This is a genomic window from Flagellimonas amoyensis (genome assembly GCF_003058265.1).
GTDB lineage: Bacteria > Bacteroidota > Bacteroidia > Flavobacteriales > Flavobacteriaceae > Flagellimonas > Flagellimonas amoyensis.
Map to the genome: position 1 here is coordinate 57672 of NZ_QBUK01000008.1, position 115343 is coordinate 173014.

Below are 115343 nucleotides of genomic sequence, written 5' to 3' on the forward strand. Positions count from 1 at the left end.
GAAGTACTGACATCCAAAGTAGAGGCATCCGATGCCCAGTCCACCAAAAATTCACCCAGAGGAACCTCAAATGGCGCCCCTTCTTTTATCAAGTTGTGACCCATCTCGGAGAGGTCGCCAAAAACCAAAGGAACCCCATTGAACCTGAAATCGGGATGTATGTTATGCCAAATCGGAATCTCCATCGGTCAGTGCTGCAAATTCTTCCTTGCTCAACACGCTTCCAAAAAGCCGGTCCTTCCAGTTTTTCCATTTGTATACTTTGGAGAAAATGAACAGCAATATCGGGAACACAACAAATACGGGCATGATGGCATCCCAGCCCAATGCAGGCTCCGAAACATCCTTGTAAATGGAATTGGTCTGAAATGCGGTCCAATCGGCGGTGACCAGAAGCGCTGTGATGAGATTATTGGCGGCATGAAACCCAAGGGCCAGTTCCAAACCTTCGTCCATAAGGGTCAAAATACCCAAAAAGAATCCCGTTCCAATATAGTAGATGAGTAGGCTGTACCCCAATTTCTCCACTTCCGGATTGGCAATGTGCATCAATCCAAACAAGGTAGATGTGACCACCAAGGGCAACCATCGGTTCCTGACCGCCAGTCCCAATCCTTGCATCATATGTCCACGAAACAAGTATTCCTCAAAACTGGTCTGCAACGGAATCAAAAGGATGGCAATGATGGCCAAAGGGATGAATTTCATCAAATCGAAATTCAATACATAATCCTCGGGAGAAGAATAGATATCGATTCCTGTGAGTACAATCGTGATGACGCCCCAAAGTCCAAAAGCGAAAAAAATCCGCTTCCAATCAATTCGTTTTCTAGAGGTCGTCAATGCCGTTATCGGCTGCTGATGGACCAGTAACGTCCATCCCAAAACCACAAAAAAACCGACCACCAAAGGTGCCAATAGAAAAATCAATACCAGATTTGAACCAAATTGGTCAATGATCTGCTGCATCATCGCCTCAATATCAACGTTCGAATTGACGGTGACAATATAATTGTACACCATAAAACCAATAAAGCCCACCGGAAGCACCAAGTACTTCCAAAGTCCATCATTCCCCTTATATCCTTGTTCTATGTACATATTTCTTTGATTAAATCCATATTCCATTCCTTGGAGGTACCATACACCAATTTTCCGCCAGTCACCTGCAACGGGCTTTCGATATTGTTGGTGTACAAACTCCCCGTTCCCAATCCTTGGGGCATGTTGTTGTTTTGGGTGAATGTCCATTGAGCAATGGCGTTCAGGCCTATGTTGCTTTCCAGTGCACTGGTGATCCACCAATCTATTTGTTGCTTTTCTGCCAATTGTATCCATTGCTGGCTCCCGGAAAAACCGCCCACCAAACTGGGCTTCAATATAATATATTGTGGCTGTATGGTTTGTAGCAATTTTTGCTTTTGTGTTACAGAAAAAATACCGATCAATTCTTCATCCAAAGCGATGGGCAAAGGTGTTTTCTGGCAAAGTTCTGCCATGGCATCCCACTGTCCTTGCCGTATGGGTTGTTCAATAGAATGAATATCGAATACCGACAATTGCTGCAACTTTTCCATGGCTTCTTCCACCGAAAAAGCGCCATTGGCATCTACCCGGAGTTCAATTTCATCTGGAGAAAAGTTGTTTCGGATGGATTTCAGGATGGAAACTTCCTTCTCAAACTCAAGGGCCCCGATCTTCATTTTGATGCAACGGAAACCATCCTTGAGCTTCTGTTCCAGTTGTTGGAGCATATATGTCTCATCACCCATCCAAATGAGTCCATTTATGGAAATAGGTGTCTGTTTTTGGGTGAAATCTGATGGAAAAAGTTCAAAAGGGTCATTGGCCGCCACCGAAAGAAAAGCCTGCTCCAGACCAAATTGGATGGAAGGATATTCCGTCAATGCGTCCAGCAATGGTTCCAGGCCCAAATGGATGTTCTTGCAGGTCCATGCCAGTTTTTGCTCGTAATCGGGCACATCATCAATACTGAGTCCCCTCAAAATACCGCACTCCCCTATGCCAAAGCGACCATCATCCCAGAGCACCAAAAACCAGGTTTCCTTCTGGGTCAGTACCCCACGCGAGGTTCCACTGGGGACTTTAAAATCAAGGGTGTACTTCGTGTAGCTTGCTTCCATGGAATGGTACCAAATGTAACCATATTTTGAATTTTGGCTACCATCATCGGACCCGTTAATCGCCGGAAAACAAAAAGAATTTAACTGAAATGGAACCAGAAACGAACTCCTTCGCTATCCCGATCAATGTTCAGTTTGGACTGGAGCTGGTTCACCAAGCGGTTCATCAAACGGATTCCCATGGAAGAATGTGCGCGCTCCTCTGCATCTTCGGGAAGTCCCACCCCATTATCCGTATATTCAAAATAGCCTTGGTCGCCATTCTTACGCAAATGGATGTAAATCTTTCCATTGTCGTCGTTTTCCGGGAAAGCATACTTGAAGGAATTGGAAACGAGCTCGTTCAAGATCAGTCCAAAAGGAATGGCTCGGTCAATATCCAACTCGGTCCCCTCCGCATCAATGGTGATGGTGATGTTGTGCCCTCCTTTTTTGTAAACGGACTGCACACTGTTGATCAAACTTTCGATGTACCCTTGCATTTCTATCACTGAAAGGTCATCGTTCTGATATAGTTTTTGATGGATCAATGCCATGGCCTTGACCCTGCTCTTCCCTTCTTCCAAGGCCTCTATGGCCGCCTTGCTACGCGTGTTCTTGGTCTGTAGGCTCAACAGACTGGACACCATTTGCAGGTTGTTCTTCACCCTATGGTGTATTTCTTTCAACAAGGAATCCTTCTCTATCAGTGCATTCTCAATGATATGCTTTTGCTCGGAGATCAGACGTTGGTTCTTGATACTTTTCAGATAGGCATAGACCAGTCCAACGAATCCCAATAAGGTGAATATCAATGAAACGAACACGAGGTTGTTCCGCTCGTCCTTGGCCTTCATATCGCTGCGCACCTGTTCGTTGATCCGCTTCTGCTCATCAATGAGACGTTGGGAATTCTGAAGGTCTTCATTGGCCACGATGGTGACCAGTTGCTGTTTGATGAGTGCCGATTGCTTTTGCGCCAAGGAATCCTTTATCCGCTCGTTGCGCTTATAGTAAATGGTGGCATTCTTGAAGTTCTCCACTCTATCATAAAAAGCGGCCAACAAGCTGTTTCGCTCAATGGTCTGTAGGATGTTGATGTCCTCAAAGTCAATGTCCAGGTATTTTTTTGCTGCATTGAAACGCTCCAGTTGCAGATTGGCTTGGGCCAAGCACAAGGTGTTGTCAATGATTTCGCTTTTGTGGCTGTTTTTGGAAGATGCTTCCAAGGCCTCTATACTTTCTTCAAGAAGGGGAATGGCAGTTTCGTACTCTCCCATCATCACGTGGCACTTGGCAATGTTCCCTTCGATTTCAGCTTTGAGGAGTTCGCTCTCAAAAATATCCTGCTCACTTTTTTGGGTAGAAATGTCATTGAGGTACACCTCCAAATAAGCCTTTGCTTTTTTCAGCTCGCTCAAGGCGGTCGGGGCCGAATCGTCCAATCGCAAATAGTTGCCCACTTTGCTGTGGTATTGGGCCAGTTTGTAGGTTTCGTTGTCCGCAATGGTGGGCTTTACCTCCATGATGTACTGGTCCCTTGCCTTACGGTAGAGGCCCAGATTGCTGTAGATATCATAGAAAGATACGTTCTCGGTGATGCCCAATTCCCGCTTTTCTTTACGGATTTCTATCTGTTTGTCGTACATCTGGAGATGGGCGTAGTTGTTGTCCAGCACATCCAGGACTATTTTGTGGAGGTCCATCTCCAAGGAATCCTTGTCCTCGTGCAGTTCCTTTGCCAGTGCAATACTCTTGTCATATTCGCCCAGATCATTGTACAACTGGGCCTCCATCACTTTGTAGAGCCTTGTGGCAACAGAATCGTTGGTCTTTTGGGAATTGGCCAGATATACTTTGACGGTATCCAGCCAATCGTAGGCCGAATTCACATTGTATCTGTTGACCGAATTGAAGAAAACCTCGAACCTTTGTGAAGGGCTGCCAACAGCTTCAAATTCCTTCAACGCACTCTGCTCACCACCGCTTAGGTTTTGAGCCGATATGCTGGAAAGAAAAACAAAATATATCGCGGTGAATAAAAATCTTACGTAACGTCCCATTAATTTAACTGATACGGAAGCCCAAGGACAATCCCCCGGCTCCATAAATTTGTGCCCTTTTTATATCTCTTTTCCCCCTAAAAACCTATGGTATTTCAGCAATGCACTGGGCACGACCGAAAACTAGTATGGGGTATATAGAGAACGTCAGTTTAGCTTCAAAATTAAATCCAAACCAAAAGACTTGTCCAGTATTGTTGTGAAATAGGCATTTTCTGTTGTGAAAAGACATATCGTGTATGTGAAGTGGTAGTTTGCCGATGTTTTGTGCATTTCATGGAATCGACCAATGAAAACAAGACCTCCAAAACTAAAAAAGGCCTTGCTTTTTACCACAAGACCCTTTTACGAGAACACTATATGAAAATGAAAAAATTACTTTCTGATTATTACACTGCTAAAGTACAGCCGATGTCCCCTGTTCCAAAAACATTGTTGTGAACGTTCCAAAAGTTGTGGTCATCTGGATGAATTGGATATACGGCATAAAAAAAGTGCCCCAAAAGAGGCACTCCTATGTTTTTGTATCCTATGGATTTAAAAGGATTAGCTGTTCATTGATGAAAGGATGAATTCCTTAAAGTCCTTGGAAATCGGAATCAGATTATTGTTGATCACCACATCCTTGGAATTGATGGCGTCGATATGGTCCACGTTCACGATGTAGGACTTGTGTGCCCTGTAAAACTTGTTGCCTGGCAGTTTTTCCAGATAATCCTTCAACGGGGAACGCACCAAGAATTTTTTGTCGGCCGTGTTTACTTCCAGATATACGTTGTCCGCTTTGATGAACTGGATATCACTGAACTGGATCCTATAGTACAGATGTTGTTTTTTTACGAAGATGGAATCCTTCAGCACGGAATTGGAAGTAAAGCTCTCTCCCACATCATCAAGGTCCCTGTTCGCATCCTTTTTGTTATAGTTGAAATTGGACAAGGCTATCTCAATGGAAGTGTACAGGTCCTGTTGCTCAAAGGGTTTTACCAAATAACCATCTGGTTTCACCGTCTTCGCATTTTCCACTGTGGCCCTATCGGAGTTGGAGGTCACAAATATGAACGGGATGTTGTAGGCCTCCCTGATGTGCTTTCCAAGGTCTATCCCAGTCTTGTCCGATGCCAAGATGATATCGATCAACACCAAATCCACATGGTTGTTCTTCAACACGTCAACGGCCTGCTCGTACACAATCACATTGTCCACGATTTCATAGCCGATTTCCTCAAGCATGGACTGCATATCATCTGCTATGATGACATTGTCCTCTACGATCAAAATTCTAATTGGATGTTCCAAGCTCCCTAAAGTTTATCTGGTTGTTAATCAAATTTACGAAAAAATATTGATTGCGGAAAAGAAGAGTATGGCAAGCAGAAAAGAACTGAGTGCCAATTTTTTAAGCTCTCCATCAAGCTGTCCTGGATCGTGTGTTTTCAGCACTTTTGCCAGGTGTGTCAAAATAGGTACAAAGGCCAACATAAAATACCCTTGCTTCCAACTCAACCCCTCCACTACAATATAGCACAGAAAGCACAAAAAGGCAATGGCCATGAGTAGAAAATGGTATCGTTTCCCATTCTCAAACCCCATTTTCACCACCAAAGTGATTTTCCCATGTTTCTTATCGGACACCACATCCCTGAGATTGTTCAGGTTGAGTACACCCACACACAGCAGTCCCAACCCGATTGCGGGCAAAAATGAATGCCAATCCAACGTTTTTGTGTACAGGAACATACTGCCCAAAACGCCCAACAATCCAAAAAACAGAAATACATAAAGGTCTCCCAATCCCCTGTAACCATAGGGTTTGGACCCCATGGTATATTTGATGGCGGCCCAAATGCTCATGGCGCCCAGCAGGAAAAAAATACCGACGTAGGCCAGATTTTCCAACCCAAACGCCCTGTAAATCAAAACGATGGCGAAAATCATGGATATCGCTATGGATACGATGATGCCCTTTTTGAGTGCCGCTCTAGAAAGGAGACCACTTTGCAGTACCCTTTGCGGTCCTATCCTGTCCTCGTTATCGGTGCCCTTTACCCCGTCACCATAGTCATTGGCAAAATTGGAAGTCACCTGAAAACCTACGGTGGTCAATAGTGCAAGTATAAATATATCCAGTTCAAAAAATCCTTGTTTGGCCGCCATTGCAGTGCCCACAATAATTCCCGAGAGGGAAAGTGGAAGGGTCCGCAATCTAGCGGCCCGCACCCAAGTCTTTGTTTTTCCCAATACTAAAAAGGTTCTTCTATCTTAATCCTTTTTCCGTCCTGGTACGATGCCACAAAGGCATCCTTGAAACCCATCTGCACCAAAAATTCCCTAAATTTTTGTGCCTCTTCCAAGGTTTCATAATTCCCTAATGAATAAGCGTAGAAGGGATTCGTCTTCACAAAAAGGGTATTGGTGAGTGCCTCTGAGGCGAGGGTGACATTGTTGTCCACGAACGATTTTACCTGAACGGAGTAAATCTTTTCCTTATTGAGAAACTCCTTGGCCAGATAAAATTCTTTCACCAGACTGAGTTCTTGGTTCTGGACCTTCAGGTTGTCTATTCTGTTCTTTATGGCATCCAGACTGTCTATAGAGACCAAAAGGTTGTTTTGGTTCTCAAAGGATTGCTTGGTGCTGAGCCCTGCTGTAAAAGAAGTAATGGCCAATATGCCGATGACGAACAGCCCTACAAAGCCCAAAAGGATATTCCTTTGCAACTTCAATTTACGGAGGTCTTTGTTCTTGTATTTTATCTGGTCCAGCAATCTTTCATTGATGATCTGGGCCTTATCTATGTCCTTATGTAGATCCAACAAATCGCTTTCTTCAATAAAAGGCATATTGTCAAGGGGTTATAAATTATCAGCTAGGCTAATAACGTAGTTGTCAATAAGTTAATTGGTATATCTACAAATGTAAAATTTTTAGGGAAAGAAAAAAACTTAGTGGTATGAAATTAATGTCAAAAAGAGATAAATGTCAATTGCCCGGCCTATTTATAGCAAATGGATGCCATCGTCCTGAATATTGATCTTACGCTGTCTGTAGAGAATACCCACTCCTTTTTTAAATGCCTTTTTACTCAAATGAAGGGTTTTTTGGATTTCTTCGGGCGAAGATTTATCATGCAAGGGCAAAAAGCCATTGTTTTCCTGCAACTTATCATAGATGATCTTTGCGGTGGGTTCCAACATTTTGGCGCCAATGGGCTGTAGGGAAACATCTATTTTGTGGTCGTCGCGAACGTTTTTCACAAACCCCTTCAAACGGTCACCAATTGAAATCGGTTTGAAGATGTCACTGTCAAAAATGAGCCCTTTGTGTTTGTTGTCCACGATCACTTCCCAACCCAAAGGGGTTTTGCGAAGTACCAACAGATCTACCTCGGCGTTGGTTTCATAATCGGCCCCACTATTGGTCAAGAATTTTTCCACCCGACTGGAACCGGTCAACCGCATGCTCTCTTCATCCAAATAGCAATGCACCACATACTTCTTTCCGGCTTCCATGCGTTGGGTCTGTTCCCTAAAGGGAACAAGCAGGTGCTTCTCCAGCCCCCAATCCATAAACGCACCATATGTGCCTACTTCGGCAACCTTCAAAAAGGCAAATCCATTTCGGGTAACATAAGGCGTAAAGGTCGTGGCCACAGGGCGCTCGCTATTGTCCAAATAGCAGAAGACCTCCAATTCCATGTCGATTTCGAAGTCCTCAGGCACATATTTGTTCGGCAGGAGGATCTCGGTGCCTTCATCATCGCCCAAAAAAAGGCCCACACTCGTGCTACGGAGCACTTTTAGGGTGTTATGGTTTCCCAGTTTTATCATAGGACAAAGGTAGATGGAATTTGTGGGTATAAAAAAAGCTGCCCCAAAAGAGCAGCTAAATTTATGCAGTTTTGTATCATTCTAATTATAAGCGGATTGCTTTCCAAAATGCTTCGCCAACATATAATAGATAACGGCCCGTTGTTTGTTCTTCTCAGATTGGCCATATTTCTCGATCACACTGTTGATGGCATCCATCAGGGCCGGACCATCGGCAAGGCCCAATTTCTTGATCAGGAAATTGTTTTTCACCGTTTCCAGTTCCTTGTCATCCGATCCGGAAACTTTGGAAGCATCCAAATTGTATATGGCCGGGCCTAGGCCTACGGTTACCTTGGTCAACAAATCCATATCCGGGGTTTCCCCAAATTTGGTCTTGATGTCCTCTGCGTATTTTTCAATGAGTTCGTCTCTTCTGCTCATAATCGATCAGTGTCTTTGTGGATTTATAGTTATGGTCTAAGATATAAAATCGAAATAGTCGAGCAAAATTTTATTGTTCAGCTCCCGTGGAGTATTGATTTCCAAAATCTTGGGCCTGTCAGATTTCATATAAAAATGTTCAAGGCCGTCCATCAATTCTTTTTTGTCCGAAACCTGATGGTATTCAAAACCATACATCTTTGCCAAATGTTCCGCATTGAGTCGGTGCTGGGTTTCAAAAAAAGTATTGAACTCATTGGTGTCCTCTTTCCCCGGAAGGATCCTAAAAATGCCCCCTCCTCCATTATTGACGATGATGATCCTAAAATCGGAACGGATATGGTTGTTCCAAAGGGCATTGCTATCATACAGAAAGCTCAGATCCCCAGTGATCAACAAAGTTGGACTCTCACTGTGAACAGAGGCCCCTACGGCCGTGGACGTACTTCCGTCAATCCCACTGGTGCCCCTATTGCAGAACACTTTCAAGGATGGGTGCATGGGGAACAATTGGGCATAACGGACCGTGGAGCTGTTCGCCAGATGCACCTGATATCCTTGGGGTATGTGCTTTATCACTTCATCAAAAACCATAAAATCCGAGAAGGGAATCTGTTCCAAGTAAGCGGCCCTACCCTTTTCGTAGGCAGCTTTGGCTTGTTCCCAGGTCCTTTTATAGGCACTTTCCGTTTCCGAAGGGACAAGGATATGCTTTAGAAAGGTATTGGGTTGTTCCCTCACATGCTCCGTGAGGCAAAAAAAGGTATCGTATGCGGTTTTAGGGTCGATATGCCAATGGACCTTCGGCTGGAACTTGCGCAGAAACGCCTTGATCTTTTTGGAAACGATCATCCCGCCAAAAGTAAGGAGCACATCGGGCTGGAGCGCTTTGAAAAGTTCCTCCCTGTCCGATGATTTTTCAATCGGGGCAATGATGCTGTCAATGCTGGGAAAAAATTCGGGATGGTGTAAGTTGGAGGTCGTTTCGGTAAATACCAACGTATGGCCGTCCTTTGCCAAGGCTTCCAACACCTCCTGATCTATGGTATTGGGCTGGTCCACCCCCACCAAGACCATTTTCCGGGGACTGCTGTTCCAAACAGAGGCAAACTTGCCATAATCCACCCCTCCAGATGTTTCCATAATATTTTCTCCCGACACCGAGATCTGCACCGTTGGTTGGTCCAACAGGCCATATAGCGGTTCTTCAAACGGAATATTGATGTGCACTGGCGATTTCTCCGCAAATGCTACTCGAAATGCCTTGGCCAATTCGTTTTCGTTGTAGACTTGGACCTCTTCCTGGGTATCCACTAAAAGGTCTTTGCCCAATGTAGAGACCGAACCCTTTGCATGGGAAATGTCCTGCTTCAGATTGGCAGAATACCCGATGTGCTTTTCCAGTACATTGGCCTGCCTGATGGTCTGGCCGTCCCCAATATCGATTCGGTAACTTGGCCTATCCGCCGAAACGACGACCAAGGGAACATCGCTGTAAAAAGCCTCGGCCACTGCCGGATAGTAATTGAGTAATGCACTGCCCGATGTGCAGACCACCGCAACGGGTTCCTGCAATTGCTGGGCCATGCCAAAGGCAAAAAAAGCGGCACAGCGCTCATCCACAATACTATAACAGGTAAAAAATGGATGCTTGGTGAAACCGATGGTCAACGGTGCGTTCCTTGAACCGGGGGAAATCACTATATGTTTGATTCCCTTGGACTTAAAATACAGAACCAATGTTTGTGCGGCGGGAATATTGGAGTACATCATGGAGCACAAAAATACGCTTGAAAATGGGATTCCCCTAAAAACTGGGGCAGCAAATTACAGGATGCCCAACATGGTCTTGCTTTTGTTCTGGGTCTCAATCCATTCATCGAGCGGTTGGGAGGCCGAAGTGATGCCCCCACCCACAAAAATGGAGGCCTTGTCCCCGTAGAGTTCCATGCACCTGAGGTTCACGAACAGCGAAACATCATTTGGACCGAAGAGATTGAGCTCGCCCAAAAACCCGGTGTAAAAGGTGCGCTGGTAATTTTCGTTCCGCACGATGAAATCCATGGCATCTTGGGTGGGTATGCCGCACACCGCAGGGGTTGGGTGCAATGTGGTGATCACTTTTTGGATGTCCGTTTCAGGCTTCATCCTTCCCCTTACCTCCGACCTCAAATGCCAAAGATTGCCCGCCCTGATGGATTTTGCCGCATCAATTTCCAACCGCTCCAGGGCATGGTGCAATTTTTCACGGATGTAATCGGACACCATGTTCTGCTCCTCGATCTCCTTACTGCCCCATTGCGGGTCTTCGTTGCCTTCGAAGGGCAAGGTCGCGGCCAAGGACATGGTCCACAACTTATCTCCCTTGACCTTTACCAAAGTTTCGGGTGTTGCCCCACACCAAGTGCCTACTTCGGGATGGTGGAACAGGTAACAACATGCGTTGGGGTACTGTTGCAATAGATCATCAAAAATGGCAAGGGGACTTTTGGTCAGCGACACCTCTATTTTTCTGGATAGGACCACTTTTTTTAGATTCCCTTTCCCAATTTCTTGGATACCCTTTTCAACTAGCGTCAAATGGTCCTTCTTTCCTTCTTCGGAAAGAGTGACTTTTACCCTTTCCATTTTTTTTTGGATGGAATAGTTTTGCGTTACAATTTCATCAGGTCGAATCAGGACGGCCCTTTTTGTGAGATCGAACGGTGCAAAAACAAATCCCTTGTCCTGAAAATTGGTAAACCGAAGTTCTTTGTCCATCTGAAAAACACCAACAAGTTCTTCCTGTTGCGGTTTTCGATAGATCGCAAAGGGAAAGTCATTTTTTAGCTGATTTTCGACTTTGCCGAATAGGTATTGAAGCGCTTTATTTTCTGGGTAATGCAATGGTAGTCAATTTACAGTTGGAAATGAGATCGCCTTCTTCGTTGGTGATCTTGATCTCCCAAAGTTGGGTGGTCCGGCCCTTGTGCAGGATGGATGCGCGCGCATACACATATCCTTCTTTCACGGATTTCACATGGTTCGCGGCAATCTCTATCCCACGCACAAAAAACTCCTTTCCATCCAAAAAAATATAGGATGCAGCACTGCCCACACTCTCTGCCAAGGCCACCGATGCCCCACCGTGCAGAACACCATCGGGTTGGTGTACCCTTGGGGTGACGGGCATGCGCGCCAAAAGGAAATTCTCGCCCACATCAATATAGTCGATGTCCAACGTTTCCATCAAAGTTCCCTTGCATATCTCATTGCAAACGGACAGAATTTTCTCTTTGTGCTCGTTCATCCTCTTATTTTTTGTAAAATTACACAAAGCTATGGCAATATCGAATTAAGCTCCATGATTATGCCCCACAATGAAAAAACGGTCGCCTACACCACCGAAAACTCCTATCTCACCCAAAACACCATCAACAGCAATACCAAGAATGTTTGGTTGGTGTTCCACGGCATTGGATACCTGAGCCGTTACTTTGTGAAATATTTCAATGCGCTGGACCCAGAGACCAACTACATCATTGTGCCACAGGCTCCTTCCAAATATTATTTGGGGAACGAATACAAATATGTGGGTGCGAGTTGGCTCACCAAAGAGAACACCCAAATGGAAATTGGCAACGTGCTCAACTATGTCGATGCGGTACTAGAGGCCGAAAACCTGCCAAAAGACCTGAATTTTATCCTCTTTGGCTTCTCGCAAGGGGTTTCCATTGCCATGAGATGGTTGGCCCATAAACAAGTTCCCTGCAAAACGGTTGCACTCTATGCCGGGGGCATTCCCAACGAATTGACCAAGGAAGATTTTGATTTTCTAGATTTTGATATGACCAACGTCAAGGTCATCTATGGGGATACGGATGAATTTTTGACCCCGGACCGATTGAAGACGGAAAAGGTCAAAATTGATATGCTATTTAGAGGAAAGGCAGAAATCATCACTTTTTCTGGTGGCCACGAGATAAAGCCCGAAATCATCAAAAGTTTGATATAGAACCCAGAATTTAGATACAAAGTATCTATCGGTTGACGTCGGTTTTTTCTCCTTCTTCGGGATAGTATTTAATGACCCTGGTCGTATAGGTATTGTTTGGGGTCACAATCTGCTTCACCCAGTTCTTTGGCGTATGGCTGTCAAACTGAAAAATGTAGTTGTTGGTGGATTCCGTAGTCAAGGTCTTGGTGACCACCCTGTCCAACACACCTTCCTTGTAATGATAGAACTGTTTTTTCTGGGAGATAAATTCTTTCTCCTCCACACTGTAGATAAACTCCTCACTGGTGACCAGTTTTCCTTTGTCATTGTACACCTCTTCGGTCGCGCGGTTGGGTTCGCCATCAATATACTCCTTGGTGAGCACTGACTTTTGGGTTCCCTTAGGCCCTTTTCGCTCCGAGGTCCTAACAGATTTTTCCAAAATACCATTGGTGTAGGTGCTCACAGTGATCTCATCCTTGAAGGGCTTGTATTCAAAAGTGGTCTCGTCCACTCCGTCTATGTTGGAAGAAACCATTTTTTGGAGCTTGCCCCCCTCACCATAGAGATATACCTGTTGTTCCAAGAACTGCTTGTCGTAGGAAACGATCTTTTCCACCACTTTCCTATTTGGTACGGTGTCTATGGTATAGAAATTCGCCATGGAAGTGGATTCGTCCAAAACGTTCTTCTTATAACTTTCCATTCGTTTCTCCAGCAATTCACCTTCCTTGTATTTGTAGTAGGTGATGTCTTGGTCCGAATCGTTGTATTGAGTAATGGTTTTGGTCAGGACGCCGTTTTTGTTGAACTCGAACAGTTCCCTGCCGTAATCTGTAATGACCAAACACGACTTGACCTTTCCTTCCAGATCAAAATCTTCCACGGTAAATATCTGGACTTCTTGTGAATGAAGGCCAAAGAGATAAAAAAAAGAAATAAGGGTTGCGTAGTGTTTGATCATACTACAAAATTACTTCGAATTAAGGCAATTAAAAAATTTATGGCGCATAGTATGCCCAAATTAACCTAAAGAAAATGCGGGTTTCCCTAAAATTTGCGATCCGGATCAAAAGGAGCGATGTTCATGGACAATTTTTTATCGGAAATCAGCTCGGTGATCAGTTTGCCCGTTGCCGGTCCCAAACTCCATCCCATCATGGCGTGTCCTGTGGCTATGGTCAGGTTATCGAACTTGGTGGGCCGTCCAATGTACGGCAGGCCATCCGGGGTCACCGGTCGCAGACCGCACTGGGCATTGCTCTTGTCCGCTTCGGATATGTGGAGTCCCTTGTAGTACCGTTCCGCTCCTCTGGCAATGGCCTCCACCCTTTCTTTTCTGATGGTATGGTTGATCCCGGAAAACTCCATGGTGCCCGCAAAACGGGTAAAACCTTCCATTGGGGTCACGGCCATTTTTGCCTCCATCAAGATGGCGGGCATGGTGATGCCGGTCGGGGATTCCACATTGATCCTGTATCCCTTACCTCCCTGTAATGGCAACGGAAGTCCCAATTTCTTTGATAATTGTGAGGTCCAAGATCCTGCCGCCAATACCACTTCATCTGCTTGATAGCTGGACTTGTTGGTCACGATTTTGGTGATTTTCCGGTCGGATACCGAAATATCCTCTACTTCCTCTCCCTTCTTGATGGTCACCCCGCTTTGGGCCAGATGTTCCAACAACTTTTTCATGATGAGTGGTGGGGTGGTATGCCTATCGCACTCATATAAAATGGCGCCTTTGGCATCAAAATCCACATTGGGTTCCATTTGCTTGAGTTCTTCCTTGCTCAGGCTCCTGCCCTCTAGTCCCATTTCCACGGCCTTCTCCATCACCTCCATCTCGTGGTCCCTGGCTTCATCGGTCTGGTATACCATCAACAGCCCTCTGTCCCCTATCAGAAAATCGCCCAAATCTCCAGAAGCCTTCATCCCCTCATACAGTTCCCTGCTCAATAAATTGATGTCCCTGATGACGGGCATGGCTTTTTCAACCTTTGGCTTGGTGGATGATTTTTTAAAGTACCAGGCCCATTTGAAGAACTCCACATCCAATCGTGGTTTCATGTAGAAAGGGCTGGCCGAATTGAACATGTATTTCAACCCTTTGGTGATCATTCCTGGGGAGGCCAATGGGATGATGTGGCTTGGAGTAAGATACCCCGCATTCACAAAGGATGCCCCGGAATCAATTTCCGATTTGTCCAAAACAGTCACTTGGTGACCTTCTTTCTGTAAAAAATATGCCGTGGAAAGCCCAACAATTCCGCCTCCTACGACAACAACACTTTTACTTATGTCCATATTCCGTGGTTTACGATATATGAAGTTGAATTTGGGGACCAAGATAAACAAAGGGCATGAGAATTTTTGAACTTTTAGCATGGGTTATGCTGTTATTTGTTATTGGGTTATTTAAAGTTTGGAGATTGATGACTATATAGCCATGATGTAACTTGAAGCCACTTTTTTCAAATTCCAATCCCTTCAATCGGGATACACATTCCATTACCAATCTTTTGACTATTTTTGGAAGATTTTGAAAAACAACTAACAAATGAGAAAACTATCCATTCTTGCTCTGGGACTTGTGTTTGCTTGCAATTCCTCGCAAAAAGCAGTATCAGAGCCTACACAGGTAGCAAAAGTGGCCGACCCTGTGCCCTACGCGGAATCCATTACCCAAGATGACCTCAAAGAACATCTATTTACTTATGCTTCCGATGAATTTGAAGGAAGGGAAACTGGGGAACCCGGTCAGAAAAAAGCCGTGGAATACCTTAAGGCCCACTACGTATCCTTGGGAATTCCCGCAGCCAAAGCTGATGGCGATTATTTTCAAGAAGTGCCCCTGGAAGTGTCCAAGGTACCGGAAGGAAGCATCTCCATCAACGATACCGTATTTGAATTAGGGGAAAATGTGGTTACCTTTTCATCTGCCGAAGGCAACTATGACAGCGTGATCTATGCTGGTTACGGCATTGAGGAAGGCGACTATTCGGACTATAAGGACCTGGATGTTACCGGAAAAATGGTCCTTATCAAGGCCGGTGAGCCTGTGGATGGTGATGGAAATTTCGTCATTTCGGGAAGTGCCGAAAAATCGGTTTGGAGTAACATGTCCGAAGGCATGGGTAAAAAGGCGGAACTGGCACATAGCAAGGGGGCCAAAGGCGTATTGTACTACGATTCCCAAAATTATGCCCGCTACAAGGGTTATTTTGGTTACATGAAGACCAATGACAGCGGCAGGATGCAATTGGCCGGTGACAAATCGGATGCGGTTCTCATCATTCTTGATGAAAATTCCGCCAAGGCCCTTTACAGCGAGATTACATCTTCAGATGCACCCAAGACCATTACGACCAACCTGTCACTCAATGTCACCAGTGCGAACGACAAAGTAAGTTCCGAAAATGTGGTCGCTATACTGAAGGGTACCGAAAAACCGGAAGAATATCTGGTGATCTCATCCCATTTGGACCACGTGGGTATCTCTGCGGATGGCCAGATCAACAACGGGGCGGATGATGATGGCTCGGGAAGTGTGGCTTTGTTGGAAATTGCCCAGGCATTCAAAAAAGCGGCCGATGCCGGCCATGGACCTAAGCGCTCTATTGTGTTCCTGCACGTGACCGGTGAGGAAAAAGGACTTTTGGGCTCTCGCTATTATACCGATGTGGATCCTATTTTCCCATTGGACCAAACCGTTGTGGACTTGAACATTGACATGATCGGACGTATAGACCCCAATTACAAAGGGGCCAGAAACTATCTGTATTTGATCGGGTCGGACAAATTGAGTACCGAACTCCACGATCTTTCCGAAGCGGTGAACCAAAAGTACACCAATATCGAGTTCGACTACACCTACAACGACGAGAACGATCCCAACCGATTCTATTATAGGAGCGACCATTACAATTTCGCCAAGAACAACATTCCGATCATATTCTACTTCAACGGTACGCATGCGGATTACCACCGCCCAAGCGATACACCGGACAAGATCAACTATGATCTTTTGGAGAACCGTACACGACTTGTTTTCTACACTGCGTGGGAAATCGCCAACAAGGACCAAAGATTGGTGGTGGACAAAGCACCGACAGCTGCAGAGGAATAAAATCCAACTGTCCAGATAAGTAAAAGGCCCTTATAAAATAAGGGCCTTTTTGTTTCAAAAAAATCCCAAACCATTCGGGTTGGGATCTATCAATACTTGTATGGAAGGCCGGGCTTACCTCGGCTGTGTTCGGCACAGGCTTCTCGCCATCGATTTCTTCCAAAAACAAAAAATCCCGGAACAATCATGTTCCAGGATTCTTTTAAGTGATAAAGGGTGGAAGACCGGGCTCGAACCGGCGACCTCTGGAACCACAATCCAGCGCTCTAACCAACTGAGCTACAACCACCATTTAAAGCGGATGCAAAAATACTTTTTTGTATTGATTCAACCAAAATATTTTTAGGGTTACAACTACAAAAAATCATAAGAGGCTTTCTTTCTGCTCATTGTGCAACCAAAGACCCAGTACCTGTTTTTTGTATTTAGTACAAATCATCGATGAAATGCATCTTTCTTTGGACCAAACACACTTTTTTTGACGTTTCACAACATTTAATTTCCAAAGAACCGTTCTAAAATTATTTTAGCTGCTTAATAGTTTTTGTCTTTGCTGTCCAAAAAAACCTCTTTATCCAACTACAAGAACCTGCTTGCTGGGGCAATGGTCTTTACCTATTTTTTCCTTTTGTCCCTATCACTATCAGCGCAGACCAGCAAAAATGACAGCTTGGCCTTTAAGTTGCAGCGACTGGAATCCACCAACCGATTCAACCCCAAGGACACAACGCATATCAATTTGTTGATACGGCTTGCATTTTCCTATAGATATCTGGACGGTGACAGCTTATATTCCATAGCGGAAAGAGCCCTCGAATACAGTAAGGCCATTGATTATGGATATGGAAAAGTAAAGGGATTGGATGCACTGGGCAATTATTATTATGATAAGGGCGATAGAAAAAAATCCATGCCCCTCTTCGAGGAAGCCCTTCATTTGGCTCAAGAAATGGACGACATCCGCTGCGAGATCTCCATTATCAATACCTTGGCACAGAACTATAGCTATGAGGGCAATTATGCAGACGCACTCAACCTGAACCTAAAAGGCATTGATCTGGCCAAAAAGATCGATGACCAAAAAATGCTCTCCATTTTGAACGAGAACATCGCTGGGCTCTATGCCGAACAAAAGGACTTTAAAAATGCCCTGATGTTCTACGATACAGTGCAAAAAATCAACAGAAAGTTAGGGAACGAGGTCATCGATGCCGAGACCCAAAGCAATATGGCTTCCTTATATATGGATGCCAAGGATTTCAAGCATGCCATGTTCAACATCAACAGGAGCATCATCACTTTTGAAAAAAACAAGATTTACGACTGGCTTGCCTATGCCTACGAAGTAAAGGGAAACATATACCTTGAGCAGGAAAAATACCAATGGGCCCTTTATTGGTTCGACCAGAGCAATATGCTCTTCAAACACCAAATCGAGGACGATCGGATAAAGATCCAATTGATGAACGGCATGGCCAAAGTGTATCTTGGTCTGGAAAAAGACAGTCTTTCGTTCCTACATGCGCAAGAAGGGTTGGAACTCTCCAAAAAAATAAAATCGCTGCAAGGCCAGATCGATTGCTCGGAGACCTTGTACAAACTTCACAAGAAAAAGGAAAACAACACCGCTGCCCTGGCATATCTGGAAACTTTTAAATCCCTTTCAGATTCCTTGTTCCGGGACAAGAACAAACAAAGTTTGTCTTTGTTGGAGACCAAATTGCAATATGAGCAGGAGAAAAAGGAGCTCATCGAGTCCAACCAAGTGGCATTGGCCAAGCAACGAAACTACATTTATTTTTCAGTGATCGTGTTGCTCATCTTGAGCATCATCATCTTGGTGGTAAGGCGCAGTGAAAAAATCCAGAAAAAACTGAACAAGGAGCTCAAGGAAAAATCCATAGCCGTCACTGAGCGTGAGTCGGAACTGAATGAGATCAACAGGACCAAGACCAAACTGTTCTCCATCATTGGGCATGACCTTCGGGGACCTATCGGGGCTTTGCAGGAATTGCTCAAGCTGTTCATGGAAGGGGAAATAGGCAAAGATGAGTTTATTTCGTTCATCCCAAAACTGAAGAGCGATGTGGAAAATATCTCATTTACCCTCAACAACCTATTGTCTTGGGGGCAAAACCAGCTGAACGGTGCAGTGACGCGTCCCAAACGAATCTCTGTGGAGAAAATAGTGGTGAACAACATGCAATTGTTGTCCGAACTGGCCAAGAGCAAGTCCATCAAGATCATCAACCAACTTCCTGACAACCCTCAAATTTGGGCCGATCAGAACCAAATCGATATTGTGATCCGAAACCTACTGAGCAATGCCATCAAGTTTACGCCCAATGATGGTTTGATTACCGTAGAGGCGGAAGAGAAACCGACTTCATGGCAGATTTCGATACGCGATACCGGAATCGGGATGAACAAGGAAATGCAGCGAAAAGTGTTTGAAGATTCCACCAACATTACCACCTATGGCACCAATAACGAGAAGGGAACCGGTCTTGGATTGTCCCTTTGCAAGGAAATGGTGCTGAAGAACAAAGGCTCCATTTGGGTGGAAAGTACGCTCCGCAAGGGAACCACTTTTTATTTTACCCTACCCAAGGCCGAAAAAAGATACCAGAAAGCCAGCTGATCAAATAAGATCGTCCAGATTGTCCACTGCAACGTATCGCTCCACGGTAAACCCTTCGGCGTATTCCACACCGACTATCCTACCCAAATCCCTGGCACGATAGATCACACTATCGGTGAAATTTTTGCTGCTGATCGGAGTTTCGGGCTCTTTACTTTTTGGGTCGTAGAACTGTGAACTATACGCCATGATGGCATCGGTCTTCTTGTCAATAAATCCCGAGACATCCACCACGAAATCCGGTTCCAAATTTTTCCATTGGATGTAATGGTACACTACTTTGGGACGCCATGGTGCCTGCCATTCGTCGTCCCCGTCCATCTTGGTGTCAATTTTTACAAGCCCACTCAAAAAACAGGCATCGCTTACCAATTTGCTTCCCTTTGCATGATCAATGTGCCTATCGTCCACCGCATTGCAGAGCACAATTTCCGGTCGGTATTTTCGGATGACCTTGATGAGTTCCAATTGGTGCTCCCTGTCATTGGTGAAAAATCCATCAGCAAATTCCATGTTCTCTCGAACGGACAGGCCCAATATTTTTGCTGCATTGGCGGCTTCTTGATCTCTGATGTCCGCTGTGCCCCGTGTTCCAAGTTCACCGCGGGTCAAGTCAACGACCCCTACTTTTTTTCCTTTGGAAACCTCCTTGGCCATGGTGGCCCCTGCGCCCAGTTCGGCATCATCAGGATGGGCCCCAAATACTAAAATGTCTAATTTCATATGCGTTATGCGGTCACAGTCATTGATTTTACCTTGGCAATGGCCTGTTCAATGTCTGCTGTTAAGTCTTCTATTTCCTCTATTCCCAATGACAAACGGATCAGCGAATCCTTGATTCCCTGCTTATCCCTGTCCTCTGGGCTCATGAGCGCATGCGATGTCATCACCGGGGAGACCAACGTACTTTCAATCCCAGCAAGGCTCATTGATGGTTTGATAAGATTCAACTGTTTGAAAAACAACGATACATCTATGCTCGGGTCCATTTCGAAAGAGAGCATTCCTCCAAATCCATGCATCTGTGCCTTGGCCAACGCATGGTCCGGATGTTCCTCCAAACCTGGGTAATAGACGTTTTCCACATCTTTGTTGCCTTTCAGGTACAGTGCCATCTGCATGGCGTTGTCATTTTGGGCCCTTACCCGTATGGCCATGGTCTTGATGCTGCGTTCCAGTAACCATACCGTATAATCGCTCAGACTTCCCCCAAAACAAATGGCGGTCTGGAATACTTTGTCCATGTGTTCTTTTGAAGCAGCCACGACTCCTGCACAGATATCGGAATGGCCTCCCATATACTTGGTGGCACTGTGCAACACTACATCAATTCCAAAATCAATGGGAGTTTGGTTGATGGGGCTGGCAAAAGTGTTGTCGATCATCGAAAGGATGCCGTGTTTTTGGGCCAATTGGGCCACTCCTGCAATATCGGTTATCGTCAGCAAAGGATTGGATGGGGTTTCTATGTAGATCACCCTAGTGTTCGATTTGATCTCTTTCTCAAAATCCTCTACCGACCATCCGTCGGTGAACGAATATTCGATCCCAAACTTTTCAAACTGGGTCACGGCAAAGTGATACGTCCCGCCATATATGGTCTGTTGCAAAACGATATGGTCCCCTGCCTTGAGGAAAGCCATCAAGGCCGTGCTTATGGCGGCCATACCACTACCGAATATCAAAGAGGCCTCGGTATGTTCCAAAACGGCCAATTTCTTGCAAAGTGCTTCTTGGTTGGGGGTGTTGTAGTATCTGGGATAGCGTTTCACATCCACATCCTCGAACTCATAGGAAGTACTCATATACAATGGGGAAACGGCCCCTTTGAACTGGCTGTCCACAAGTTCCCCTTCATGGGTACACACCGTGTTGATGCCATTTTTTGCTTTGTCCATTATAATCTTTCTAGTCTTTTAGTTTTAATTTTTCAGGATTCTGCCTATTGGAGAACAATGAAAGTACTTCTACTGAGTCTGGTTTCAACCGATAATATAGATTGGTATGTTTTGAAATGACAGCTCTCCTAATGTCCTTTTTTAGGGCAGAATCTTGAAACAGTAAAGGATTCTTTGAAATCAATTCAATGGTATGGTCCAACTCATGGGAAAAATTTTTCAATTCCCTTTCTGTCCAATTTTCTTCCAAGTATTCAATGATTCCCTGCAATTCTGAAAGTGCATGTTCCGTCCAAAGAATCTTATAGCCATTTCCCATATAGCTTCTTCGCTTCTGAATGGGGTTTCATTCTTCCCGAGGCTGCATCTTCCATTCCTTGCTCAATGGATTTCTTCTCTTGATCGGATATATTTTCCCACCAATCCACTTTCTCACTTTCCCGAAGTTTCATTATTTTCTCAATGATACTTTTATCGTCCAAAGTTGACAGCCATTGAATCAATTCAATTTTTTTGTCTTGAATATCCATGTCCATAAGCCCAATTTTAAGATTTTGGACCGACTTTCATTCTGAGTGATTTTTCAGAAAAACATGTGGTCACTAACCAAAGATACGAAACCCATCATACTTGGACCTGCTTCCATTTTCCTTTTTTGAACCACACCATGGCAATGATGGCCAACAGGACCTCTGCAAATGTGATGGCCACAAAAACCCCCATGGCTCCCCAGCCAAGAACGAGGGCCGACACATAGGCCAAGGGCAATTGGATGAGCCAAAATGAAACTAGGTTGATCTTGGTCGGGGTACGGGTATCCCCTGCCCCATTGAATGCCTGGCTGACCACCATGCCATAGGCATAGAACACATAGCCCAAGGCAATGACCTGAAGACAGAGTGCTCCATTCTGGACCACAGCTGGCGTGGTGTTGAACCACGAAACGATGCTTTTGGCAAAAATGAGATAGATCAAGGAAACCGTGCCCATGAAAATGGCATTGTATTTCCCTGTTTTCCATACCGATAATTCGGCCCTATCCGGCTGTTTGGCCCCAAGGTTCTGCCCTACCAAGGTGGCCGCTGCATTGCTCATTCCCCATGAGGGCATCAAGGTGAACATCATCACGCGGATGGCGATGGTATAGCCAGCGAGTACTTCGCTACCGAACTCGGACATGATCCGCATCAAGAAAATCCAGCTCGATGTGCCGATCAGGAACTGCGCAATACCGCCCAAAGAAACTTTGATCAAATTGATCATCACCTTGAAATTGAGGGCCAAATCCTGAAAGGCCAGTTTGATCTTGCCCCAACCGAAGAAAAGAACGGCCAATTGGAAAATAACGGCTGTTCCGCGACCAATATTCGTTGCAATGGCAGCTCCCATCACCCCAAATTCGGGAATGGGTCCAAATCCGAAGATGAACATAGGGTCCAAAATGATATTGAGTCCGTTGGAAAGCACCAAGGCCCACATGGCGATGGAAGCATTCCCCGCACCCCTGAAAATAGCATTGATCAAGAAAAGTAGGACGACCGTTATGTTGCCTCCTATCATCACTTGGGTGTAGCCATACCCTTCGGCTATTAGGTCTGGTTCGCCACCCATCAGGGCCAAAATCTCTTTGGCGTATATCATTCCGACCACACCAATGATTATGGAGATCAAAATGCCAAGACTAATGGCCTGCACAGCAGCAATACGCGCACCCTGCACGTCCTTTTCGCCTATTCGTCGTGCCACAACAGCGGTCGCGGCCATGCTCAAACCAATGGCGAGGGCATAGACCAATGTGATCACAGATTCCGTAAGACCTATGGTGGCAACAGCATTGACGCTTACTTTGGAGACGTAAGCGATATCGACCAAGGCAAAAATGGATTCCATGAGCATTTCCAAGATCATGGGGATGGAAAGCATGAAAATGGCCTTTCGAATGCTGCCTGAGGTGAATTCAGTTTCTTTTCCGGATACGGCAATCCAGAAGTATTGAATAAGTTTTTTGAAAGAAAGAGTATTATTGGATGGTGTCATTATTGTCAAGAATTATGTTTGGAAAAAAGAGAAAATGTCAACTGAACCGAAAAGTCTTCGGTTACTTTTTTGGCGTAAAGCCAAACGTGACATCCATAGCGTACATAATTCTTATAACTTCATGATGAGGCAAATATGCAACTTTTTTCAAAAAGAAAATGAAATTTGTGAAATTTCTTTCCTTTCGTCCATTTTGCTTACTTGAAACATGCAGATAGCACAAACATCTATTCTTTGGCGTAATGCACCCGGTATCTCCAGAAACTGATGCCACCAAGAACAAACACGCCCAGAACGGTGTACCACACAAAAGTTGGTGTGATCACCTGGTCCCCACTTGCGTAGCTATGAAGGCCCACTAGGTAAAAATTGACCCCAAAATAGGTCATCATGATGCTGGCATAGGCCACAATACTGGCAAAATTGTAGATCCATTTGCCACGAAGACCCGGCACCAATCGCATGTGCAAAACAAAAGCATAGATCATGATGGAGACCAATGCCCAAGTTTCCTTGGGATCCCAGCCCCAATAACGGCCCCAGCTTTCGTTGGCCCATTGGCCACCCAAAAAGTTACCTATGGTGAGCATGACCAAACCGGCGGTAAGTGCGAGTTCGTTGATAACGGTGAGCTCCTTTATATTGATGTCCATCCGTTTTTTGTTCTTTTTGGTGGTCAGCACCATCAACAACAAGGAGACCACGCCCAAGATCATCCCGACGGTCAACGGACCATAACTACCTACGATGACGGCCACGTGGATCATCAACCAGTAGCTGTCCAATACAGGCTGCAGGTTGGCAATGGCCGGATCCACCCAACTTTGATGGGCAACCCACAACAGCATGCAGGTGACAAAAGCACTGGAGGCTATGGTCAATTCGCTTTTTCGGCCCAAGGCCAAACCTATCCCCATGGTGGCCCATGCCACATAAAGAATACTTTCATAGGCATCACTCCAAGGGGCATGGCCCGAAATGTACCAGCGTAAAACCAGACCAATGGTATGCCATATAAAAAATAGAATGATGGTCCCTTTCAGCCCATATGCAATGGCATCAAGGATCTTACGTTCCTTAAAGATCTTGGCAATCAGTACAAAGAACAACAACAAACCAACCATGGCGTAGTACTTGTACAACCTGTTGAAAAGATCCAGTTTGTTGTAGATGATCTCGATTTTGACCTTTTGGTCGGATGGGAGCACTTCTGCCCCGTGGTTATGTTGGTTCTGTTTGAAGGCCTCCAACAATCGGTCTGGCTGGGAATAGTCGCCGGAAGCAATGGATTGTTGCAAGGAGCTCAGGTAAAAGGGCATTGCATTCCTGATGAAATTGGCATAGAGCGAATCCTGCACTTGGAACTGTCCGCCCCGGTATTCCACGGCAGAGATCCATTTGTTATTCTCATCGTCCAGTAAGGGAAATATTTTCACGATACTTCCACTCAAAGCCATGTTGAGCAAACTCAATCGTTCCCCAACTTTCTTGAAATCCTTTTCAAATTTATTGGGATTGGCCTTGGATGTGGCCAGTTCCAAAAAGGGCCTTAGCTTGTACTCCCCTTTGGCATCAAAGAAGTCGGTAGCCTTGACAAACTTTGTGCCTTCGGGAACTCCAATAACCTTACGAATACTATCATTCCCCTTATCTCCCAAAGCAACAATATCCGTAGTGTACCAAACCCCAGGGTTCAACATCATGGAAAGGAATACTTGATTGGCGGAAAGGTCTTTGTATTTGTTGTCTCCACTCAATTTCCGCAGTAATTCGGAGGCGAAGGTATTGATGGGTTTCATGCGGCCGTTTTCATCCTGTATGACCAATGCCCCAAACTTTTCCGCATGTTCCTTTGCTACTGTAGTGGCCTGTATCACGGAGTCTATCTGTGCCTGGGTGGGCACCACGGAATGTCCATGTGCATCTTCTTGTGCATTTGCGGACACCAATGCAAAGAACAGTGCGATGGTGGTCATCGCGGCTTTCTTTTCCTTTATTTTTTGGAGCATGGTCTGTAGATCCCTAAAACGTGTCTTACCAAAGAACATAATGCCCATCAAACCAATATAAAGTAGAAAATAACCAATATAGGTGATCCAAGTACCCCAAAAATCGTGGCTTACCGAAAGACCTGTTCCTTTTTCGTCCGGGTCAAAATTGGCCTGAAAAAAACGATAGCCTTTGTGGTCCAACACGTGGTTCATGTAGATGTCATAATCGAATGGACGCTCGTCGTGTACGGTCACCTTGCTCATGTACGATGCATACCCAGCTTCGGTTCCGGGGTATTTTTCGGCAATAAAGTCATTCAATTCAATGGAAAAAGGAAGCTCATAGACCTTGGACCCATAACTGAGTGCAAACTCCAACCCTCCCACTTGTATTTTGTCCGAAAAATTGGTCGTACCCTTGCCGCCGAGCAATTTCACTTCTTGGGTCTCCCCATTTGCGGAGATGGCAACGACCAAGGCATCCTGCGCCATTTCGGTGGGTTCGCCATCAGGAATCTTCACTATGCCGTATTTTCCTTTGACGATGGGCTCCGGCACCACAAATTGCATACCTGCCATGGAATAAAGCGATCGTAATTGCAAAGGTTGAATGCTGTCAGCGGTCACTTGGTCCTGAAATTGGTCCGCCATCCGCATAAAATTCCCTTCAAAAGGGGTCTTTATTTGGTAATCCCCCTCTTCGGTGACGTAGATATTGATGGCCCCTTCGGTATCGTTGTTCAGGGCAAAAAGTACATTATGTATGCTGGCGATCTTTCCATTTTCCAGATAATGTTCGTGACGCTGGCCATCGCCCGCTTCCACGATCTGGAGATATTCGGCTCCATTGTCATCGGGAATCAATCCTTTTTCAGCCCCTTTGATGAAATCCACATACGAAATGGTAAACGGTTGTCCGTTGAAATCGGATTTCCAAGGCAGACTGGTACGTTTTCCTTCCTGGGTGACAAGGATATCGTCTTCCAAAATACGTCGCTTGGTCTCCCCGTTGATGTCACCGTCCACATAAGCGGTCAAATAGGTCTTGTCCGAATAGAACTGATTTTCTGTGGCCCCTTCACGAATGGGCATCATTCCCTCATAACTGATATATCGGGTCACAAAGGCCCCAAAAATGATCAGGATCCAAGACAGGTGGAGCACCAATACAGGCCATTTTTTCCACTGTAGCAGTTTGTATCTGTATATGTTTCCGAAGAAGTTGATCACAAAAAAGACCATGATCACCTCAAACCAGGTAGTGTTGTAAATGAAAATTCTTGCGGTTTCTGTACTGTACCACGTTTCCACAAAAGTTCCCATGGCCAATGCCGCTGCAAAGACCAAAAATAGAACAGCCATAAGTCTTGTGGAGAATAAGGTTTTCTTTAGAATATCGATCATGGAAATTCGGTCTACTTTCGGCTTGCAAAAATACGGCCTTTTTACAACTTAGTTGTTTTATATCGATAATAAAAGATCAAATGGAATTGTTAATTGTCGGTGTGATGCTTCTCCCTTAAATTTGTAATTTTGAACATGCTCAGCGTCGTTATTTTGGGAACCGGAAACCTGGCCATGCACCTGTTCAGGGCTTTTTCAGCAACCACTGGGGCACAGGTGGTGCAGGTCGTGGGCAGAAATCCCGAAAGTCTGCGCTCCTTTTCCACACAGGTTGCCACTACCACAGACCCTACTTCCATCAAGGATGCCGACGTGTACATCATAGCCGTAAAAGATGATGCGATAGCTGAAGTTTCCCGTCAATTGAATGAAAAAAATGGTGTGGTGGTGCACACTTCCGGGGCCGTTGCGATGGATGCCCTGACACCTGAAAACCGAGGAGTGTTCTATCCGTTGCAGACCTTTACCAAAGGTAAGGACATCGATTTTGGAAAAGTGCCCATCTGCATCGAGGCCAAAGAAGAGCAGTCATTGGCCCTCCTGAAATCGTTGGCCCTCACCCTATCCCAAAATGTCCATGAGGTCAATTCGGAACAGCGAAAAAAATTGCATCTTGCGGCGGTTTTTGTGAACAATTTCACCAACCATCTTTATGGTATAGGTGAAGAGCTCTGTGAGAAGGAAGGGTTGTCCTTTGACCTTTTGAAACCCTTGATCTTGGAAACAGCGGAGAAAATCCAATCCATGTCTCCCAAAGAGGCGCAGACCGGCCCTGCCCGAAGGAGCGATCAAAAAAGCATGCAGGACCACTTGAAACTTTTGAACAACGACAAACATATTGCGCTCTATAACTTGATGAGCGAAGCCATAAAACAAGTCTATGAAAAAGAATTATAAAGAGCTTTTGAGCAACATCACCACCTTTGTCTTTGATGTGGATGGGGTGTTCACCGATGGATCTGTCCTGATCACTTCCGATGGGCAACTGCTCCGAAAAATGAGCGTCAAGGACGGATATGCCGTAAAGACCGCCATACAAAAGGGATACAATGTCTGCATCATCACCGGGGGCACCAATGAAGGCGTGAAGGAACGGTTAAAAGGTCTTGGTGTGACCGATTTTTACATGGGCGCACACCACAAGGAAGAGCCCCTGAAAGAATATCTGGACATTTATAACATTGACCCGCAGGCAGTGGTCTATATGGGAGATGACCTGCCAGACATCCCTCCTATGAAATTGGTGGCACTGGCCACCTCCCCACAGAATGCAGTACCGGAAGTGAAGACCATTTCCGACTATGTGTCCCACAAAAATGGCGGGGACGGCTGCGTGCGCGACATTATTGAACAAGTATTGAAGGTCCGTGGGGACTGGAACGATAATTTCAGTGCAAAAAATGACTAAAAACCCTTTGCAACAAAGCCTAAAAGACCACAAACTCATTTTGGGTTCCGGTTCGCCAAGACGGAAGCGGTTTTTGGAAGAAATGGGCCTGGATTTTGAGGTCCGACTAAAATCAGTGGAGGAAGTCTATCCCAAAAAATTACGTGGCAGGAAAATATCCGAATACTTGGCCCGGCTAAAGGCCACCCCATTTAAGGAAGAACTACAACAAAATGAGATTGTGATCACTTCCGATACCGTGGTCTGGCACAAGGGAGCCTCATTGGCCAAGGCAGAAAACAAGGAAGAGGCCATGAAAATGTTACGCACCCTGTCCGGGGACTGGCACAAGGTCATCACATCGGTCTGTTTTACCACAAAGGATTCCCAAAAAACCGTAAGTTCCGTCACCAAGGTCAAGCTCAAGAAGCTTTCCGAGGATGAAATCCAATATTACGTGGACAAGTACCTCCCTTTTGACAAAGCTGGGGCCTATGGCATACAGGAATGGATAGGCATGATCGGGATTTCCAAGATAAAAGGTTCTTATACCAACGTTGTGGGATTGCCTACCCATCTGTTATACAAGACCTTGGTGAAAATAGTTTCCTAAATTTTCTATGACTAACTTTGAAGGAACCAATTCCAGATTCCATTGAAAGTTGGAACAAAAAAACCAGAGATGGTTTTGGGGCCAACATGAAAACAATGATCTATTTTTAAGGATCAGTTTGGGATTGTAAACCTTTTGACCGAAGCGTATGGGCCTTGTTAAAACTCTTCTAAATAGCGTAAGCACTGCTAACAAACTTTCTATATTTGGCCTCACCACTAAAAAACCAACTATGAGATACCTTTGGGCTTGTTTTGTAGCCATAACCCTGCATTTCCCAAAAACCTTTGCCCAAAAACCTGCTAAGCCCACATCTGCCGAGATCCATCATGAGCTGCAAAAGCTGAACTTTTTGGGAACGGCGCTCTACGTTGCGGCCCACCCCGACGACGAGAATACCAGCTTGATTTCCTATCTGTCCAATCACGAAAAAGCCAGGACCATATACCTTTCCATGACCCGAGGGGATGGAGGACAAAACTTGATAGGTTCCGAGCTTCAGGAACTTCTGGGAGTGCTCCGTACCCAGGAACTTTTGGGTGCCAGAGGTGTGGATGGCGGGGAACAACGGTTCACGCGGGCCAACGATTTCGGTTTCTCCAAACACCCAAACGAAACCCTCAAGATATGGGACAAGGATAAGGTGTTGGGGGACGTGGTCTGGGCCATTCGAACACTTAAACCTGACATCATCATCAACCGTTTTGACCACAGAACGCCCGGTTCCACCCATGGACATCATACTTCTTCGGCCATTTTGAGCATGGAAGCCTTTGACCTTGCCAATAATGCCAATGCCTACCCGGAACAATTGGAACTCACATCTGTTTGGCAGCCCAAAAAATCGTTCTACAACACCTCTTGGTGGCAATATGGAAGCCGCGAAGCATTTGACAAAGCGGACAAGTCCAATATGTTGCATGTGGATATAGGGGTCTATTACCCTGAACTTGGCCTCTCCAACAACGAGATTGCTGCCCTGGCCCGTAGTCAGCACCTATGTCAAGGATTTGGCAGGTTGACGGAACGAGGTACATCAGAGGAATATTTGGAACTCCTCAAAGGGGATATTCCCAAAGGGAACAATCTATTTGACGGGATCAACACCACATGGTCCCGTGTAGAGGGTGGCGAAGCTGTTGGAAACATTTTGTACGCCATCGAAAAGAATTTTGATTTTAGAAATCCCTCAAAGCATATCCCGGAACTGGTAAAAGCTTATGGTCTTTTACAAAAAATCAAGGACGAACATTGGAAACAGTTAAAGTCGGAGGAATTGAAATCCATCATCCTAGCCTGTGCTGGGCTATACCTTGAAGCAGGTTCCGATGGTGCCTCCACTACCCCAGGCAGTATGGCGAAAGTGAACATTGAGGCCTTGAACAGGAGTTCACAGCAAATTCTCCTGAAAGAAATCCAGATTGTAGGGTCCGATGCCAAATTATCCCCGAACAAAGTACTGGTCGACAATGGAAAACAGGAACTGGACATCAGCTTCAAAGTTCCCGAAAACACTCCATATTCCAGCCCCTATTGGTTGAATGAACCCGGTACACTGGGCACTTATGCGGTAAATGACCAAAAACTCATCGGACAACCGGAAACCGCAAGTGCATTCAAAGCGAAATTTGTTCTGGATTTCAACGGAACGGAAATCGCTTTTGAAAAACCCGTGGTCCATCGTTTCTCCAAACCGGAAAAAGGAGAACTGTATGAACCCTTTGCCGTTTTGCCGGAAGCCACCTCAAAAATTGAGGAAAAGGTTTTGATATTTGCCGATGAGAGTACCAAGGCCATCCATGTCAAAATAAAGGCAGGTAAGGACAATGTCAATGGAAATGTGGCATTGGACCACCCAACAGGTTGGACAGTGACCCCCTCTACCATTCCTTTTTCCATAGCCCAAAAAGGTCAGGAACTAGCTGTGACCTTTATGGTCACTCCTCCCAATGCCGAGAGTGAAGGTGAAATTTCACCCATTATCACCATAGGGAACAACACCTATGGCAAGGAACTTGTGGAGATTGCCTATGAACATATTCCAAAACAGTCCATTTTGTTAGCTTCCAAGGCCAAAGTGGTCCATATGGACATCAGGAAAGTCGGTGAGCATATCGGTTACATCATGGGAGCTGGCGATATGGTCCCTGAAAGTTTGGAACAAATAGGTTATCAAGTGCACATCATCGACCCAAATAAGATTGAAAAAGGTTCCTTGGACAAGTATGATGCCGTTGTTGTCGGTATCCGTGCATATAACGTAGTGGAATCGCTCAAATTTAAACAGCCTATCCTGTTCGACTACGTGAAAAATGGCGGCAATATGATCGTACAGTACAATACCGCAGGTAGATGGGCCGCGCAATTTGAAAACATTGCCCCGTATGACCTAACTCTTTCCAGCGAACGAGTCACCGATGAAAATTCAAAAGTGGAAATCGTTTCACCGCAAAACTCCCTAGTCAATTTCCCCAACACCATTGCCGAAAAGGATTTTGATGGTTGGATACAGGAAAGAGGGCTTTATTTCCCTACCCAGTGGAGCCAAGAATTCACCCCTGTCCTTTCCATGGGGGATGAAGGGGAAGCCCAATCCAAGGGAAGCCTTTTAGTGGCACCTTATGGTAAAGGTCATTATATTTACACCGGATTGAGTTTCTTCAGGGAGCTGCCCGCCGGTGTCTCCGGAGCCTACAAACTGTTTGCGAACATGCTTTCAGTAGGAAAAGATGAAGTTAAAAAGGAGAGTAATGTCAAAGGATAAAATGCTCGGAAAAATAGAATGGAAAAAGGAGTACTCCATTGTCCTACTCCTGAACATCATCTATGTTTTGGCTTTTTACCTGATCATGATTTTTAATAACTAAAATCCTTAATGGCCTATTTAGATTGGATCATTCTTGGCAGTACCTTACTCTTCATCGTTGCTTATGGGGTATGGAAGACCCGTGGAAGCAAAAACGTGGACGATTATGTCCGCGGGGGTGGCAATGATGTAAAATGGTGGACCATCGGTCTGTCCGTAATGGCCACGCAAGCCAGTGCCATTACCTTTTTGTCCACACCGGGGCAGGCATTCCATGACGGGATGGGTTTTGTGCAGTTTTATTTTGGACTGCCCTTGGCAATGATCGTGATCTGCTTGGTGTTTATCCCTATCTATAAAAAACTCAAGGTATTTACCGCCTACGAAATGCTGGAAGGCAGGTTTGACCTGAAAACAAGGACCCTCACTGCCCTACTTTTCTTGGCACAGAGAGGGCTTGCTGCGGGAATTACCATTTTTGCCCCCTCCATTATCCTTTCTGCGGTTTTGGGTTGGGATTTGAGGACCCTCAATATTATTATAGGAATCTCCGTAATCATTTATACCGTATCCGGGGGTACCAAAGCGGTGAGCGTTACCCAAAAACAGCAAATGTTCATCATCATGCTGGGTATGTTCTTCGCTTTTTTCTTCATCTTAGGGGCCCTACCCTCAGATGTTTCCTTTGGAAAAGCATTGAAGATAGCCGGAGCAAACAACAAACTCAACATTCTGGACTTTACCTTCGACACCGATAACCGCTATACGTTTTGGAGCGGTATCACGGGTGGATTTTTCTTGGCACTGGCCTATTTTGGAACCGACCAAAGTCAGGTGCAACGCTATCTTTCAGGAAAATCGATACGCGAAAGTCAATTGGGACTGGTATTCAACGGGATTTTTAAAATTCCGATGCAGTTTTTCATTCTTTTGGTTGGAGCCATGGTCTTTGTCTTCTATCAATACAATACTTCTCCGCTCAATTTCAACCCCGCTGCCACCGAGGCTGTGATGAATTCCGAATACGCTGATGAATACAAGGCATTGGAGGAGGACCATAAAAAATTGGAGATGGAGAAACGAATGGCACAACATTCTTTTTCCGCTGCTTTGGAACTCAAGGAATACAATGCCATACAACAGGCGGAGCAGAACATTATCAAGATCAACCAGAAGGAAAATGCCAGCAGGGATGCTGCCAAAGACCTGATATCCAAGGCAAATACAAAAGTTGAGACCAACGACAAGGACTATGTGTTCATCCACTTCATATTGCACAACCTGCCCGTGGGCCTCATTGGTCTGCTCTTGGCCGTGATCCTATCGGCAGCCATGTCATCCACCGCATCCGAGCTGAACGCACTGGGAACGATAACGGCCCTTGACCTCTATAAAAGGAATGTCAAAAAAGAGCATGATGAAAAGCACTACCTTCTTGCCACCAAAGGGTTTACCCTGCTTTGGGGAATATTGGCCATCGCCATTGCCAATGTGGCCAGCCTCTTTGATAACCTTATCCAATTGGTGAACATCATAGGTTCCATTTTTTATGGCAATGTACTGGGTATTTTCCTATTGGCTTTCTTCTTCAAATTCGTGAAAGGGAATGCCGTGTTTGTGGCTGCAATCGCCACACAGATCATCGTCATTATAGGCTACAATCTTGATTGGATGTCCTACCTATGGTTGAATGCATTTGGCTGTGTATTGGTCATTGCATTGTCCATCATCACCCAACTTTTTGACAATTTCCTAGGAAACTCAATCGAAGAGGTATAAAAAAACCCACTCTAAAAGTGGGTTCTTTTCTTTTTTCAATTGTTGAAGATTAAAGTCCTTCCCATTCTTGTAGGGAGTCCTTGTTCATCTTTACATAATCTTGGTTTCCAGCCGCTTGGGCAGCATCCAAGGATTTTTTGGCCGCTTCGATGGCGCCTTTCTTGTCCCCCAATTTGGCATGGATCAAGGATTGTGTGCGCATCATCCAAAATTCAGAACCATTACCCATGGAAACGGCTTTGTCCACCCATTCCTTTGCCTGTTCCATGTTCATCCCCTCACTGTAGTAGTAAGAAGCTGCAGCAAAGTAATCATTGGCAGTAAGGTCTGGTTTGGCCATGGTCTCTTGAATGCTCTTGATGGCTTTGTCCACTGTTGGAACAACGAATTTCACCCCAGCATAGGTCTTTTCCCAAAGCAAGCCTAGTGTAGCCCCATTATTGTGAAGGTCATCAAAAGTAATGGTAAAGGTTTCAATGGACTCGGAAATTGGATAAGCCTCTACCTTCACCGTGGCAGCAACTTTGGAAGCATCCCACTCTTGCGGTAGTCCACCATTATTGGTATCGGTGTAAAAGAAGACTTCCCAAACAGCCTCGTTCGGTTTGGTGTAGATGGCATAAGTACCTGCCTTGAGTTCCTTGCCCTCCACTATAACATCATCACTAAAAGTGATTTTTGTGTTCATGTTGGCACCTGTTCTCCAAATGGCATCGAAAGGAACCAAATCCCCGAATACCTTTCTTCCCCTCATGGATGGTCTGGAATACTCCAATGTCACATCGGTAAGACCCACTTTTTGCTCCATTTTGGAAAAAGGACTGGGGGCCGGTGTCTGGATCTGGGCATCCAAAGAGATGGACAACAATGCAATCAAAAGAAATAGCGAAATTTTCTTCATAGGATATAGTGTTTAATTGTTTAGCACGACAAAACTATACCAAAAGAAACCTGTCATTTGTTAAGGAATTCTTAAAAGAAATTGAAGTAACTCATAAGGAACAACAATGTATCTTGTTATTTTGTTTAACTATTTAAATATTTAATTAAACAATATTGTATATTTGATGAAAAGTGTTTGATGAAACTGTATCAACTCCATTCCACGCAAGTGCTACCCATTTCCATGGAGGAAGCTTGGGAATTTTTATCCGATCCGAAGAACCTTCAGGTCATCACACCTAGTCAAATGGGTTTCCATATTCTCTCCGGCGCTGAGAAGAAAATGCATGCGGGACAGGTCATACAATATCTGGTAAAACCATTTCCTTTTATGACCACGAGATGGGTCACAGAAATTACCCATGTGCAGGAAGGCAGCTATTTTGTGGACGAACAGCGTTTTGGACCCTATGCCCTTTGGCACCACAAGCATTTTTTGAAACCGATGGACCAAGGTATTGAAATGGAGGATGTGATCGATTACAAATTGCCGTTTGGTTTTGTGGGAGCACTGTTTCACCCTATACTTGTCAAAAAACAGCTGTTGGAAATTTTCCGCTACCGCGAACGAAAACTATCCAAGTTGTTCGGTACAATCCACGGCATAAACAGTTCCTTGACCATAAAAACCATCTAAATGAAGGAAAAGATTTCCATTTTTTGGTTTAGGCGCGACCTGCGGTTGGACGACAACGTGGGGCTGTACCAAGCACTTCAAGGCAATTTTCCCGTGTTGCCCATCTTTATTTTTGACCCTGAGATTCTGGGAAATCTTCCCCAAAAGGACCCTAGGGTATCCTTCATCCATCTGCAGCTCCAAAAATTGCGCAACCAACTCCAGGACAATCATCAAAGTGGTATAGCGCTCTACCATGGTGATCCTTTGTCCGTTTACAAAAAATTGATGGAAGCGTATGAAGTACAACAAGTGTACACCAACCACGACTACGAACCTTACGCCCTTGAACGGGATGCCAAGGTGAAGGCGTATCTCAAGGAAAACGGTGTGGCCCTACAAACTTTTAAGGACCAAGTCATATTTGAGAAAGATGAAGTCGTGAAAGATGATGGAGACCCTTACGTCGTCTACACGCCATATATGAAACGCTGGAAGGAAGCGTTCAACCCTTCCATCCATTTGGTGGAGTATGACACCCATTCGCTCATGGGCAAAAACCTATACACTACATCCTCTTTTCCCAACCTTACCCTCAAAGAAATTGGTTTTGAAACTGCCAATATCAAAGTGCCTGATTATAAAGTCTCGGGCGATCTGATCCAACATTATAAAGAGACCAGGGATTACCCAGCCATTCATCAGGGCACATCCAGATTGGGCCCACACCTACGTTTCGGGACCGTATCCATCCGAAAAATGGTACAAAAGGCCATCGCCGAAAAAGACAGGACCTTCCAGAATGAACTCATTTGGAGGGAATTCTTCATGCAGATCCTATGGCATTTCCCAAAAACGGTGAACCATGCCTTCAAACCCAAATATGATCGTATCCAATGGCGCAATAACGAAGAGGACTTTGAACGCTGGAAAACAGGCAACACTGGTTATGTGTTGGTGGATGCGGGCATGCGTGAACTCAATGCCACAGGCTATATGCACAATCGGGTACGTATGTTGGTGGCCAGCTTTCTTTGCAAACACCTATTGATCGATTGGCGGTGGGGAGAGGCCTATTTTGCCGAAAAACTATTGGATTACGAACTCGCCAGCAATGTGGGCAACTGGCAATGGGCGGCAGGGAGCGGAGTGGATGCCGCACCCTATTTCAGGATATTCAACCCCATGACCCAAGCGGACAAATTTGACAAACAACTGAAATACATCCAGAAATGGGTTCCTGAATTCCAGGAACTTACCTACCCTACCCCAATGGTAGACCACAAAATGGCCAGGGAGCGCTGCCTAAAAGTGTACAAAGAGGCCGTTGGTTGATGCATTTTAAGTATTTTTAATACCCATTGCCGTGTCGTCCAATGTTTGGACCCGGCCCTGCATCATCCAACTAACGCAAACCTTTTTAAAATGAGAACTGTTTCTATCTTGTTCCTTTTGGCCCTGACCGCATGGAACCTCCCGGCCCAAAAGATGACCAAAAACAAAAAAGAGGTCATTGCCTCCATCGAAAAGCACAAGGAAAACCTCATACAGATCAGCGATTCCATTTGGGCCCTGGCCGAAACCGCCTTTGAGGAATCCATTTCCGCCGAACTTTTGGCCGATTATGCAGAAAAGAATGGACTGCAAGTAACGCGAGGGGTGGCAAACATCCCCACGGCTTTCACGGCCACATACGGCTCCGGGAGACCCGTGATCAGTGTCTTGGGTGAATTCGATGCTCTACCCGGACTTTCCCAAAACACCGTGCCCAACAAAGACCCCAAAATAGAAGGGGCTCCCGGTCATGGCTGTGGGCACAATATGTTTGGCGCAGCAAGCCTTGGTGCCGCCATTGCCATCAAAGAACAAATCGAGGCTGGGAAAATCAAAGGGACTGTAAAATTTCTGGGAACCCCTGCCGAGGAAAAATTCTTTGGTAAGATTTGGATGGTGGAAGCTGGACTTTGGGACGATGTGGATGTGAATGTGAGTTGGCACCCATCCGCAGAGATCGAGGCCGATGTGCAAAGTGGACTTTCGTTGATCGATTTCATTGTTGAATTCCATGGCCAAGCCGCCCATGCCTCTTCAGATCCCTGGAACGGACGCAGTGCCTCGGATGCGTTGGAACTCTATACGACAGGTATCAATTATTATAGGGAACACATAAGGCCGACCTCCCGTATCCACTATCATATCCAAGATGGTGGTCAAGTAGTGAACGTGGTGCCCGATTATGCCAAAATCTGGGTTCGGGTTAGAGACCCCAAGCGCAATGTGATGCTGCCCACTTACGAACAGGTCAAAAAAATGGCCGAAGGGGCCGCCATCATGGCCAATGTGGACTATAAAGTTTCCTTGGTCTCCGGTATTTATGAGACCTTGGTGAACCGTGCAGGTGGGGAGATCATGCAGGGTAATTTGGAACTCTTGGGACCCATCAGCTACACCGAAGAAGAAATTGCCTATGGCAAAGCCATCCAAAAGGCCACAGGAAAACCAGAAGTGGGCATGGATGCTGAAATTAGACCCCTTCGGGAAACCGAGGAACTTCCCGGTGGTGGCTCCACCGATGTAGGTGATGTAAGTTGGAACGTGCCCAACATCAATCTAGGTGTTACCGTGGCCCCAAAAGATACCCCTTGGCACTCATGGGCCGTAGTGGCCTGCGGTGGCATGAGCATTGGCCATAAAGGAATGGTGTATGCATCCAAAGCAATGGGCATGACCATGCTGGACCTTTTTGAGAACCCCAAATTGATGGAAAAAGTAAAAGAAGAATACAAGACCCGAAAAGGGGATGAAAAATATGAGGCCATGATCGATGGCCCACCTCCTATCCCCGGAAATTGATTTTGGTAAATGGAAAACACATAATGTAAAGCCTAGACCTTTTCATCGACAAACTTCAAAATCAACAAAAATCTACATTCAAGATCCTGAAGGATATTGGATCGAAATCAATACCGTAAAACACTAAAAAATGAGCACACCCATCATACAGACCTTTCCATTGGGCACCCCATGGCAGACCCAAGACCCTTTTCTCTTCAGCGTATATCATTTGGATCACTTTCCCAAAGGAAATGGTGAAATGGGACCCGACCCTTCTCTCTTGAAAGGGCGGAATCTGGGGAATGACTTTGATCCAAGGGAAAATTGGCGAATGTACCACGGACAGACCATCCCTGGCTTCCCCTATCACCCGCATCGAGGGTTCGAGACCATCACCATTGTGAACAAAGGGTTCTGTGACCATTCGGATTCTTTGGGTGCCGCAGGTAGATTTGGCGAGGGCGATGTGCAATGGATGACTGCGGGAAGAGGCGTACAGCACTCCGAGATGTTTCCCTTACTGCATGATGACAAGGACAATCCCTTGGAACTGTTCCAAATTTGGCTGAACCTTCCCCGAGCAGGAAAATTTGCCGAACCCCATTTTAAAATGTTGTGGCACGAGGACATTCCTGTGGTCCAAGATAAAAATGCGCAGATAAAGGTAGTTGCCGGCAAATACAAGGGTACTCCTGCCATTGATCCCGCTCCAGATTCCTGGGCCGCAAATCCCGAAAATGATGTGGCCATATGGAACATTCATGTCGAGGCCAATTCAGAATATGTTCTCCCAAAAGCAAGTGCGGATGCAAACCGGGTGCTTTATTTTTACAAAGGTTCGGAGATTTATATCGGGGACAGAAAAGTAAACCCCAATTTTGGTATTGCCTTGGACCCTTCAACGGAGGTTGCCATTCAAATTGGGGATGAAAAAGCCCAATTGATGTTGCTCCAAGGAAAACCCATTGGGGAACCCGTGGCCAAATATGGACCCTTTGTGATGAACACCAATGAAGAAATACAACAGGCCATGGAAGAATACCGACTTACCCAGTTTGGCGGCTGGCCCTGGCCCTATCCAGACCATGTGCATGATAAGGACAAAGGACGTTTTGCACTTTATCCGGATGGAAAATTGGTGGAAAAATAAAAACCTAACTAAAATTCAATTGAACTAGACCCTCACGATTTTAGCTCCGATGGCCCTCAATCGCTCATCGATGTTCTCATACCCGCGATCGATTTGCTCAATATTATGGATAGTGGATGTTCCTTTGGCCGAAAGGGCCGCTATCAACAAGGAAATCCCAGCCCTGATATCGGGTGAGGTCATGGTTGTAGATTTTAAAGTGGATTTAAAATCGTGTCCAATGACTGTCGCACGGTGGGGATCGCACAGGATGATCTTCGCCCCCATGTCTATCAATTTATCCACAAAGAACAGTCGGCTCTCGAACATTTTTTGATGGATGAGCACTTCGCCTTTGGCCTGAGTGGCCACTACAAGAATGATGCTCAACAAGTCCGGGGTAAATCCTGGCCATGGCGCATCGGCAATGGTCAAGATGGAACCGTCTATAAAATTCTGGATCTGATAGCCCTTTTCATGCTTTGGAATGTAGATATCGTCGTTCTTTCGCTCGATGGTGATGCCCAATTTTCGGAAAACGGCAGGAATCTGGCCCAAATCGTCCCAACTCACATTTTTGATGGTGAGTTCGCTACGGGTCATGGCCGCCAGTCCTATCCAGCTACCGATTTCGATCATATCGGGCAACATGGTATGCTCGGTACCGCCCAAAACCTTCACACCCTCAATGGTCAAGAGGTTGGAGCCAATACCTGAAATCTTGGCGCCCATGCGGTTCAGCATTTTGCACAATTGCTGCAAATAGGGCTCGCAAGCGGCATTGTAGATGGTGGTAGTGCCCTCGGCCATCACAGCGGCCATCACAATGTTGGCCGTGCCCGTTACCGAAGCTTCATCCAACAACATGTGGGTGCCAGTGAGCTTTTCGGCTTCCACTCCATAAAAATATTCTTCCTTATTGTACCGGAACTTCGCCCCTAGTTTGATAAATCCTTCGAAATGGGTATCCAATCTGCGCCTTCCGATCTTGTCGCCTCCTGGTTTGGGAATGTATCCTTTGCCAAATCTGGCCAACAATGGCCCCACCAACATAATAGAACCCCGAAGAGCTCTTCCATCTTCCTTGAACTGGTTGGACTGGAGGTATTCCAAATTGATATCGTCCGCCTTGAAGGTGTAGGAACCCTTCCCCTTCTTCTGGATCTTGACGCCCAAATCTTCCAAAAGAGCTATCAATTTGTTGACATCTACAATGTCCGGTATGTTGTTTATGGTGATTTTTTCTTCGGAAAGCAATACGGCACAAAGAATCTGTAATGCCTCGTTCTTTGCACCTTGGGGCGTAATTTCACCTTTCAATTGGTGACCACCCTCTATTCGAAATGTACCCATGGACCGTCTGGAGTTTTAGTATCTTTTCTTTCGGCTACGCTGATTCTTTTTGGCTCCACCGTTGTTATTGTTGTTCCTGTTGGATTTGGCTGGTCGGTTTTTGAGGAACTGTCCACTCTCGGTCAGGTTTTCCCCATCTCTGGCCATATCTATCTGTCCATCGCTCATTTCTTTCAAATGCTCGAAGATGGCAGAATCCTCAACGGTATCCTTGTTCCAGTTCAGGTAACATTTCTTCATGTGGTTGGCAATGGCATACTCCAGACCGGAACGCATATCTCCTTTTTCCCATTTTACGGCCACATCGATCATTCGCTTGATGTTGTTGCCATAAAAACGGTATTTGGGATGGTTCTGTGGATACTCTAAAGGTTCTGGGCGCTGTTGCAAGATTTCCTTGGAGGTAATGGGGAACGGAGAGTCTACATCCAATTTAAAATCGGACATGATGAACAATTGGTCCCACAATTTATGCTGAAAGTCGGGCACGTCCCTCAAGTGGGGCTGCAAATTGCCCATAACGCTTATAATGGCCTTGGCCTCTTTGTTGCGTTCGTCCCTATCCGCTATGGAAACAGCATGGTCCACCATTTTTTGAAAATGACGGCCGTATTCCGGAATAAAGAGCTTTGGACGCTCCGTATTGTATTCTAAATTCTCTACTAGGTTCAAATCAAAGGATTTAATGAAGTTATGTTATGGCGAAGTATCTATCCGATAACGTCCGCAAAATAGTAAAATTATGGCAATCTTTATGCTTACAGGGAAATAACGCCCTCAACGACGGCCACTTCCTTGTATTTTTTGATGACCTCGTCCGGATCTTTCATGTTCACGGTAATGGAAAGACTGGTATAGTTCCCGTTCTTGGACTTTTTAGATTCGATCACAGCCCCCGTGTTATCAAAAATATCTTGGATCTGCGCGATGCGTTCTTCGTCCGTGGGTACTATGAACTTGTACAGGTAGTTAGAGGGCCAACTGGTATTCTCCAGCAATTGCTCCTTGAGCCGCGCATAAAACTCATCCGTGTTCTCCTTCTCCATCTTGTATTTTTTACAAATATATGGCTTACCCGACAATTTTTTTTCCTTCGGGCGATTTCATTACTTTGTAAAGCTAAAATAGTGCGTTTGGGCAAGAACAAAACAGTCATCACCGGAGCTCCCGGAACGGGAAAAACATCCATCATCAAAGGTCTGGAAAACAAAGGGTTCCATTGCTTCCACGAAATCATAAGGGACATGACCTCCAAGGCGAAGGAAGGAGGAAAATCCGATGTATTCGTTTCCAACCCGTTGGTTTTTGTTGATGATGCCCTGCAATTCAACAAAGATCTATTGGAAGGTCGGACGGCGCATTACAAGGAATCGCTCAAGATAGATGCACCCATCAGTTTCTTTGACCGGGGCATCCCCGATGTCCTCGCCTATATGGATTTCTTCGGGCAGACCTATGACGAAGCGTTTGTGAAATACATTGAGGACCATCGGTACGATTCCGTTTTCATTGTACCGCCATGGGAAGAAATCTATGTGTCGGACAATGAACGATTGGAAACCTATGAAGAGGCGGAAAAAATCCATCATGCCCTAATGAACACTTATTCCCAGTATGGCTACGAGCCCATCGAAGTGCCCAAAGATATTGTCCCCGAACGTATTTCCTTCATTTTGGAAACCCTTAAAAAAATGTAGTGCAAAAGGAGACCACTGCCATTCTAAAAGAGTTTTGGGGCCATGATGGTTTTCGGGGATCCCAAAAAGCCATTATCGATAGCGTGCTTTCTGGAAGGGATGTCTTGGCCCTGATGCCTACGGGAGGAGGGAAATCCATCTGCTATCAAGTGCCCGCATTGGCCGAGGAAGGCATCTGCATCGTGGTGTCACCTTTGGTGGCCCTGATCCAGGACCAGGTGGCCCAATTGAAAAAAAGAGACATAAAAGCCATTGCGCTGACGGGGGGCATCCCGTTCGATGAACTCAACGACCTTCTGGACAATTGTCTTTTTGGCAACTATAAGTTCCTCTACCTGTCCCCGGAACGCTTGCAGCAGAGCATCGTACAGGAACGTATCCAAGAGATGAACGTAAACCTCATTGCCATAGACGAGGCCCACTGCATCTCGCAATGGGGAAACGATTTCAGGCCTGCCTATTTGGGCTGTGCCATTCTCAGGGAGCTGGCCCCCGGGATTCCCATGATGGCCTTGACGGCAACGGCAACACCACAGGTAGTGGAAGACATTTTGGAAAACCTTGCAATGGACAATGCAACCGTTTTCAAGGATTCTTTTTCCCGTTCCAACATTGCGTTCAAAGTAAAGCATACCGAGGACAAACTCTACCAGCTCAACAAATATATGGGCAAGATACCGGGCAGTTCCATTGTCTATGTGCGGTCGCGGAAGATGTGCGTGTCCCTGTCCAACTTCTTGATAAAGCAAGGGTTCACCTCCGCTTTTTTTCATGGCGGCATCACCAAGTCCGAAAAAGAACAGAAACTTAACCTTTGGTTAAGCGGTGAAATCCGGGTGATGGTGGCCACGAACGCCTTTGGTATGGGTGTGGACAAACCCGATGTACGCTTGGTGATCCATTATCAAGTACCGGACAGTCTGGAAAGCTATTTTCAAGAGGCAGGCAGAGCTGGAAGGGACGGCAAACCGTCCACAGCCATTATCCTCACCTCCAACGAGGACAAGGAACGGGCCAAAGAGCAATTTTTATCATCCTTGCCCGATGTGGATTTTGTGAAAAAAGTGTATTCCAAGCTGAACAACCATTTCCAGATTTCTTACGGGGAATTGGTCTCAGAACCCTTGGCATTCAAGTTCAATGAATTTTGCACCCGCTATGGTTTCAATCCCAATATGACTTTCCATGCATTCCGTATCCTAGACCAAAATTCGGTGCTTTCGCTTTCCGACAATTTCAATGAGAAGAACATCCTGAGGTTCATTGCCCCAAAAGCGGCCATCTTTGACTATTTGGAAAAAAACCGCACTACCGCCCCAGTGGTCCAGACCATTTTGCGGACCTATGGTGGCATTACGGAATACGACACCAAAATTGACCTATACCTACTTTCCAAAAAAACCAATGAGAGCGAAGCTGGCCTAAAAAAAATACTGCATCAGCTTGCGGAAGATGGTATGGTGGACTATCAAAACACGACCAGCGATCTTGAAATCACTTTTTTGGTGCCGAGGGAGGATGACCATACCATCAATCCCTTTGCTAAAAAGATCAGGGATTTCAACAAGGTAAAGCAAAGCAACATGATGGCCATGTTGGGCTATATTGACAACAGGGAGGAATGTCGGAGCACTTATCTTTTGAAATATTTTGGAGAAAGGGTCAAGGAAAAGTGTGGCACTTGCGATATTTGCACCAAAAAGGAAAAGAAAGGACCGCTGCCAAACCTTGGAGAACGGGTATTGGCCCTATTGCAGATTGCACCAAGCACTTCAAGACAGTTGGAAAAGGTCACGGGTGCCGACGAAAAAGCGCTTTTGAAAACCTTGCAGCAGCTGCTTGAGGACGAAATGGTCCTGTTAAACACAAGAAATGAGTACAGCATCAAAAAATAAGGACCTCCGCATCGTGTTCATGGGCACGCCCGACTTTGCGGTGGGCAGCCTTGCACGCATCTTGGAAGCCGGACTGAATGTGGTCGGCGTGGTCACTGCACCGGACAGGGCCGCTGGACGTGGCCGCAAAGTGCAGCAATCCGCGGTCAAGGAATTCGCAGTGCAACACCAATTGAAGGTATTACAGCCCGTCAACCTGAAGGATGAGGGCTTTTTGGAAGAACTCCAAGACCTTAACGCCAACCTGCAAGTGGTCGTGGCCTTTAGGATGCTCCCAAAAGCAGTTTGGCACATGCCGGAACATGGCACGTTCAATCTCCATGCCTCGCTCCTGCCCCAATATCGCGGAGCGGCACCCATCAACTGGGCCATCATCAATGGGGAAACCGAAACAGGGGTCACCACTTTTTTTATTGATGAAAAAATAGACACGGGGAACATCATTCTTCAGGCCAAGGAAAAAATCAGTCCCGAGGATAATGTTGGGAGCCTGCACGACCGATTGATGGAAATTGGCGGGGATTTGGTCGTGGAAACCTGCAAGCAGATTGCGAACGGAACTGCTACTGTAAGCGAACAAAGCGAAAGTGGGGATTTAAAACCAGCTCCCAAGATCCACAAGGAAACCTGCTTGATCGATTGGAACTCACCACTGGAAAATATCCATAACCATATACGTGGGCTTAGTCCCTATCCTGGGGCATGGACCACCATCATCAATAAGGATGTGGAAGAACCTCTCAAAATTTATGTGACCGAAATGGAACCTGCAAAACACAATCTTAAAATCGGGAAATTGATTGCCGATAAAAGATCTATGAAAGTTGCCGTTGCCGATGGTTACCTAAATCTGTTGGAACTCCAATTTTCTGGAAAGCGACGGATGAAGGTCACCGAGGTTTTGAACGGATTGAATCTGGATGAGGACGCCCACCTTCGCTAATCCCTTGCTATGATTGGGCTGGCAAAAAAGTGTCAATTTTTTCCGACTTTATCAACAAACGTTTGAAGTTATCAACAAAAACCTGTATTTCCCTAGGTTTTACTTGTGTTACTGCCAAATCCGTATAAATTTGTTCAGCATTAAAATTATTTTAACAACAATTAATTTAATTCCATTATGAACAAAACAGAATTAATCGATGCTATGGCAGCTGATGCTGGCATCACTAAGGCAGCAGCAAAAAAGGCATTGGAATCTTTCTTGGGAAATGTAGAAGGATCACTTAAAAAAGGAAACAGAGTTTCCTTGGTAGGTTTTGGTTCTTGGTCAGTTTCCAAAAGAAGTGCCAGAGAAGGTAGAAACCCTCAAACTGGTAAGACCATCAAGATTGCTGCCAAGAACGTTGTAAAGTTCAAGGCAGGTGCTGAATTGAGCGGTGCAGTAAACTAATCAATTATTATTTTTAATATATAAAAGCACTTCTTTAAAGAAGTGCTTTTTTAGTTCATAGGGTTTCCAGTTTTCATAAATGTTGTATATTATACATCAAATAAGAAGTTTGACTCCTATGAAAATGGTGGGCCATAAACCAAAAAAAGGGAAATTGCTAGTCGCGGAACCTTCGCTAACCGGGGATGTATCCTTTAACAGGTCCGTGGTGCTACTAGCTGAGCACAATAAAGAGGGTTCTGTCGGCTTTATCCTCAACAAACCCTTGGACTATACCATTTGCGACCTCATTTCTGACATTACCATTCCCTTTCAAGTGTTCAACGGTGGACCCGTGGAACAAGACAACCTTTATTTCATTCATAAAGTGCCGCACCTTATTGAGGACAGTGTGGAAATTTCCGATGGTATCTTTTGGGGCGGTAACTTTGAAAGGACGGTGGAACTCATCAACAATGGGACCATCACCGAACAGGATATCCGCTTCTTTTTGGGCTATTCAGGATGGGGGTCCAGCCAATTGGACCAAGAACTTTCCTCCAAATCTTGGATTGTGGTCCAGAACGAGTATGAAAGTGGAATCCTTGAAAAATCGTCCATAGCATTCTGGAAGGAAAAAATGGTCGAATTGGGCGGTGATTACCTTCTTTGGTCCAACGCACCGGAAAATCCGTCCCTTAACTAACTAGTCTGGGACATTCGTGCCCTGGCATTCAGTTTACCTACCAAACTTTTACCGACGGTGTTCCCGAATTGTTTTTTTCGATACTTACTTATGGGTTGAATGCCGACAATGCTGTTGGTCAAAAACATCTCATCCGATTTTTGCAGTTCGAATGGGGAAATGGATTCTTCCAACAGTTCCAGGTCTTCGGCCGCTGTAACAATTTCAATGATTTTTTTCCTGATGATGCCGTCCAGACAACCATCTGCCAATGGAGGGGTTTTTACCACATTGCCCTGCACCAGAAACAGGTTTCCATTGATAGCTTCCACCACCTGCTTGTCCGTGTTCACCAAAAGACAATTGGCATAGCCATTTTCCTTGGCATAGACACTGGCCACCACGTGCAGCAGTTTGTTCGTGGTCTTCAAATTGGACAGCATATCCTTGTTCACATAATAGTCCTTGAAGATCTCCACTTCATATTCCCCTTCGTTCACCAGATAGAATGGGGAATCCAAGGTTTTGGTTTCAATCAGGTAGGAAATGTTGTTCGTCTCAGGACCATAGAGTCCTTCCCCGTTCCTGAAAATCGTCAGCCGCACCCTTGCCGGGGCGTTCCCTTGTTGATTGCCCTCAATGGTTTTCTTTATTTCCGCTTCCAAAAACTCCAAGGTGAACTCCATCGGAATTTCCATTCTGAGGATACGCATGGAGGCCATCAGCCTAAAATAGTGTTCCTCCCAAAAAAAGAGGGTGCCATGGACACATCTGAGCGTCTCAAAAAGCGCATCGCCATATTTTAGTCCCCTATTGGTATGGGAAAGCACATGGGTCTCGTCAGAAAAAAGCTTACCGTTGTAATTGAACATGAAAAAAGTCCCGTTTTTATCGGGACCAAAGATACGGTATCACAGAGAAATGTTCTATTTGGAACCTAGAACTTGTTTCAGGTCGGATATTTGGTTTTCCCAGAGCATTTTGGCCTCTTCCACTTCATCGTCATCCGCAAAATCGGTGATGAAGAGGGAAACATCCTTGGTGATCTCATCCACAATGATCCTCATTTCAAAAAAGGAACTGTCCTCGTTTTCCACCCAAGAAAATTTCACGAATTCCTCACTTTTTCGTTTGAGCATTTTGGCCTTTTCCTCGGCCCCGTCCCAGATAAAAGTAAACACTTCGCCACGGGAATTCACATTGTCGGCATACCATTCGGAAAGACCCGAAGGGGTGGAAATATATTGGTAAAGCAACTGTGGGGATGCTTGTATGACAAACTCAATTTCAAATTTAACCTTATCGCTCATTATAATGTCCTATTAATCCTTTTCAACATTAGATACAGTTTGGGAAGATAAAAAAATAAATGTCAAATAATAAATTAATCCTGAATTTTGATTGAGCAAAAATTAAACTATATATTTGCACCCGCTTAACAGAATCACGGCGAGGTAGCTCAGGTGGTTAGAGCGCAGGATTCATAACCCTGAGGTCGGGAGTTCAAGTCTCCCTCTCGCTACAAAAAGACCATCAATTTGATGGTCTTTTTCTTTTCAAGCAACATTTGTCCCTTTACTTTCTGAAAGTAGATTTGAATTGATAGAAGAAACGCTCTATTAACCTCATATCTTCTGTGATGATCTCTGCCACACCTCTCATTTCTTGTTTGAAGTCTATTTCTTTATTGTAAGAGGTAAGAAGTTTTTCAGGCAGTGTTGCATCGATGTAATAAAATCCTTCTTCATCGGGAATTTGGGAAATGCTTTTGATTTCTCCTTGTAACATTCCAAATTCAGTTTCCGGATAATTTTCAAGTTTGATATTTACACGTTGGCCCACCTTTATCTTTCCCGAATTTTGGGCTGGTGTTTTTAGTTTGGCCAAATAGACCGTATTTCCTTTGGGAACCGTAGTAAACACCAAATCTCCTTGGCTAACCGTTTGGTTTACGTTCCAATACTTCAAAAAGGACACCTTGCCATGTATTTCAGATTTAAGAACATAACTGTATTCCCATTCCTTGATCGCTTTCTTCAATTGGTTAAAGGATTGAATGACGTTTTTGAGCAAGGCCATTTCTTCCTTTACCTGATTGATTTCTGTTCCCTTGGACGTTTTATGGGCATGGCTTATGGCTTCACGGATTTGTGAAATGGACGATTCAAAATTCTTAAAGTTCCTTTCGGCTTGGGCATATTCCAATTGCTTGCTCTCAAAATCTTGAGCAGAAATGACGCCCTTATCGAAAAGGGATCTATTCCGTTGCAATTCCTTTTCCTTAAACTTGAGTTCCGTCTTATTGATATCTCTTTGCGATTGCAAACTTCGTAGCCTATTGTTCAATTCTGAAACGGAATAGCTATTAGCTGTGGCTTCACTTGCAAATGGTTGTAATTGCTTGTTTAACTGGTATTGGATATAGCTGTTCTCAAACAAAGCGTATTGTGATTCAATATCACCTAAAAACAAAATAATAATACTGTCGATAGGGAAACTGAAATCCTTTGTGTTGACCTGAATAGTATCGATTATCGATTTTAATTTAAAGACATCATTATAGCTCGCAGTGTTCTCTATAACCGCCAATGGCTGTCCAGGCTTGACCAATTCGTTCTCCTCCACCAAGATAGCATCAAATTTTCCGGTGGTCTTGGCATACTCTTTTTGGGGCGGGTTGAGGGTTGTTACTGTAGCCTGGGAAACTATGATGTCTGGATATTTCACAAACCATGACAGCAGCAAAACCAACAATATCAAGACAAGGAACAGCATATTGCCACACCGTACCATCCAATTTGGAACTTTGGTAAGTATTTCTTGTACTTCTTCGCTTCTTAGTTCTATGTCCTCTAAGCTGTTGTTGGGCATTTATTTACCGAGTTCCAATTGGTTTTTCACTAAATTATAGTAGTCTCCCTTGTTCTTTATCAATGTTGTATGGTCTCCAACTTCAACAATCCTACCTTTGTCCAGTACCACGATTTGATGGGCGTGTTTTACCGTGCTCAACCTGTGGGCAATGACCACCACCGTTTTATCCTCAAAAAATGAGTTGAGATTTTCCATGATGATTTTTTCATTATTGGCATCCAATGCACTTGTGGCCTCGTCGAAAAACAAAAAATTCGGGTTTTTATATACAGCTCTTGCTATTAACAGGCGTTGCTTTTGTCCCGTACTCAAACCCACGCCTTCCATTCCTATTTTTGTATTATATGATAATGGCAAGGTCTCTATAAACTCTTTTATATTGGCCACGTCTATGGCATGGGCCAGTTTTTGCTTATCAATATAATTTTCGCCGACAGCAATATTATTGGCAATGGTATCGTTAAAAATGTAACCTTCCTGCATTACCACTCCACACTCTTGACGCCATATTTTCTGGGACACATTTTTAAGGTCATAATTACCAAGTTTGATTTGCCCTTCATTGGGATTATAGAATTTTAACAGCAATTTCATCAAGGTCGTCTTTCCACTTCCACTTACCCCAACGATGGCCGTTACCTTCTTGGCGGGAAAGGCAAGGTCCAAATTCTGGAGCACCATCTGGTCCGACCCCACATATCGAAATGAAAGATTGGAAACCGCTAGACCCTCTTCAAGGTTAATGTCCTTTACAAAATCATTATTTATAGATTCTTCGTCTTCCTTGTTATGTATTTCCGATAAACGGTCCAAGGAAATTTTGGCATCCTGGACTTCTCTTATAAAGTTCATGAGCTGTGCGATTGGTGAATTGAGCTGCCCTACAATATAGCTGACCGCCAACATCATCCCTAAGGTAATATCACCATCAATGACCAATTTTGCTGACAAGAAGGTTATGAGTATATTTTTTACCTCGTTGATAAACCCTGAACCTACACTTTGGTATTGCTCCAATGCCAAACCTTCAATGGAGATCTTAAATAATCGTGCCTGTAAAAACTCCCAGCCCCAACGTTTTTGCTTCTCGGCATTATGAAGTTTGATTTCCTGCATGCCGTTTATGAGTTCTATGACCTTGCTTTGTTCTTGACTTATCTGGGAAAAACGTTTGTAATCTATATCCTTACGCTTTTTCAAGAAAATGATAATCCAAAGGATATACAAAAAACTTCCCGCCAAAAAAACGACGAACAATTGCGAACTGTAATAGGCCAGCACAAAACTGAACACTATCAAATTAACTGTGGAAAACAATACGTTCAATGACGAGGTTGTCAAGATTTGTTCAATGCGCTTGTGGTCATTGATACGTTGCAGAATATCCCCTGTCATGCGGGTATCAAAAAAAGCGATGGGCAGGTTCATAAGTTTTATAAAAAAATCCGATACAAGGGAAATATTGATGCGTGTGCTCAGGTGCAACAGGATCCAGCTACGTATGACCTCTATGGAAGTCCTTCCTACAAATAGGGCCAATTGCGCAAACAGGATAAGGTAAATAAAATGGATGTCCTGGTTTTTTATACCGACATCCACTATGCTTTGGGTCAAGAACGGAAAAATGAGCTGAAGCAAACTTGCCGCTATAAGGCCAAAAATCAGTTGCCATAAAAACCTTTTGTATTTAAAAATATACCTGCTGAGAAACGAAAAGCCAAAAGCTTTTTTGTCCTCTTTGAAATCGGCATCATAAAATCCGGCCGAGGGTTCCAACAACAGTGCAATGCCCTCCTGAGTCTGTTCGTTGGCACTGCTCCCTATCCAGTTCCTTAAAAACTCATCTGTATTGTATCTCAAAAGGCCATGCGCCGGATCTGAGATATAAAATACATCCTTCTGTATTTTGTATAGTACAACGAAATGGTTTTTGTTCCAATACAACACACAAGGCAATGGCGCTTCCTCCAATCTTTTTGAATCGATTTTTACTCCTAAAGAACGAAAGCCTATCTTTTCCGCAGCCCCGCTTAAACCCAATAAATTGCTGCCTTCCCGTGTGGTTTCACTTAATTGACGGACTTGTTGTAGCGAAATGGTCTTGCCGTAATGTTTGGCAATGATTTTTATACAAGTTGGTCCACAGTCTTTGGCATCTGCTTGTTTGTAATTTGGGAACGATTTAAGCATCTTTTTTCACCAGATCCTGCATACCATAATATTCAATGGCTTTTTGCTTTAATGGGTTGGTACTCCACTCCTCCCATTGGTTTGTATAAGGGTCGTAACCACATTTTAAGGGCTTTGAATATTGGTCTTCGGGGTTTTCCAGATATGCCCTGCAATCTGTACAGATATACCTGAACTCACAGTCCTTGCAAACAGCAATTTGGTCTTTGGTAATGTTCCAGTATTTTTTAAAATCTGGATGGTCCAAAGCCTCTTGTAATGTGGTATTGGTTATGTTTCCAAAACTTTGGGACATGGATGGGCAATTTTTTATATTCCCCTCTTCATCAATAGATATTTTCTTATATAGACACGAGTTATGTTTCATTGCTTCTAAAACCTTAGGCAAATTGGTGTTAAAATATTTCATGTTAACTGCCCCACAATACTTAAAAGAAGTAATCTCCTTTTTAATAAAGACCCTATCAAATAAAATTTCATTATCCCATGGTTCAATTTTTTCTTCAGGAGAACCGTATAAAGTCAAACGGGTTAATTGATTTAGATTTCTATTGATTCGTTTTAACAATTCATGAGTAATTCCAATGTGATATTTTGATGTTATTTCAAAAGATTTTATTCGAGTATCTTCAAAGTATTGAAATATATTATTAAAGTGCTCTTCTGTTAATTCCTCATAAAAAATAAAGGCAATATCTTTACAGCCTAATTTTTCGATTTGTGGTACAAGGTGCTTTAACCAAAAGATATTTTCCTTTTTTAGCTCTATAATGATATTGGTAATACTTCCTGGAGTTTGGTAGGTCCTATCTAATTCAGGGAACATATTAAAGTCACTTTCTACACAATAAAAGCCATAATCCTTCTCTACAAGGTAGGATAAGTACTCTTCTAATATTGACTCGTTTTCTTTGCCGTAAAATTTAATGACTTCTTTTATGGATACTTTTTCATTGAGTTTTTCTATTACTTGGACCATGTCATTAGGAACATAATCTGAGTTCAGACGTTGAAGATCACACACCAAAGAACGCGTAGCTCCTTTAACTATCAAACAGTTTGCAAATATTTTGAAATGAGTCATAAACTAGAACCGATAAATGTCTTTATGAAATTTTTCAATTTGATATTTATCCGTATTATAGAAAGTAGATTTAACTGATTTAGTCAAAAGCTTATAATTTGATGCATCGTTTTTTGTTTTAAATTCAAACGATTGAAAAAACAAGGGGAGTTCTTTTTTGTTTTCATTGACAAATGAAAGAAATTCTTCTTTAGTCATTTATTAAGTATTTTGCTATATGCTTTTCTAGATAATAATTGCATGGGAATGATATCATATCAAATTGACCAACAGGATTAACTTCTAGAAAGTAATATTTTTTGTCAGGGGTCACTATCATATCGATAGAACCGGACTTTAGTTTTAAATTCTTCATTAACTTATTCAACTTCGTCTCTATTCCTTTTGGAAGTTGAAAAGGAACTACTCTGTTAGGTCTTTCTATATTGTATTTTCGAAAATCAACTTGGGTTTGTTGGTCATTTTGTGAAAAAATAGCCATTGACCAAAACTTACCATCTAAATAAAAAATCCTAAGTTCATAACGCTTTTCTATATGTTCTTGAAAAAAGGTAACTCCAAATTCTTGTAATTCATTTGGAATAAATACGGAAGTATATGCATTTGCAATACAGTCGCTTAAAAAAACATTTCCGCCTTCATTAATCGTCTTGTAAATATATTTAGTTGCAGGATCAGGGTGATGGTCAGTCAAAATAAAGCGAGGTATTAAAAGACCATATCTTTTTGCCCTTTCAAGTACCAATAGTTTATTTGGACTTGCATTGAAATAGCTGTTTAAGTTCCTTTTTTTGCATAATGTTGATTCAACATATTGTAAAATCTTAATCTCATTTTCAATCAAAAGGCGTTTTATTGATGATCGATTAAAGGATGTAGTATCTATTCCCTGAAAAGTCCCTTTTCTGTACCAGTAACATTCTATATCATCTAATAAAAACCCATTAATAGAAATAGATAGTCCAAATTTGAATTGATATCCGTCATCACTATTCACCCTTAGAAAAAATCTGTTGTACCTATACAACCAGTCGATTACTTTGCTAGTAGCCTTATCTAAGTTAATCGAGTGAATTAAAATCATGTGATGTAATTAATATTGAACCCGTTTAACTTTATCCAACCGATTACAAAATGACCCTTGCTCCATTTTTTGCTTTTTATCCATCTAGCCACGCTATGCAGTATAAAAAAGTCCTCATATGGACCTGAAATCCCTTTTCGCTTCAATTAAAAAGGTGTAAACGGGTTCAGCTACTTTTTTAAAATTTAACAATTATTATAGGATAACCCAAATTGACCTGTATATGTATGATCATCCCAATAGTAAAGATCTACACAGTCATAACCACCGGCAGTACATTCACCCACAGAATAAATAGAATCTGATGGTGCCATTGCACCACCAGCAATATTACTCAAGTTGTCCTTTGCTAATACGGAATTAACATTTTCACTTTGAAATTTTTCAATTGATTTTAGCTTCATAATTAATATATTTATTGGTTAAACAATGATTCTATTCTATCCCGCTTGAACTTACTGTATTGTAAACTTGGTAATCCAATACTTTTTCTCTTTTTATTAACTTCTAGAGTATCTACCTTAAGTCTCTTCTCTCCAAAACTGATATCCGTTCCAAATGTTCCATAAACAGTTGGCTCTCCTATATCAAAACATCTTTTATCCTCCAAAAAAGCTAAACAAACAGGGGATGCCGTTCCTTTTCTTACATATTTTAACAAACTTTCTCTAAAAAAAATATACTCATCTTCCTCAAGATTGTCTGAAATATGATTAAATACTACTAATAAATCAATATTCTCATCAGAACGAGAGTTCCCAATCAGTCTAAAATCAGGATAACCGTATTTATTAAAAATATCCTTTAACAATATAATATGTTGTCTATCTATGGAATCTTCTCCGTTTCTTCCCCTGAAATTTTGATCCTGCAACTTTATAGCAACAATTGTCTCTCTTAATGTCCAATTAATCTTTTCCTTATAACTATTCTCTGAAGAAACTATTTTCTCTTCATCTATTTTTACCCTGTCCCAGGCATTAGATAAAATACTGTCACTAAATGCAGTTTTTGGCACAAATCCCCACGTATTCATTAATTTTATGAAGGTGGGTTTTATCATATCATAATTCTTCGTCTGATAAGCTGATTTTATATAGGTCTGCATTTCAAACAGACCAAATTGGTTTAATGGTGCATATTCCTTGAACAGATCGTCTAATATCTTGTATGATTGTTGGTAAAATCCCTTTAAATAAAAACTGTCTGCTCTGTAAACTTCTAAGTAATACGGTACATAGTTAATTTCAGTATCAAAATTCTCAACTTTGTGTGGTTGCAAATTATCCTTGCAACTAGCAAAAAAAAATATCATAGAAATAAGATAAATACTACAAAAACCAAAATGTTTCATAAGAGCATCATTCACACAAATACTGTAAAGGGAAGAAACCAAAAGTGGCACAACTTATATAGAACACTCTCTCCAAGCAATAAAAACCCTTTTCTAGATTTACTTTTTTCATATAAGTATGCTACATGCAATTAGGCTTACAATAAGGAAATAGCGTTTAAAAACAAAAAAACAGGAGATTGAAGAAAAATAATTGTTTCTGACCTCCTCCCAATTTAAAACTTTCAAATTCCATTTTCTTAAAAATAAATTAGAGCTACACTCACTTCTTAGGCGTCAATATTCCCTTTGTTTTAGTGAAATTTAAACAAATGCCCCATACGGCATATACCCCAATTGACGGATGCCCCATTTGGGTTGACAAAACCCCTTTTCGATCTGACGAATGCAATATTCTCACAAAAAATGGCCCCAAATATTTGGGATTCAAGACTTACATTTGTGTCATGAAGAACACCATTTCCGAACGTGTCGCGGATTTTCTCAAAAACTATCCTCCGTTCAGTGCATTGGAGAGTGGTCAGTTAGCTGCCCTTTCCTATGAAGTGACCATTGTGCACAAGGAAAGTAACAGTATCGTATTCTCGGAGAAAGAAGCCCCGCACGATTTTTTTTATGTGGTCCACAAAGGTGCAGTGGCACTCACCAAAAAAGGTTCCACCCAAATTCTGGACATTTGTGACGAAGGTGATGTTTTTGGGCTACGCCCCTTGCTGGCCCATGAGAACTATAAACTGGAGGCCAAGGCACATGAGGAGACCATACTCTATGCCATCCCCATCAAGGAATTTAAACCTCTTGCCCTACAGAACCATCTAGTCGGTGATTTTTTGATCGAAAGTTTTGCCTCCAACACCCGAAATCCCTACTCCCAAAAGCATCGGGGCAAGTTGTATGGGGTCAGCAATGAACCGAGCCAAGGCCAAGAGACCAAGCTGTTGGACCTCCAACCTGTGCGATATTCCTCGGACCTGGTCACCTGCACCGAGGGCACCCAGATCAAGACCATTGCCAACACCATGGGCAAGTACAATGTAAGCTGTATCTTGGTTGTAAAGGACGGATTGCCGGTAGGCATCATCACCGATAAAGATTTAAGGGAAAAAGTGGCAACTGGGCTGTTCCCCATCACGGGCAGTGCCAAATCCATCATGACGAGTCCCGCCATCACCTATCCGAAGGAGCTTACGGTGACGCAGGCGCAGATGGCCATGATGAAAAGCAACATCAGCCACTTGGTACTCACCGAAGATGGAACCACCGACACATCCGCAGTGGGGATCCTCTCAAAACACGATATCATGGTGGCCATGGGAAACAACCCTGCGGTACTGCTGCGGGCAATCAAAAGGGCCAGGGATTCCAAGCGATTGCGGGGCATCCGACAAAGTATCATGAGTTTGTTGCAGGGATATTTGGAAGAGAACATCCCCATCGGGCTGGTCTCCAAGATCATCTCGGAGCTGAATGATGCCACCATCAAACAGGTCATCGACATCTCCATCAAAAAAATGGAAACGGAACCGCCAGCTAAGTTTACGTGGCTCACCATGGGCAGCCAAGGCAGGGGCGAACAATTGCTGAACACCGATCAGGACAACGCCATTCTCTATGAAAATGTCCCTGAAAGCAAATCCGAGGCCACTCGCGACTATTTTCTAAAGCTCGGAAGCATCATATCCACGGAACTGAACACCATCGGGTTTGAATATTGTCCGGCAGAAATGATGGCCTCCAATCCGTTGTGGTGCCACAGTCTGGATGAATGGAAGGAAGTGACCACCCATTGGATGGGCAACCCTGGCCCAGAAGAAGTCCTGCTGTCCTCCATCTTTTTTGATTTCAATGTCACCTATGGTGAAAAGGCATTGGCCGATCAGCTTTCGTTGCACATTTTTGATAACGTGAAGAAATTCCCCCAGTTCCTTACCCATTTGGCCAGCGGTGCGTTGCAAAATCCTTCCCCATCAGGCTTTTTTAGGGATTTTTTGGTGGAACAGGATGGTGCCCACAAGGATTTCTTCGACCTGAAACTACGGGCATTGATGCCCATGGTAGATGCGGCCCGGGTGCTTATCCTCTCGCATTCCGTAAAATCCATCAACAACACGGCCGAGCGTTATGAAAAACTGGTCGAACTGGAACCCCAGAACAAGGAACTCTATCTTGCCTGCTCCTACGCAAGCAAAGCACTCTTGAAGTTCAGGACCAAGCATGGATTGTTGCACAACGATTCGGGCAGGTTCATCGCATTGGACAAATTGAACAAAGAAGAAAAAATAAAACTGAAAAGGACATTCAAGACCATCAAAGAGATCCAATCGTTGATAGAAATACGGTTCCAAGTCAAAAATCTGTTGCGCTGATGTGGCCCTTCTCCCCTAAAAAACAACTGGAGCTTCCAGCTTTTTGGCAGGAATATGAGGATAGTTTCCAACAAAGACTTCCCGAGAAGGTACATGACAACATCTTTATTGTGTGGGACACCGAAACCACGGGATTCCGTTTGGACAGGGACAGAATGCTATGTATCGGCGCAGTGAAATTGATGCGCGGCAGCATAGCTGTGAAGGACAGTTTTGAAATCTATATCCAGCAAGAACACTACGATGCCGAAAGTGCAGAAATCCATGGTATCCTTAGAAATGGTAAACGAGAGCGCATTTCTGAGCTGGACGCCCTAAAACTGTTTCTTGGCTACATAAAAAACCACGTGCTGGTCGGCCATCATGTGATGTTTGACGTGAATATGGTCAATGCGGCCCTCAGAAGAAACGGACTTCCCAAACTGAAAAACAAAACCTTGGACACGGGGCTGCTCTATAAACGAACATTGCTCACCTCCAATGTACTCCAAAAGAAAGAAAAATACGCTTTGGACGAGCTGGCCGAAAAGTTCAGCATTTCCAAAAAGGACCGGCATACTGCACTAGGCGACGCCCTCATTACCGCAATTGCGTTTTTACGGATTCTGGAAAAATTGAACCCAAGAAACGTAAAGGATCTCATTAAAAAACAAGATCCTCCAAGATTCAGTCTTTAAGCTATTTGCTTTCCTTTATAATGCCCTCAACGACTTCTGGGTTCAACAAAGTTGAAGTGTCGCCCAAATTATCGGTGTCCTTGGATGCTATTTTACGAAGGATACGCCTCATGATCTTACCGCTACGGGTCTTGGGCAAACCTGCCACGAATTGGATCTTGTCCAATTTGGCAATGGGGCCAATATGCTCCGTTATGAGTTGATTGATTTCCTTTTCAAGGTTTTCCCGGTTCCGTCCTTCACCGGTCTCTTTCAGGATGACGAAGCCATATAACGCATTCCCTTTGATATCGTGTGGGAAACCAACAATGGCCGATTCCGCGACCGCTGGGTGCTCGTTGATGGCATCCTCAATGGGTGCCGTGCCCAAATTGTGCCCGGAAACAATGATCACATCATCTACCCTTCCGGTGATACGGTAGTAGCCCACTTCGTCCCTCAAAGCGCCATCACCTGTAAAATACATGCCCTCAAACGCAGAAAAATACGTATCTCTATACCGTTGATGGTCTCCCCAAATGGTACGTGCTATGGAAGGCCAAGGGAATTTGATGCACAATCGGCCGTCCACTTGGTTGCCTTTGATCTCCTTACCGTTTTCGTCCATCAGTGCGGGTTGCACCCCTGGCATGGGCAAAGTGGCATAGGTGGGTTTTGTGGGGGTTGAAAATGGAATGGGGGAAATCAGGATGCCCCCTGTTTCGGTTTGCCACCAAGTATCCACAATGGGACATTTTTTGTTCCCCACATGGTCGTTGTACCAGTGCCACGCTTCCTCATTGATGGGTTCTCCCACGGTACCCAGGACCTTAAGGCTTGAGAGTTCATATTTGGTGACAAAGTCCAAGTCCTTTTTTGCCAAGGCCCTGATGGCCGTTGGGGCGGTATAAAATTGGGTCACCTTATGCTTCTCCACAACTTCCCAGAATCTCCCGTGATCGGGATAGGAAGGAACACCTTCGAACATGACCGTGGTGGCGCCATTGGCCAATGGGCCATACACGATGTAGGAGTGCCCGGTTATCCAACCAATATCGGCCGTACACCAATAGACATCCTCTTCCCGATACTGGAACACATTTTTGAAGGTATAGGCCGTGTACACCATATACCCACCGGTAGTATGGACCATCCCTTTGGGGCGACCCGTTGAACCAGAGGTGTATAATATGAATAACGGATGCTCAGCATCCACAATTTCGGGAACACAGTCGGAATAGGCCTTGTCCAACAACGGCTCTATCCACTGGTCTCGACCCTCTTTCATTTCCACTTTTTCCCCAGTGCGCTTTTTCACCAACACCGTATCTACGTCCGGGCATTGCTCCAAAGCGTCGTCCACAATACCCTTTAGGTCGATGGTCTTATTTCCTCTGTAGGAACCATCCGAGGTCAACACAACCTTGGCACCACAATCATTGATCCGGGTGGCCAGAGCCGTTGATGAAAATCCGGCAAAAACCACGGAATGGACCGCTCCGATGCGGGCACAGGCCAATATGGATATGGCCAGTTCCGGGATCATGGGCAAATAGACCACGACCCTATCCCCTTTCTTCACCCTTTGGTCCTTCAGCACATTCGCAAATTTGCACACACGCTCATGCAGTTGGGTATAGGTGATATGTTCGGCAGCCTCCTTGGGGTCGTTGGGTTCAAAAATGATAGCGGTCTTATCTCCCCGAATGCGCAAATGACGATCGATGCAATTCTCGGTGATGTTGAGCTCTGCTCCATCAAACCATTTGATCTCCGGCTTTGTAAAATCCCACTCCAAAACTGAGTTCCACCGCTTTCTCCAATGAAAATGTTCTTCTGCTACTTCTTCCCAAAAACTTTCAGGGTTCCTGACGGATTTTCGATAGACCTGAAAATATTCCTCCAAATGTTTGATGTGGTAATTACTCATGCTGCTTATTAAATTTTATGTGCTTAAAAATACGAAAAAAGAGGGCAATCCTTAATCTATCCTAATGTTCAATTGCCTCTCCCGCACCACTGGGAATGCGGATGTTCTCCACAATCTCCTGTACGTTGTCCGGAGGGGCCGGCGTAAAACGGGATACCAGTATGGCTATCAGGAAATTGACCAACATACCCACCGTGCCAAAGCCTTCCGGGGAAATGCCCCACCACCAATTGGCTTCAGTGGCCGTTTCGGGATTTCCTATCCAGCCCAGCTTGAAACGGGCAATATAGTAACAGGTGATGGCGAGTCCTGCCACCATTCCTGAAATGGCCCCTTCGCGGTTCATCCGTTTGCTGAAAATACCCATCACAATGGCGGGAAAAAAGGAAGAAGCGGCCAGCCCAAACGCAAGGGCCACCACGGAGGCCACAAATCCGGGCGGATGGATGCCGAAATATCCAGCCACGATCACGGCCAGCATGGCCGAAAAACGGGCTATCCATAATTCTTTCTTGTCGGAAATATCGGGAGCTATCTGCTTTTTGATCAAATCGTGGGAAATTGAAGTGGAAATCACCAACAAAAGACCTGCTGCCGTGGACAAAGCCGCTGCCAGACCGCCTGCCGCCACAAGGGCAATGACCCAATTGGGCAGATTGGCAATTTCTGGATTGGCAAGCACAGTGATGTCCCTGTCCACGTAAAGTTCATTGGGCGATGTGCTTGCATTGGATATCATGCGTTGACCCGAGCTGCCCCTACTTTCCACAAACTGGGGCTGACCACCATCGATAGCGGAACCGGGTAGATACTGGATCTTTCCATCCCCGTTTTTGTCGGTCCACGCAATAAGTCCTGTACTCTCCCATTTGGTGAACCACGCCGGGATTTCCTCATAGGGCGTATCCTGAACGGTCTCCATCAAATTGGTACGGGCAAAGACTGCTATGGCAGGGGCCGTGGTATATAAAATGGCAATGAACAACAGGGCGTAGCCTGCCGATTTTCGGGCATCGCGAACTTTGGGCACCGTAAAGAAGCGGATGATCACATGGGGCAAACCTGCGGTACCCATCATCAGGGCGGCCGTGATAAAGAAGACATCCATAGTAGATTTGGTCCCGTCGGTGTAAGCCGTAAAACCCAAATCGGTCATCAATCCATCCAATTTATCCAAAAGATAAACACCGTCCTGCCCTGCGGAACCAAAACCGATCTGCGGAATCGGGTTTCCAGTCGCCATGAGCGAAATGAAAATTGCAGGGACCATAAAGGCGAAGATGAGCACACAATATTGTGCCACTTGGGTATAGGTGATTCCTTTCATCCCACCCAAAAAGGCATAGAAAAGTACCACGGCCATTCCAATATAGACCCCGGTGTTCACTTCTACATCCAAAAAACGGGAAAAAACCACCCCAACGCCCCGCATCTGACCGGCAACGTAGGTGAAGGATACAAAAAGTGCAGCGACCACGGCCACTGTTCGGGCCACATTGCTATAATAACGGTCTCCGATGAAATCGGGAACGGTGAACTTACCGAACTTACGGAGATAGGGAGCCAATAAGAGGGCGAGCAATACATATCCACCCGTCCAGCCCATCAGGTACACCGAACCATCATAGCCCGAAAAGGCAATGATGCCGGCCATGCCCAAAAAGGAAGCTGCGGACATCCAATCGGCACCTGTGGCCAATCCGTTGGCCAATGGGGAAACCCCTCCCCCGGCCACGTAAAAATCCTTGGTGGATTTGGCCCGTGACCATATAGCTATACCTATATATAATGCAAAAGTGAGTCCGACGATGAGAAACGTCCAAGTTTGTATGTCCATTATTCGTCAAGCTTATATTTTTTATCCAACTTGTTCATCAAGCGGACATAGACAAAGATGAGGATGACGAAAACGTAGATGGAACCCTGTTGGGCAAACCAAAACCCTAGCTTGAAACCTCCCATGCGGATGGTGTTGAGTTCATCTACAAAAAGGATTCCGAAGCCAAAGGAGACCACGAACCATATGAAGATCAAAATGGTAAGGTATTTCAGGTTTTCTTTCCAATATTTTTTTCGATGCTGGCTATCCATTTGTCAAGGTTGATGCGTGAAATATATAACATCCACACAAAAGACATCAAAAAAATAGAAGAATACAAAGTATTTACTGAAAATTGTTCAAATAATTGAAAATGTTCTGTTCGATGCGTTCATCAATCTGGGAAACATCCGCTTTTACAAAGGTATCCCCTGTAATGCTCTCATACAGCTCAATATACCTTTCGGACACAGAATCGATATAGGCATCATCCATCTCCGGAACGGTCTGCCCTTCCAATCCCTGAAAATGATTTGCGATGAGCCATTGCCGCACAAACTCCTTGGAAAGTTGTTTTTGAGGTTCGCCATTGGCTTGCCGCTGTTCATATCCTTCGGTGTAGAAATACCTTGAGGAATCCGGGGTGTGGATCTCATCAATGAGGACGATCTTCCCTTCCTTGGTCTTTCCGAACTCATATTTGGTGTCCACAAGGATCAATCCCCGCTTTGCGGCAATTTCGGTTCCCCGCTGGAAGAGGGCACGGGTATATTTTTCCAACACCTCATAATCCGCTTGGGAAACAATGCCACGTTTTAGAATGTCTTCCCGGGAAATGTCCTCGTCATGATCACCTTTTTCAGCCTTCGTGGCCGGAGTGATGATGGGTTCCGGAAACTTGTCGTTTTCCTTCATCCCTTCTGGCATGGGAACGCCACAGAGCATTCTTTTGCCTGCTTTGTATTCCCTGGCCGCATGTCCGGAAAGATATCCTCGAATCACCATTTCCACTTTAAATGGTTCGCAAGCCTTGCCCACAGCCACATTGGGATCTGGGGTGGCCAACAACCAATTGGGCACGATATCTTCCGTGTCCTTCATCATCTTGGTGGCAATCTGGTTCAAGATCTGTCCTTTGTAGGGGATTCCCTTGGGCATGACCACGTCAAATGCCGATAGACGATCGGTGGCCACCATGACCAATAGGTCGTTCTGCAGTGTGTAGACTTCCCTTACCTTACCTTTATAAACGGATTTTTGTCCCGGAAAGTTAAAATCCGTGGACATCAATGTGTTCTGCCCCATGTCAAAATTGGTTTTGGTGCTCTATGTTTTTGTAGGCATCTATGACCTTTTTGACCAATTTATGCCGGATAACGTCCTTTTCGTCCAAATAGATGATGCTGATGCCGTCGATGTTCTTCAGGATCAAGAGGGCCTCTTTCAGTCCCGAGATCACCCTTCTGGGCAGGTCGATCTGTCCTGGATCACCTGTCAATAAAAACTTGGCGTTCTTGCCCATACGGGTCAGGAACATCTTCATTTGGGCGTGGGTGGTGTTCTGTGCCTCGTCCAAGATCACGAAGGCATTGTCCAAGGTTCGTCCACGCATGAAGGCCATGGGTGCGATCTGGATGGTACCGTCCTCTATGTACTTGGCCAGTTTTTCGGTTGGGATCATGTCCCTGAGCGCATCGTACAAGGGCTGCATGTAGGGATCTAGTTTTTCTTTGAGATCCCCCGGAAGAAACCCGAGGTTCTCCCCTGCCTCCACTGCTGGACGTGTGAGGATGATACGCCTGACCTGTTTTTCCTTCAGGGCTTTCACCGCCAAGGCAACTCCGGTATAGGTTTTTCCCGTACCTGCCGGGCCTATGGCAAAGACCATGTCATCCTTTTTGCAGGCATCCACCAATCTTCGCTGGTTGGCGGTCTGTGCCTTGATCAATCTGCCGCTGACGCCGTGTACCAAAACATCGCCGCTGCTGCTGGATGATGTATATTCTTCCTGCCCGTTGCTGGTAAGTACGCGCTCGATCATGTTCTCGTCCAACTTGTTGTACTTGGCAAACTGGCTGGTGAGCATATCGAATCGCTTGTCAAACTCCTCCAAGAGTTCCTCATCGCCATACACCTTGATCTTGTTGCCCCTGGCAACAATCTTGAGTTTAGGGAAATATTTTTTTAGGAGCTCTATGTTCTCGTTCTGCTGCCCAAAAAAATCCTGTGGGCTGATATCCGTAAGTTCTATTATAAGTTCGTTCAAAAAAAGTGAGGTGTTACGGTTGTTTTTGAAGAATCGTATTCGTTCTTTTTTAATTAATTTTACACACAAACTTAACCAAAAATCAATTTGAGGACGGAAAAACATATCAACAGTATGGCATGGCAATCATAACCTTAACTACAGATTTCGGTCATAAGGATCACTTTGTCGGTGCTGTAAAAGGGACCATACTGACAAATCTTCCCGATGCACATATTGTTGATATTTCGCATGCCATAAGCCCATTCAATATCCAGGAATGTGCCTATATCCTCAAGAACGCCTATACGTCCTTCCCGAAGGGAACCGTACATATTGTTGGTGTGGATTCCGAACTTTCACCTGAAAACCAGCATCTTGTGGTGCAAGTGGACGGGCATTATTTTGTGAGTTCCAACAATGGGGTCATGTCGTTGATCACTTCGGAGATATCCCCTGAAAAAATAGTGGAGATCCGCCTCCCCAATTCCAATCCCGGTTCGTTTCCCGTGCTGAATGTCTTTGTCCAAGTGGCCTGCCATATTGCCCGTGGGGGAAAACTGGAGGTTGTTGGTAAACCGTTCGATGAGCTTCGGGAACTGCGTGAATTTGAGCCGAGGATCCTCAATGAGGGAAGGACCATTTCGGGAAATGTCATCTACATCGACAATTATGGGAACGTGGTCACCAACATCCAGAAGAGTCTTTTTGAAGCCTATCGGAACGGGCGGAGCTTTGAAATCAATGCACGCACCACCAAAATAAAAGAGGTACACCATAGCTACAACGGCATCATCAACTATGACCTGGACAGAAGCCAACGTAAGGGTCCGGGCGATGCCCTCGCACTTTTCAATTCGGCGGGATATATGGAACTGGCCATTTTTAAAAGCGACCTGAACTCGGTGGGTGGGGCCTCTTCCCTACTTGGGTTGAATTACAGGGACACCGTAACCGTAAATTTCCTTTAAATGTTGATACGCATCGTCAAACTCACCTTTAAACCCGAAAATATTCCTAGTTTTGAGCAAATCTTTGATGAATCCAAAAACAGGATCTTGGCATTTGAGGGCTGCAACAGCGTCGATTTGTATCGAGACATCGATAATCCCAACATTTTTTTCACCTATAGTCTGTGGGAAAAGGAAGGGGATTTGGAAAACTATCGAAATTCCGATTTTTTCAAGGAAGTCTGGGCGCATACCAAAAAACTGTTCTCGGACAGGGCCGAGGCTTGGAGTGTCAACAAAGTCCAATCAACAAACCCATCTTGATGTTCGCAATTTTTAAGAGAGAGGTCAGGTCCTTTTTTACATCGCCCATCGGTTATTTGATCGTGGGGTCGTTCCTTTTGCTCAATGGGCTTTTCCTATGGGTATTCAAGGGCGATTACAATATTTTTGATTACGGCTTTGCCGATCTGGGCAATTTTTTCCTGCTGGCCCCATGGATCTTTGTTTTTTTAGTGCCCGCCATCACCATGAAAAGTTTTTCCGAAGAACGCAAGATGGGCACTTTGGAACTTTTGCTCATCAAACCCATTTCTATTGGAAAATTGGTGTCGGGCAAGTTCTTGGGCGCTTTCCTACTCTGTATCATCGCCATCGTTCCAACGGTGGTTTACGTTTTTGCCATTTCCGACCTTGGGGTGATCGAAGGAAATTATGATTTGGGAGTGGTGCTGGGATCCTATTTTGGCTTGCTTTTTTTGATTGCGGCCTATTCCTCCATCGGCATTTTTGCCTCCACCCTATCCGATAACCAGATCATTGCGTTCATTGTGGGCATCCTCCTCTGCTTTTTGATCTTTAATGGATTTGATGCCATTTCCTCCTTGTTCACCAATGGAGAGACCCAACAAACGGTTCAGGGTTTTGGTGCCAAGTCCCATTTTGACAGTATTGCCCGAGGCGTGATGGACACCCGGGACCTTGTCTATTTTATAGCACTGACCGCTTTGTTCCTGTACCTTACCTTTCAACGTCTAAAACAGTTGCCCCGATGAAAAAATTGCTCATTTCAGCGCTTGTGGCCATTGTTACGGTGGTCGTCCTGAACATTTTGGCCAGTTATGCCTACACTCGTTTCGATCTTACGGAGGACAAACGCTACACGCTTTCGCAGCCGGCCGTGGATCTGGCCCAAAAATTCGATTCCCCTGTGATCATCGATATACTTTTGGACGGCAATATCCCACCGGAATTTTCCCGTCTGAAAACAGAGACCATCCAATTGCTGGAGTCCTTCGCTTCAAAGAATGCGAACATCAAATACAACTTGGTGGACCCTCTGGAAGATGAGGAGCGGGCACAACAGACCATTGCAGAGCTTCAAGGGCTTGGCTTGCAACCTGCCAATGTTACTGTGGAAGAAAATGGAAAGGTTTCCAACGAACTGGTCTTTCCTTGGGCGATGGTCAATTATAATGATCAGACGGTAAAAGTGCCGCTCTTGAAGAACAAATTGGGTTCGACTTCTGAGGAGCGCATCAACAATTCGGTGCAGCAGTTGGAATATGCCTTTGCCGATGCGTTCACCAAATTGAGCATCACCGAGAAAAAAAGTATTGCCGTCATCAAGGGCAACGGGGAACTCCGGGACGTGGAAATGGCCGATTACCTGACCACGATTCGGGATTATTATAACATTGGGGCCATCACTTTGGATTCGGTGGCCAATAATCCGCAGAAGGTGTTGGACCAACTGAAAGGCTTTGATTTGGCGGTTATCGCCAAGCCTACCCAAGCATTTACTGATGAAGAAAAATTTGTGATGGACCAATTTATGGTGCAGGGCGGTAAATCCATTTGGTTGATGGATCAAGTGGCCATGGAAATGGACAGCATCTATGCAGGAGAAGGCAGTGCTTTTGCACTTCCCCGCGAGCTGGACCTGAAGGACCTTTTCTTTTCATATGGTATCAGGATAGATCCCGTTCTGGTCAACGATTTGTACTTTACGCAGATTGTTTTGGCGACAGGAGAAGGCAACGAATCCCAGTACAATCCTTTGCCCTGGTATTATTATCCCATGGTCTTTTCCAGAAACGACCATCCCATCAATACCAATATCGAGGCGGTTCGGTTCCAGTTTGCCAGCACCATTGAGCTCTTGGAGAATGATTACAGCAAAACAGTGTTGCTGCAAAGTTCGCCCCTTTCAAAAACAGATGGTGTGCCCAGACAGGTCAGTTTGGACATTCTCAACACTCCGCCCAACAAAGAGCTGTACAACAATGGCAATCTTCCCTTGGCCGTTTTGGTCGAAGGTAATTTTTCTTCCATGTACAAGAACAGGGTGAAGCCTTTGGATCTCCGGAACTCTTTGGATGATGGCCCGGCCAACCAAATGCTGGTGATTTCCGACGGTGATCTTATTAAAAACCAATTGCGGAACGGGAGGCCCTTGGAGCTGGGCTATGACAAATGGACCAATAGTTTTTATGGCAACAAGGAATTCCTGATCAACAGTACCAACTACCTCTTGGACGATACCGGACTTATAAACATTAGGAACCGAAAAGTGTCCATTCCCTTGCTGGATGTTGAGAAAATAGTGGCCAAAAAAACAAAATGGCAGTTGATAAACATTGGAGTTCCAGTAGTTTTGACCTTGATTTTTGGCGTGTTCTTCAACTTTTACCGAAAGCGGAAATTCAGCGCTTAATGTTAATAATTTTGTTTCTTTGCTAATCCCTTTTGGGATATATTTGCTTTTATCTATTTTATATGGCCTGTTCAGGGAAATATCGACCGGATGGCCAACAATACTAAAGAATTTCTTTGATGAAGTTTATCGTATCCAGTACATATTTATTGAAACAATTGCAGGTTTTGGGAGGAGTTATTAACAATAGCAATACCCTGCCCATCCTCGACAATTTTTTGTTCGACCTGAAGAAAAACCAATTGACTGTTTCCGCATCGGACCTTGAAACCACCATAAGCTCAGTGCTGGAAGTGGATTCCGATGCCGAAGGTGCCATTGCCGTGCCCGCACGCTTGTTGCTGGATACCTTAAAAACTTTTCCCGAACAGCCCCTCACCTTTGTGGTGGAGGACAACAATACGGTGGAAATCAGCTCCAACCATGGTAAATATGCCTTGGCCTATGCCGATGGTGCCGAGTTCCCCAAAGCAGTGGAAGTAGGCAATCCAAGCTCCACTACCCTTTTGGGCGATATTTTGGCAACAGCCATCAACAAGACCATTTTTGCCGCTGGGAACGATGACCTTCGTCCCGTGATGAGTGGTGTATTTTTTCAGTTCTCGACTGAGAATCTTACGTTTGTGGCCACAGATGCACACAAATTGGTGAAATACCAACGTCAGGATGTCAGTGCTTCCCAAGTCGCCGAGTTCATCATGCCCAAGAAACCATTGAACCTTTTGAAGGGAATATTGGCCGGTTCAGAGTCCGAAGTGACCATAGAGTACAACGAAAGCAATGCCAAGTTCATTTTTGACAACACGGTACTCATCTGTAGGTTGATCGATGGGAAATACCCCAATTACGAAGCAGTAATTCCAAAGGAAAACCCCAATAAGCTCACCATTGCTAGAAACCAATTCTTGAGCTCGGTGCGCAGGGTTTCCATTTTCTCCAATAAGACCACACATCAGATACGTTTGAAGATTGCCGGAGCAGAACTCAATATTTCCGCGAAGGATGTGGATTACAGCAACAAGGCCGAGGAAAGACTCTCTTGTTCCTATCAAGGGGATGATATGCAGATAGGTTTCAACTCCAGGTTTTTGTTGGAAATGCTCAACAACCTCTCCTCGGACGATGTTTCCTTGGAAATGAGTTTGCCCAACCGAGCTGGGATCCTTACCCCGATCGATGGATTGGATGAAGGTGAGCATGTGACCATGCTTGTAATGCCCGTGATGCTGAATAGTTGATTTACAGAACAATTAAACTCTTATTAAAAGAGGGATGTCAGTTCGAGTTTTTTCCAAAGGGAAAAGTATCGAGAACAAAGTTTTTGACAATGAAATTCTGATTCTCGATACATTTTTTTGCTTTTACATTCAAAAAAACACTCGAATTGACGAATTTCCATCAAAATAAACAGGGTATCCTCTATAATATGAAAGACAAAAGCTGGAAAACATTTTCCAGCTTTTTCTTTTAAAGAAATTTTATCGTCATGAAATACGAAGGAGCTTCTCCATTGGCCGCTTTCACCGCATTGACAATGGGAAGAACAAAGCCCATGATGCCAACCGCAATCAACCCCAATATACCCAATCCCAACAGCAATATGGCCGGAATGCTCAATATGATGTAGAGCAACAAGCTCAATTGCAGGTTGATGATCGCTTTTCCATGTTCATCCATTCCCTCGACACTTTTTCTGGATGCCAGCCAAATGATGAGCGGAACAATGAATCCCCCAAAGCCAGTCACGTAGTGCAAAAGCTGGGTAAGATGTGCAACGGACAACAGGGTAGTGTCCTTTCTAACGGTGGTTTGATTGATGACTTCCATTTTTTGATTGTTTTGATGATTCAATTAATCAGTATGTAAATTCCTTAAAATGTTACAGCTTTCCACTAATTCGTACTTTTGTGCCCATGTCATACGCAGATAACATAGTGGCCTTGGCAACTCCTTCGGGCACTGGGGCCATTGCTATAATTAGGGTCTCAGGAGCTGATGCCATTACTCTGGTGGACCATATTTTCCAGTCCATCAAAGGAAAAAAACTGAAAGACCAAAAAACCCATACCATTCATTTAGGACATATCGTAGATGAAAAAAAGGTTTTGGATGAGGCACTGGTGTCCATTTTCAAGGGACCCCATTCGTATACAGGTGAAAATGTAGTGGAAATTTCCTGCCATGGTTCTCCCTTTATACAACAACAGATCATCCAGCTTTTGCTCCGAAATGGTTGTCGCTCCGCTTCCGCAGGGGAATTTACCCTTCGGGCCTTTCTGAATGGAAAGATGGATTTGAGCCAGGCCGAGGCCGTTGCCGATCTTATTGCCAGTGATAGCGAGGCCGCCCATGACATTGCCATGCAGCAAATGAGGGGAGGTTTCAGAAACGAAATCCAAAAATTGAGGGAAGAGTTGCTCAACTTTGCATCCCTCATTGAACTGGAGCTCGATTTTTCCCAGGAGGATGTCGAATTTGCGGACCGCACCCAGTTCACCGAACTCTTGAACCGCATAAGCGAGGTCCTAAAAAAATTGATTGATTCCTTTGCATTGGGCAATGTGATCAAAAATGGCATCCCCGTGGCCATCGTTGGTCAGCCCAATGTGGGAAAATCCACCCTTCTCAATGTGCTGCTGAATGAAGAACGGGCCATTGTGAGCGACATTGCAGGCACTACAAGGGATACCGTGGAAGACCATATCAGTATCAAGGGCATCAATTTTAGGTTTATCGATACCGCAGGAATCAGGGAAACGCAGGATGTGGTCGAAAAAATTGGTATCGAACGGACTTTTGACAAAATTGACAAGGCCAGACTGATCATCTATCTTTTTGACCGGTTCGATTTTGATAGGAAAGAATTGGAACGAATCCAGAACAGGTATCCCAACAAGCAGTTATTGCCCATTTGCAATAAGATGGACCTTTTGGATGAGAAACAGATCCAGTTGTTGAAAACGCAGATTCCCAACGTGCTCTTCCTTTCCGCTAAACATAAAATCGGTATTGAGGAGCTTGAAAAGAAGTTGCTTGACCTTGTGGATTCCGGGGCATTGAGTGGCGATAGCACCATCATTACCAATAGCAGGCATTATGATGCACTGCTGAAGGCATTGGAAGAAATCCAAAAAGTGAAAGAAGGCATGGATATGGATGTTTCCAGTGACCTATTGTCCATCGATATTCGCCAAGCGCTCTTCCACCTTGGGGAAATCACGGGCAGTGTCACCACCGATGATCTATTGGGAAATATATTTTCCAATTTCTGCATCGGGAAATAGATTTCTTTTCAATCGATAGACCTTTCCTTGCCCATTTCCACAAAACGGTACAGGTCGTCCGTGGCCTGCAAGAGTTTTCCTTTCAATGATTCGTTCAGATTGGGGTTTTCCTTCAAAAAATGCTCTACCATGGAATAGGCCTCAGGCGATTGGTATTGGCCAACCGTGTTACTGAGCCACCCTTTGGGAAAGAAGATATCACCTGTTTTCTGAATCTCTTCCAGCAGTTTCAAGGCCAAGGGCAAATGCCTGATCGCAGATGCCTGTCGCAAAGGGTGATGGACATACCCACAAGCCGTGAGCACCCACGATTCCTTTTCACGATTGCTTGCATCACTCAAAGACACAAAAAAGGCATCCCGTTCCGATTCGTCAGCGGAGAGTGCAGGCCTCAAAAAGTCAAAACGTTTTACCTTGTCGGGGTTGGACAATTGCGCCCTTGCCTTCTCCATGATTTTATCGGTATCCTTGTGCCCAAAAAGGGCCAAGGTCATTGCCATATCGGTAAAATCGTCTTCGTTCAATTTAAGGTCCGGTATGGTCACTGCCTTGTTCCAAATGGTGAAAAGCTTTGCTCTGGCCCCATCCGAATAGGCCAATCCTTTCCATAGACCAAAAAGATTTTTCTTGATATTGGGTGTATGCTGTCCTTTCTTCAGTTGTTCCCACAACATTTTTTCCAACAAAGGCTGCTCTTTATTGCGTTCTTCCACTGTAAGATAGCTCCAGAAAATACCACTGGCCTGACCGCACAACATCCCATGTATCAACTCATTGCGCTCTGCTTGCACCCCCTTGGCAAAAAAATCCAGTCCTTTCTTTGGGGGAATAGCGCCCGAAAGGATATTCTCATAAGTGTTCAGATAGGCATGCCCCCTCGCTACCTCATTTTCCAATCGTTGTATGGTAGGGAAATCCGAAATCCCCATTGGAAAAATCCCATAGCCAAAGGCATTGGAATTGTAGAGAATGGCCTCTGGTCTCGGTTTTCCAGCGGCTTGCGCCACGATGGCCGTACTGTCGGCAATGGTAACCGGTAGCACCAGCACACTGTCTGGATACACCAAAGTTATCTCAAAGGATTGTGGCCACAGCTTGTCACTTCCATCTTCCGCCTGCTGCGAAATGAAAAGCTGCTTTATCTTATCTTCTTCATAAGTGACTTCTTCTGTGAAAATGGGTCTTCCGGATTGGTTTACCCATACCTCGCTCCATTTTTTCAGATCATTGGACGTTTTCTCGTCCAAGATTTCCACCAAATCTTTCCATGTAGCATTGCCATAGGCAAATCGGGAGATGTATTCCCGAATGCCTTCCCGAAACCGGGCCTCCCCTATTGCTGCCTCCAATTGCCGCATCATGATCGGGGCTTTGTTGTAGATGATACCGCCGTACAGACTACCCGCATTCTTCAGGTTGTCCAGCCGTTGGCGGATAGGATTGGTGCCACGGGTCCTGTCCTCCGCATAGGCACCCCGGTAATGCGCGGTCATGAATTGCAATTGATGGTTGACATCGGGAAAAGTCGGGTTGATGATCTTGTCCGCCATAAAATTGGCGAACACCTCTTTCATCCACACATCGTTGAACCAATCCATGGTGACCAAATCACCAAACCACATGTGGGCTGTTTCGTGCGCAATGAGCTTGGCCCTGCCCAGCTGTTGTCGCTCGGTGGCACTGGCGTCCAAAAACAGGGAAGATTCCCGATATTGGATGGCCCCCACATGCTCCATCCCTCCATATTGAAAACCTGGAATGGCTGCAAAATCCAATTTTTGAAATGGAAATTCGTATTCGGTATACCCTTGTAAAAAATCAATGGAACGCTGGTGCAGATCATAAACGATGGGCAAACTGGGTCTGACCTTGGCCGTGTCGCTCTCCCGATAAAGAAAAGTCATATCGAAGATGCCCGGGTTCTCCGTGGATGATTCAAACTTGCCCGAAACCATTGAAAAGAGATAAGTGCTCATAGGGTCGCTCTTCGCAAACTGATAGTGTACCTTGTCCGCCTCTTCTTTCCTATTTTCCAAAGTAGCTCCGCAAAGCACTTTCCACTCCTTTGGGGCCGTGACGTCCAAAATATAGTTAGCCTTGATGTTGGGCTGGTCAAAGCAAGGAAAAAGGGTACTCGCCCGTTCCGGCACCAACAACGTATAGAGGTAATCCTCATTACGGTTCAGGGACTGCTCCCCCGCATCAAACAAAACTTCTATCACATTATGGCCATTTTGGAGGCCTTCCGAGATGATCAAATGTTCTTTTTTGTGATGGATTTCCTGCTCGTTGCCATTGACCGTCAGTTGCTTCAACAGCTTGGCATCTGCATTAAAATCGAGATACAAGGGTTGGGAAAGGTCATGGATTTCCAGTTCCAGTTTCAGCTTTGCAGGAATTGGCTGCGTTTTATCTTCGGGAATGTCAAAAGAAAGGCCATAGACCACATCGGAAACCTGTTCCTTGCGGTACTCGGCCATGGCAAGGGGTATTCCAACATCCAATAAGTCAACACGCTTGGGTTGGCACGAAAGGAAAGAAAGAGAAATCACAAGAAACAGGAGAACGGTCTTTTTCATCTGGTTGTTTTCATCGTTTTACAAAAGTCGAAAAAATGCCCCGTTAAATCAATCGGTCACTACATAATTGACCTTGTCCACTCCCGTATTGCCTGTGGTGGGGTCGTAGGCATAGACCGTCACTTCATAATAACCCGTCTCCGCTATCACCATCCGTCCTTCAAAAACATTTCGCGAAGGGTTGTCCAAAGGTATCTTGGCCAGCGTAGTTCCGTCCTTTTTCAGGATGGCCACCACTTCCATGGGCGTTGAATCCCAAGTGCCGTCTTTTTCTATGGGACAACCGCACATCATCACCATGTTGGCACGGATGTCCAACCCATCACCAATGGATTGCTTCGGAATGTACTGATGGGTGTTAGGGGTTAGTATGTCGATAATAAAACCTGGGATCTCCAACACCACGCCATCCCCCAAAATATCCTTTCCAGGGATAAGCCACAGTTCGGTACTGGCATGTACCTGTGCATTTTTCTTGTTGTAGGGCGAAACGACCTCCACGCGTACAAAAGTGGGCTCGTCAATCTCCACCACAGCCAAAAAGCCCGCAGTCTTCTCATCCGTAAGCTGGGTATTGCGGTCCATGGGCGTCTTCATAATAAGGTCCGTGTTCCCGGTGCTGCCCGAGGTAATGCCTTCGGCCAGTATTTGATTGTTGGTGCTGTTTCTGACCATGACGTAGGCCCCGCCAATGGAACTGCCTATAAATTTGGCGTCCTTGGCCTTGGCCCTGATCATTAGTTTGGTCTCCGTGGCGGAAACGGTTAAACTTAAAGCCAATAATAGGGTCAGGAGAATGGATTTTTTCATGGGTTGATGGTGGTTTTATGGAACGAGAAGCGTGTGTGCTTTCCCTTTTTAAACTTAGTGTTTTTTATTGATTTTATGGTAAATTGGTAGGTGCGAATGGATTTTATGATTTATGCATAGAGAGCCAAGATCCAATCACCTTTTTTTCAATTTCGTACGGTCTTTGAACAGGTAGTAAAACCAACAACATGATAACCCATCGATAAAAATGAAACAACCTTTCCCACTTCTCGGTTTGCTGCTTTTCATTTTGACCGCATGTAACCACACAAAAACTGAACCCCAAAAAATGGAACCCACTGCACCAGAAGAACTGGCGTTTACCAGCGGATATTCCGAAGTGAACGGCCTAAAAATGTATTATGAGATCCACCTGCCGGCCGGTCAAGCGGATGGACAGGGAAAACCCTTCGTCTTGATCCATGGGGGCGGTTCCACTATTCCTTCCAATTTTGGAAAAGTTATCCCCTTATTCGCTAAAAACAGACAGGTGATTGCCGTGGAGCTTCAGGCGCACGGGCGCACAAACGACAGGGGCACGGACTCTTCCTTTGAGCAGGATGCCGACGATGTTGCAACACTCCTTCATAACCTAAAGGTGGACAAAGCCGACTTTTTCGGTTTCAGCAATGGCGGGACAACAACCTTGCAGATTGCCATTCGTCACCCAGAATTGGTCAACAAAATGGTTTTGGGTTCCGCGCTCGCCAAACGCCATGGGGTTCCCGAATGGTTTTGGGATTTTATGCAACAATCGAAACTGGAACACATGCCCGAGCAACTCCAAACTGCCTACAAAGAAGTGGCGGCGGATAGTGCTGGCTTACAGGTGATGCATGATAGGGATGCCAAACGGATGGTACATTTCAAGGATATTCCCGACGGGCATATCGAAGCCATTCAAGCACCCACACTGATCATTATTGGCGATAAGGACATTATCACTCCTGAACACGCCATGGAACTCCACCGACAAATCGCCCATTCGGAACTGGCCATCATCCCGGGTGGACATGGGGAATATATCGGGGAAATTACCACGATCCAACCGGGTTTTAAAGAAAGTCAACTCGTTGTCCCCATGATTGAAAAGTTTTTGGACAAAGAATAAAACAGGTATTCAGATGAGCATAAAAATTACAGAAAATATCATCGTCCAGTTAAGGGACATCCAGAACGGAAAGACCTGGTACGATGACAACTTGGAAAACAAAATTGAACCGATATCGGAAACACAGGCCTTTGTAAGACCTATTCCCGCAGTCCATAGTGTGGCAGAACTAATTGCCCACATCTGGGTCTGGCGCATACATGCCATCAAATTACTCCAAGGCCAGAAATCCGACCTGAGCGTTGAAAGTCCTGACAATTGGAAAAGCAATGAGGCACTGAAAAAAATAGGATGGGAAAAGTTAAAGGCTGCACTCCGTGATAGCCAAACCGAATTGATCGCATGCCTCGCCGAGAAGGATGATGATTATCTGGAGAACAACACCTACAAACCCAATCATACGCTAAAATATCTGGTGGAAGGTATCGTCCATCACGACCTGTACCATTTGGGGCAAATCGGAATCACAATCAAACTTTTGGATATTAATAATAGGTAGGTTCAGTTCACTTTTCGCATCAGGTTGGTGCCCAAGAGGACCATATAGAGGAGCACAACACCGTTTACAATCAAAAAGGCCAACTCCATTTTGGATAAAAATGCGTTCATCCCCAGGGAGCGGTTGGAGTTTTGGGTCATTTGTCCGCCTTCCGTGAACTGGACGCTTTCCAGGTCGTCCAAATTCTTTCGGATTTCCTGCAATTCCCGTTTTATGTCCCGGCGTATATCCAATGTGGGACCTTTTGGTCCAGAGGACAGTACCGTTTCAAGGGACATCAGTTCCACATAGTTTTTTTGAAGATCGATAAAAAAACCAGCCTCACTACGGGTAAGTTCGGTCTTGGAGAAACGGAGCAGCAATCGGTCAATGGAATCATTTTGATTGTGCCAGTGCGAATCGCTCCTATTTTCGCCCATGGACAACTGCTTTTGGTAGAAGAGATTACTGAGCTGGTAAATGTAATCTTGCGCCACGACGCGATCGTTATATACGGAGTTCACGTTGCGCCTCACATTGGAGAGGTACTTGTAATCGATAAGGTGGGCTGCCAAAATCAACAAAAAGGAGATTCCCAACACCATAGCGAAGCGAAAACGCCGCTTTTTGGATTCTCCCGATATGATCTTGGGTTCAAACAAGGTGATGTTATTTTAGATCATCATTTTTCCGAATAGGTGTTAGTACATCCCGGCCCCCATATGAGCAAATCCAAAAAGAGAACGGAGAGCCGGGAACAGTACATCACATCAATCTATATTTTGAGCAGTTCTCCGGACTCCAGAGCTTTCTCAACATTGGCGGCCACTGACCAATGGCTTCCAAAAAATCGGTTTCCGTCGGCCCTTTTGATCTTTACCACCTTGGTTCCATCTTTCTTCTCCTTAATCGAAGTAACAACCACTTTTTGGCCTTCTACACTTTTATAGTTGGCAATCCCACCTCTTTTGACAATAAAATTGGCCCTTGGAAACTCCAAATGGGCATATTGAGGGGAATCGGGCCTTCCTATCTCAAAAGTATCCCCTACCGCCACGTCTTGGGCCTGAAGGTTCAAGGCCGCTATAAACAATCCCAAAAACAAAAAATATTTCTTCATAACTAACAGAATTTAAGGTGTATATAATTGAATTTAAATGTTCACTCCTTTAGCATGGGCAGCTCTTCATCTTCGTTTATGGCCCATTTCACTTCCTTGATCTCGAGACTCAGAGGGCTATTGGGCATCCCCACCAGCACAACATCGCCTATGCTTCTGCCTATCAGTGCGGCTCCCAAGGTGCTCTTCACTGAAATCTGTCCTTCCTTGTTGTCCCCATCATCATGCAACATCACCTGAAAGGTGTTCCACCAGCCCGATTTCGTGGCGACGGTCACTTTGGACCTGAGCCTAACGACTCCCTTGGGCAGTTCGGCAGCGTCCAAGATCATGGTGTTTTCCAATTGCTCCCTCAGTGCATCCAAGGTTTCTTTGTGGGCATAATCCTGGTAGTGCTTGTGAAAGTTCAATACCTTTTTTATGGCCACGTAATCCGATTTCTCCATGATCAGATCATTCCGCTTCATATTTGGTCTTTAGTGGTTTTCTGCTTTTCGAGCACCGTTTTCACACCATCCCCTACTTCGGATGCTACACAAAACATGGCATTTCCAATTCGAAAAGTCAATGTGGTCGGTTATTTGGCAGAATAGGGCAAACCGTATGCCCAAAAAGAAATGAAAAGAATATCCATTTTCAATAAATTGAAAATCAGATTATTATGGATTAATCGAAAATCAATCTGAAGAGATGTTCTGGGGAATTTTTACCCGCATGGGGAGTTTTTCCCCAGTGAATTATTTGAGTTTTTCCCGAAGGGTCTTGCGGTCTATGCCAAGAATTTCGGCGGCCTTCGTCTTATTGTTTCCTGTGGAGGCCAGTACTTTGGTGATATGCTCCCTTTCGACCTCTTTCAAGGGTCTCAAGGCTTCTTCGGAAAACTCGATCTTGTACTTTACCTGTTCTGGCAAGTGCTTGACCTCTACCAGACCATCGCACATGATAACGGCGCGCTGTACCACATTCTCCAGTTCACGGATGTTGCCCGGCCAGGGATAACGTTCCAAAATCTTCAACGCTTCTGGGGACATACGGACCAAGCGATCCCTGTATTCCACGCCATATTTTTGCAGGAACCTGTCCACCAGCAAGTGAATGTCCGTGACCCTTTCCCTGAGTGGGGGGACCACAATGGAAACCACCGTCAACCGATAGTACAGATCTTCCCGAAAAAGTTTCTTTTGGATAAGCTCCTCCAAGTTGCTGTTGGTGGCCGCAATGACCCTCACGTTGAGTTTTTCGGGTTTCTGCGAGCCCACTTTGGTCACTTCCTTTTCTTGGAGCACCCGCAACAATTTTCCCTGGACGGCCAAGGATGCATTTCCGATCTCGTCCAAAAAAATGGTGCCATTGTCCGCTGCTTGGAAAAACCCTTTTCGGGTCTCATTGGCCCCCGTGAAAGCACCTTTGGTGTAGCCGAAAAGCTCTGCTTCCAAAAGGTTTTCAGGAATGGCCCCACAGTTGACCGGAATGAAGGGTGCCCGCGCGAACCTCCCCGAATAATGGATGGACCTTGCCACCAATTCTTTTCCGGTACCGCTCTCCCCTTGGACCAAGATTGTGGCGTGGTTGTCCTTCACGCGCTCGATGATCTCAACGATTTCCGAGAACGCTTCGGAAGCTCCTATCATTTCCCCATAACCATGGCCCTGTTTGGGTGTCGCTTTCTTTGCGGTTTTCTTTGGGGACCTACTTTCCAAGGATTTTTTGACCGCATCTGCCAATTCGTTCTTGGTGAAGGGTTTGGTAAGATATTCCGTGGCCCCGGACCTGAACACGTCCATGGCATCGTCAATGGAAGGAAAGCCAGTGACGACCAACTTGGGCATATCGGGAAAATGCTCGGCAGTGTATTTGATCAATTGGATCCCGTTGATCTCCGGCATATTGATGTCGGTGATGAGCAGGTCTATTTCCGTATCCTTGAGGATGTAGAGGGCTTCTTTTACCGAAACCGCACTGTACGTATGGTAATGCATGGAATTCAGATGCCGGTGCAAGAGTTCCAAAATCTGGATGTCATCATCCACCAGCAAAATGTTTTCCTTTTTGAGCATGTCCTTTAGAGGGTTTTGGGAAATTTGATGGTAAAGATAGTGCCTTTGGGGGTATTGGGCGAATGCGCTATCGTTCCCTGATGACTCTTCACGATACCATGCACCACACTGAGTCCAAGGCCGCTACCCTCTCCCACTGGTTTTGTGGTGAAGAATGGAGCGAAAACGGTTTCTGCCTTGTCCTTGGGTATGCCCGTGCCCTCATCTGAAATTTTCAGGACCACATCCGCTTCTTTCTCCCTCACTTCGACCAAAATAGTGCTCTGTGGCGGGGAAAAATAAATGGCGTTCACAATAAGGTTGAACAAGACCTGGGTGAGTTGGATCTTGTCCATTTTAAGGACGATTTCCTTTTTGTTCGTGATGAGTTTACAGTTGATATCATTCTGTCGCAATGTGGTGCGCAACAGATCTATGGCATCCTCGATTACGGGCACAATGTTGAGACGGGTTCTTTCTTGGGGCATTTCGCAGGCAAAGAACATGAGCTTTTTGACCACTTCCCGTGAAAAAATGGTGTTGGTGATGATCTTGTCCAGATCCTTTTCCGCCTTGGGGTCTCCTTCCACCCGTTCTTTCAGCAATTCCGTAAAGCCCAAAATATTGGCCAATGGGGTATTGAGTTCGTGGGCTATCCCAGCGGTTATCTCGCCAAGAATGCGCAATCGATCACCCTGCTCCACCTGTCTGCGGATTGCTTCTTGGTTTTCCTTGATTTCCTTTCGCTCCAACAAGTTGCCTACTTCCAGACAAATATTGTCCAACAATTGTTTTTCTTCGACCAAAAAGTCGTCCAGCGTGTATTTGGGGGATGGGTATCCTACCTTTATATATCCCCGTTCTTCATTGAACACCTTTATCGGAGATTGGAGAAACACATATTCCTCGGCTTTTTTCTCGGTCCTTATGGTGATCAAAGGGGTTTTTAGCTCCACATAGGTCTCCTCATTGAACTGCCATGCCCTTTGCATACACGATGCTATGGCCCGAAGGACTTCTTCAATCTGCTCGTAATCACTGTTCACGATCAATGAAGTGACTTCATAAAGACAGGTCAGCTCCTTGATGCGTTCCTTTAATTTCTGTTCTACGGTATGCACGGGTATTCTCTTTGATGGAAAATTACAAATTCCGATCCATAAAATGGAATGCGGTACCAGGACCTATCGCGATTGCAACTTATGGATTTCCTCATCCGCTGCCGCAATGAGACTCTTCAGGTGGGGCACGTCCTTTTTGGGGCACGACTGTGCCAATTGGTACTCGGAACTTTCAATCAGTCGTTGGCAGTACGCTATCTTCTCATTGACGGACAATTTGGATATGGCATTCATATAGAGATGGTCCAATTGCAGCAATGAGGCTTTTGGGGTATTATTTCGAAAAAAATTGAACATTACAAAAAACTAAGGTTGGGTTCGGTCATCCAAATGGGCCACAAAAACCAAGCCATGTTCATTCGTTTATTTTTCTTCCACCCGAAGCATGAATCCCCTTCGGTTGACATTCACTATACTCAATCGGGAATCCCTTCCCAAATGTTTCCGCAAATGGGATATGAAAACGTTGAGGCTCTTTTTGTTGAAGTAATCGTTCTTGTCCCAAATGGTGGTGAGGATTTCCTTGTGGGTACAGAGTTGGTTCTGGTTCATTGCCAAAAGGGCCAGTAGGTCAAATTCCTTTCCGGTCAGCTTCACGATCTCCCCTTTGTACCTGAGTTCAAAATTGTCCGTGTCCAGGGTATAGTCCCCTATTTCATAATGGGAAAGTTGGGGGGCTTCATCGGTCTCCGTCACCAAACGGGCCAATAATGCATTGATGCGCACCACAAGCTCTTCCTCATCAATGGGCTTCTTCAAATAGTCCACTGCACCCAATGAGAATCCTTTGAGCACATCTATTTTGAGCGAGCGGGCGGTAAGGAAAATGAAAGGCAGTTCGGGGTTGATACCCTTAATCTTTTGGGAGAGTTCAAAACCGTCCATGTCCGGCAGCATCACATCCAAAATGGCAAGGTCAAAGACATTGGTCTCGGTCTTCAGGAGGGCATCTTGGCCATTTTTTGCCCAGGTGACCACAAACCCCTTCATTCCCAAATATTCTGAAAGTAGATATCCCAGCGAAGCATCATCCTCTACCAAGATCAAGTTGTATTTTTTATCCATTGTTGGTCAATTTTAAGGAAACGACAAATGTGGTGCCCTCTCCCAGTTTACTTTCCACCGTGATCTTCCCACGGTGCATCCTCACTATCTTTTGCACATAAGAAAGGCCCAGTCCATGCCCCTTCACCTTGTGCACATTACCGTTTTTTACCCGGTAGTATTTCCGAAATATTTTCTTCTTGTCCTCTTTTGCAATGCCCTGCCCGTTGTCCGACACGCTTATGTGGAGCCTTCCTTTTTGTTTATGGGCCTCCAATCGCACCACAGGGTCGTCCGAATATTTTTTGGCGTTTTCCAATAGGTTACCGACCACATTTTCCAAATGGAACTTTTCGGCACGTATGGTATAGGGCCCTTCTTGCAGTTGATATCCAAAATCGATTTTCTCATGCTTGGCGAGGAGGGTAAAATCGTCGCATACTTTGAGCAGTACCGGCCTGAAATCAATTTTGGCGAACTGCATCAGTTTTTTGCCCGACTCCAAACTGGACAGTTCCAATACTTTGTCAATATGCCCTTTCAATCGTTCTGTTTCCCTTCGGATGAGTTCCACCACAGGTCTTTTATCTTCCGTGACATTCTCTTCCAGAATTTTGCTGGCAAGTCCTATGGAAAATACAGGGGTCTTTAGCTCGTGGGTCAAGTTATTGATAAAATCGTTGGTGGTGGTGATCAGGCTGCTCTGCCAATAAAAAGAGCGCAACACCCAGATAACCACAACGATGATCGCTATAAGAAAAAAAATGCTCGGAATGGTAAGCCCTTTCAACTGACCCAAAAAGTACCTGTTCAGGTCCTGAAAGCCAAGTTCCAAAATGATTTCTTTCTGCAAAAGTTCGGGCAAATACCCCTCAATCTTGATGGGATAGGTAAGCATGTCCTCCCCTCTCAGGTGCTGCTTGGCCGACCCAAGATACGCTGTGGAATCCCTGGTGTAGAGGGAATAGGTGAATGGTGCATCTATCCCGGAAACGCCCAATTGATAGGAAATGTAATCGTTGAGATAGTATTGGGATGCTCTTTGGAGGCTGTCCAGACCGAACTTGACTTCCGAAGTGTCCTTTCTGATGGTGTTTCCGATGGTATAGGTCAAGGAATTGAACTCGGAGAGTTCCTTCCCTATGTTGGTCCTGACCCCATCCATCTTTTCTGAAAATTGGGCCTTGGCCAAGCCCAAGCCTACTCTCAAATACTGGTACTGAACCACAAAAAGGCCCACCACGGACACCGCAAAAACAAAAACATACAGATTTCTCTTGGTCAGCATGGTGCTAAATAAACAAAAAAACACCAGCTATTTACGCCTTGGTTAAGCGTATTAATCTTTCATTAGTCTTTTTGTCTTTTTCTTAATCCATCCGTGTTGTTCGGGAACCTATATTGGTCCTGAGTTTAGTTTGATACAATACATTCACAGTAGCGAATCCGTCAGGTCTGCCTTTAAAGGTGGACCTGACGTTTTTTTATCCCATGATCATCTTGCGGTGCGCATTCGTTCATATCGTTTATCTTTACACTCCAAATTTTAGGCATGTTCAGTTTTTTTCAGAAGAAGACCTATCTGGTCGATTATCTACATGGTCTGGTGGATATGCACAACCATATCCTTCCCGGTATTGATGACGGGGCAAAAACAGTTGATGATTCCATGGAACTGCTCAAAGGGTTCGGTGAGATGGGTGTGACCCATTTTATCTGTACGCCCCACATCATGCACAACCATTATGACAACACGCCAAAGACCATCAGAGAGGCCCACAAGGCCCTGATGGCCAAATTGGAAAAGAGTCCTCTCACCAACACTTCCATTGCTTGTGCGGCCGAGCATATGATCGATGACAATTTTGAGACCATTCTGGAAAATGGCCAGGTCATGGCCTTGAAGGATTCTTATCTTTTGATTGAAATGTCGTACCTGCAACCTTCCTTCAATTTTGAGATTGCTGTGGAGAAAATGGCCAAGGCCAAGTATTTTCCTGTTCTGGCCCATCCGGAGCGGTACATGTACTTTCACCACAAATATGGGACCTATCAAAAAATGAGGGCGAATGGCATCCAGTTCCAACTGAACCTGTTGTCATTGACCCCAGAATCCTATGGCAGCGGTGTACAAAAAATGGCCCTGAAACTGTTACAGGACCATTTGGTGGATTTTGTGGGTTCCGATGTCCACAATATGCGACATCTGGAACTATTGAAGGAAATCAGGATTCAGAACAAAACTTTGAACCTTTTGCTTCCCGTTATTGAAAATACGATAGAGACTTTTTATTGATTACGAAAAGCTCCACCATTTTTTGATGGTCTTTCCATACCCGTAGCCATACTTTCCGCCATACCCGAGGTTGGATTGTTTCACCCCATTGACCACAAAGGAAAGGTGCTTGAGCTTGCCTTCGTTTTTGAGTTTTAATGGATACTCTATGATCTTTTTCTCTGTCACATTGGCTTTGGTGACATAGAGCACCTGATCTGCATATTGGCTGATGAGCAAGGTATCTGTGACCACCATCACTGGTGCCGTATCCACGATAATGTAGTCATAGAGACCGGACATTTTTTCAAACAACTCCTTCATCCTGTCGCTCATCAACAATTCTGCTGGATTTGGTGGTATCTTTCCAGAATAGATGACGTCTATATCGTTGGTGTTTGTTTCAGTACCTACGATGATTTCCTTTTCTGAAAGCGAGTTGTCGAATAGGTATTCCGTCAGTCCTTTACCTACATTTCTCTTGGGTTTGATTCCTGATCCATCTGCGTTCAAGGTTTCGGAAAAGAATGTATACAGTTTTGGGTTGCGGATATCAGCGCCTATCAACAATACTTTTTTACCTGTATTTGCAAAAATTGTTGCCAAGTTGGATGACACGAAAGTTTTCCCTTCGCCAGGAACACTGGAAGTCACAAATACCACTTGCGCCCGATCCATAGTCTTTGTTTTGGACTTCAATATGTAGTCCAAATTTGTCCTCAGGATTCGCATAGACTCCGCCAATACAGACCGGTCTTCCGTAAGGATGACCTTACTCTCCTTTTTACCAAGCTTGGGAAGCTCGGCCAATACAGTGACATCACCCGCTATGGACTCCAAATCTATCTTATTGTGAATCTTGTCGTCCAGCACATCGTTTACATAAATGATAGAAAAGGGAATCAAAAGCCCAAGCATCAGTGCTGCCAGATAAACAATTTTGTTTTTTGGAGTCATGGGAAACGTCGAACTATAGGCATAGTTGATTATTTTGGATTTAGGGGTGGCCGATGCAAATGTGATTTGAGATTCTTCACGCTTTTGGAGCAGGTACAGGTACAAGGATTCTGTAGTCTGCTGTTTTCTGGAAATATCCCTTAAGGCCCTTTCGTTACTTGGTGCTGCATATATCCTCGAATTGATTTGGGATAGTTGCTTGCTCAAACTGTTGACTTGTAAATCCAAATTATTGGTCACGTTGTTCAAGCTAGACTGCATACCTCTTCTAAGACCATCCAGTTGTTGATCGAGTTTAACAATTACTGGGTTTTTCTCATTTGAGCTTTTCAACAATCTATTCCTTTGAGCCACAAGTTCATTATATTGTTGGGCTGCGCTTGCAATTCCAGGGTCGTTCAACCCAACATTGGTCGGGATGTAATCATAATTGCCTTGATCACTGACCAAATCCTTCATAGAGTTGGCTATATTCAATTGGATACTGGTTTCCTGTAGCTGTTTTTCACCTGCTGCACTTTGAGAGAAATTCACATTTGATTGAGAGCCCAAGTCAGCAATTCCCCTACTTTCTTTAAAAGATTCAGCGGTTTCATCAACGGATGATAGGTTGGTATAGATTTCTGATATTCGATCGTTGATGAACTGTGATGTTCTATCTGCTATAGCCTTTTTATCCGCCACGGCATTCTCATTATTGATTTCGACCAAGTTGTTCAATATATCGATTGCCCTTTCCTTTTTGGAGTCCATCATCGAAATATCAATGATATTGGAAAATTCCGCAGCTACCTTCATCTTTGTAGATGCCCTTAATTTTTCCACCAACAATGGTAATGGTTTTACTTCAATTCTAATCGTTTCATTTTTGTACAAGGGCAGGTTCTGATTTTCGGGCACAAGTATGATATCACCTATTTTGGTCTTTATATTTGAACCAAAGGCATATTTCTCGAAGGCACCTTCTTCTTCTTCTGAATAATTGAACTCAGTAGCAGAAATAATCTTCACATAGAAAGTATGCTCAAATTTATTGATGATTGAGTCTGGAGAAAGAAAATTTATGGCAAACGGATATTTGGATCCATAAATCTCGTTGTCCCTTATGTTGCCCGTAACGAAATAACCAACATTTAATTTAAGCTTTTTGATGACCTTGATAAAGTTTTCCCTGGCCTTTAGCAATTCTATCTCATCTACGATTTTCGGGGCACCACTTCCTCCTGAAAAAACATCAAGATCTTTCAATATGGACAACTCGGAAGCAGCTCCTTTATCCTCCAATATTTGAATCTTGGCATAAGCCTCGTACTGAGGTATGGTGTATCTCAAATATATAAATGCCATCAAACAGGTTATGAAAACGGACAACACAAACCACTTCCATTGTTTTAAATAGGCATTGACAAGGCCTTTCAGGTCAATTTCTTTTTTGTTCATATCCTTTGGGGAATAATAATCTTGGGGTTACCCGTGACTTGATATATTAATTTCTTGTCAACAACACTACAGTTGATGTGATCAATACAGAAATGATTGAAACGGCAATAGATGCTCTTTGGTCAAAATTCGATTGCGTCTTACCAGATTTATTAGGCTCCACGTAGACCACGTCATTCTGGGTCAAATAATATACTGGTGACTTCAAAGATTCCTTTTGGTTTAGGTTGATTCTATTGTACACTTTGGTGCCATCAAAGTCACGAATGACCATAACATTGTCCCTTCTACCCTTAATTCCTATATCCCCTGCATATCCCAATGCCTCCATAATGGTAATTTGCTCTCCGTTTATAGGGTATGTCCCTGGTCGGTTAACGGCTCCCAAAATTGTTACCGTAAAATTCCTGATCCTAATGTTGATTATGGGATCCTTGAGATAATCTGCCATTTTTTCCCTTAGCAAATCCTTGGTCTCACTAGGCGAAAGACCTTCAATTTTAACCTTACCAATGACTGGGAAGTCGATTTCACCATTTTTATCCACTAAATAATTGACCTGCTCAGGACGCATCCCAATGCCTTCCTCTGCACCTCTGAACAAATTAAATGGCGCACTGGCTTCTGGGTCCAAAGTTGATACATGAATGCTTACCAAGTCGTCAACCTTGAACTTGGTGCTAAAGGTATTGTCGTCAACCAGAGTCTCAAATTGGTCGGCATCTTGAAAATAAACAACGTCTTTGGTAGATGTGCATGAAGCAACTATGCATGTTGCTCCAAGGAAACATGCAACTTTTATTTTTTGGAACATTGATGTATACATTTTTAGTATTTAGTTGAGAAATTCAGCCTTTGACGGCTTTTTCTGGCCAAGGTCTTGATCCTTTTTGTTGTCCAATTTACAAAAATCGGAATTGTTGGATATGTATTCTGGCACAATACTTTTCATCAATTGCACCACATTGTCCTTGAAGAAAAGGTTTGAAATACAAAGCTCATCTATCATGTTCTTGGTCCTGGAATAATCTATTTCCCTGACCTTGCTGATCATGATCTTGTCATGGTACGTTGGCAAGGTGTTCTCCCCATTGGCCAGCAACTCTTCATAGAGTTTCTCACCGGGTCTGAGACCTGTTACCTTGATATCGATATCATCTGGGTAATGTAGCCCTGACAATCGAATCATGTTCTTGGCCAAATCCATGATCTTGACGGATTCGCCCATGTCAAAGATGAAGATTTCCCCACCCTTGCCCATGGCACCGGCTTCCAATACCAACTGGGATGCCTCTGGAATGGTCATAAAATATCGGGTAATATCCTTGTGCGTAACCGTTAAAGGCCCACCCTTCTCAATTTGTTTCCTGAACAATGGTATTACAGACCCATTGGATCCCAATACATTCCCAAAACGGGTGGTGATGAACTTGGTTTTCCCTTCTTGCTGTCTACAGCTGATATACATTTCGGCTATCCGCTTGGTGGCCCCCATAATATTGGTGGGGTTCACTGCTTTGTCCGTGGAGACAAAAACAAATTTCTCCACATTGTATTCCACGGAAAGGTCAACAATGGTCTTTGTGCCCGCCACATTGATCTTGACCGCCTCGTATGGGTTTTGCTCCATGAGCGGCACATGTTTGTATGCAGCGGCATGGAAAATCCTATCCGGTCTATGCTCCTCAAACAGTACGCGCATCTTGTTCTTGTCGCGGATGTCCCCAACTATGGGCAAGAAGTTGAAAAAGCCAGCTTGTTTCAATTCCTGTTGAAGATCATAAAGTGCAGATTCGGCCTGATCGATCACAATCAATGATCGATAGTTGTATTTACAGATCTGCCTGACCAACTCACTTCCAATAGATCCCGCTCCACCTGTGACCATGATGACCTTATCATCAAAGTCTTTCATCACCTTACTGTTCTTGATCTCAATGGGGGGCCTGTCCAAAAGATCCTCAATCTGTACTCTTTTGATCTGCGAGACCTTCAGTTCACCATTGATCCAATCCTCTACGGGAGGAACAATCTTTACTTTAACGGGAAGGTCCACAATCTCGTTGACCAAAGTCCGTAATTGCTTTGGGCTGATGGTCTGAATGGAAAATATGACCTCGGATATATTATGGAACTTTACAAATTCTTTGGTAAGTATGCTCTTATCATACACTTTCACCCCATTGATCTGCTTTCCAACCTTTTGAAGGTTGTTGTCCACAAATCCCATGACCTTCACCCCCATTTGGGAATGGTTGGTCAACGTATTATAGGTGATGATGCCCGACTCGCCTGCACCATAAATCATGAGGTTCTTGGTAGGCCCTGAGTTATTGTTCATCAAGCTTTCATAACAGATCTTGAACACGTATCGGGATGTAGCCAAAGTGATGAAAGTCAACAAACTATTGATAATGATGATGGAAAGTGGTATGGTAAACCCATCCACTACTTCCATATACCTATTGGCCAAAACTGCCCCAATGGCACCTATACTTGCCAAACATACAGCGTTGAATATGGCATAGACATCTTTGATTCCCGTGTGCCGAACCACTCCTTTATAACTTCCAGAAACAAGGAACGCCAATAAAAAAAGGAACACTACCACGGGAAGCTGGGTCCAGAGACTTCCCACATCAAAATTGAAGCTCAAATTGAACCTTATGAAATAAGCCAAAATAAAGGACACTGAAACGATACAAAGGTCTATGAAAAGTACCGTCCATTTGGATGCGTAACGCCTGCCCCTTCTAAAAAAGTATTCTTTGATCATCTAAGCTCTTTTTTTATGATGTTGCAAACCCTTTCCAAATCTTCTTCCATCAAACTGGAACCGCTAGGCAAGCACAGGCCTCTTTCAAAAAGTGCCTCACTCACGCCGTTGACGTAAGATATGGCATCTTCAAAAACAGGCTGTGCATGCATGGGTTTCCACAGAGGCCTTGACTCTATGTTCTCGTTTTCCAAAGCCTTTCGAATTCTCTCCCTATCCTCAAAAGAAGGGGTCAAAATGCAGGTGAGCCATCTATTGGAATAGCTGCCCTTGGGTTCCATGGCAAACGTAATGCCCGGAATGCCTGACAAGTGTTCTATATAATATTCAAAATTGTTTCTCCTTGCATCCACTCGGTTCTGGAGCACTTCCATTTGCCCCCTGCCGATCCCGGCCAGAACATTGCTCATTCTGTAATTGTGCCCTATGTGCGAATGCTGATAATGTGGCGCATTGTCCCTGGCTTGGGTGGCCAAAAAGACCGCTTTTTCCTTTAGCGCCTTATCCTTGCACAGCATTGCCCCTCCACCCGAAGTGGTAATGATCTTGTTCCCGTTGAAGGACAAAATACCAATGTCACCCAGACTTCCGCAGTTTAAACCCTTGTAAGAACTTCCCAATGCTTCTGCACTATCTTCAATGACAGGGATATCATATTGCTGGGCTATGGCATGGACTTCATCCACCTTATAGGGCATTCCATACAAATGGACCGCCACAATGGCCTTTGGTTTCTTCCCTTTGGCCAATCGATCCTTGATGGCCTGTTCCAACAATATGGGCGAAATGTTCCAAGTTTCTTCCTCGCTATCGATAAAAATGGGAGAGGCGCCAAGGTATGTAATGGGATTTGCCGAGGCCGCAAAAGTGAAGCTTTGACAAAGTACCTCATCCCCTGCGCTTACACCTAGCAACTGCAGCCCCAAATGTATGGCTGCCGTTCCTGAACTCATGCACGCTGCATGGACATCGTTTCCAACAAATTCTTCTATAGATTGTTCAAATCGCTGCACGTTGGGGCCTAAGGGAGCGATCCAATTGGTATCAAAGGCTTCCTTCACATAGACTTCCTCGTTGTTTCCCATGTGAGGTGGAGATAACCAAATTTTTTTCAATACAGTGGTTTCCATTTTAGTTTTGGGTTGATATAAGTAGGCGAGATTTTTGTTCTCAAAAGTAAAAGTAACAGTAAAATTGGCCTCAAAGGTTATTTTGACCCACTATTCGCCCAAGACAAAAAAAAATCGATTAAGTGTTAAACTAAAGAAAGGAAAATTATCCAAATACCAACATATTCATATGTATTCCATTCAAAGATATCACCTATATACAAAGAAACAGGGGGCTTAAGCCCCCTGTTTCTTTGTAAGAATATATGGTCATTGTTAAACATCGATCAAGTTCAGGAACTCCTCAAGGTTGGTATAACCATCAGCGTCCATATCCCCTGAACTGTCATCAATATCTGGGTTAAGTCCATTGGCTACTTCCCAAACATCTGGCATCCCATCCATATCTGTGTCATAAGATTCCGACCTTGAACTTCTTTGAATTGTTGGCGGGTCATATCTACCCATATCAAAACCATAATCACTGCCCGAACCATTGCTATTGTTCCCACTCCTTACATCTGCTATATATTGTTCCTGTTTGGCATCATATATAATTCGCGTGGAGCCATTTGAGCTTAAATACTTTCTAGCACCCGTATTCCCAAGAACATATTCATATGCTTGTCCGTTCTGCATAATATCAGGTCTCAATCCAGCCAAATCAACCGGACTTGCCAGACTCCATGATGAAACTGGTGGCTGGGATGTTTTGGCCCTATTTGTACCACTCTGGGCTGCATTAAAAATGTCTGTGGGGGTATCTGAAGTACTTTCCACCACTCCGCTCATAAATGACCAATAGGTGTCATCCACATACACGTTTGCACCATCATCGTCCCTGACAAGATTGACTCTGTCCGCAATACTAAAATACGTTGCAGGCCCTGCCTTGTAATAGTTTCCATAAAAATTGGCTTGGGCCGTACAGCTCACACGTGACAATCTTGCCCTTGAATTGTATACCACGTTATTTATACTCTCCCCTTTCACGCTGGCCGTAAAATTTGGATGCCGATGACTAATGTGGACAAACAAGTTTTGTATTGCCGAATACTCACCCCCTAGATTCGTATTACATTCATCCCCTCCCATAAGGACTCCAGTGTCTCCCTCACCTATGAGACAATGTTGCATGGTTGCACCACCGGCAACAAAGTTCTCACTGCTCCAAAAATTCATGGCCTCATTGGCATTAAAGACAAAATCACAGTTATCGACCACTACATTTTCGGGTGAAACAAATTGAATCAATGGTCTCCTGGCGGATGAAGGGTCGTTAGGGGCTATCACTTTTGAAGGATCCCCATAAAACTTCATATGCCTGAAAACCGCCTCGTTCAAATTGGAAGCGTACATGCTATATCCCTTGATCATGATACCGTTTGGCGATGTTTGACCCGCAACGTATACATTCGAGTTTCTATTGCTAAGGACAATTCGACCACTAAGTTCAATTTCACCTGAAACGTCAAAGACTATGATTCTTGGGAAGTCCCTGGTTATAGCCCAGCGCCATGTGCCTTCACTTACATTTCTGTAGTCATCTTCCAAAGAAGTGACATGTATTACCTGACCGCCTCTAAAGCCATTGGCATATGCTCCTGCACCAAATGCAGAAGGAAATGCCTTTAATTCCGTTGCAGCACCGGGGTCTGTAACTGGGTTACCATCAGGCTCTTGATTGTTATCATCAGGAACTTGTCCTTCTTGGTCCTTTTGATCGTCAATTTCCTTATCTATATTATCTTCTATAGCTTCTGCAAATAAATCTTGATCTTTCCCACAAGAGAGTGTAAGAAGCAGGGCAAAGAAACATAAGGGCCAGTACAATTTGAGGTTTTTCATGTCAAAAATGATTTCGGGATTCAAAATTAATGTTTACTTAAAAAAAATAGATGAAAAACTGATTTATTCGATGAAATGCAATTTTATTTAAAAAACAACTACAGTTTTTATTTTTAAGATTGTTGAACATTTCAGTAAAATCAAGACCAATAATTCCACGATGTTACGTAGAACAACGATGAAATGGATCTCTTCATCGATTTTTTTAACAAAAAAAGACCTTATAATCGATGAAATACAGTTTTCATTAACATCTATTGGCAAAATGAAGACGTGCCTAATCGAAGAAATCGAAATAAATATTTTCCTGTTTATTCCGTTATACAATCCAAGAACATTTGTTCATCTTTTTCTAAATTTGAAACCTCAACATTCTCTATGAAAATTCTTGTGACAGGCGCAGCAGGCTTTATTGGATACCATGTATCACAAAAACTACTGCAAAACCAACATTACGTGGTTGGTTTGGACAATATCAATAGCTACTATGATGTGGATCTAAAATATGCCAGACTGGAACAATTGGGCATAAACAGGGAAAAGGCAGAATCCTTTAATGTGCCGGTAAAAAGTGATTCCTCTGAAAAATTTCAATTTGTTCGCATGAATCTGGAAGACCGGGAACAGTTACCCAAACTTTTTGAAATTGAAAAGTTCGATGTTGTTTGCAACCTAGCTGCACAAGCCGGTGTGCGTTACAGCCTTGAAAACCCGGAAAGTTATGTTGACAGCAATATTGTTGGGTTTTTAAACATTCTGGAATGCTGTAGAAACAATGGAATAAAACATCTGGTTTACGCCAGTAGTTCCAGTGTTTATGGCTTGAACAAGAAAGTACCATTTGAGACCTCTGACCATGTGGACCACCCGATCAGCCTGTACGCTGCCTCGAAAAAAAGCAACGAGCTTATGGCCCACACCTACAGTCATTTATTTGGTTTTCAAACAACAGGCCTCCGTTTTTTTACCGTTTATGGGCCATGGGGCCGTCCGGATATGGCCATGTTCCTTTTCACCAAGGCTATTTTGGACAATGAACCCATTAAAGTGTTCAATAATGGGAAGATGGAACGTGACTTTACTTATATAGATGATATTGTGACGGGGGTTGTGCGGATCATACAGAATGATCATACAGAAAGCTATGACCCGGACAAAAAATATAAAGTCTATAATATAGGTAACAATGACTCAGTAAGGTTGATGGATTTCATTTCTGCCATTGAAAACAAGCTAAACATTACATCTCAAAAGAACATGTTGCCGATACAACCGGGTGATGTCGAAAAAACTTGGGCAGATGTCTCCTCACTCATAAACGATTACGGATATGCACCAAATACATCTATTGAGGAAGGTGTAGGTAATTTCATTGATTGGTACAAGAGCTTCTATAACATATAATGTTATAGTTATGGAAATACAATGCCCCTTTATCGAGTATAATGGAATCTTGTATTGTTTTTGATGAATAATGAAAACCTTTTTGAAACTTTGCACGCCGAAAAAGACAATAAACACGACCATGATACATGTCTTTGACAATCGCTATGACTCTTTTGCCCCAAATGTCATCCAAACCGTCAGGTCTTTCAGGTTGGTTGTCGTTTATAGACAAGAATTTAATAAGTAAACATTTTCAATAAACACCAAAATCTAATAAATAGACGATGAGATTAACCGTAATTGGAACAGGCTATGTTGGTTTAGTAAGTGGAACGTGTTTCGCAGAAATGGGAAATACCGTAACATGCATAGATGTCGATTCCAAAAAGATTGAAAATTTAAAAAATGGGGTCATCCCAATCTACGAGCCCGGTTTGGAACCCATGGTACATCGAAATATCAAGAACAAAACCTTGTTTTTCAGTACCGATTTGGGAGAAAGCCTCAAAGCTTGCGACATTGCCTTCATTGCAGTTGGAACGCCCATGGGCGAAGATGGTTCTGCAGATCTAAAATATGTGCTACAAGTAGCCAAAGAAATTGGACAGAAGATGGTATCCCCACTCATTGTGGTAGATAAATCCACAGTTCCTGTAGGTACCGCCGAAAAAGTGCATGACACAATTGCCCACGAACTGGAAAAAAGAAAAGTTGATATCGAGTTCCATGTAGTCTCCAATCCAGAATTTTTGAAAGAAGGTGATGCCATCAGTGATTTCATGAAGCCCGACAGAGTTGTGGTAGGGGCGGACAGTGATGCAGCGGCATCCAAAATGAGAAACCTTTATTCCCCTTTCTTTAGGAGCAGTATGGATAGGTTGATAACCATGGATGTGAAATCTGCAGAAATGACCAAATATGTTGCCAATGCCATGTTGGCCACAAAGATTTCGTTCATGAACGAAATTGCGAACATTTGTGAATTGGTAGGTGCCGATGTGAACAAGGTAAGAATAGGCATTGGATCTGATAGCAGGATTGGATACAGTTTCATCTATCCAGGAAGTGGATATGGCGGTTCTTGTTTTCCAAAAGATGTTAAGGCACTCAAAAGAACTGCTGAACAAAATGGGTATACGCCCCATCTGATCAAAGCCGTTGAAGATGTGAACGATGTTCAAAAATTGGTCATCGCAAAAAAAATAATAGCAAGGTTTGGGGAAAATCTATCCAACTACACCTTTGCCGTTTGGGGCCTAGCCTTTAAGCCAGGCACCGATGACATGAGGGAAGCACCTGCTATCTATATCATCAAAGAGCTGGTCAAACGTGGCGCAAAAATTAGGGCATATGACCCAAAGGCCATGGGTGAGGCCCAGCACTTCTACCTGAAAGATGTGGAGAACGTATCCTATCTTGATTCCAAATATGAAACAATCTCTGGAGCGGATGCAATGATTCTGTTGACTGAATGGAAAGAGTTCAGAACCCCGGATTTTGACGAACTGAAAAAGCAACTCAATAAACCTATCATATTTGATGGTCGGAACCAATATGATGAAACTTCCCTTTCGCAAATGGGCATAGAGTACCATCAAATCGGAAAAGCAATCGCCCAAGTAAATTAAAGCAATGGTCCCGCACTACTTCACAACGCTATATCATGTTGTAGTGCGGGACTATTTTCCAATACCGATTTAGCCCCAATTGTTTTTCCCATTGGTACATAACATATGTATTATAGTATTTCAAGTTCAACAACGTTTGAAGGAACTGTCTAAAAATTCCTAGTGCCACAAAACAACTGTATGGGAGGTAAACAAAAAATTGCATTTGTAATCGGTTCGCTCACTTCTGGTGGAGCCGAAAGAGTTGTGACCACACTTTCCCGATCGCTTTCCCATAACTATGATGTGACCATTTTCACCTTTCAAAAGGGAGAAACGGTATACAGGCTGGATGACTCGGTAAAAGTAATCTCTTGCATGGATGAAATTCCACCCTCCAAAACGGTTTTGCATTCACTGATCTTGAACTATAAACTATACAGGAGATTGACATCTATGTTAAAGTCCCATCAGATAGAACTTGTAATTGGTTTTATTACCATGGCCAATGTACTGACCATTCTTGCGGCAAAAACATTGAAGATCCCATGCATCGTTAGCGAGCGCAATAATCCATATACAGACGCAACGCCTAGGTTTTGGAAACTTTGCAGACGATTAACCTATCCATATGCAGGATTTCTTGTAGTCCAGACAGAGCTTATAAAAGATTTTTATAAAGACCTGATAGACCCTCGGAAAATCGGGGTACTTCCCAATCCCATTTCACAAGACCTTACCAAGAACCGCAAAGAAAACCAACCAAAAGAGAATGTGGTTTTGAATGTTGGAAAGTTACATGACCAAAAAAACCAGGCATTCCTTATCAGGGCATTTCACACTTTGGACTTCAAGGACTGGAAATTGATCATCATTGGAGAAGGTGAAAGACGAAAATCACTGGAAAACCTAATAGTTGAGCTCAAACTTGAGAGCAATGTGTTCCTGTTGGGAAGAAAGAATAACATACATGACTTTTACAATAGGTCCAAAATTTTTGCTTTTTCATCAAACTATGAAGGCTTCCCAAATGCTTTGATAGAAGCCATGCACTTTGGACTCCCTTGCATATCCACAGATTGTCCTACCGGACCATCCGAGTTGATCCATGATGGTGACAATGGGTTTCTGACACCGGTCGGTGATATGGAACAGTTCGGAAACAAATTGCAGGAACTTATGGACAACCCAGAATTGCGGGACAAGTTCTCTAAGAAAGCTATGGACACAACCTCTAAATTTGAGGTCCAGTATGTAACGGTAAAATGGGAAAAAGTAATTGAAAGTGTCCTTTTGCCGATTGAAAAAACAATTACTTAGATGGGTATAAAGGCACTTTTTTCAAGATTAAAAGGCAAATTTAAAATCTCGGTTGTCCGCAATATAGTAATTGTTGGTTCAATAACCCTTTTTGTCAAATTGGCCGGCTTCTACAAAGAAACTTTTGTTGCCTCTAGTTTTGGTTTGTCGGAACTTCTGGATTCTTTTTATGTGGCCATTTTGATACCTTCCTTTATCCAGGCAGTTTTCATCAGTTCGGTAAAAAACATCTTCATACCCAATTACATTACAGAAATCAAAGTTGGCAAGACCGAGAACATCGGCGGTTTCCAGACCTTGGGCTTTCTTCTGATTTCTGCCATAGTCCTTGTCTTCATGGGACTCACATACTTATTTGGTCATTTTTTTTTAGATATTGTTTTTCCTGGCCATACACCCTATTTTTATTCCATCACTAAATCACAGCTCTATATAATGACCCCTTGCCTCCTTTTTTGGGGAGGGTCGTCACTTCTTAGCGCTCTTTTGGACATAGACACCAAATTCCTCTCGTCTGCTCTATATCCTATTTTCACTGCGATATGTACCATTGTTTTTCTGGTGTTCTTCAAAGAAGCCATCGGCGAAATGGTCTTGGCCATCGGGACCTTGGTTGGAAGTCTCATCGGCTTTGTTTTTCTGTTGTGGGTGACCTTAAAACATAAACTCATTTTATTTGGCCCTCCCCTGATCAATGACAACACTAGAATGATGATCAAACAGCTTCCGCCAAAAATCAGTTCTGGTTTTTTGACCGGCATGAACCAATTCATCGATCAGTTCTTTGCGGCACAATTGGTCGTGGGATCTATTTCCGCCATCAACTATGGGATAAAGATTCCGTCTTTTATACTTACCTTGTCCATGATAGCCACGGGGACCGTACTTCTTCCTTATTTTTCAAAAAAAATAAATGAGGATAGGCTACAGGCCTTCAAAGATCTTTTTAGGATTTTAAAAGTTGTTTTTCTTGCAGGACTGGTCGTAACATTGATTATTTTTATTTTTTCATATGATATTATCAAATTCCTATTTGAAAAGAACGAATTTACCAGTAAGGATACCTATACAGTTTCGTTGATACAGCAAATAATATTGGTGTATGTGCCGTTTTACTTGTGTGGGAATCTCTTGGGGAAGTTTCTTACCAGTATCAACAAAAACAGCTTCATGGCCTGGGTCTCTTTGTATAATTTGATAGCCAACATTGTTTTTAATATCATCTTCATGAAATTGTATGGTGTGTACGGGCTCGCAATAAGTACTTCCTTGGTCATCACTATAAGTAGTTTTATATATCTCTATTTTACCTATAAGCAATACAAAATCATAGGAACAGAATGATGACCGCATTACGATATATCGTTCTCTATTTATTTGTAATGAATGTCTCCAGTGGAGCCTTAGTGTATCTAGGGGGGGCAATAGGTTCAATCACAAGCTATCTGTCGTTCATCCTGTTGCTGGTCTATTACTTTTTTGTCAATAAAGGGAAAGCAAATTTGTGGATGATAGTTCTGGGGATTCTTTATTTTTCCATTTCTGGCTTACAGTATTATGAGGACACCGGGTACTTTTTAAATGTTACCATAAAGTATTTCATCATTATTCTTGGTGGTTATGAAGTCGTTAAAAGAACTTCCAATCGTGAATTCTTGGTGGTCCTATTATTGGGCGCAACGACGATATTCTTGCATGCTGCATTTTTGGGAGGAGGCTCTGCTGACTATGGTAGGTTCAGTGGCTTCTATATCAATCCCAATGCCGCTGGCTTTATCTGCATATCAGGTTATGCACTGGCCTATTCCATAGAGAACAAAAGGTTTCGCCTACTGGCCCAGATAATCTTTACGATCATGGGGCTGCTGACCCTGTCAAGAACTTTTATTGCACTTTGGATTTTGCTCAATTTGATTTCTTTAAAAATAAACATCAAGAACATCAGGATTTTTTTATACGGGTTCGGCCTTCTGTCCCTGCTATTGGTATTCAGTGAGTTCTTGCCTGTCGAGAATCCAAGAATAGAACAGCTCAAAGCACTTACGAGCAGCAATGAGGAAGTAACGGTCAGTGAGTTGAACGAAGATTCGCGAACGGATACATGGAGCAAATATTTCAACGACATTGGTGAGAAGCCTTTCTTTGGGAGTGGGTTCACCTCTTTCACTTCAAAATCCTTTCTTAGCGAGAAAGTAGGTATACACAATACTTTTTTACTGGTATTGGGGGAGGCTGGGTTCATCCCGTTCATTGTGATTGTCATCTTCTATGCAAGAATGCTGGTTTTGAGTTTACGCCTTTTCAACCATGCGCCAAACTTATTGATGCAATCCATCGGACTGTTTTTTTTCCTCATGGCATCCCATGTTTTTTTCACCCATGCCTTTATTTTGTTCATCTCCATGTGGATACAAAATCAAATAGAACAAAAAAAACACCTTTTGCAATGAAAAAGTTATTCCAGAAACTAATGGCATATTACCATCGCCACTCTAAGAACAATGAGGACTATGCAAGGCATCTTGGAGTGGAAATCGGAAAGAACTGTAGAATTTATATCCGAGATTTCGGCTCCGAACCATGGCTGGTCAAAATTGGGGACAAAGTGACCGTGACACATGGGGTCAGGTTCATCAATCATGATGGTTCCACTTGGTTGATCAGTGATCAAAAAGGGAGACGCCAACTCTTCAGAAGAATCAGCATTGGAAACAATGTCTTCATTGGGATGAACAGTATCATACTCCCTGGAGTGAAAATAGGGGACAACGTCATTATAGCAGCAGGAAGTGTAGTCACAAAATCAGTGCCATCAGGCCATATCATCGGGGGAAATCCCGCAAAGATCATCATGGACTTTGAATCCTATAGAACAAGGGCATTGGAAACCTATGTAAGCAATCAAGAAATGGATTTTTCTAAAAGCTACAAAGAACGTGTCCTAGAAATTCTTGACGAATCCTTTAAGCCTGATTTAAAGCCAAAACCTTAAATTTGAATGACAGTTAACACCAAAAAAAAGGTTTGTTTCGTCCTTCCGTCGTTGGGGGCCGGCGGAGCTGAAAGGGTTATTTCCTATGTGGCCCAGAATGTAGATGCTTCCAAGTTCGAGGCTGAACTCGTGATCATCGGTTTTGAAAAGGATTCCCAGTTCACCATTGAGGGAATTGACCTGCACTATTTGAACAAACCCAGGGTACTGGCCTCCGTGCCAAAACTATATGCCCATCTTAGGCAAAATCGACCTGATATCGTACTTAGTGCAATTGGCCACCTAAATACCATCATGGCCTTGCTTTCTCCCTTTTTCAGAAAAACAAAGTTTATTGGCAGGGAGGTCAATGTGCTCAGTGTTTTGAAAAATTATTCGCATACTCCTAAGAAAAGATGGATAAACTTCCCCAACTATATCAAACTATGTTATCCATTGTTGGATAAAATCATATGTCAATCCAATGATATGGCCAATGATTTGATCAAAAATTTCAACATTGATCCTTTGAAAATACAGGTCATAAACAATCCGATCACTGGTGATTTCAATTTAAAGAAGCCAGGTGATTTTTCTAAAGGGCATGTATTCAAGTTGATAACCGTAGGAAGACTGGCCAAACAAAAAGGGCACTTACGAATACTGGAGGCCTTGAAGTTGCTCGACCTTCCCTTCCACTATACGATCATAGGCAACGGTCACGAAAAGGACAGCATATTTGAGAAACTGGAGGAACTTGGCCTTTCACAACAGGTGACACACGTCCCTCATACCAATAAGGTGTCGGATTTTTTATGTGAAAGCGATCTTTTTGTTCAAGGCTCATATGTGGAAGGTTTTCCCAATGCGCTTCTGGAGAGCTGTGCCGTTGGAACCCCAGTGGTCGCTTATAGGGCTTTGGGCGGAATTGACGAAATCATCGAAGATGGTGTAAACGGTTATATTGCCGAAGACATCGAAGATTTTGCCCATAAGATAACCCTGGTGTTATCTTCGCTACAACAGTGGGCACCAAAGACTGTAAGCAAATCGGTCTATGAAAAGTATGGATCCACGGTGATTATGTCCAAATACAACAGTTTACTTGAAACTATTTAACCCAGGTACTTCTTGATATAATGAGATCCCAAAAAAGACTATCGATTTTCATCAATAACCTGAGCCATGGTGGTGCCCAAAAAATCGCCTCTGTGTTGGCCAAGGAACTTTCACAAGAGTTCGAAATTTATCTCGTGCTCCTAACAAGTAACATTGTGTATGACATTCCCGACAACATCAAGATCGAGGTGCTCTCCAAAGGAAAAAAAAGGAATCTTCTGGATAAGTTAATGAGTGTTCATAGGTACTATTCCTTTTGCAAGGAAAATAATATCGATGTTTCATTATCCTTATTGACACAACCCAACTACATCGCAGCATTGACAAAAGTCTTGGGGTCAAAGACCAAGGTCGTACTCAGTGAGCACACATATCAATCCCTATGGAGGGCCAATGAAAGACAATATGCAAGGGTGAAAAAAATCATCATCCGATATTTGTACAATAAGGCTGACAAGGTCATTACCGTATCCAACAAGATCAGATTGGACCTGATGGATAACTATGGTATCAAAAAGGAAAGACTTGTCACCATTTTCAATCCCTATCCCATTAAGAAAATCAATGATCTATCCAAATCCGGGTTTGAAAACCTGACAAAATCCAAATCGTTCAATTTCATAACAGTAGGGACACTCTATCACGTTAAAAACCAAGAACTTTTACTGCGTTCCTTTGCCAAATTAAAGGAACGGGATGCGCATTTGACCATAGTCGGGGACGGAGAGCTCAGGGAACATCTGACCCAGTTGAGCCAGCAATTAGGCCTTGATGACAAGGTCAATTTTGTGGGCTTTACAGACAATCCCTTTAAATATTTGGGCGCTTCTGACGTTTTTGTCCTTAGCTCAAACAATGAAGGTCTGCCCAATGTAATCATTGAGGCTTTGGCCTGCGAGTGCCCTGTCATTTCAACGGATTGTATTTCTGGTCCCAGAGAAATTTTGGCCCCACAGACCCCTATAGATTTTCAATTGGAAAATTCAATTGAACATGCCGAGTTTGGGGTTCTTGTCCCAATCAAAAATGAGGTCCTGATGGCAAAGGCCATGGAAATGCTAATGGAAAACAAGGCCCTCTTTTTAAAATATAAAGAAATGGCTTTTGACAGAGCGTTGTACTTTGATTCTAAAAACTCCATAACGAGTTACATTAAAAATTTACATCTAAGCTAAAAACACCAACATACCTATGTGCGGAATCAATGGAATATTAACCACAGAGCAGACCTCAAAAAATGAGATGACAGGTCTTTTGACCAAAATGAACAATCTCATCATACATAGGGGTCCCGATCAGGACGGTACTTATGTTGATGTTTCCCCACATGGCTCCATAGGCATGGCCATGAGGCGGCTGTCCATCATTGACCTTACTTCTGGAAAACAGCCCATCTATTCCGATGATGGCCAGATGGCGATAGTGTTCAATGGTGAAATTTATAACTATCGTAAACTAAAATCCGAACTTGAAGCCAAAGGGGTCAAATTCAAAACCACCAGCGATACAGAGGTAATCCTCAAGCTCTATGAACTGGAAGGACCGGATTCCTTCAAAAAACTAGATGGAATGTTCGCTTTTAGCATACATGACAAAAACATTGACAAAGTTTATATTGCCCGAGACTTTTTTGGGGAGAAACCGCTTTATTATACAAAGTATAAAAACAAATTTATGTGGGCTTCAGAGTTAAAGTCCATCATAAATCTTATGGACACGAAACCCCAGATATCGCCTAAAGGCATTAATCTTTTTTTTAGGCTCACTTATATCCCATCTCCACATACCATTTATGAAGGCATCCATAAATTGGACTCCAATCATTACATGGAATATAATGTCCTTTCCCATGAAGTTACCATTCAACAAATAAACCCTGAGCCTACACCCAAAACCATCAACATTTCTTTTGGTGAGGCACAAGAAAAAGTAAAGCAAAAAGTCTACGAAAGTGTTGAAAGTCGTTCCGTTTCCGATGTTCCGTTGGGCACCTTCCTTTCAGGTGGAGTAGATTCCTCCATAATCTCGCTCTGTCTATCCCAAGCGACCGATAAAAGAATTGAAACTTTTTCAATCGGTTTTAAAAAAGCAAGTTTCGATGAAACGGATAAGTCACAACTGGTTGCAAAGTTGATAAACAGCAATCACCATGAGTTTGTTATCGATGAGGATGACCTCAAGGACAATGTCCATGAAATTCTCTTAAATTTTGACGAACCATTTTCTGATACCGCTGCACTACCAACCTATCTCGTTTCAAAAAAGACGCGCGAATTTGTGACCGTTGCATTGACTGGTGATGGAGGTGATGAAGTTTTTGGAGGGTATAACAAATATTATATCGGCAAAATGAACGACCGTTATACAAAGATAGTACCCAAAAGTGTCCATGAACCGCTCAGAAAATTGGCCAATTCCGTATTGACAACAAAAGACGACAATCGGGGAAAGCGGTTCAAATTAAGAAAGCTCCTCAACAGTATAGATTATAATGGCCAGTTTTACTGGGACATTATTTCACTTGCCAACACGCATGATCAACTTTCAGAAATACTTTTACCCAATCTTTTGGATTCGAACATATTCTCGGAATACAAAGAAAGGCTCAATCTGGAAAAGGCAACTTCCTTGACCCATTTCAGGCAAATAGACAAAATAGTGAGTTTGGAAGGCGGTATGCTGCCAAAGGTGGACAGGACAAGTATGCAGAATTCGCTTGAGTGCCGCGCCCCTTTCCTCAACAGGGAATTATGGGAATTCACAAACAGTCTTCCAGAGAGTTTCCTTATGAAGGGATGGAATAAAAAATATATACTAAAAGAGGCTTTCAAGGATCAATTCCCCGATCAGTTCCTGGAGAAAAGTAAAAGTGGATTTGGCTCACCGCTGGGTGATTGGCTTAGAAGTAGCCTTAAAAAGGAACTGGAAAGCTATATCGAGCCCCACAAAATAGACACGCAGGGTATTTTCAAAAAAGAAGAGATAACCAAACTTGTGCGAAACCACCTTAGTGGCAAACAAGACAATACATTTAGGGTTTGGGCTTTTTACTGTTTCCAAAAATGGTACTGGAACATCTATCTGGGGACACATATTTAAACAAAAACAAAATAATGGTAGGAAAAAAAATTCTGATCATATGCTCATATGCCAACTCCTTGATACATTTTAGAGGAGATTTTATTGCCGATTTACTGAAGAACGGTTTTATGGTGTATGGGGTGGCACCAGACATGAGCCAGGAAATCCACAGCAAATTGACAGAAATGGGAGCCATTCCACTGGAATACCAATTACAAAGGACTGGCATGAACCCGCTCAAAGATCTTAAATCCATTCTCGAACTGAGAAAAATAATCAAAGCCCATGACATTGACCTGGTTTTTCCTTACACCATAAAACCTGTAATATATGGGTCCATCGCAGCCAATATGTCCAAAATACCTGCTGTTTCATTGATCACCGGTTTGGGCTTTACTTTTACTGGCACATCCAAAAAAGCAAGGACATTGCAAAAAATAACCGAATTACTTTACAAAGTTTCCATCAGAAAGAACAAGCTGGTCATTTTTCAAAACAGGGATGACCATGAACTCTTTCTAGAAAGAAACATTATCAAAGAAGACAACAAAGTTGATTTTGTCAGTGGTTCTGGAGTAAACCTTAACTTATACCCTACCCGCGTCAACAATAAAACAACGGATAAAATAATCTTCATACTTGTGGCCAGATTGATCAGGGAAAAAGGTATCCACTTGTTCATCGAGGCGGCAAGTTTGCTTAAAAAGGAATTTCCAAATGCGGAATTCCACGTCATAGGCAAACCGGATCTGTCACCTTCCGCGATTCGTTTGGAACAATTGCACAAACTCAATGAACAAGGCACCATTGTATATCATGGACGGCAAAAGAATGTTGCCGAGTTCCTTTTCAACTCAGATATTTTTGTATTGCCCACATTTTATCGGGAAGGCGTGCCCCGTTCCATATTGGAGGCACTTTCTGTAGGAATGCCCATAATCACCACGGATTCTCCCGGTTGTAGGGAAACTGTGGTGAAAGGAGAAAATGGGATATTGGTTGCCCCACAGGATTTGGACTCACTGGTGGAAGCCATGCGGTTTTTCTTGGAAAACCCCAAGCAAATTGAGATCAAGGGTTCCAAAAGCCGAGAATTGGCCGAGCAAAAATTCGATGTTAAGATCATCAATGCCAAATTGATTTCGCTTCTTTCTGAAGAACTCAAATGAGAACCTCTTCTGGGAGAAAACCATTAAATCAAGGCATCACTGCATTTTGATGGCACATTCGGTTTCTCATTGAGCTTGTTTTCACTGGGCTTGTAGTTGTTGATGACCAATTTTCGCTTGCCAGAGGGCAATAGGGATATATTGTCCACATATTCAACATTGACTATTGCATCTTGTCCAAAATATCCTTTGTACTGTTCAATAATATTTTTTTCATCCTTATGGTCATAAGAGGGTGTCACCTTCAACTTAATGGTGTACTCCCCTTTCTCGTCTTCAATAAATTGAAATTGGTCAATGCCGGAATATTGTAGAATATGATGTATGATATGGGACGAAACATATTCACCCTTGGTATTGGTGAACATATCCATTTTTCTACCTTCAATTTTAGTGAATACCAAACTTCCGGTAACAGAATCCTTTTCCATGACACCAACATCGCCCGTATCATACCTGATCAAAGGCATACTGTAGTTGAAAAAATCTGTGATGACTATTCGTCCTTTCTCTCCCAGCCTTACCGGCTTGTCTTCATTAAAATCCAAAAGTTCTATATGATAACTTGCCCAATTGATCTCAAAGTTTCCTGTATCACTATTGGTCTTTTGTTGGGCAAATATGCCATTTTCACTATTGGAATATCTCGAAACAGGGTCTTCACCCAAATATTTCCGCGTTCTTCCCTTTAAGTCCAGACTTAGTCCCTCCGCAATGGATATGATGGAATCAACCTTGCAGTTGAGGGGTCTGCCCAAATGTTCCTCGATATATTTACAAACCGTGTCCAGGGCAGAGGAATAAGCAATGATGTTCACACTGGAACCATAATTTTCCATCTCCGACACCATCATGGCCAAATTTTCTTCGGTAAGATCATCCACAGAGTAAGCGGCAATATTCTGGATCTTGGCCAACATCTTCTTCTTTTGGTACTGTTTGTCCCACAGTCTTAAATAGAAAAGCCGACTTCCCAACTCATATCCAGCTTTTTCGGCAAAAAAACAGGTGTCGGCCGTATTTCTTTTCCTTTTGTTCTTGTCATGCAAAATCTTGAACGGCTTTCCGGTAGATCCGCTGGTAGTAACTTCATGGGCATAAGCATTGATATAGGTTTGACTCCTAAAGAGTTCAAAATTATCCCTCACCGTTTGCTTGTCTATAATTGGAAAATCATGAAGGCTCAACGAGTCGTGGGAAATATTGGAATAATACGGTACCGTGGTTGCAGAGTGTTCCAAGACATTGTATAAGTTTTGAGACTTGATTTTCTTGCTCATATCAGACTCCGGATTTTCCAAGACCCATTTGATCTCATCAAAATGTTTTCTGATTTTCCCTCCATTCAAAGTGTCAACGAACCAAAAGGCGCTTTTTCGGAGTTTGTGCAATATTCCCATATACTGTAAACTTTTAAGTCTCAGAAGTTTGTCAAAAATTGTTCATTATTTGTCGCCAGCATAAGAGCTGACATATATTATACCATTGTTCAAACTGTCCACCACATAGGTGTAGTACTTCGTACTTTCCTCCGGGATTTTCAGGTATCTACCATAATTGGTTTTTTCAATGATGCAATAGATAAGGGGATCGTGCCTTAATGGGTCATAACTGAGTTCTTTGTAACCTGATGTATCCTTGGGTTTTAAATCTCCAAAGGTCATTGAAAACAATGATACATGGCTCAAGAAAAAACTGCTGTTGTTTATTACCCGAATTTGGGTCTTTGTATTCTTCGGGGGAATTGCGCTACACGCAAAAAGAAAACAAAAGACAACACCCAAAAAAGTAATGGCATAATTTTTTACCATTTCAAGCACAATAATCCATCCATAAAATGCGATACTAAAATTACTGTTTGACAACTCATCATGATTTTTAATTCTGCCAAAAGCCAAAAAAATCTATGAACTGCGATCCAGTGTTAAAATAGTGGAAATAATCGATTTATGAATCACGAAAAGTGTAGTTTTATGACAAATATAATCCACTGAGGATGAGATTTCCCTTGGTCACCTTCCTGCTTTTTATCAATGTTTTATCTTATTCCCAATTTCAGGTCTCTGGAAGGGTTTTGGAGTATAGTGAGAAAGGAAAAACCATACCGGTGGCCAACGCAAGTGTTTATTGGCTTTCCAGTACGATTGGCACTACTACCGATTTTGAAGGAAACTTCAACACTCCCTACCAATCGAACATAAGACAATTGGTCATCAGCTCCATGGGATACCGTTCGGATACCATTCCTGTCAACCGACCCAATTTAGGGAACATTGTACTCTATCCCAATGTGGTCCTGGACGAGGTGGTCGTGGAAAAAGAAGTGGCCCCCATCCAAAAGTCATTGTTCAAGGTACAGAATGTGGTGGCCGTGGATAGCAGGGAAATGCTCAAGGCGGCCTGCTGCAACCTCTCCGAAAGTTTTGAGACCAACCCTACTGTGGATGTGAATGTGTCCGACGCCATTTTAGGGGCCAAGCAAATACAGATGCTGGGACTGAACAGTCCTTATCTGATGTTCACCCAAGAAAACATGCCTTCCATTAGGGGGGCTTCCCAAGTTTTTGGCCTGTCGTTTACCCCAGGATCATGGATCGAGAGCATTCAGATCACCAAAGGTGCTGGGAGTGTGCTGAACGGCTTTGAGAGCATTTCCGGTCATATCAATACCGAACTTATGAAGCCTCTGATAGACAAGCGATTCTTTTTGAACATGTATGCCAACAATTATGAACGGTATGAATTCAACTCTCGGTTCAACCACAATATCACGGATGAGCTAGGGGTAGGCCTATATGTCCATGCCAATTTGAGGAATGGCCATATCGATGATAATGGGGATTCGTTCCTGGATACCCCGTTGGCCAACCAGGTCAATTTGATGAACCGGTGGCAATACCTGAACCCCGAGAACGGATGGGTGGCCTATGCCAACATCCAGTACCTCGCTGATGACAAAGAAATGGGGCAAACGGATTTTGACCCTGATACCGATAAACTCACCACAAATGCATGGGGGAGCGAAATCAACACTTCCCGACTGGATCTATCGGCCAAATTGGGTTATGTGTTCCCAGACCTACCCTATCAAAGTTTTGGGTTCCAAACAGCCTATAGTACACATGATCAGGATTCCTATTATGGCCTGAACCTATACGACATCAACCACAAGTCCTTTTATTCCAATCTTATTTTCAACAGCATTATCGGGAGCACCCAACATAAGTTCAAAACAGGTGTCAGTTATACGCATGACACATTTGGCGAAATGGTGAACACAACAGCTTATGGCCGTACGGACAATTCCGTGGGTGCCTTTTTCGAATATACCTTTGACAACTTGGAGGGTTTGGGCTTTGAGGCAGGCCTTCGGGCGGACCACCACAACAATTTGGGCAATTTCTTGACCCCTAGGTTCCACCTGAGGTATTCCCTTTGGGACAAGGCCACCTTCAGGGCCTCTTTTGGCAGGGGGAAACGGGGTGCCAATATTTTTGCCGAGAACCAACAACTCTTCGCATCGTCAAGACAAATCGTGATCGATGGAACTGGTGGCAACTATTATGGGTTGGATTCTGAAAAAGCATGGAACTATGGGGTGAGCTTTATCCAGAAACTATATGTTTGGAACAGGGTGCTGGATTTTTCCGTTGATTTTTACAGGACCCAGTTCGAGGACCAGATTGTGGTGGATTGGGAAAACCCCAGGGAGATATCATTCTATAATCTCGAAGGGAAAAGCTATTCCAACAGCCTCCAGGTAGATTTGAACTACGAAGTACTTCAGGATTTTCACCTCAGGTCCACTTACAAGTTCTTTGATGTGGCCACAGATTATACCAGTGGTACCTTGGACAAGCCCCTACAACCATCGTATCGTTTTTTTGTCAATCTCAGCTATGAAACGCCCAAAGTACGCGAGGGTGCCCAATGGCGGTTTGATTTTACCACCAATTGGTTGGGCAGACAGCGATTGCCCAACACAACTGCGAATCCCGAAGAATTCCAGCTCCCCTCCCACTCTTCCTCGTACATGTTGATGAATGCCCAGGTCACTAAGGTGTTCTCCAATAAGTTTGAATGCTACGTAGGAGGTGAGAACATGGGGAACTTTACACAAGATTCCCCAATTTTGTCAAGTAACGATCCCTTTGGCACTTATTTTGACAGTACCCTTTTGTATGCCCCCGTACTTAGAAGTACCTACTACGCAGGGTTTAGATATAAAATTTAATTCAGATAAAATGAAAACAACACTACTTACACTTTTGGCTCTGGTTGTAATGGGAATTGGCCATGCCCAGGAAAAGAACAAGTCGGTCAGCTTTGAGGTAAAAGGCAATTGCGGGATGTGCAAAAGCCGGATAGAAAAGACTGCCATAAAAATGAAAGGGGTCAAGTTTGCCACTTGGAATGCAGACACAAAAGCGTTTGAAGCTATCATTGATGAAAGAAAATGTTCCATCAATGACATCAAAAAGCAAATAGCAGAAGTGGGCCACGATTCCGAGGGTTTTACGGCTCCGCAGGAGGTTTACGACAATTTGCCCGAGTGCTGTAAGTACCGTGATCCAGAGACCCAGAAGATGGACCATGGCAAACACTGACCGTAGGACATATATAAAAAAGGGGAGCCAATTTTGCTCCCCTTTTTTATATATTCCATTAAGGCCTACATTACATCTTTACTATCCTTTTGACCACTAAAATCTCCCCATTGGAATCCGTGACCCGGATCACATAAAACCCAGAAGACAATCCATATAGGTTTTTGATGACCATGGTGTCCGTATTCTGGAAAGCCTCTTCCCTGATCAACATCCCCATCATGTTGAACACCTCTATCACACAGTCCTTACGTTTGTTCAGTTTAATGGTAATTTTTTCAGTAAAAGGGTTTGGAGCAGCAGTAAGGATAATGGGTTTGTCATCCAAAAGGTCTCCCCCTTCTTCCCAAACAATGGACTCATTGATCTTTTCAGAGTAAGGGTATGGGTTCTTGGCACGGGTGATGGCTCCTTTGGAAAAAGATCTATTCATCATACCTCCATTTTCGGTATCAATGATAGCTTCAAACGAAGATCCAGGCGACGCTTCAAAACCGGGAACAAGATTGATCTCGTTCACAGATTTAAATCTGGCAACGGTACCGGCAGGCACAATGAAATTATTACCTGCTTGTATATTGAATTGATAATAGAAAATCTCTTCTGGGTTATACGCATTGCTCACAATATAGTTGTCCAATTCGGCAAGTCCATCCTCCCCATAAAACACTCCATATACCCTGGAATCCGTAATATCATTGGGGTCGACCAAGGGTAAAGTCTCCCCATCAAACACATAAGTCCCATCATATCTCAACATGGATGTGGTTATGAATGACGAAGTACCATGCATGTCCTCCCAATCCTTCCATATTTTATCCACGAATGAATGGTGAAAATAAAACACAGGGTCTCTTGGGGATAATGGAGTGGGCATGGCACCACCGGTCCATACGTGAGCACCCCTGTGCACAGGGCGCCTTTCCAGTTCGTTCGAGAATTCGAAAAAATTGTTCATCGCCATGAGATTGCTCACATTCAATGGTGTGGGAAGCGGACCGTCCTCTGCCAAATTTCTCCCCAGATTCCAATTCACATTGAAACTTCCCAAAAGCTCTTCGTCCCAAAGTGCATCTGTTGGTGACTGGTACTCCGAAGAATCCCAATAAGCAAGACTAATCTCGGGATTTATTTCTTTTACCGCTTGTTCCATTTCGAACATTTGCCTTCTGTGCCAAGCCAGAAAAATTTCCCTTTCCGGTTCATCGGGAAGATTAAAGTGTAAATCCAATCGGGTAGGATCAGCTGTTTCATCAAAATTGAAAAACTGGGCATGGAACTGAGCCAAATCGTTGAATAGGTCCGGTCCGTTTCGCAATTCGTAAAAAGCATTGACCAATTCTGTTATCTCATAGTCCGTCATTTCGTCAAAACTTTTTCGGATACTTTGTCCGAAACTTACTTGCAAACAGAACAAGTAGCAAATGGCGTTGATGTAGAAAAAGTATTTTTTTATCATAGAGCAAGATATACTGGGCATTTATTTTTCTGTTATGGTTTGGAATCTCATCTTTTAAACAAACGATTCGAAAATTATCTGTTTTGCTGGCCTTTTTCCAACTCTTCTATTCTTTTCAAAATGTCATTGATCTGTGAGTTCTCTTTTTTCAATATTTCAATTTCATTCTGTTGGGATAGAATGTACAGTGTAAGTTCTTCTATTTTCTGCAACAATTTGGCATTCATCTGTCCAAGATCTATACCTTCCTTCTGGACTTCTTCGGCACTTGGAATATTGGGCAAATGTCCATGCTCTGCGATAAAGGCTCTTACTTTCCAAAGGTCCATTAAATCAAATCCGTTCTCAAAGACAAAATCGGGCCAGTTCCCTTGCAATTCCACTTTTACGCCTTCGGCTATCACATTCCCTGCCACTGCCAATCTATATCCTTGGGTATCGGTTGTTCCTATACCAATGTTCCTATCTGCGAATAAGTCCCTTGCTGTCCAATCCACTGTTTCAATATTGGCATTTTCGGAAGTATAGTCAACAATTCCATTACCAACAGAAGTCACTATGGTTACCGTATTGCTTACAGGAGAAAGATTACCTGCTGCATCCTCGGCCACCACCGTAAAATCATAGCTTGTACTCGGTGCAAGCCCGGTCACATTGAACCCAGTGGTGGTGCCCGTATTGGCAATGCTGTTCCCGTCCTGGAAGACCTCATAGTTCACTACTCCAACATTATCCGTGGATGCGGTCCATGAAAGCTGGGTCCCGACAGAAGTAGTGTTGGATGACGAGACAACAACGGCAGTAGGGGACTCATTGTCTGGGACTCCATCCGTGGTCACGCTCAAAATGTTACTTGATGGAGAAAGGTTACCTGCAGCATCCTCGGCCACCACCGTAAAATTATAGCTTGTACTCGGTGCAAGCCCGGTCACATTGAACCCTGTGGTTGTACCCGTATTGGCAATGCTGTTCCCGTTTCTGAAAACCTCATAGTTCACCACCCCAACATTATCGGTAGATGCGGTCCATGAAAGCTCAGTACTCGTTGTTGTGGTATTCGAAGAAGAAAGTACAACAGCTGTTGGTGCCTGTGTATCGGGTGGGTTCAAGGTATTTATCGTTTCAACATTGCTGACGGGCGAAAGGTTTCCTGCAGCATCTTCAGCGACCACTGTAAAGTTATAACTTGTACTCGGCGTTAGTCCGGTCACATTGAACCCAGTGGTGGTACCCGTATTGGCTATACTGTTTCCATCTTGAAAAACCTCATAGTTCACTACTCCAACATTATCAGTAGATGCGGTCCAAGAAAGCTGGGTCCCGGTAGAAGTAGTGTTGGATGATGAGACAACAACGGCTGTTGGGGGTTGATTATCGGAATTGGGAGTAGTAATCGAAACAGCATCTACGAACACTTGGTTGCCCGCTTGGCTTCCACTGATTGGTGATGAATAGACATTTATCACAGGAGTGGCATTGGTTGCTGTGAGAGACCAGTTATATTGTGTCCAAGCTGCCGAGTTTATCGTAGTTGTTGCAAAACCTGCAAAACCAGTCCAATTGGCAAATGCAGGACTATTGGCAAGGTTACCCTGTCTAGCCCAAATACTGATGTTATATACCTGACCAACCACCGCATTGAAAGTGTAGGACATATTCCTACCTGTCGATGCATTCCCTTGAGTTGCCACCAAACTTATGGCATAGGTGCCCTGAAAAGGATTGGTCGTCGATGAAGTGATATTACCCGTACCTGTCCAACCTGTGGTAGAATTGGCCTCATTGTCAATTGATGCCGCATTGGCTTGCGAATGCAAATTCTGGGCAAAAGCCCCAAAAACACTAAATAGGAAAAAATATAGAAAAAGTAATTTTTTACTCATGGGAGGTTGATTTTTAATAGGTTGTATAAGTATTCATAAACAAATTTATGATACACTACAGCTAGAGGGGGTTTTTTGATGGATAATATCGATGAAACGCAAAAAAAACACTTTGAGTGACAAACCAAAAAAAGAAAATCATACCAGGTTGAAATATTCCTTTACTGAAATTTTCAAAGGACAGAAACCCTTGTCCAAGTATGGGTAAAAATCATAAGCAAAAAGAGTTTGTAATCCATTGTTCAATTTGGATCGTATGTATGTAGATATGTACTATCATCAAAAATTTGATGAAAATGTGACATTACCATTGAAATTGTTTCTAAGAAGTTACCAGCTTATTGAGTACTTTTACAAAAAATAAAGCCCTATTTTTCAAACCCCAAACATTAACCTCAAGTATGAAGACTAGTCTTTCAAACCAAATAAGGCAATTTGCTTTTTGGGCAAAAGATGCCATAAAGGGTGGGGAAATCAAAAGTAACCTACAGGACATTGAAGAGTCTTTTGCTTTGGAATCTTTTCAGGCCCTTGAGAAAAAGAACGACAAGTATCTTCATGGACTGTTGAAAAAAGCCACTTCAAAAACTAAATTCTATGCACATCTAAAGGGGCAAGAATCCCTCCATAACTTCCCTGTTGTGGACAAAAATGTCATTAGGGCCAATTTTGATGACCTACAGATGGATACATCGTCCCACACCGTCTTCACCAGCGGCTCCACAGGTACTCCTTTCATGGTGCATCAGACCCAAAAGAAAAAAAGTAGAAATACTGCCGATACCTTGTACTTTGCCGGAAGGGCCGGATATGTATTAGGGGACAAACTGCTCTATCTAAGACTCTGGTCAAAAAAATTGAAGAAAAAAAGATTTCTGGCAACGCTTCAGAATATCGTACAACTGGATATAGAAAATCTAGAGGAACAGCAGATAAAAGATTTATTGAAAGGGCTTCAAAAAGATAATTCCAAAAAGGGATGGCTGGGATATCCTTCCGGTTTGGAAAAAATATGCGATTATCTTGATTCAACAAACTCCGGACCGTTGGACTGTAACATTGGATCAATAATCGGGATATCGGAAAACCTGAGTGGGCATGTCAAAAGTAAAATGGGACATTATTTTGGAGTTCCCATGGTATCCAGATACTCGAATACCGAAAATGGGATATTGGCACAACAGCCTATGGGCAGTGACTATTTTACCATAAATTGGGCAAGCTATATAGTAGAGATATTGGATTTCAATGAAGATAGCCCCGTGAAAAATGGAGAACTTGGACGGATCGTGATAACGGACCTGTTCAACGAGGCTACCCCGATGATCAGATACGATACAGGGGATGTAGGGTCTATGTCCATAAAACCAGAACATCCTTTTCCTGTCCTGAACACAGTCGAAGGAAGACAGTCAGATATCCTTTTTGACACCAAGGGAGCATTGGTCAGCCCGTTTAAGATAATGAGTATTGTACTGGATTTTCCCGAAGTAAGACAACTGCAAGTAATCCAGACGGACATATCCAAATACACAGTCAAGGTGAACAATGATGGGAAGTTTGACAGAGAAACTGAACTTAGCTCGATTCTCAGGTCATATGTTGGAAATGATGCCCACATTACTGTTGACTATGTTGATGAAATACCTTCGTTAAGCTCAAAAAAACAAAAAATATCCAGAAATTTACTTGTTGAAAAAAGTAAGCCATCAAAAGAAAACATGATGACCGTATAACCCCTTGCCGACACAAATGGGCTTTTTATGAAGAGGGAACATGTAGATTGGAACATGGTATCTTAACTTCCTTTATTGGACTTTAATCCATATTGTTTTTCTGTCTTATAATTTTGTGCCAATTTTGGTCAACATTTATACAACACCAACCCTAAACATATGTACGCTGGTTTTTTCAAACGCTTCATCGATGCCATAATAGCTTTTATACTTATTTGTATTTCCTTGCCCATATTGATCTTATTGATCATTCTTCTCTATTTTTCAAATGGAGGAAAGCCTTTTTTCTTCCAAAATCGACCTGGGAAGAACGGCAAAGTATTCAAAATCATAAAGTTCAAGACAATGAACGATAGAACTGACAGTGAAGGCAACTTGCTCCCCAACAAGGACAGGATCACAAAAATAGGTGGCATTGTACGAAAATCCTCTCTTGATGAGATTCCACAATTATTCAATGTCCTCAAGGGTGATATGAGCCTTATTGGCCCGCGACCTCTCCTAGTGGACTATCTCAAGCTATATACCACGCAACAGTCCAGGCGCCATGAGGTGAGACCTGGAATTACTGGTTGGGCACAGGTCAATGGAAGGAATGCCATTTCTTGGGAAAAAAAATTTGAACTGGATGTATGGTATGTAGATCATGTTTCGCTTTTACTGGACTTGAAAATCATGTGGCTTACGGTTCTAAAAGTGGTCAAATCCGAAGGAATATCTGCTTCGGCGGAAGTGACCATGGAACGCTTTCAGGGCACTGCCTAAACAACTTTCCTTAACCAACAATTATATTAGGATAATTTAGCATATGGAAAACCATAAACGAAAGAAAAAGCTCTACATCATTGGCGCAGGTGGTTTCGGAAGGCAATTGGAAAGCTATCTGGACCAACATCCCAAAGAAAAGGTCGACTGGGAATTGATGGGATATATTGACGATAATCCCAATGCCCTGGAGAATGTGGGCTCAGATTATCAAATACTTGGAAATGTGCATACCTACGATTTTCAAGAAGGGGATATGGTCTTGATCGCCATTGCCGATCTGAAGGCAAAAATGAAGATTGTGGAGCTCCTTAGAAACAAGATAACTTTTTTCACTTACGTATCGGACACCGCATTGGTCGGAAAAAATGTCAAGTTGGGTGAAGGATCTGTCATATGTCCTGGCGCAAAAATCGGTTCCAATGTGTCCATTGGGGAATTTTGCATAATCAACCTTGACACCATTATCGGGCATGATTCAACAATCGGAAAAAACAATTCCATCATGCCGCACGTAGATGTGGGTGGAGGGTCCATTATAGGTGACAACATATTTATGGGCACAAAGGCCACCATATCCCCACGCCTCAATGTTGTGGACAATACCCACATTGGCGTTGGGGCCGTGGTCATCAAAGATGTACTGGAACCAGGTACATACTTTGGCAACCCTGCAAGACGAATGATTTCATCAAATTAATTTACTTTCATGAACGATAACAATACCGAACTTCTCATTGATGCATTTGCAAATACCTTGGAAATAGAAAAAAACATGGTCAACGATCATCTTGAATATCAAGGGATTCCACAATGGGATTCCATTACACATATGATCTTGATCAGTGAAATTGAGAACACCTTCCATATTGAAATCGATGCTGACGATGTACTTGAAATGAACAGTTTTCAAAAAACGAAGGAAATACTTTCAAAATATAATCTTTGATATTGACCATAAAATAAATAGATGGGACTCTTAAAACAAATGGCCGATAATGACCATCTGAACTTTTTGGATGTTGTTACCGGCAATACGTTTTCTTTGGAGGAAATGTTTTTTGCAATACCTGAAATAGGTGCCTTGGACAAGCATTTGGTGTTTCTATACCTTGACAATAAGATTGAATCAACAGCAATATATCTAAGCTTTTTAGGGACTGGACATTCAACAGTATTACTGAGCAATGGTCTTGACATATCGCTAAAAGAAAGTCTGGAAGCGGAATACACCCCTTCTGCTATTTTTGATCAAACACGTCCGGCCATTCATGGATATGAACAAAATGTTTTAAAGAACAGCTGGTCTACGACAACGCTTTTTATCGGTTATCACTCCCCGACACGGGTACATCCAAAT

102 protein-coding genes and 2 tRNA genes (2 of these 104 cut by a window edge) are annotated in these 115343 nt (G+C 43.8%); 46 read left to right on the forward strand and 58 right to left on the reverse strand.

The window, feature by feature from the left end:
- From DB398_RS12075 to DB398_RS12130, 12 genes are all read right to left on the reverse strand, one after another.
- Window positions 1–185, reverse strand: the beginning of a protein-coding gene (locus DB398_RS12075; protein WP_108424651.1) for an AMP-binding protein. Its footprint begins 898 nt before the window's first position; only the first 185 of its 1083 coding nucleotides appear in the window; it begins with the start codon at window positions 183–185; the stop codon falls past the left edge of the window.
- On the reverse strand, window positions 163–1101 hold the full coding sequence (locus tag DB398_RS12080; RefSeq protein WP_108424846.1) for a CPBP family intramembrane glutamic endopeptidase: 939 nt from the start codon (window positions 1099–1101) through the stop codon (window positions 163–165). Before DB398_RS12080 ends, DB398_RS12075 begins: the two co-directional genes overlap by 23 nt.
- On the reverse strand, window positions 1092–2144 hold the full coding sequence (menC, locus tag DB398_RS12085; protein WP_108424652.1) for an o-succinylbenzoate synthase: 1053 nt from the start codon (window positions 2142–2144) through the stop codon (window positions 1092–1094). Before menC ends, DB398_RS12080 begins: the two co-directional genes overlap by 10 nt.
- An 80-nt stretch (window positions 2145–2224) precedes the next feature.
- A complete protein-coding gene (locus tag DB398_RS12090) occupies window positions 2225–4186 on the reverse strand; it encodes a sensor histidine kinase (protein ID WP_108424653.1) in 1962 nt (653 codons plus the stop codon).
- Between the two features lie 546 nt (window positions 4187–4732).
- On the reverse strand, window positions 4733–5485 hold the full coding sequence (locus DB398_RS12095; RefSeq protein ID WP_108424654.1) for a LytR/AlgR family response regulator transcription factor: 753 nt from the start codon (window positions 5483–5485) through the stop codon (window positions 4733–4735).
- A 33-nt stretch (window positions 5486–5518) separates the two neighbouring features.
- Window positions 5519–6427: a 1,4-dihydroxy-2-naphthoate octaprenyltransferase gene (gene menA, locus DB398_RS12100; protein WP_108424655.1), complete on the reverse strand. Its 909-nt coding sequence runs from the start codon at window positions 6425–6427 to the stop codon at window positions 5519–5521.
- A gap of 2 nt (window positions 6428–6429) precedes the next feature.
- Window positions 6430–7029: an SPOR domain-containing protein gene (locus DB398_RS12105; protein WP_108424656.1), complete on the reverse strand. Its 600-nt coding sequence runs from the start codon at window positions 7027–7029 to the stop codon at window positions 6430–6432.
- 156 nt (window positions 7030–7185) lie between these two features.
- Entirely contained in the window at window positions 7186–8016 is an 831-nt protein-coding gene (locus tag DB398_RS12110) for a CvfB family protein (protein ID WP_108424657.1), read from the reverse strand.
- A gap of 81 nt (window positions 8017–8097) precedes the next feature.
- Entirely contained in the window at window positions 8098–8439 is a 342-nt protein-coding gene (locus tag DB398_RS12115; protein ID WP_108424658.1) for a DUF2853 family protein, read from the reverse strand.
- Window positions 8440–8475: 36 nt separating this feature from the next.
- A complete protein-coding gene (gene menD / locus DB398_RS12120; RefSeq protein WP_108424659.1) occupies window positions 8476–10212 on the reverse strand; it encodes a 2-succinyl-5-enolpyruvyl-6-hydroxy-3-cyclohexene-1-carboxylic-acid synthase in 1737 nt (578 codons plus the stop codon).
- Between the two features lie 54 nt (window positions 10213–10266).
- The gene (locus DB398_RS12125; protein WP_108424660.1) at window positions 10267–11325 is read right to left on the reverse strand and encodes a chorismate-binding protein; all 1059 of its coding nucleotides are present in this window, start codon (window positions 11323–11325) and stop codon (window positions 10267–10269) included.
- On the reverse strand, window positions 11306–11728 hold the full coding sequence (locus DB398_RS12130; RefSeq protein ID WP_108424661.1) for a PaaI family thioesterase: 423 nt from the start codon (window positions 11726–11728) through the stop codon (window positions 11306–11308). Before DB398_RS12130 ends, DB398_RS12125 begins: the two co-directional genes overlap by 20 nt.
- 60 nt (window positions 11729–11788) lie before the next feature.
- Here DB398_RS12130 and DB398_RS12135 point away from each other — a divergent pair, with 60 nt between their 5' ends.
- Window positions 11789–12433 carry an alpha/beta hydrolase gene (locus DB398_RS12135; RefSeq protein ID WP_108424848.1) on the forward strand — a complete coding sequence of 215 codons (645 nt, stop codon included), beginning with the start codon at window positions 11789–11791 and terminating at the stop codon, window positions 12431–12433.
- A gap of 25 nt (window positions 12434–12458) precedes the next feature.
- Here the strand turns inward: DB398_RS12135 and DB398_RS12140 are convergent, their stop codons facing one another.
- Both DB398_RS12140 and DB398_RS12145 read right to left on the reverse strand, forming a co-directional pair.
- On the reverse strand, window positions 12459–13379 hold the full coding sequence (locus DB398_RS12140; RefSeq protein WP_108424662.1) for a hypothetical protein: 921 nt from the start codon (window positions 13377–13379) through the stop codon (window positions 12459–12461).
- An 86-nt stretch (window positions 13380–13465) separates the two neighbouring features.
- Window positions 13466–14716 (reverse strand): NAD(P)/FAD-dependent oxidoreductase, encoded by a 1251-nt coding sequence (locus DB398_RS12145; protein ID WP_199913396.1) that lies wholly within the window; start codon window positions 14714–14716, stop codon window positions 13466–13468.
- A 259-nt stretch (window positions 14717–14975) separates the two neighbouring features.
- Here DB398_RS12145 and DB398_RS12150 point away from each other — a divergent pair, with 259 nt between their 5' ends.
- On the forward strand, window positions 14976–16544 hold the full coding sequence (locus tag DB398_RS12150; protein WP_108424663.1) for a M28 family peptidase: 1569 nt from the start codon (window positions 14976–14978) through the stop codon (window positions 16542–16544).
- 214 nt (window positions 16545–16758) lie between these two features.
- On the opposite strand, the gene DB398_RS12155 is transcribed toward DB398_RS12150, so the two are convergent.
- A tRNA-His gene (locus DB398_RS12155) sits at window positions 16759–16834 on the reverse strand.
- 260 nt (window positions 16835–17094) lie between these two features.
- Here DB398_RS12155 and DB398_RS12160 point away from each other — a divergent pair.
- Window positions 17095–19185 (forward strand): tetratricopeptide repeat-containing sensor histidine kinase, encoded by a 2091-nt coding sequence (locus DB398_RS12160; RefSeq protein ID WP_108424664.1) that lies wholly within the window; start codon window positions 17095–17097, stop codon window positions 19183–19185.
- On the opposite strand, the gene bshB1 is transcribed toward DB398_RS12160, so the two are convergent.
- The 6 genes from bshB1 to DB398_RS12190 all read right to left on the reverse strand — a co-directional run bounded on the left by bshB1 (window position 19186) and on the right by DB398_RS12190 (window position 26515).
- On the reverse strand, window positions 19186–19908 hold the full coding sequence (gene bshB1, locus DB398_RS12165; protein WP_108424665.1) for a bacillithiol biosynthesis deacetylase BshB1: 723 nt from the start codon (window positions 19906–19908) through the stop codon (window positions 19186–19188). It abuts the gene before it with no gap.
- Between the two features lie 5 nt (window positions 19909–19913).
- Window positions 19914–21083 carry a trans-sulfuration enzyme family protein gene (locus DB398_RS12170; protein WP_108424666.1) on the reverse strand — a complete coding sequence of 390 codons (1170 nt, stop codon included), beginning with the start codon at window positions 21081–21083 and terminating at the stop codon, window positions 19914–19916.
- 10 nt (window positions 21084–21093) lie between these two features.
- A complete protein-coding gene (locus DB398_RS12175) occupies window positions 21094–21402 on the reverse strand; it encodes a type II toxin-antitoxin system RelE/ParE family toxin (RefSeq protein WP_108424667.1) in 309 nt (102 codons plus the stop codon).
- A complete protein-coding gene (locus DB398_RS12180) occupies window positions 21386–21619 on the reverse strand; it encodes a hypothetical protein (protein WP_108424668.1) in 234 nt (77 codons plus the stop codon). Before DB398_RS12180 ends, DB398_RS12175 begins: the two co-directional genes overlap by 17 nt.
- A gap of 88 nt (window positions 21620–21707) precedes the next feature.
- Complete coding sequence (locus tag DB398_RS12185; protein WP_108424669.1) at window positions 21708–23120, reverse strand: MATE family efflux transporter; 1413 nt, start codon at window positions 23118–23120, stop codon at window positions 21708–21710.
- A gap of 227 nt (window positions 23121–23347) precedes the next feature.
- Entirely contained in the window at window positions 23348–26515 is a 3168-nt protein-coding gene (locus tag DB398_RS12190; protein WP_108424670.1) for a cytochrome c biogenesis protein, read from the reverse strand.
- Between the two features lie 135 nt (window positions 26516–26650).
- Between DB398_RS12190 and DB398_RS12195 the strand changes: the two genes are divergently transcribed.
- From DB398_RS12195 to DB398_RS12215, 5 genes are all read left to right on the forward strand, one after another.
- Entirely contained in the window at window positions 26651–27412 is a 762-nt protein-coding gene (locus tag DB398_RS12195; protein ID WP_108424671.1) for a Rossmann-like and DUF2520 domain-containing protein, read from the forward strand.
- Window positions 27396–27923 carry a KdsC family phosphatase gene (locus DB398_RS12200; RefSeq protein ID WP_108424672.1) on the forward strand — a complete coding sequence of 176 codons (528 nt, stop codon included), beginning with the start codon at window positions 27396–27398 and terminating at the stop codon, window positions 27921–27923. The genes DB398_RS12195 and DB398_RS12200 overlap by 17 nt, the downstream gene beginning before the upstream one ends.
- Window positions 27916–28515: a Maf family nucleotide pyrophosphatase gene (locus DB398_RS12205; protein WP_108424673.1), complete on the forward strand. Its 600-nt coding sequence runs from the start codon at window positions 27916–27918 to the stop codon at window positions 28513–28515. Before DB398_RS12200 ends, DB398_RS12205 begins: the two co-directional genes overlap by 8 nt.
- 232 nt (window positions 28516–28747) lie before the next feature.
- On the forward strand, window positions 28748–31279 hold the full coding sequence (locus tag DB398_RS12210) for a PIG-L family deacetylase (RefSeq protein ID WP_108424674.1): 2532 nt from the start codon (window positions 28748–28750) through the stop codon (window positions 31277–31279).
- A gap of 111 nt (window positions 31280–31390) precedes the next feature.
- On the forward strand, window positions 31391–33100 hold the full coding sequence (locus DB398_RS12215) for a sodium:solute symporter family protein (protein WP_108424675.1): 1710 nt from the start codon (window positions 31391–31393) through the stop codon (window positions 33098–33100).
- Window positions 33101–33149: 49 nt separating this feature from the next.
- Here DB398_RS12215 and DB398_RS12220 read toward each other — a convergent pair whose 3' ends face one another.
- Entirely contained in the window at window positions 33150–34001 is an 852-nt protein-coding gene (locus DB398_RS12220; RefSeq protein WP_108424676.1) for a DUF2911 domain-containing protein, read from the reverse strand.
- Window positions 34002–34181: 180 nt separating this feature from the next.
- Here DB398_RS12220 and DB398_RS12225 point away from each other — a divergent pair, with 180 nt between their 5' ends.
- The 4 genes from DB398_RS12225 (at window position 34182) to DB398_RS12240 (ending at window position 38643) form a co-directional block, all read left to right on the forward strand.
- Window positions 34182–34679: an SRPBCC family protein gene (locus DB398_RS12225; protein ID WP_108424677.1), complete on the forward strand. Its 498-nt coding sequence runs from the start codon at window positions 34182–34184 to the stop codon at window positions 34677–34679.
- Window positions 34680–35993: a cryptochrome/photolyase family protein gene (locus DB398_RS12230; protein WP_108424678.1), complete on the forward strand. Its 1314-nt coding sequence runs from the start codon at window positions 34680–34682 to the stop codon at window positions 35991–35993.
- Window positions 35994–36083: 90 nt separating this feature from the next.
- Entirely contained in the window at window positions 36084–37511 is a 1428-nt protein-coding gene (locus DB398_RS12235; protein WP_108424679.1) for an amidohydrolase, read from the forward strand.
- 130 nt (window positions 37512–37641) lie between these two features.
- Window positions 37642–38643: a pirin family protein gene (locus DB398_RS12240; RefSeq protein WP_108424680.1), complete on the forward strand. Its 1002-nt coding sequence runs from the start codon at window positions 37642–37644 to the stop codon at window positions 38641–38643.
- Between the two features lie 24 nt (window positions 38644–38667).
- Here DB398_RS12240 and murA read toward each other — a convergent pair whose 3' ends face one another.
- From murA to DB398_RS12255, 3 genes are all read right to left on the reverse strand, one after another.
- The gene (gene murA / locus DB398_RS12245) at window positions 38668–39975 is read right to left on the reverse strand and encodes a UDP-N-acetylglucosamine 1-carboxyvinyltransferase (protein WP_108424681.1); all 1308 of its coding nucleotides are present in this window, start codon (window positions 39973–39975) and stop codon (window positions 38668–38670) included.
- A 15-nt stretch (window positions 39976–39990) separates the two neighbouring features.
- Complete coding sequence (locus tag DB398_RS12250) at window positions 39991–40647, reverse strand: DUF4290 domain-containing protein (protein ID WP_108424682.1); 657 nt, start codon at window positions 40645–40647, stop codon at window positions 39991–39993.
- Window positions 40648–40733: 86 nt separating this feature from the next.
- A complete protein-coding gene (locus DB398_RS12255) occupies window positions 40734–41021 on the reverse strand; it encodes a DUF493 family protein (RefSeq protein ID WP_108424683.1) in 288 nt (95 codons plus the stop codon).
- An 81-nt stretch (window positions 41022–41102) separates the two neighbouring features.
- On the opposite strand from DB398_RS12255, the gene DB398_RS12260 reads away from it, so the two are divergent.
- From DB398_RS12260 to DB398_RS12280, 5 genes are all read left to right on the forward strand, one after another.
- A complete protein-coding gene (locus tag DB398_RS12260) occupies window positions 41103–41672 on the forward strand; it encodes an AAA family ATPase (protein ID WP_313777791.1) in 570 nt (189 codons plus the stop codon).
- Window positions 41672–43567, forward strand: a complete 1896-nt coding sequence (locus DB398_RS12265) for a RecQ family ATP-dependent DNA helicase (RefSeq protein ID WP_108424685.1) — start codon at window positions 41672–41674, stop codon at window positions 43565–43567. The genes DB398_RS12260 and DB398_RS12265 overlap by 1 nt, the downstream gene beginning before the upstream one ends.
- A complete protein-coding gene (fmt, locus tag DB398_RS12270; protein ID WP_108424686.1) occupies window positions 43545–44510 on the forward strand; it encodes a methionyl-tRNA formyltransferase in 966 nt (321 codons plus the stop codon). The genes DB398_RS12265 and fmt overlap by 23 nt, the downstream gene beginning before the upstream one ends.
- A gap of 177 nt (window positions 44511–44687) precedes the next feature.
- Entirely contained in the window at window positions 44688–44960 is a 273-nt protein-coding gene (locus tag DB398_RS12275; protein ID WP_072879184.1) for an HU family DNA-binding protein, read from the forward strand.
- A gap of 124 nt (window positions 44961–45084) precedes the next feature.
- Entirely contained in the window at window positions 45085–45645 is a 561-nt protein-coding gene (locus tag DB398_RS12280; RefSeq protein ID WP_108424852.1) for a YqgE/AlgH family protein, read from the forward strand.
- Here DB398_RS12280 and DB398_RS12285 read toward each other — a convergent pair.
- Together DB398_RS12285 and DB398_RS12290 are read right to left on the reverse strand one after the other, a co-directional pair.
- Entirely contained in the window at window positions 45642–46496 is an 855-nt protein-coding gene (locus DB398_RS12285; RefSeq protein WP_108424687.1) for an aminotransferase class IV, read from the reverse strand. The genes DB398_RS12280 and DB398_RS12285 overlap by 4 nt on opposite strands.
- Window positions 46497–46550: 54 nt before the next feature.
- Window positions 46551–46934: an START-like domain-containing protein gene (locus tag DB398_RS12290; RefSeq protein WP_108424688.1), complete on the reverse strand. Its 384-nt coding sequence runs from the start codon at window positions 46932–46934 to the stop codon at window positions 46551–46553.
- Between the two features lie 138 nt (window positions 46935–47072).
- On the opposite strand from DB398_RS12290, the gene DB398_RS12295 reads away from it, so the two are divergent.
- A tRNA-Met gene (locus DB398_RS12295) sits at window positions 47073–47146 on the forward strand.
- Window positions 47147–47199: 53 nt separating this feature from the next.
- Here the strand turns inward: DB398_RS12295 and DB398_RS12300 are convergent.
- The 6 genes from DB398_RS12300 to DB398_RS12330 all read right to left on the reverse strand — a co-directional run bounded on the left by DB398_RS12300 (window position 47200) and on the right by DB398_RS12330 (window position 54210).
- A complete protein-coding gene (locus DB398_RS12300; RefSeq protein ID WP_108424689.1) occupies window positions 47200–48495 on the reverse strand; it encodes an HlyD family secretion protein in 1296 nt (431 codons plus the stop codon).
- Complete coding sequence (locus DB398_RS12305) at window positions 48496–50688, reverse strand: peptidase domain-containing ABC transporter (RefSeq protein ID WP_108424690.1); 2193 nt, start codon at window positions 50686–50688, stop codon at window positions 48496–48498.
- Window positions 50681–51772, reverse strand: coding sequence for a grasp-with-spasm system SPASM domain peptide maturase (gene gwsS / locus DB398_RS12310; RefSeq protein WP_108424691.1), 1092 nt, complete (start codon window positions 51770–51772; stop codon window positions 50681–50683). The genes DB398_RS12305 and gwsS overlap by 8 nt, the downstream gene beginning before the upstream one ends.
- Window positions 51773–51962: 190 nt before the next feature.
- On the reverse strand, window positions 51963–52856 hold the full coding sequence (gwsG, locus tag DB398_RS12320) for a grasp-with-spasm system ATP-grasp peptide maturase (RefSeq protein ID WP_108424693.1): 894 nt from the start codon (window positions 52854–52856) through the stop codon (window positions 51963–51965).
- A 185-nt stretch (window positions 52857–53041) separates the two neighbouring features.
- Entirely contained in the window at window positions 53042–53260 is a 219-nt protein-coding gene (locus DB398_RS12325; protein ID WP_108424694.1) for a hypothetical protein, read from the reverse strand.
- A gap of 11 nt (window positions 53261–53271) precedes the next feature.
- The gene (locus tag DB398_RS12330; protein ID WP_159076427.1) at window positions 53272–54210 is read right to left on the reverse strand and encodes a hypothetical protein; all 939 of its coding nucleotides are present in this window, start codon (window positions 54208–54210) and stop codon (window positions 53272–53274) included.
- Between the two features lie 446 nt (window positions 54211–54656).
- Here DB398_RS12330 and DB398_RS12335 point away from each other — a divergent pair, with 446 nt between their 5' ends.
- Together DB398_RS12335 and DB398_RS12340 are read left to right on the forward strand one after the other, a co-directional pair.
- Entirely contained in the window at window positions 54657–56576 is a 1920-nt protein-coding gene (locus DB398_RS12335; RefSeq protein ID WP_108424854.1) for a DUF294 nucleotidyltransferase-like domain-containing protein, read from the forward strand.
- Complete coding sequence (locus tag DB398_RS12340; RefSeq protein ID WP_108424696.1) at window positions 56576–57253, forward strand: 3'-5' exonuclease; 678 nt, start codon at window positions 56576–56578, stop codon at window positions 57251–57253. The genes DB398_RS12335 and DB398_RS12340 overlap by 1 nt, the downstream gene beginning before the upstream one ends.
- A 1-nt stretch (window position 57254) precedes the next feature.
- Here the strand turns inward: DB398_RS12340 and acs are convergent, their stop codons facing one another.
- The 5 genes from acs to DB398_RS12365 all read right to left on the reverse strand — a co-directional run bounded on the left by acs (window position 57255) and on the right by DB398_RS12365 (window position 63247).
- Window positions 57255–59162 (reverse strand): acetate--CoA ligase, encoded by a 1908-nt coding sequence (gene acs / locus DB398_RS12345; protein WP_108424697.1) that lies wholly within the window; start codon window positions 59160–59162, stop codon window positions 57255–57257.
- Window positions 59163–59223: 61 nt separating this feature from the next.
- The gene (locus tag DB398_RS12350) at window positions 59224–60999 is read right to left on the reverse strand and encodes a sodium:solute symporter family protein (protein WP_108424698.1); all 1776 of its coding nucleotides are present in this window, start codon (window positions 60997–60999) and stop codon (window positions 59224–59226) included.
- Window positions 60999–61253, reverse strand: coding sequence for a DUF4212 domain-containing protein (locus DB398_RS12355; protein WP_108424699.1), 255 nt, complete (start codon window positions 61251–61253; stop codon window positions 60999–61001). Before DB398_RS12355 ends, DB398_RS12350 begins: the two co-directional genes overlap by 1 nt.
- Window positions 61254–61326: 73 nt before the next feature.
- Window positions 61327–62286, reverse strand: a complete 960-nt coding sequence (locus tag DB398_RS12360; RefSeq protein ID WP_108424700.1) for a phosphoribosylaminoimidazolesuccinocarboxamide synthase — start codon at window positions 62284–62286, stop codon at window positions 61327–61329.
- Window position 62287: 1 nt separating this feature from the next.
- Complete coding sequence (locus DB398_RS12365; protein WP_072879408.1) at window positions 62288–63247, reverse strand: PhoH family protein; 960 nt, start codon at window positions 63245–63247, stop codon at window positions 62288–62290.
- 119 nt (window positions 63248–63366) lie between these two features.
- Here DB398_RS12365 and DB398_RS12370 point away from each other — a divergent pair, with 119 nt between their 5' ends.
- The 5 genes from DB398_RS12370 (at window position 63367) to dnaN (ending at window position 68130) form a co-directional block, all read left to right on the forward strand.
- Window positions 63367–64197: an SAM hydrolase/SAM-dependent halogenase family protein gene (locus DB398_RS12370; protein WP_108424701.1), complete on the forward strand. Its 831-nt coding sequence runs from the start codon at window positions 63367–63369 to the stop codon at window positions 64195–64197.
- Entirely contained in the window at window positions 64198–64500 is a 303-nt protein-coding gene (locus DB398_RS12375; protein ID WP_108424702.1) for a putative quinol monooxygenase, read from the forward strand.
- Window positions 64500–65231: a gliding motility-associated ABC transporter permease subunit GldF gene (gldF, locus tag DB398_RS12380; RefSeq protein ID WP_108424703.1), complete on the forward strand. Its 732-nt coding sequence runs from the start codon at window positions 64500–64502 to the stop codon at window positions 65229–65231. The genes DB398_RS12375 and gldF overlap by 1 nt, the downstream gene beginning before the upstream one ends.
- The gene (gldG, locus tag DB398_RS12385) at window positions 65228–66892 is read left to right on the forward strand and encodes a gliding motility-associated ABC transporter substrate-binding protein GldG (protein ID WP_108424704.1); all 1665 of its coding nucleotides are present in this window, start codon (window positions 65228–65230) and stop codon (window positions 66890–66892) included. Before gldF ends, gldG begins: the two co-directional genes overlap by 4 nt.
- A 119-nt stretch (window positions 66893–67011) precedes the next feature.
- On the forward strand, window positions 67012–68130 hold the full coding sequence (gene dnaN / locus DB398_RS12390; protein WP_108424705.1) for a DNA polymerase III subunit beta: 1119 nt from the start codon (window positions 67012–67014) through the stop codon (window positions 68128–68130).
- 229 nt (window positions 68131–68359) lie between these two features.
- Here dnaN and DB398_RS12395 read toward each other — a convergent pair whose 3' ends face one another.
- Window positions 68360–68719: a DUF4870 domain-containing protein gene (locus tag DB398_RS12395; protein ID WP_108424856.1), complete on the reverse strand. Its 360-nt coding sequence runs from the start codon at window positions 68717–68719 to the stop codon at window positions 68360–68362.
- Window positions 68720–68805: 86 nt separating this feature from the next.
- Here DB398_RS12395 and mnmE point away from each other — a divergent pair, with 86 nt between their 5' ends.
- On the forward strand, window positions 68806–70176 hold the full coding sequence (gene mnmE, locus DB398_RS12400; protein WP_108424706.1) for a tRNA uridine-5-carboxymethylaminomethyl(34) synthesis GTPase MnmE: 1371 nt from the start codon (window positions 68806–68808) through the stop codon (window positions 70174–70176).
- 8 nt (window positions 70177–70184) lie between these two features.
- Here the strand turns inward: mnmE and DB398_RS12405 are convergent, their stop codons facing one another.
- Window positions 70185–72755: a M1 family metallopeptidase gene (locus tag DB398_RS12405; RefSeq protein WP_108424707.1), complete on the reverse strand. Its 2571-nt coding sequence runs from the start codon at window positions 72753–72755 to the stop codon at window positions 70185–70187.
- 48 nt (window positions 72756–72803) lie between these two features.
- Window positions 72804–73565, reverse strand: a complete 762-nt coding sequence (locus DB398_RS12410; RefSeq protein ID WP_108424708.1) for a hypothetical protein — start codon at window positions 73563–73565, stop codon at window positions 72804–72806.
- 289 nt (window positions 73566–73854) lie between these two features.
- On the opposite strand from DB398_RS12410, the gene DB398_RS12415 reads away from it, so the two are divergent.
- Window positions 73855–74676: an alpha/beta fold hydrolase gene (locus DB398_RS12415; RefSeq protein ID WP_199913392.1), complete on the forward strand. Its 822-nt coding sequence runs from the start codon at window positions 73855–73857 to the stop codon at window positions 74674–74676.
- 13 nt (window positions 74677–74689) lie between these two features.
- Window positions 74690–75175, forward strand: a complete 486-nt coding sequence (locus tag DB398_RS12420) for a DinB family protein (RefSeq protein ID WP_108424710.1) — start codon at window positions 74690–74692, stop codon at window positions 75173–75175.
- 2 nt (window positions 75176–75177) lie between these two features.
- On the opposite strand, the gene DB398_RS12425 is transcribed toward DB398_RS12420, so the two are convergent.
- The 8 genes from DB398_RS12425 to DB398_RS12460 form a co-directional block, all read right to left on the reverse strand.
- Complete coding sequence (locus DB398_RS12425) at window positions 75178–75816, reverse strand: MCP four helix bundle domain-containing protein (protein ID WP_108424711.1); 639 nt, start codon at window positions 75814–75816, stop codon at window positions 75178–75180.
- A 113-nt stretch (window positions 75817–75929) separates the two neighbouring features.
- Window positions 75930–76274 carry a hypothetical protein gene (locus DB398_RS12430; protein WP_108424712.1) on the reverse strand — a complete coding sequence of 115 codons (345 nt, stop codon included), beginning with the start codon at window positions 76272–76274 and terminating at the stop codon, window positions 75930–75932.
- A gap of 41 nt (window positions 76275–76315) precedes the next feature.
- Window positions 76316–76741 carry a GreA/GreB family elongation factor gene (locus DB398_RS12435; protein WP_108424713.1) on the reverse strand — a complete coding sequence of 142 codons (426 nt, stop codon included), beginning with the start codon at window positions 76739–76741 and terminating at the stop codon, window positions 76316–76318.
- Window positions 76742–77011: 270 nt separating this feature from the next.
- On the reverse strand, window positions 77012–78331 hold the full coding sequence (locus tag DB398_RS12440; protein WP_108424714.1) for a sigma-54-dependent transcriptional regulator: 1320 nt from the start codon (window positions 78329–78331) through the stop codon (window positions 77012–77014).
- A gap of 5 nt (window positions 78332–78336) precedes the next feature.
- Window positions 78337–79431, reverse strand: a complete 1095-nt coding sequence (locus DB398_RS12445) for a sensor histidine kinase (protein WP_108424715.1) — start codon at window positions 79429–79431, stop codon at window positions 78337–78339.
- A gap of 63 nt (window positions 79432–79494) precedes the next feature.
- Window positions 79495–79728 carry a hypothetical protein gene (locus DB398_RS12450; protein WP_108424716.1) on the reverse strand — a complete coding sequence of 78 codons (234 nt, stop codon included), beginning with the start codon at window positions 79726–79728 and terminating at the stop codon, window positions 79495–79497.
- Between the two features lie 66 nt (window positions 79729–79794).
- The gene (locus tag DB398_RS12455) at window positions 79795–80496 is read right to left on the reverse strand and encodes a response regulator transcription factor (protein WP_108424717.1); all 702 of its coding nucleotides are present in this window, start codon (window positions 80494–80496) and stop codon (window positions 79795–79797) included.
- Window positions 80489–81763 carry a sensor histidine kinase gene (locus DB398_RS12460; protein ID WP_108424718.1) on the reverse strand — a complete coding sequence of 425 codons (1275 nt, stop codon included), beginning with the start codon at window positions 81761–81763 and terminating at the stop codon, window positions 80489–80491. Before DB398_RS12460 ends, DB398_RS12455 begins: the two co-directional genes overlap by 8 nt.
- A 264-nt stretch (window positions 81764–82027) precedes the next feature.
- Between DB398_RS12460 and DB398_RS12465 the strand changes: the two genes are divergently transcribed.
- Window positions 82028–82771 carry a tyrosine-protein phosphatase gene (locus tag DB398_RS12465; RefSeq protein WP_108424719.1) on the forward strand — a complete coding sequence of 248 codons (744 nt, stop codon included), beginning with the start codon at window positions 82028–82030 and terminating at the stop codon, window positions 82769–82771.
- Here the strand turns inward: DB398_RS12465 and DB398_RS12470 are convergent, their stop codons facing one another.
- The 5 genes from DB398_RS12470 to DB398_RS12490 form a co-directional block, all read right to left on the reverse strand.
- Window positions 82772–85147 carry a GumC family protein gene (locus DB398_RS12470; RefSeq protein WP_108424720.1) on the reverse strand — a complete coding sequence of 792 codons (2376 nt, stop codon included), beginning with the start codon at window positions 85145–85147 and terminating at the stop codon, window positions 82772–82774. It lies immediately after the preceding gene.
- 46 nt (window positions 85148–85193) lie between these two features.
- Window positions 85194–85973 carry a polysaccharide biosynthesis/export family protein gene (locus DB398_RS12475; protein WP_108424721.1) on the reverse strand — a complete coding sequence of 260 codons (780 nt, stop codon included), beginning with the start codon at window positions 85971–85973 and terminating at the stop codon, window positions 85194–85196.
- Window positions 85974–85982: 9 nt separating this feature from the next.
- Window positions 85983–87923, reverse strand: a complete 1941-nt coding sequence (locus tag DB398_RS12480) for a polysaccharide biosynthesis protein (RefSeq protein ID WP_108424722.1) — start codon at window positions 87921–87923, stop codon at window positions 85983–85985.
- A complete protein-coding gene (locus DB398_RS12485) occupies window positions 87920–89053 on the reverse strand; it encodes a DegT/DnrJ/EryC1/StrS family aminotransferase (RefSeq protein WP_108424723.1) in 1134 nt (377 codons plus the stop codon). Before DB398_RS12485 ends, DB398_RS12480 begins: the two co-directional genes overlap by 4 nt.
- 255 nt (window positions 89054–89308) lie before the next feature.
- Complete coding sequence (locus tag DB398_RS12490) at window positions 89309–90880, reverse strand: hypothetical protein (protein ID WP_108424724.1); 1572 nt, start codon at window positions 90878–90880, stop codon at window positions 89309–89311.
- A 378-nt stretch (window positions 90881–91258) separates the two neighbouring features.
- On the opposite strand from DB398_RS12490, the gene DB398_RS12495 reads away from it, so the two are divergent.
- The 10 genes from DB398_RS12495 to DB398_RS12540 all read left to right on the forward strand — a co-directional run bounded on the left by DB398_RS12495 (window position 91259) and on the right by DB398_RS12540 (window position 103533).
- Window positions 91259–92284: an NAD-dependent epimerase gene (locus DB398_RS12495; RefSeq protein ID WP_108424725.1), complete on the forward strand. Its 1026-nt coding sequence runs from the start codon at window positions 91259–91261 to the stop codon at window positions 92282–92284.
- Window positions 92285–92550: 266 nt separating this feature from the next.
- A complete protein-coding gene (locus tag DB398_RS12500) occupies window positions 92551–93894 on the forward strand; it encodes a UDP-glucose dehydrogenase family protein (RefSeq protein ID WP_108424726.1) in 1344 nt (447 codons plus the stop codon).
- 180 nt (window positions 93895–94074) lie between these two features.
- A complete protein-coding gene (locus DB398_RS12505) occupies window positions 94075–95193 on the forward strand; it encodes a glycosyltransferase family 4 protein (RefSeq protein ID WP_108424727.1) in 1119 nt (372 codons plus the stop codon).
- Entirely contained in the window at window positions 95194–96537 is a 1344-nt protein-coding gene (gene murJ, locus DB398_RS12510) for a murein biosynthesis integral membrane protein MurJ (RefSeq protein WP_108424728.1), read from the forward strand. It begins immediately after the preceding gene.
- Window positions 96534–97643, forward strand: coding sequence for an O-antigen ligase family protein (locus tag DB398_RS12515; RefSeq protein WP_108424729.1), 1110 nt, complete (start codon window positions 96534–96536; stop codon window positions 97641–97643). The genes murJ and DB398_RS12515 overlap by 4 nt, the downstream gene beginning before the upstream one ends.
- Window positions 97640–98185: an acyltransferase gene (locus DB398_RS18680; RefSeq protein WP_108424730.1), complete on the forward strand. Its 546-nt coding sequence runs from the start codon at window positions 97640–97642 to the stop codon at window positions 98183–98185. Before DB398_RS12515 ends, DB398_RS18680 begins: the two co-directional genes overlap by 4 nt.
- Window positions 98186–98191: 6 nt before the next feature.
- Window positions 98192–99283: a glycosyltransferase gene (locus DB398_RS12525; RefSeq protein ID WP_108424731.1), complete on the forward strand. Its 1092-nt coding sequence runs from the start codon at window positions 98192–98194 to the stop codon at window positions 99281–99283.
- Between the two features lie 20 nt (window positions 99284–99303).
- Complete coding sequence (locus tag DB398_RS12530; RefSeq protein ID WP_108424732.1) at window positions 99304–100458, forward strand: glycosyltransferase; 1155 nt, start codon at window positions 99304–99306, stop codon at window positions 100456–100458.
- Between the two features lie 16 nt (window positions 100459–100474).
- Window positions 100475–102382 (forward strand): asparagine synthase (glutamine-hydrolyzing), encoded by a 1908-nt coding sequence (asnB, locus tag DB398_RS12535; RefSeq protein WP_108424733.1) that lies wholly within the window; start codon window positions 100475–100477, stop codon window positions 102380–102382.
- A 14-nt stretch (window positions 102383–102396) separates the two neighbouring features.
- Entirely contained in the window at window positions 102397–103533 is a 1137-nt protein-coding gene (locus DB398_RS12540; RefSeq protein ID WP_159076428.1) for a glycosyltransferase family 4 protein, read from the forward strand.
- 23 nt (window positions 103534–103556) lie between these two features.
- Here the strand turns inward: DB398_RS12540 and DB398_RS12545 are convergent, their stop codons facing one another.
- Both DB398_RS12545 and DB398_RS18365 read right to left on the reverse strand, forming a co-directional pair.
- Window positions 103557–104933, reverse strand: a complete 1377-nt coding sequence (locus tag DB398_RS12545; protein WP_108424735.1) for a phenylacetate--CoA ligase family protein — start codon at window positions 104931–104933, stop codon at window positions 103557–103559.
- Between the two features lie 45 nt (window positions 104934–104978).
- Window positions 104979–105197: a hypothetical protein gene (locus tag DB398_RS18365; protein ID WP_159076429.1), complete on the reverse strand. Its 219-nt coding sequence runs from the start codon at window positions 105195–105197 to the stop codon at window positions 104979–104981.
- Window positions 105198–105529: 332 nt separating this feature from the next.
- On the opposite strand from DB398_RS18365, the gene DB398_RS12555 reads away from it, so the two are divergent.
- Window positions 105530–107767 carry a TonB-dependent receptor gene (locus DB398_RS12555; protein ID WP_108424737.1) on the forward strand — a complete coding sequence of 746 codons (2238 nt, stop codon included), beginning with the start codon at window positions 105530–105532 and terminating at the stop codon, window positions 107765–107767.
- A gap of 10 nt (window positions 107768–107777) precedes the next feature.
- Window positions 107778–108140 carry a heavy-metal-associated domain-containing protein gene (locus tag DB398_RS12560; RefSeq protein WP_108424738.1) on the forward strand — a complete coding sequence of 121 codons (363 nt, stop codon included), beginning with the start codon at window positions 107778–107780 and terminating at the stop codon, window positions 108138–108140.
- A 70-nt stretch (window positions 108141–108210) separates the two neighbouring features.
- On the opposite strand, the gene DB398_RS12565 is transcribed toward DB398_RS12560, so the two are convergent.
- Together DB398_RS12565 and DB398_RS12570 are read right to left on the reverse strand one after the other, a co-directional pair.
- Entirely contained in the window at window positions 108211–109599 is a 1389-nt protein-coding gene (locus DB398_RS12565) for a tyrosinase family protein (protein WP_108424739.1), read from the reverse strand.
- Between the two features lie 74 nt (window positions 109600–109673).
- Window positions 109674–111482 (reverse strand): fibronectin type III domain-containing protein, encoded by a 1809-nt coding sequence (locus DB398_RS12570; RefSeq protein ID WP_108424740.1) that lies wholly within the window; start codon window positions 111480–111482, stop codon window positions 109674–109676.
- A 401-nt stretch (window positions 111483–111883) separates the two neighbouring features.
- Between DB398_RS12570 and DB398_RS12575 the strand changes: the two genes are divergently transcribed.
- The 5 genes from DB398_RS12575 to DB398_RS12595 all read left to right on the forward strand — a co-directional run.
- The gene (locus tag DB398_RS12575; RefSeq protein WP_108424741.1) at window positions 111884–113218 is read left to right on the forward strand and encodes a phenylacetate--CoA ligase family protein; all 1335 of its coding nucleotides are present in this window, start codon (window positions 111884–111886) and stop codon (window positions 113216–113218) included.
- Between the two features lie 159 nt (window positions 113219–113377).
- A complete protein-coding gene (locus DB398_RS12580) occupies window positions 113378–113983 on the forward strand; it encodes a sugar transferase (RefSeq protein ID WP_108424742.1) in 606 nt (201 codons plus the stop codon).
- A 43-nt stretch (window positions 113984–114026) separates the two neighbouring features.
- Window positions 114027–114683, forward strand: a complete 657-nt coding sequence (locus DB398_RS12585) for an acetyltransferase (RefSeq protein WP_108424743.1) — start codon at window positions 114027–114029, stop codon at window positions 114681–114683.
- Window positions 114684–114692: 9 nt separating this feature from the next.
- Entirely contained in the window at window positions 114693–114932 is a 240-nt protein-coding gene (locus tag DB398_RS12590) for an acyl carrier protein (RefSeq protein WP_108424745.1), read from the forward strand.
- Between the two features lie 21 nt (window positions 114933–114953).
- On the forward strand, window positions 114954–115343 hold the start of the coding sequence (locus tag DB398_RS12595; RefSeq protein WP_108424747.1) for an AMP-binding protein. It continues 996 nt past the right edge of the window; the window shows 390 of its 1386 coding nt (coding positions 1–390); the start codon lies at window positions 114954–114956; its stop codon lies off the right edge, out of view.

Coding starts and splice junctions, on each gene's coding strand:
- DB398_RS12080 (WP_108424846.1), bottom strand. CDS start 1,101: ATGTACATAGAACAAGGATATAAGGGGAATGATGGACTTTGGAAGTAC.
- menC (WP_108424652.1), bottom strand. CDS start 2,144: ATGGAAGCAAGCTACACGAAGTACACCCTTGATTTTAAAGTCCCCAGT.
- DB398_RS12090 (WP_108424653.1), bottom strand. CDS start 4,186: ATGGGACGTTACGTAAGATTTTTATTCACCGCGATATATTTTGTTTTT.
- DB398_RS12105 (WP_108424656.1), bottom strand. CDS start 7,029: ATGCCTTTTATTGAAGAAAGCGATTTGTTGGATCTACATAAGGACATA.
- DB398_RS12110 (WP_108424657.1), bottom strand. CDS start 8,016: ATGATAAAACTGGGAAACCATAACACCCTAAAAGTGCTCCGTAGCACG.
- DB398_RS12115 (WP_108424658.1), bottom strand. CDS start 8,439: ATGAGCAGAAGAGACGAACTCATTGAAAAATACGCAGAGGACATCAAG.
- menD (WP_108424659.1), bottom strand. CDS start 10,212: ATGATGTACTCCAATATTCCCGCCGCACAAACATTGGTTCTGTATTTT.
- DB398_RS12130 (WP_108424661.1), bottom strand. CDS start 11,728: ATGAACGAGCACAAAGAGAAAATTCTGTCCGTTTGCAATGAGATATGC.
- DB398_RS12135 (WP_108424848.1), top strand. CDS start 11,789: ATGCCCCACAATGAAAAAACGGTCGCCTACACCACCGAAAACTCCTAT.
- DB398_RS12140 (WP_108424662.1), bottom strand. CDS start 13,379: ATGATCAAACACTACGCAACCCTTATTTCTTTTTTTTATCTCTTTGGC.
- DB398_RS12150 (WP_108424663.1), top strand. CDS start 14,976: ATGAGAAAACTATCCATTCTTGCTCTGGGACTTGTGTTTGCTTGCAAT.
- bshB1 (WP_108424665.1), bottom strand. CDS start 19,908: ATGAAATTAGACATTTTAGTATTTGGGGCCCATCCTGATGATGCCGAA.
- DB398_RS12170 (WP_108424666.1), bottom strand. CDS start 21,083: ATGGACAAAGCAAAAAATGGCATCAACACGGTGTGTACCCATGAAGGG.
- DB398_RS12175 (WP_108424667.1), bottom strand. CDS start 21,402: ATGGGAAATGGCTATAAGATTCTTTGGACGGAACATGCACTTTCAGAA.
- DB398_RS12180 (WP_108424668.1), bottom strand. CDS start 21,619: ATGGACATGGATATTCAAGACAAAAAAATTGAATTGATTCAATGGCTG.
- DB398_RS12185 (WP_108424669.1), bottom strand. CDS start 23,120: ATGACACCATCCAATAATACTCTTTCTTTCAAAAAACTTATTCAATAC.
- DB398_RS12190 (WP_108424670.1), bottom strand. CDS start 26,515: ATGATCGATATTCTAAAGAAAACCTTATTCTCCACAAGACTTATGGCT.
- DB398_RS12195 (WP_108424671.1), top strand. CDS start 26,651: ATGCTCAGCGTCGTTATTTTGGGAACCGGAAACCTGGCCATGCACCTG.
- DB398_RS12200 (WP_108424672.1), top strand. CDS start 27,396: ATGAAAAAGAATTATAAAGAGCTTTTGAGCAACATCACCACCTTTGTC.
- DB398_RS12205 (WP_108424673.1), top strand. CDS start 27,916: ATGACTAAAAACCCTTTGCAACAAAGCCTAAAAGACCACAAACTCATT.
- DB398_RS12210 (WP_108424674.1), top strand. CDS start 28,748: ATGAGATACCTTTGGGCTTGTTTTGTAGCCATAACCCTGCATTTCCCA.
- DB398_RS12215 (WP_108424675.1), top strand. CDS start 31,391: ATGGCCTATTTAGATTGGATCATTCTTGGCAGTACCTTACTCTTCATC.
- DB398_RS12220 (WP_108424676.1), bottom strand. CDS start 34,001: ATGAAGAAAATTTCGCTATTTCTTTTGATTGCATTGTTGTCCATCTCT.
- DB398_RS12225 (WP_108424677.1), top strand. CDS start 34,182: ATGAAACTGTATCAACTCCATTCCACGCAAGTGCTACCCATTTCCATG.
- DB398_RS12230 (WP_108424678.1), top strand. CDS start 34,680: ATGAAGGAAAAGATTTCCATTTTTTGGTTTAGGCGCGACCTGCGGTTG.
- DB398_RS12235 (WP_108424679.1), top strand. CDS start 36,084: ATGAGAACTGTTTCTATCTTGTTCCTTTTGGCCCTGACCGCATGGAAC.
- DB398_RS12240 (WP_108424680.1), top strand. CDS start 37,642: ATGAGCACACCCATCATACAGACCTTTCCATTGGGCACCCCATGGCAG.
- murA (WP_108424681.1), bottom strand. CDS start 39,975: ATGGGTACATTTCGAATAGAGGGTGGTCACCAATTGAAAGGTGAAATT.
- DB398_RS12255 (WP_108424683.1), bottom strand. CDS start 41,021: ATGGAGAAGGAGAACACGGATGAGTTTTATGCGCGGCTCAAGGAGCAA.
- fmt (WP_108424686.1), top strand. CDS start 43,545: ATGAGTACAGCATCAAAAAATAAGGACCTCCGCATCGTGTTCATGGGC.
- DB398_RS12275 (WP_072879184.1), top strand. CDS start 44,688: ATGAACAAAACAGAATTAATCGATGCTATGGCAGCTGATGCTGGCATC.
- DB398_RS12280 (WP_108424852.1), top strand. CDS start 45,085: ATGGTGGGCCATAAACCAAAAAAAGGGAAATTGCTAGTCGCGGAACCT.
- DB398_RS12285 (WP_108424687.1), bottom strand. CDS start 46,496: ATGTTCAATTACAACGGTAAGCTTTTTTCTGACGAGACCCATGTGCTT.
- DB398_RS12290 (WP_108424688.1), bottom strand. CDS start 46,934: ATGAGCGATAAGGTTAAATTTGAAATTGAGTTTGTCATACAAGCATCC.
- DB398_RS12300 (WP_108424689.1), bottom strand. CDS start 48,495: ATGCCCAACAACAGCTTAGAGGACATAGAACTAAGAAGCGAAGAAGTA.
- DB398_RS12305 (WP_108424690.1), bottom strand. CDS start 50,688: ATGCTTAAATCGTTCCCAAATTACAAACAAGCAGATGCCAAAGACTGT.
- gwsS (WP_108424691.1), bottom strand. CDS start 51,772: ATGACTCATTTCAAAATATTTGCAAACTGTTTGATAGTTAAAGGAGCT.
- gwsG (WP_108424693.1), bottom strand. CDS start 52,856: ATGATTTTAATTCACTCGATTAACTTAGATAAGGCTACTAGCAAAGTA.
- DB398_RS12325 (WP_108424694.1), bottom strand. CDS start 53,260: ATGAAGCTAAAATCAATTGAAAAATTTCAAAGTGAAAATGTTAATTCC.
- DB398_RS12330 (WP_159076427.1), bottom strand. CDS start 54,210: ATGAAACATTTTGGTTTTTGTAGTATTTATCTTATTTCTATGATATTT.
- DB398_RS12335 (WP_108424854.1), top strand. CDS start 54,657: ATGAAGAACACCATTTCCGAACGTGTCGCGGATTTTCTCAAAAACTAT.
- DB398_RS12340 (WP_108424696.1), top strand. CDS start 56,576: ATGTGGCCCTTCTCCCCTAAAAAACAACTGGAGCTTCCAGCTTTTTGG.
- acs (WP_108424697.1), bottom strand. CDS start 59,162: ATGAGTAATTACCACATCAAACATTTGGAGGAATATTTTCAGGTCTAT.
- DB398_RS12350 (WP_108424698.1), bottom strand. CDS start 60,999: ATGGACATACAAACTTGGACGTTTCTCATCGTCGGACTCACTTTTGCA.
- DB398_RS12355 (WP_108424699.1), bottom strand. CDS start 61,253: ATGGATAGCCAGCATCGAAAAAAATATTGGAAAGAAAACCTGAAATAC.
- DB398_RS12360 (WP_108424700.1), bottom strand. CDS start 62,286: ATGGGGCAGAACACATTGATGTCCACGGATTTTAACTTTCCGGGACAA.
- DB398_RS12370 (WP_108424701.1), top strand. CDS start 63,367: ATGGCAATCATAACCTTAACTACAGATTTCGGTCATAAGGATCACTTT.
- DB398_RS12375 (WP_108424702.1), top strand. CDS start 64,198: ATGTTGATACGCATCGTCAAACTCACCTTTAAACCCGAAAATATTCCT.
- gldF (WP_108424703.1), top strand. CDS start 64,500: ATGTTCGCAATTTTTAAGAGAGAGGTCAGGTCCTTTTTTACATCGCCC.
- gldG (WP_108424704.1), top strand. CDS start 65,228: ATGAAAAAATTGCTCATTTCAGCGCTTGTGGCCATTGTTACGGTGGTC.
- dnaN (WP_108424705.1), top strand. CDS start 67,012: ATGAAGTTTATCGTATCCAGTACATATTTATTGAAACAATTGCAGGTT.
- DB398_RS12395 (WP_108424856.1), bottom strand. CDS start 68,719: ATGGAAGTCATCAATCAAACCACCGTTAGAAAGGACACTACCCTGTTG.
- mnmE (WP_108424706.1), top strand. CDS start 68,806: ATGTCATACGCAGATAACATAGTGGCCTTGGCAACTCCTTCGGGCACT.
- DB398_RS12405 (WP_108424707.1), bottom strand. CDS start 72,755: ATGAAAAAGACCGTTCTCCTGTTTCTTGTGATTTCTCTTTCTTTCCTT.
- DB398_RS12410 (WP_108424708.1), bottom strand. CDS start 73,565: ATGAAAAAATCCATTCTCCTGACCCTATTATTGGCTTTAAGTTTAACC.
- DB398_RS12415 (WP_199913392.1), top strand. CDS start 73,855: ATGGAACCCACTGCACCAGAAGAACTGGCGTTTACCAGCGGATATTCC.
- DB398_RS12420 (WP_108424710.1), top strand. CDS start 74,690: ATGAGCATAAAAATTACAGAAAATATCATCGTCCAGTTAAGGGACATC.
- DB398_RS12430 (WP_108424712.1), bottom strand. CDS start 76,274: ATGAAGAAATATTTTTTGTTTTTGGGATTGTTTATAGCGGCCTTGAAC.
- DB398_RS12435 (WP_108424713.1), bottom strand. CDS start 76,741: ATGAAGCGGAATGATCTGATCATGGAGAAATCGGATTACGTGGCCATA.
- DB398_RS12440 (WP_108424714.1), bottom strand. CDS start 78,331: ATGCTCAAAAAGGAAAACATTTTGCTGGTGGATGATGACATCCAGATT.
- DB398_RS12450 (WP_108424716.1), bottom strand. CDS start 79,728: ATGTTCAATTTTTTTCGAAATAATACCCCAAAAGCCTCATTGCTGCAA.
- DB398_RS12455 (WP_108424717.1), bottom strand. CDS start 80,496: ATGGATAAAAAATACAACTTGATCTTGGTAGAGGATGATGCTTCGCTG.
- DB398_RS12460 (WP_108424718.1), bottom strand. CDS start 81,763: ATGCTGACCAAGAGAAATCTGTATGTTTTTGTTTTTGCGGTGTCCGTG.
- DB398_RS12465 (WP_108424719.1), top strand. CDS start 82,028: ATGTTCAGTTTTTTTCAGAAGAAGACCTATCTGGTCGATTATCTACAT.
- DB398_RS12470 (WP_108424720.1), bottom strand. CDS start 85,147: ATGAACAAAAAAGAAATTGACCTGAAAGGCCTTGTCAATGCCTATTTA.
- DB398_RS12475 (WP_108424721.1), bottom strand. CDS start 85,973: ATGTATACATCAATGTTCCAAAAAATAAAAGTTGCATGTTTCCTTGGA.
- DB398_RS12480 (WP_108424722.1), bottom strand. CDS start 87,923: ATGATCAAAGAATACTTTTTTAGAAGGGGCAGGCGTTACGCATCCAAA.
- DB398_RS12485 (WP_108424723.1), bottom strand. CDS start 89,053: ATGGAAACCACTGTATTGAAAAAAATTTGGTTATCTCCACCTCACATG.
- DB398_RS12490 (WP_108424724.1), bottom strand. CDS start 90,880: ATGAAAAACCTCAAATTGTACTGGCCCTTATGTTTCTTTGCCCTGCTT.
- DB398_RS12495 (WP_108424725.1), top strand. CDS start 91,259: ATGAAAATTCTTGTGACAGGCGCAGCAGGCTTTATTGGATACCATGTA.
- DB398_RS12500 (WP_108424726.1), top strand. CDS start 92,551: ATGAGATTAACCGTAATTGGAACAGGCTATGTTGGTTTAGTAAGTGGA.
- DB398_RS12505 (WP_108424727.1), top strand. CDS start 94,075: ATGGGAGGTAAACAAAAAATTGCATTTGTAATCGGTTCGCTCACTTCT.
- murJ (WP_108424728.1), top strand. CDS start 95,194: ATGGGTATAAAGGCACTTTTTTCAAGATTAAAAGGCAAATTTAAAATC.
- DB398_RS12515 (WP_108424729.1), top strand. CDS start 96,534: ATGATGACCGCATTACGATATATCGTTCTCTATTTATTTGTAATGAAT.
- DB398_RS18680 (WP_108424730.1), top strand. CDS start 97,640: ATGAAAAAGTTATTCCAGAAACTAATGGCATATTACCATCGCCACTCT.
- DB398_RS12525 (WP_108424731.1), top strand. CDS start 98,192: ATGACAGTTAACACCAAAAAAAAGGTTTGTTTCGTCCTTCCGTCGTTG.
- DB398_RS12530 (WP_108424732.1), top strand. CDS start 99,304: ATGAGATCCCAAAAAAGACTATCGATTTTCATCAATAACCTGAGCCAT.
- asnB (WP_108424733.1), top strand. CDS start 100,475: ATGTGCGGAATCAATGGAATATTAACCACAGAGCAGACCTCAAAAAAT.
- DB398_RS12540 (WP_159076428.1), top strand. CDS start 102,397: ATGGTAGGAAAAAAAATTCTGATCATATGCTCATATGCCAACTCCTTG.
- DB398_RS12545 (WP_108424735.1), bottom strand. CDS start 104,933: ATGGGAATATTGCACAAACTCCGAAAAAGCGCCTTTTGGTTCGTTGAC.
- DB398_RS18365 (WP_159076429.1), bottom strand. CDS start 105,197: ATGACCTTTGGAGATTTAAAACCCAAGGATACATCAGGTTACAAAGAA.
- DB398_RS12555 (WP_108424737.1), top strand. CDS start 105,530: ATGAGATTTCCCTTGGTCACCTTCCTGCTTTTTATCAATGTTTTATCT.
- DB398_RS12560 (WP_108424738.1), top strand. CDS start 107,778: ATGAAAACAACACTACTTACACTTTTGGCTCTGGTTGTAATGGGAATT.
- DB398_RS12565 (WP_108424739.1), bottom strand. CDS start 109,599: ATGATAAAAAAATACTTTTTCTACATCAACGCCATTTGCTACTTGTTC.
- DB398_RS12570 (WP_108424740.1), bottom strand. CDS start 111,482: ATGAGTAAAAAATTACTTTTTCTATATTTTTTCCTATTTAGTGTTTTT.
- DB398_RS12575 (WP_108424741.1), top strand. CDS start 111,884: ATGAAGACTAGTCTTTCAAACCAAATAAGGCAATTTGCTTTTTGGGCA.
- DB398_RS12580 (WP_108424742.1), top strand. CDS start 113,378: ATGTACGCTGGTTTTTTCAAACGCTTCATCGATGCCATAATAGCTTTT.
- DB398_RS12585 (WP_108424743.1), top strand. CDS start 114,027: ATGGAAAACCATAAACGAAAGAAAAAGCTCTACATCATTGGCGCAGGT.
- DB398_RS12590 (WP_108424745.1), top strand. CDS start 114,693: ATGAACGATAACAATACCGAACTTCTCATTGATGCATTTGCAAATACC.